The organism is Rhodoferax sp. TS-BS-61-7, from assembly GCF_002943465.1.
GTDB lineage: Bacteria > Pseudomonadota > Gammaproteobacteria > Burkholderiales > Burkholderiaceae_C > Allorhodoferax.
The window spans coordinates 1-112,719 of sequence record NZ_PTQY01000010.1; the positions used below are offsets into that span (position 1 = coordinate 1).

Sequence of the window (112,719 nt, forward strand, 5' to 3'; positions counted from 1 at the left end):
GCTGAGGTGGTTGTGGGTCATTGGCAAACCTGTCGGTGTAGGAACCAAAAGGCTAACCAATTCACTCCATCCTCAGCCCTTCGTCATGCGCTCATGAGGTGTCGCAATTCGATTTGGAAATCAAGATTTCATCTAAAACTGGCCCCTCCACCGCCTAGCTCGCCAGTTCCAGCGGCGTGCTTTTCCAGATCTTGTCGGCGTATTCGCCGATCGTGCGGTCGGCGGAGAACGGGCCCATGGCGGCCACGTTGCGCAGGGCCATGATGGCCCAGGCCTCGCGGTTTTTATAGGCCACATCCACCTGCTCTTGCGCGGCAATGTAGGCCGCGTAGTCGGCCAGCAACAGGTAGTGGTCGCCCCAGTTCACCAACAAGTCGTAAATAGCCTGGAAGCGGCTGGGCTCGTCAGGGCTGAAGACACCGTCGCGGATGGCTTCGAGCACCGCGGTCAGCTCGGCATTGCCCTCGGCAATGGCACGCGGCTGGTAGCCGGCGGCGCGGGTGGCGGCCACCTGCGGCGTGGTCATGCCGAAGATGAAGATGTTGTCCGCACCCACGTTTTCCAGAATCTCCACATTGGCACCGTCCAGTGTGCCGATGGTGAGCGCGCCGTTGAGCGCGAACTTCATGTTGCCAGTGCCCGAGGCCTCGGTGCCGGCGGTGGAGATTTGCTCGGACAAATCGGCCGCGGGGATGATGCGCTCGGCCAGGCTCACGCTGTAGTTGGGGATGAACACGACTTTGAGCAGGTTGCCCACGCGCGGGTCGTTGTTCACCACGCTGGCTACGTTGTTGATGAGGTGGATGATCTGTTTGGCCATGTGGTAGGCCGATGCGGCCTTGCCGGCAAACACCACCACGCGCGGCACGGTGACGCTGCCGGGGTTATTGATGATGCGCAAATAGCGCGTGACCACATGCAGCACATTGAGCAGCTGGCGCTTGTACTCGTGGATGCGCTTGACCTGCACGTCGTACAGCGCGTCGGTAGGAATGGTCAGGCCCATATTGGCCTGTACCCAGGCGGCCAGGCGCTGCTTGTTGGCCAGCTTGGCACCCTGGAAGGCCTCGATCACCTTGGGCTGGGTGAGCACCCCGTTTAGCCCGCTGAGCTGCGTGAGGTCGCGGCGCCAGCCAGTGCCCACCTGCTTGTCCAGCACGGCCGACAAGGCCGGGTTGGCCTGCGCCAGCCATCGGCGTGGCGTGATGCCATTGGTCTTGTTGTTGAAGCGCTCGGGCCAGAGATTGGCAAAGTCAAAGAAGATGCTTTCCTTCATGAGCTCGGAGTGCAGGGCTGACACGCCGTTGACCGAGTGGCTGGTCACCACGGCCAGGTAGGCCATGCGCACGCGGCGCTCGCCACCCTCGTCCACCAGGCTGACCTTGCGCAGCAGCTCGGCACTGCCGCCGCACTGGGAAATCTGGGCCAGGAACTGGGCGTTGATGTCGTAAATGATCTGCAGGTGGCGCGGCAGGATGCGGCCCATCATCTCCACGGGCCAGGTCTCCAGCGCCTCGTGCATGAGCGTGTGGTTGGTGTAGCTGAACACGCCCTGGCACAGGCGCCAAGCATCGGCCCAGGGCAGGTGGTGTTCGTCCAGCAACAGGCGCATGAGCTCGGGGATGGCCAGCACGGGGTGCGTGTCGTTCAGGTGGATGCTGACTTTGTTGGGCAGGTTCTCAAAGCCGGTGTGGGTGCGCAGGTAGCGGCGCAGCAAGTCTTGCACGCTGGCGCTGCAGAAGAAATACTCCTGGTGCAGGCGCAGCTCGCGGCCCGACGGCGTGGAGTCGTCCGGGTACAGCACGCGGGACACGTTCTCGGAGTGGTTTTTGGTCTCCACCGCCGCAAAGTAGTTGCCGCGGTTGAAGGCGCCCAGGTCAATCTCTTGTGTGGCCTTGGCAGACCACAGGCGCAGCGTGTTGGTGGCCTTGGTGGCGTAGCCGGGAATGATGGTGTCGTAGGCCATGGCCTGCACATCGTGGCTGTCCACCCATTTGTAGGCGTCGCCCTCCTTCACCACATGGCCGCCAAACTGCACGCGGTAGTTCACCTCGGGCCGCGGAAACTCCCAGGGGTTGCCGTGGGTGAGCCAGTAGTCGGGCACCTCCACCTGGCGGCCGTCCACAATGGTTTGCTTGAACATGCCGTAGTCGTAACGGATGCCGTAGCCAAAGCCCGGGATGTTGAGCGTGGCCATGGAATCAAGAAAACACGCGGCCAGGCGGCCCAGGCCGCCGTTGCCCAGCGCCGCGTCGGGCTCCAGTTCGGTCACGGCATCCATGTCCACACCAAAGTCGGCCAGGGCCTGCTTCACGCGTTCACGCAGGCCCACGGCCAGCATGGCGTTGCTGAAGGTGCGGCCAATCAAGAATTCCATGCTGAGGTAGTACACGCGCTTGGCGTCCTGCGCGTACTGGGCGCGCGTGGTGGTCATCCAGCGCTCTACCAATTGGTCGCGCACGGCGTAGGCCGCAGCGTGCAGCCAGTCTTCGGGGCGCGCGGCCTGCGGGTCTTTGCCGACCACGAACATCAGCTTGTTGGCGATGGAGCGCTTGAGCGACTCCAGATCGCGCCCAGGGGCGTCAAACTCAAAATTGGGAGCGGTGGCGGTGGCTGTCGTTTGGGTCATGGTGTGGGCGTGTGGCGATAAGGGCCATCAGGCCTGGGCAATCAGGTTTTGGTACAGCGCGACATAGTGCTGGGCAGCACTGGCCCAGTCGAAGGCAAGCTTCATGCCGGTCTGGCGCACGCGGCTCCATTCAGCCTTGCGGTGGTACAGCGCAAAGGCCCGGCGCACCGCGCGGCGGTACTGGGTTTCGTCCATGTCATCGAAGGCAAAGCCGGTAGCGGTGCGGTCGTCCAGGGTTTCCAGATCAGAGTCGACCACGGTGTCCGCCAGGCCGCCCACGCGACGCACCAGCGGCAGGCTGCCGTACTTCAGGCCATACATCTGCGTCAGGCCACAGGGCTCAAAGCGCGAGGGCACCAGCGTCACATCGCTGCCCGCAAAGATGCGGTGGGCAAAGGTTTCGTCGTACCCCAGCTTCACGGCCACGCGGCCCTCGTTCGCCTTGGCCTGGGCCACAAAGGCCTGCTCCAGCCCGGTCTCGCCACTGCCCAGCACCAGCAGCTGGCCACCGCGCGCGACGATTTCGTCCACCGCGGCCAGCACCAGCGGCAGGCCTTTTTGCTCGGTCAGGCGGCTCACCACGGCAAACAGCAGCGCATCGGGCTCCAGCGCTAGGCCCATTTCGGCCTGCAGCAAGGCCTTGTTCTGCGCCTTGCCGGTCATGTGGCGGGCGTCATAGGCATGCGCAATCAGCGCATCGGTGGACGGGTTCCACACACTGTCGTCCACCGCATTCAGGATGCCACTGAGGTGCTGGTGGCGCGCGCGCAGCAGGCCATCCAGCCCACAGCCCTGCTCCGGCCCCTGAATCTCCCGCGCATAGGTGGGGCTGACGGTGGTGATGTGGTTGGCGTAGAACAGGCCCGCCTTCATGAACGAGAGCTGGCCGTGGAACTCCATGCCATGCACTTGGAAGGCGCCCCCGGGCAGGCCCAGGTCGCCAAAGTGCTCGGGGCCAAACACGCCCTGGTAGGCCAGGTTGTGCACGGTGTAAACCGATGGCACGCGCGGGCCCTGCCCCTCATTCCACAGCGCCAGGCTGGCCGGGGCCAGCGCGGCATGCCAGTCATGGCTATGCACCAACTGGGGGCGCCACTGTGCATCCAGCCCGTGCGCCACATGGGCGGCGGCCAGCCCCAGCGCCGCAAAGCGCCGGTGGTTGTCGCCATAAGCCTGCTTGTTGGCATCTTCATACGGATTGCCCGGCCGGTCATACAGGCCAGGGGCGATGAGCACATAGGCACCCAGCGTGCGCCCCTCCCGCGCCAGTGCGGGCAGCGTGCCATAGACCACCTCCACCCGCTCGCACCAGGGCATGGCAAAGCTGCCCACGGGCGTAGCCCCTTCCAGCCCTGCGCAGATGGCCGGGAAGCCCGGCAGCATCACGCGCACATCACAGCCCGCCTCCTGCAGGGCGGCGGGCAGCGCACCGGCAATGTCAGCCAGCCCTCCGGTTTTGAGCAGCGGAAAAATCTCGGCACTGACTTGCAGGATGCGCATGGGCTCTTTCTTCAAAATGACATTTACTCTTTCAGTGGCTGCGAGGAAGCGCCAAGCCAGGGCATCCCGTGGAACCGGCTTTGCCGGGCCACCGGGTGCGCCCCCCTCCCGCCAAAGGCGAGAGAGGGGGGAGACGCGCAGCGGCTCAGGGGGTGCTTAATTTCATCAGCATGTCCTTGGTGACCAGCACCACGCCATTTTCGGTGCGCTCAAAGCGTGCGGCGTCGGCCACCGGGTCTTCGCCGATCACCAAGCCTTCGGGCACGGTGCACCCGCGGTCGACCACCACGCGGCTCAGGCGGCAGCCACGGCCAATGGTCACTTCCGGCAGCAGCACGGCCTGGTCAATCACGCAAAAGGAATGCACCCGAACACTGCTGAACAGCACCGAGTTGCTAACGATGGAGCCCGACACAATGCAGCCGCCCGACACCATGGTGTTGATGGCCTGGCCGTGCTTGCCATCGGCGTCCTGCACAAACTTGGCCGGTGGCAGCTGGCGCTGGCTGGTCCAGATGGGCCAGTTGGTGTCGTAAATGTCGAGCTCGGGGGTGACGGACGCCAGGTCCAGATTGGCCTCCCAGAACGCATCGATCGTGCCCACATCGCGCCAGTAAGGGACGGCATCGGGTGTGGACGACACGCAGGACATGGAGAACGGATGGGCAATCGCCCTGCCCTCGCGCACCACGCGCGGGATCACGTCCTTGCCAAAGTCGTGGCTGGAGTTGGGGTTGGCGATGTCGTCTTCCAGCAGATCGTACAGGTACTTGGAGTCGAAGATGTAAATCCCCATGCTGGCCAATGACACGGCATCGTTGCCGGGCATGGGGGGCGGGTCGGCCGGTTTTTCCACAAACTCGGTGATCTTGCGGGTACCGTTCACCGCCATCACGCCGAAGGCACTGGCTTCGGCACGTGGCACCTCGATGCAGCCCACCGTGCAGCCCGCGCCGCTGTCCACATGGTCCTTGAGCATCAGCGAGTAGTCCATCTTGTAGACGTGGTCGCCCGCCAGCACGACCACGTACTCGGGCTTGCTGCTCTGGATGATGTCCAGGTTTTGGTAGATGGCATCGGCCGTTCCGCGGTACCAGTGTTCTTCGTCCACGCGCTGCTGGGCGGGCAGCAGGTCCACCATCTCGTTCAGTTCCGCACGCAAAAAGCTCCAGCCGCGCTGCAGGTGGCGCAGCAGCGAATGCGATTTGTACTGCGTGATCACGCCAATGCGGCGAATGCCCGAGTTCACGCAGTTGGACAGCGCAAAGTCGACGATGCGGAACTTGCCGCCAAAGTACACCGCGGGTTTGGCGCGGCGGTCGGTCAGTTGCTTGAGGCGTGAACCGCGGCCTCCGGCCAGCACCAAGGCAATGGTGCGGCGCACCAGCATGTGGGGCTGCATATGGCGTTCTTGCTGCACAAGGCTGCGTGGGGTCTCTGTCGTGCTCATGCTTGTCTCCTGTTCATTTTTAGTGGGGTCGTTCTGCAAAAAATCTCGAAATGGCTGCGGTCAGGTCATCACCGTGGGCTGGTCCATGCCGGTGAAGGCGCGCACCTTCGCCACCGCCTCGGCCAGCGCCACCAGCGGCTGCAAAGCCTCTTGCGCAGGCAAGTCCTGGCGGGCGGCATCGGGTTCGTGGCGCTCCAGGTAGACGCGCAGCGTGGCGCCCTCGGTGCCGGTACCGGAGAGGCGGAACACCACACGCGAGCCATCGGTCAGCACCACGCGCACGCCCTGCTTCTGGCTCACGCTGCCGTCAACCGGGTCGGTGTAGGCAAAGTCATCGGCAAAAGCAATGGGCAGGCCCGCAACCGTGGTGCCGCCTAGCGTGGGCAGCGCCGCGCGCAGCTCGCGCATCAGCGCATCGGCCTTGTCGGTGGGAATGGCCTCGTAATCGTGGCGCGAGTAGACGCAGCGGCCATGTTCTTTCCACAGCGCGCGCACCAGTTGCTCCACGGTCTGGCCCGTGGTGGCCACCAGGTTGAGCCAGAACAGCACGGCCCACAGGCCATCTTTTTCACGCACATGGCTGGAGCCGGTGCCGTAGCTTTCTTCGCCACACAACGTGACCTTGCCGGCGTCCATGAGGTTGCCAAAAAACTTCCAGCCTGTGGGCGTCTCGAAACACGGAATGCCCAGTGCCTTGGCCACACGGTCTACTGCAGTGCTGGTGGGCATGGAGCGCGCCACACCGGCCAGGCCGGCTTTGTAGCCAGGTACCTGGGTGGCATGTGCGGCCAGCACAGCCAGGCTGTCCGAGGGCGACACCACAAACTTGCGGCCCACCACCATGTTGCGGTCGGCATCGCCATCACTGGCGGCGCCCATGTCGGGCGCATCGTCGGCAAAGAGGTGGGCGATCAGGTCTTCGGCGTTCACCGGGTTGGGGTCGGGGTGCAGGCCACCAAAGTCTTCCAGCGGTTCGGCATTCACCACCGTGCCTGCGGGCGCACCCAGTTCGCCTTCGAGCAGCGCCTTGGCGTAAGGGCCTCCGACGGCACACATGGCGTCATAGCGCAACCGGAAACCGCCCGCAAACAGTGTGCGAATGGCCGCAAAGTCAAACAGGCCGCGCATCACTTCGGCGTAATCCGCCACGGGGTCGATGACCACGATCGCGGTGCCTTCGAGGCGGCTGCTGCCCAGCGCATCCAGCGCCACATCGGGCGTATCCGCCGTGTGCAGCTGGCTCAGCTGCATGGTGCGCGCGTAGACCGCATCGGTCACTTTCTCGGGTGCGGGGCCGCCATTGGCCACGTTGTACTTGATGCCAAAGTCGCCATCGGGCCCGCCGGGGTTGTGGCTAGCCGACAGCACGATGCCGCCGCTAGCACCGTGCTTGCGGATCACCGCACTCACGGCTGGCGTGGACAAAATGCCACCCTGCCCCACCAGCACGCGCGCATAGCCTTTGGCTGCCGCCATGCGCAAAATGGTCTGGATGGCGACGCGGTTGTGGTAACGGCCATCGCCGCCGACCACCAGGGTCTGGCCTGCGGCGTCGGGCAACACGTCAAACAGCGCCTGGACAAAATTCTCCAGGTAGCGCGGCTGCTGGAACACAGTCACTTTTTTACGCAGCCCCGAGGTACCGGGGCGCTGGCCGTCAAACGGCGTGGTGGGCAGAGTGATAAGAGGCATAGGTGTGTGACGTAGTTAAAGAGCGGTGGAGAGGCTGGCTGCGCTGGCCAGCATGAGGCTTTGGGCCGGCAACCACACCCGCGCGGGCAGAGGTAGATCGGGGCTGTTGCCGGTATCGGTATCCAGACGCAGCTGCCATGCAGTACCGGCAGGCGCTTGCGGTGGAACAAACTCTTGCGTCTGCGCCGTGGGGTTGCACAGCAGCAGACAGGCGGTGGCGCCCGGGGAGCCGGCGCTGAGCTGCAGCGCCAAGGCGTTGTCTTGCGGGTGGTGCCAGTCGGCATGCACCAGGGTCTGGCCCAGCGGGCCCCACCACTGGGCGACCGGGCCTGGACTAGGACCCGTGTCGTTGGCACCGCGCCACCAGGCCCGACTTTGCAGCACGGGCAGTTCGTGGCGCAGGGCAATGGCCCGGGCCACAAAGGCCGTCAGCGCGGCATCGGCCTGGTCCCAGTGCAGCCAAGTGGTCGGGTTGTCCTGGCAGTAAGCATTGTTGTTGCCGCCCTGGCTGTGGCCGAGCTCGTCGCCCGCCAGCAACAAGGGCGTGCCCAATGACCACAGCAGGCTGGCCAACAGCACACGCTTTTGGCGCAGGCGCTGGGCCTGCACCAGCGGGTCGTCACTGCGGCCTTCCACGCCGTTGTTCACGCTCAGGTTATGGCCATGGCCATCGCGGTTGTGTTCGCCATTGGCTTCGTTGTGGCGCTGGGCATAGCTCACCAGATCGTTCAGCGTGAAGCCATCGTGCGCGGTGACCAGGTTCACGCTGCTGTGGGCCGCGCGCAGCGTGGGGCTGAAGGCGTCGGCCGAACCCGCCAAGCGGTTCGCCAGGTCGGCCCGGGTGGCGTGGTGCTGCAACCAGGCGCTGCGCTGGACATCACGAAACCGGTCATTCCATTCCAGCCACCCCACTGGAAACGCGCCCAACTGGTAACCACCGGGGCCGATGTCCCACGGCTCTGCCACCATCAACCGATCGCGCAGCACCGGGTCTTGCGCCACCGCCATCAGGAAAGGGGCATTGGCCTCGAAGCGGTGCTGGCGGTCCGCACCTGCGCGTGCCAGCACGGGTGCGAGGTCGAAGCGAAAGCCGTCCACGCCAAACTCCTGCACCCAGCCACGCAAGCTGTCCATCACGGTGCGCAGCACCAGCGGGTGACTCAGGTTCACACAGTTGCCGCAGCCGGTCCAGTTGGCATAGAGCGCGGGGTTGGTGCTGTCCAGGTGGTAGTAGGTGGCATTGTCGATGCCACGCAGGCTCAGCGTGGGGCCCAGCTCGTCGGTCTCGCCCGTGTGGTTGTAGACCACGTCCAGAATCACCTCCAGCCCGGCCGCATGCAGCGCATCCACGAGCGCGCGGAATTCGCTGCGCGGGCTGGTGCCGGGTGTACCGCTCCAGTAGCGGTTCTCGGGCGCATTCCAGGCAATCGGGCTGTAGCCCCAGTAGTTGGACAAGCCCATGCGCAGCAGCCGTACCTCGTCGGCGCGGTGGGCCACGGGCATCAGGCTCACGGTGGTCACGCCCAGGCGCTGCAGGTGCGCGATGGCGGCCGGGTGAGACAAGCCGGCGTAAGTGCCGCGCAGCGCCTCGGGCACATCGGGGTGCAGGGCCGTAAAGCCTTTGAGGTGCAGCTCATAGAGCACGCGCTGCGCCGGGTCTATCTGTACCCGCCCCAGTGGCGCTGGCAAATCATGCACCACGCGGGCCTTGAGCGCGGTGGCAGCGTTGTCGCGGGTGTCGCGCTGGTGGGGATTGCCGGGCACATGGCCCACATGGATGTCATCGCCGTCGTAGCGCCCCACGACCTCACGTGCCGCCGGGTCCAGCAGCAACTTGGCGGGGTTGAAACGTTGGCCCTGTGCGGGGCTCCAGGGGCCATGCACACGCCAGCCATAGACCAGGCCCACCTCGGCACCGGGCAAGAAACCATGCCACAAGCCATCGACCGGACCGAACATCACCAAGCGTTGCACCTCCCGCGTGGCGCTGGCATCAAACAAGCACAACTCGACAGCCTGGGCGTTAGGCGCGGCCAGGCAAAAGTTCACCCCCTGGTCGCGCAACTGCGCTCCGAGGGTGTGCGTTTGGCCGGGTTGCAAGGTCATGCCGACTGATTTCGCTGGATCGTTTAAGGGGTCACGCGGGTGAGCACAAGGCATGCCAATGGCGGCAGGGCCAGCACCACCGACTGCACATGGTGGTGGGCCGCCACCGCATCGGTGCTCACCTCGCCATTGCCCACACCGCTGCCACCGTACACCACGTTGTCGGTGTTGATCAGCTCCCGCCAGGTGCCCATGACGGGCATGCCAATGCGGTAGCCATAGCGCGGCAAGGGCGTGAAGTTGCACACCACCACGACACATTCGCCCGCCAGGCCATAACGCACAAAGGCCACCACCGACTGGGCCGCATCCTCATGGGCAATCCATGCAAACCCGCCACTTTGCACGTCCTGCTGGTGGAGCGCGGGAAAGGCCTGGTACACGCGGTTCAGGTCGCGCACCAGGCGCTGCACGCCCTGGTGGGCCGGCTGCTGCTCCAGCGACCAGGAGAGTTCGGACCCATCGGCCCATTCGGTCGGCTGGGCCAGTTCGCCGCCCATGAACAGCAGCTTCTTGCCGGGGTAGGCCCACATGAACCCGTAGAGCGCGCGCAAGTTGGCAAAGCGCTGCCAGTCGTCCCCCGGCATCTTGCCCAGCAGCGAGCCCTTGCCGTGCACCACTTCGTCATGCGAAAGCGGCAACACAAAGTTTTCGGTGAAGGCGTACATCAGCCCGAAGGTGAGCTGGTTGTGGTGGTGCCGGCGGTGCACCGGGTCCAGCGACGCGTACTTCAGCGTGTCGTGCATCCAGCCCATGTTCCACTTGTAGTGAAAGCCCAGGCCACCGCTTTGCAGGTCTGCACTGGGGGGGCGGCTCACGCCGGGGAAGGCAGTGGACTCTTCGGCCAGCGTGATGGCCCCGGGCCGCTCGGTGCCCACGGTGTGGTTCATGCGGCGCAGGAATTCGATGGCCTCCAGGTTGTCGCGGCCACCATGTTTGTTGGGAATCCACTGCCCTTCGTCCCGGCTGTAGTCGCGGTACAGCATGGAGGCCACAGCGTCCACACGCAGGCCGTCAATGCCGTAGCGCTCCAGCCAGTACAGCGCATTGCCGACCAAGAAGTTGCGCACCTCGGTACGGCCAAAGTTGTAGATCAGCGTGTTCCAGTCCTGGTGGAAGCCTTCCTTGGGGTCGGCGTACTCGTACAGGTGGGTACCGTCGAATTCGGCCAGGCCATGTGCATCACTCGGAAAGTGCGCGGGCACCCAGTCCAGGATCACACCCAGGCCGGCGGCATGCGCAGCATCTACAAAGAACTTGAAGTCTTCGGGCGAGCCAAAGCGCGAGGTGGGGGCAAACAGGCCCAGCGGCTGGTAGCCCCAGGAACCGTCAAACGGGTGCTCGCTGACCGGCAGCAGCTCCAGGTGGGTAAAGCCCATCTCCTTGGCATAGGGCACCAGGGTGTCGGCCAGCTCACGGTAGCTGAGCCAGCGCCAGCCCTCGGCCTTGCGCCAGGAGCCCAGGTGCACTTCATAGATGCTGATGGGCTTGTCGAACGCATTGGCGGCGGTACGGTCGGCCCGCATGGGCAGGCGTGGTGGCAGCGGGTAGACCACGCTGGCGGTATCGGGCCGCAGCTGGGCGTGGAAGGCAAAAGGGTCGGCCTTGACGGCGATCTGGCCCTGCGCGCCCAGGATTTCAAACTTGTAGAGGTCGCCCTGGGCAACGTCGGGGATGAAGATTTCCCAGACGCCGCACTCGCGCCGAAAGCGCATGGGGTGGCGCCGGCCGTCCCACTGGTTGAACGATCCCACCACCGAGACGCGGCGCGCATTCGGTGCCCACACGGCAAAGCTGGCACCCGACACGCCGTTGATGCAGACGAGGTGCGCGCCCAGGCATTCAAACGGGCGCTGGTGCGTGCCTTCGGCCAGCAGCCAAAGGTCCAGGTCTTGCAGCACCAGGGGAAAACGGTAGGGATCTTCGAGCAACTGCGTGGGACCATCGGCCCACTGCACGCGCAGTTGGTAGGCAAACGCGGTGGACTCGGCCAGCACGGCACCAAACACATCCGTGCCCACAAGGCGCGCCAGCGGGGCGCGGACCAAACCCGTAGCCCTGTCGATCAGCTCCACCTGCCCAGCACCGGGCAATAGCGCATGCACCGCCAGGCCGTCCGAGCGGATATGCATGCCCAGCACGCTAAAAGGATCGGTGTGCTCTGCCCGCATCAGTGCGGACAGATCGTGGTCTTGAAGCGTCATGGTATGGGGTGCGCCAACATCCCGGATGCCAGCGTTTGTCTCTTGTTGACGAACAGCTTAGTACATTATCAAGGGAGTTTATTTAGTCAAAACCCTTGGGCAAACTCCAGAAGTCAATTTGTAACCCGTTTTGTCGGAAGTTACCGACACTCGCGCAAGAGGGTATCGCGCGACAGTGACAGGCGTATCAACGCTCATGCACCTTGCGCGCCAGTTTGCGCATGCGTTCATGCAACGTTATTTGTGCGTCATTGCAAGCAGCTGTGTCCAGCGGCTTGCCATCCACCCAGACGCGACCGGCCAAGCTGCGCTGCGCGGGTTTGTTGCCCTGGCAAATCGATGGCTGCGGTGCAGCTGGTGCAGAGGCCGCCAAGTCCAGCGACTCCTTGCGCAGGCGCTGCATTCTTTGTGCATCTGACACGTAGTTGCGCTCCAGGTGCACGACTTCGAGACGCTCCACGCCCTGTGCATCGCGCACCAAACGGCAACGGCCGTAGTCGCGCGGCAAGGCCAAGCGCAACAACAGCCGGCTGCTGCGGTTCAAAACCTGCCCATCAATTAACGTAAAGCTGCGCTTGTCCTGGTCAAACACATAAATGGAATACAGGCCGGTTTGCGGGTTCTGCTCGGCAATGTCCACATAGCCGTTGCGCAGGGATCGCACCTCTTCTGGCGCCTGGTAGTGCTCAGTCTTGGTGGCCGTGCAGCGCTCCATCAGACTCTCCAGCGTGCTGGCTTCGTACTGCTGGAGTGCCTGTTGGCTGTTGTTGAACTGCACAGGCGGCTGTGCAAACACAGCACCATGGACTAGCAAAAAGACTGCGAATCGCGTGATTACCCTGATCATTTTTGTAATAAAGCCGTGCAATTTGTTGAGAGAATGGCGTCGGCATTTTGTTGCCACTCCATAACAATAGCTTAGCGCCTTCCCGGCAGCGGCAGCCCTCGCTTTCTTGTTCATTGCACTTTACTGTCACACCACCATGAAAACATCGATCCAGTTTCCACAATCCTCCTCAGGCGCCTATGTGGGTGCGACCTTTGTCTGCCTGGGCCTAGGCACCGCCGGTTTTTTGTTGGGCTTGTGGAATGCTGAAATGCAGCTGAACGAAAAAGGCTACTACTTCACGCTGTTGGCCTTTGGTCTGTTTGCCGCGGTCTCGCTGCAAAAATGCGTGCGCGACAAACTTGAAGGCATTCCGGTGTCGGGCGCCTACTACGGCATCTGCTACGGCGCCGTGGGTCTGTCGCTGCTCTTGCTGGCCACAGGGCTGTGGAACGCCACGCTGCTGTTGTCCGAAAAAGGCTACTACGCCATGTCCTTTGTGTTGGCACTCTACAGCGCCGTCACCGTGCAAAAGAATGTGCGCGACAAGAAGGATCAGGGCGCTGGCGAAAGCCGCGTAATGGAATAAACAGGGCAGCCTGAGCCGCCCTCAGCGCAGCTTGCGACCCAGCTTGGCGCTGGGTTTGGCGGCGCCGGTCACCCGCGGGGGCAACCCGGTGTGCTGGGTCAGCATGCGCCCCTTCACCGGTGCGGCAGCTTTGACTGGTGCCGCCGTCGAATTTTTCTTGCGTGCGCTCTGGTAACCCCCATCGCCCAGCGGCTGGAAGGTGGGAATCAGGTGGTGCTTGCCATTGCCCACCAAATCGGCACGGCCCATGGTCTTGAGCGCTTCGCGCAACAGCGGCCAGTTGTTGGGGTCGTGGTAACGCAAAAACGCCTTGTGCAGGCGGCGGCGCTTTTCACCACGCACGATGTCCACTGTTTCGTCGTCACTCTGCGCCGTGCGGTGCACACGTTTGAGCGTGTTGCGCCCGGAGTGGTACATCGCCGTGGCCGTGGCCATGGGGCTGGGGTAGAAAGTCTGCACCTGGTCGGCGCGAAAGCCATTCTTCTTGAGCCAGATGGCCAGATTCATCATGTCTTCATCGGTCGTGCCCGGGTGGGCGGCGATGAAGTAGGGAATCAGGAACTGCTTCTTGCCTGCTTCGGCACTGAACTTCTCGAACAGGGTCTTGAACTTGTCATAAGAACCGATGCCCGGCTTCATCATCTTGGTCAGCGGCCCCTGCTCGGTGTGCTCGGGCGCAATCTTCAGGTAGCCACCCACGTGGTGCTGCACCAGTTCTTTCACGTACTCGGGGCTCTTGACGGCCAGGTCGTAACGCAGGCCGGAGCCGATCAATATCTTCTTGATGCCCTTGAGCGCGCGCGCGCGGCGGTAGATCTTGATCAGCGGGTCGTGGTTGGTGCCCAGGTTGGAACAGATGCCGGGGTAAACACAGCTGGGCTTGCGGCAGGCGGCTTCGATCTCGGGGGTTTTGCAGCCCAGGCGGTACATATTGGCCGTGGGGCCGCCCAGGTCGGAGATGGTGCCGGTGAAGCCCTTGACCTTGTCGCGAATGTCTTCCACTTCTTTGATGATGGATTCTTCGGAGCGGCTCTGGATGATGCGGCCTTCGTGCTCGGTGATGGAGCAGAAGGTGCAGCCGCCAAAGCAGCCGCGCATGATGTTGACCGAGAAGCGGATCATTTCCCAGGCCGGGATCTTGGTCGCGCCGTCATGGCTGCCGTTTTCGTCGGCGTAGCTGGGGTGCGGACTGCGCGCGTACGGCAAGTCAAACACCAGGTCCATCTCGGCGGTGGTCAGCGGGATGGGGGGCGGGTTGATCCAGACGTCACGCGCCGTGGTGCCTTCGCCGTGCGCTTGCACCAGTGCGCGGGCGTTACCAGGGTTGGTCTCCAGGTGCAACACGCGGTTGGCGTGGGCGTAGAGGATGGGATCGCTCTTGACCTGTTCGTAACTGGGCAGGCGGATCACCGAACGGTCACGCGGTGGCACCTTGATCTTGCCCTTGGTACTGGCCAACGCGGGGTTGGCAAAGAATGTCAGCGGTGCGATGGCCGCGTTAACCTCAGGTTTTGAGTCTTTTTGGCCTCTAGCACCCGTGGAATCTGCGCGAACAGCTCCTGAATTAATAGCACCACCAGCCTCCGCAGCTTGGGCAACCGCCTTGGCTTCGTCTTCTTTGGCGCAAGTTGCGCCCTGCTCTGCCGCCTGCTCGCTGGTGGTCATGTAGGGGTTGACGTGGGCCTCCACGCGGCCCGGCTCGTCCACAGTAGTGGACGTAATCTCAAACCAACCCTTGCCGCTTTCATCGTCCGGGCGGCGCACAAAAGCGGTGCCGCGCACGTCGGTGATGTGCTCCACCGGTTCTTTGGCGGCCAGACGGTGGGCGATTTCGACAATCGCGCGCTCGGCGTTGCCGTACAGCAGCAGGTCGCACTTGGCGTCCACCACCACGCTGCGGCGTACTTTGTCGCTCCAGTAGTCGTAGTGGGCAATGCGGCGCAAAGAGCCTTCGATGCCACCCAAGATGATGGGCACATCTTTAAACGCTTCGCGGCAGCGCTGGCTATAGACGATGGCGGCGCGGTCGGGGCGCTTACCGCCTATGTCGCCGGGGGTGTAGGCGTCGTCACTGCGGATCTTGCGGTCTGCGGTGTAGCGGTTGATCATGGAATCCATGTTGCCGCTGGTCACACCCCAGAACAGGTTGGGCTTACCCAAGGCCTTGAAGGCCTCGGCGCTAGACCAGTCGGGCTGGGCAATGATGCCGACCCGGAAACCCTGGGCCTCCAGCATGCGGCCGATCACGGCCATACCGAAGCTGGGGTGGTCCACATAGGCGTCACCCGTCACAAGAATGATGTCGCAGCTGTCCCAGCCCAGCACATCCATCTCTTTGCGGCTCATCGGCAAAAACTTGGCCGTGCCAAAACGGGCCGCCCAGTACTTGCGGTAGCTGGACAGCGGCTTGGCGGCGCGCGCGAAAAAGGAGACGTCGACTGGGGCGTTCATGGGGATCCGGGGGGTAACCCTAGAGTGTAAGGTTTTGCGCGTGTCAGCGCAGCTTTTAGGGACAAGCGGGACGCCAGCACCGAAGCGCAATCGGAATTTTGTGCGCCGTTCGCCAGCGGAAAGCGCCAAATGCCCACATTTCCACGGTAAAAACCCCAATGCACTGGAGTGGGGCGGCATCAAATTTGCTCTGCTTAGCCCGTAGAATGATTTTTCTTACATTTTCAAACCGCCGGGGATGCGTCTCCGGTATTTCAAAGGATCTATCCATGAAGAAACTCCTGCTGGCACTGGCAGTGACCTCCGTTTTGGCGGCCTGCGGCAAAAAAGAAGAAGCCGCTCCCGCAGCCCCTGCTGCGCCTGCATCGGCCCCAGCTGCTGCTGCGCCCGCGCCTGAAGTGGGTCCCCTCAAAGTCGCGATTGACCCGACTTACGAACCCTTCACCTTCAAGTCTGCCGATGGCACCCCTACCGGCTTCGACGTGGATGTGGCCAACGCCCTGTGCGAGCAGATCAAGCGCAAGTGCGAGTTTGTGGAACAAGTCTGGGACAGCATGATCCCCGGCCTGAACGCCAAGAAGTACGACGTCATCATTTCCTCCATGTCCGCTACTGATGAGCGCAAGAAGGAAATTGACTTTACCGACAAGTACTACCAAACCCCCAGCCGCATCGTGCTGAAAAAGGGCACCAAGTTCACAGACCTGGCTTCCTTGAAGGGCAAAAAAATCGGCGTTCTCAAGGGCAGCACCCAAGAAAAATACGCCATGGACAACCTCAAGCCCGTTGGCGTGGTGGTGAACTCCTACGAAGCGCAAGACCAGGTTTACCTGGACATCAAGTCCGGCCGTCTGGACGGTACCGTGGCAGACTTCCTGGAAGTGACCGGCGGTTTTCTCAGCAAGCCTGAAGGCGCCAAGTACGAATTCGTCGGCCCCGTGCTGAGCGATGTCAAGTATTTCGCAGGTGCAGCTGTTGCACTGCGCAAAGGCGAAGACAAACTCAAAGGCGAGCTGAACGAAGCCATCAAGACCATCCGCTCCAACGGTACTTACAAGACCCTGAACGACAAGTACTTTGCCAAGTACAGCATCGACGTTTACGGCGAATAATCTTGTAACAGCTCAACACAACGGGGCGCATGATGGCGCCCCGTTGTGTTAATTGCCCAAGCCTCTCATGAATGCTTATTACGTCGCCATCCTGCAAGGCTCGGTCCTCACAGTCGGCGTCTCACTCTGCGCACTGCTGGTCGCCATTGTTTTGGGCCTGCTGGGTGCAAGTGCCAAACTTTCGGGCCGCCCGGTGCTGGGATCCGTGGCTGCGACCTACACCACCGTCATCCGTGGCGTCCCCGACCTGGTGGTCATGTTGCTGGTCTTTTATGGCGGCACCATCGGACTGAATCACCTGCTGGAACTCGCTGGCAGCAAAGCCACCGTTGACATCAACCCTTTTCTGGCCGGCGTCCTCACGCTCGGCTTTATTTATGGTGCCTACATGACGGAAACCTTCCGCGGCGCCATCCTCTCCATCCCCAAAGGCCAGATGGAAGCTGCCGTGGCCTACGGCATGCACCCGCTACAAGCCTTTGTGCGCATCACCCTGCCTCAGATGGTGCGTTACGCCCTGCCCGGCTTCACCAATAACTGGCTGGTGCTGATCAAGTCCACCGCACTGGTCAGCCTGATTGGCCTGAAGGAAATGACCTACCTCTCCAAACAGGCCAGCGCCGCCACCCGCTCGCCGTTTGCGTTTTTCCTGTTCACCGCAGCCTTATTTCTGATTTACACCACCATCTCCCTGTACGCGCTGCGCAAGCTCAATGCGCGCTACAGCCTGGGTGCAAAGCGGGGTGAATTATGAAATGGCATGTGATTTTTGAGCCCCAGAACCTGGAGCTCTACGCCACCGGCATCCTCACTACGCTGGGGCTGTTGTTTTCGTCGCTGGGCATTGGTGCCGTGCTGGCGCTGATTTTTGCCCTGCTGCTGACCGGCCCCTGGGCGCCGCTGCGCTGGATCGTCGGGGCCTATACCTACGTGATCCGCGGCACGCCGCTGCTGATTCAGGTCTACCTGATTTATTACGGCCTGGGCCAGCTGGAGTGGATCCAGGCGCGCTGGGACGACGTTTGGCCCTGGACTCATTTCAAGGAACCCTTCTTCTGCGCACTGCTGGCCTTCAGCCTCAACACCGCGGGTTACACCGCCGAGATGCTGGCCGGCGCCATCCGCGAAACCTCGGCCGGCGAGATCGAATCGGCCCAGGCCTTTGGCATGAGCCGTTTCCAGGTCATGCGCCACATCGTGCTGCCCAGTGCGCTACGCCGCACCCTGCCCGCCTACAGCAACGAGGTGGTCATGATGCTGCAAAGCACCAGCCTGGCCAGTGCCGTGCCCAGCATGCTGGACGTCACGGCGGCGGCCAGCCGCGTCTACTCCGACTACTACCTGCCCTTTGAAGCCTACATTGCCGCGGCTGCCATTTACCTGGTGGCATCGTTCTGCCTGATTGGCATGTTCCGGTTGGCGGAGAAACAATTCCTGGCCTACCTCGCGCCCCGCAAGCACTGAACCGCCATGCAACGCATTGACCACCCTCTGCTCTCCAACAGCCTAGGCAGCCACCGCAGCCTGAGCAGCTTCCATTACGGCACGCCGGGCCACGGCCCCAAGGTTTACATCCAAGCCAGCCTGCATGCCGAAGAACTGCCCGGCATGCTGGTAGCCCACCACCTGCGCGCGCTGTTGGATGCCGCCGACACGGCAGGACAGATCTTGGGCGAGATCACCCTGGTGCCTGTGGCCAACCCGATTGGTCTGGCCCAGCGGGTCGATCACAAACCCATGGGGCGGTTTGAGCTGGCCAGCAGCGAAAACTTCAACCGCCACTACCCCGATCTAGCCAAGGCCGTGTTGCCCAACGTACAACGCCAAATGGGCCCGGACCCCGCGGCCAACGTGGCCACGGTGCGCCGTGCCATGGGCGACTACCTACGTCAATGGCAACCGGAGACTGAGCTGCAGAGCCTGCGCCGCAGCCTGCTCACGCTGGCACACGACGCGGACTACGTGATCGATCTGCACTGCGACTGCGAAGGTGTTCTGCACTTCTACACCGAAGAACCGTGCTGGCCGCAACTCGCGCCGCTGGCGCATTTGCTCAAGGCACGCGCAGTGCTGCTGGCCAAAAACTCAGGCGGCGGACCGTTTGACGAATGCCTGTCCGGCGCTTGGTGGCAACTGGCGGAGGCCCTGCAAGCGGCGGGACTCTCCGCCCCCCTGCCCCAGGGCTGCAACAGCACCACCGTAGAACTGCGTGGTGAGGCCGATGTAACCCATGCCTGCGCGCAAGAAGACGCGCAGGCCGTGTGGGCCTTTTTGCAGCACATTCAGGCCCTGGGCTGCGCGCAGCCTCCCGTAATTCCGGCCGCCCTGTGCCCGGCCACGCCTCTGGCGGGCTCCGAGACCCTGCGCACGCCGGTGCCCGGCGTCGTGGTCTACATCGCCGATGTGGGCCAGCGCCTGCACATGGGCGATCTGGTGGCCGAAGTGATTGACCCGATTGCCAACACCACCCACCGCGTGGTGGCCGGTGTGGATGGGGTGTTGTACGCCCGCGTGCGTGACCGTTATGCCCTGTCCGGCGCCGAAATCGGCAAAATTGCCGGCACCACCCCTTTTCGAACCGGAGACTTGCTGGGCGCCTGAACGCCCAGCCGCCCCGACCCAACGCGCCCCACTGTTTGCACCATGACTACCAAGCCCCTCAAACTCCAGGTCGAAAACATCCACAAACGTTTTGGTGACAATGAAGTGCTCAAAGGCGTTTCACTGTCCGCCCATGCGGGGGATGTGATCAGCATCATCGGCAGCTCCGGCTCCGGCAAAAGCACTTTTCTGCGCTGCATCAACATGCTGGAAAAACCCCACCAAGGCCGTATCCACGTGGCGGGTGAAGAGCTGAAACTGGTGGCTGCCCCCAACGGCGAGCTGTCGGCACAGGACCCCAAACAACTGCAGCGCCTGCGCACCAAACTGGCCATGGTGTTCCAGCACTTCAACCTCTGGGCCCACATGACGGTGCTGCAAAACATCATCGAAGTGCCGGTGCATGTGCTCGGCATCCCCAAAGACCAGGCGGTGGACACGGCGCGCAAATACCTCACCAAGGTAGGCCTTTCCGGTGTGGAAGACCGCTACCCCGCCCACATGAGCGGTGGCCAGCAACAGCGCGTGGCGATTGCGCGCGCTTTGGCGGTGGAACCCGAAGTGATGCTGTTTGACGAACCCACCAGCGCACTCGACCCCGAACTGGTGTCCGAAGTACTCAAGGTCATGAAAAACCTGGCGCAAGAAGGCCGCACCATGGTGGTCGTGACCCACGAAATGGGCTTTGCCCGTGAGGTGGCCAACCACCTGGTGTTTCTGCACAAGGGCCTGGTGGAAGAAGAAGGCCACCCCGCCGAAGTGTTGGCCCACCCCAAGAGTGAACGCCTGGCCCAGTTCCTGTCGGGCAGCCTAAAGTAAACCACGGGCCACCGCCCATGCCCACCCGCGCAACCTCCAGCCTGTTTGAGCAGTTGCCCATTGGGGCCTACCGCTCGCGGGTGAATGGGCAGTTGCTGCAGGTGAATGCCGCATTTTTGCGGCTCAATGGCTACCGAAGCCAAGAGGAGATGCAGGCCGACCCCGCGGCCCACCGCAACCCCTATCTCCAGCCTCAGCGGCGTGAACGTTTTGCCGAGCTGATGCGTGAGCATGGGCAAGTGACCAACTTTGTGTCAGAGATGGTCCGCCTCAAGACTGGCCAACCCATGTGGGTGCGCGAACACGCCCACGTGATGCGCGATGAACACGGCGAAGTGCTCTTCTATGAAGGCACCGTAGAGGACATCACGCCTGAGCGCGCCTCGCGCGCCGCACTGCGCAAGAGTGAAGCCCTGCTACGCAACGTGCTGCAGACCATTCCTGATCAGGTTTGGCTCAAAGACATTGACGGGGTGTACCTGACATGTAATGAGTCATTCGCCACCAAGGTGGGCATACGCCCCGGAGACATCATCGGCACCCGTGACGCCCACTGGGTGGAAGAGTCGGTGGCAGCCAGTTTTCTGGCTTCCGACCGTTGGGCTATCCAGGCAGGCAAGTCCGTCACCTTTGAAGAAAGCAGCCCCACCAGCATCAACCCCCAGGGCGAGCTGTTTGAAGTCACCAAAACCCCCATGCGGGATTCCGATGGCAACATCATTGGTGTGTTGGGTATGTCACGCAACATCCAGGAGCGCAAAGTGGCAGAAGCCCTGTTGCGTGACACCACCGAACAGCTGGAGCTGGCCATCATGGGCGCAGACTTGGGCCGCTGGGACCACGACCTCACCAGCGAGCGCGGTTACTACCTGGACGAACGCGCCTGCCAGATGCTGGGGCGTAACCCGCAAGAGAGTGAACTGGCCCGCGCCTGGGGCCACCTGGTGCACCCCGATGACCTTCCCTCGGCCATGCAGGCCATGCGTGCCCACCTGACGGGTGCATCACCCGCCTACCAGGCCGAGTACCGTGCGCGACACACCGATGGTCGCTGGATGTGGCTCAGTAGCCGGGGCAAAGTGGTGCAGTTCAGCAAAGATGGGGCACCCCAACGCATGGTGGGCACGCTGATGGACATCTCCGGGCGCAAACAAGCCGAAGCCCAGCTGTACGCCACCCAAGCGGAGCTGGAGGCCACCCTCAAGGCCCTGCCCGACCTGCTGTTCGAATTCAGCGCCGACGGCCACTACCGTGCGGTGCACAGCCAAAACACCGGCCTTCTGGACCGCCCACCCCAGGTGCTGCTGGGCCGCTTGATCACCGAAATGTTGCCCAAGGAAGCCGCGGACACCTGCATGGCCGCGCTGCGCGAGGCTCAGGCCAGCGGCCGCTCCAACGGCCAGCAATACAGCCTGGAATTGCCAGCAGGCAAACTGTGGTTTGAGCTCTCGGTGGTACGCAAACCCACGGTGCCCGGCGAAGAAGAACGTTTTATTGCCATTGCCCGCGACATCAGCGAACGCAAAAGCGCTGAGGAGGCGATTCGCCACCTGGCTTTCCACGACACCCTGACGGGCCTGCCCAACCGCCGCCTGCTGACCGACCGCCTGCAGCGGGCCATGGGCACCAGCCAGCGCAAAGGTGAACACGGCGCGCTGATGTTTCTGGATCTGGACCAGTTCAAGCAGCTCAACGACACCTACGGCCACGACGTGGGCGACCTGTTGCTGCAAGAGGTGGCACGGCGCCTACAGCAAAGCATCCGCGCTGTGGATACCGTGGCCCGCCTGGGTGGCGACGAGTTTGTGGTGCTGATCCAGGACCTGAGTGCCGACATTGACGAAGCCAGCATGCACGCCACGACCGTAGGCCACAAAATTCTGGCGAGCCTGAACGACCCCTATGTGCTCAACCAGCGGCCGCACGCCACCACACCCAGCATCGGCATTACACTGTTCAAAGGCGAAGACACTGCGCCCAATGAGCTCCTGAAACAAGCCGACACCGCCATGTACCAGGCCAAGGCCAATGGCAGAAACACCCTGTGTTTCTTTAAACCGTAAAAAGCCCATGTTGAATTTTCTGCCCGCGCCCCTGCTGGGGGCACTTGCATTTGCCCTGCTGCTGCTCAACATCCTGTTCTGGGTGCCGCTGCTGCTGTGTTTTGCTGCCATCAAGCTGGTGCTGCCCTTCAAGGCCGTACGCATGGCCATCGACCCGGTCTTGCTGTTCATCGCAGAGGGTTGGATCAGCTGCAACAGTGGCTGGATGGCACTGACCCAACGCACCACCTGGGACGTGCAGGGCCTGGACGGGCTGGACCGCGACAGCTGGTACATGGTGAGCAGCAACCACCAGTCCTGGGTGGACATCTTTGCGCTGCAGCACCTGTTGAACCGCCGCATCCCGCTGCTCAAGTTTTTTCTCAAACAGCAGCTCATCTGGGTGCCCATCATGGGCCTGGCCTGGTGGGCGCTGGAGTTTCCGTTCATGCGTCGGCACAGCGAGGCGTACCTCAAGAAACACCCCGAGATGCGTGGCAAGGACCAGGAAACCACCCGCAAGGCCTGCGAGAAGTTTTCGCTCATCCCCACCAGCGTGATGAACTTTCTGGAAGGCACCCGTTTCACGGCAGCCAAACATGCCAAGCAAGAGTCGCCCTACCAGTACCTGCTCAAACCCAAAGCCGGTGGTTTGGCGCTGGCACTGCAGGCCATGGGTGACAAGTTCCAATCCATTCTGGACGTGACGATTTATTACCCCGCAGGCGTGCCCACGTTCTGGGGCTTTTTGTGTGGCAAGGTACCCCGCATGGTGGTGCGTGTGCGCGCCATTCCCGTGCCGCCCGAATTGCTGGGTGGCGACTACGGGCAAGACCCCGTATTCCGCGCCGCCTTCTCGGCCTGGGTGGCCGAACTCTGGCGTGCCAAAGACGCCCAACTGGCGGCCTTGCGTCAGGCCAATACATCCGACATCTCCTCGTCATCTGTGCGCGGCTAAGCCGCGTACCCACGCCCCATCTGCCGTGCCTTTTTTTACCCGTCCGCGCACCGTTTTTTTACTTGCCAGCCTGTGTTGCCTGCTTTGGGGCAGTGCCTACCCGGCCATCAAACAGGGCTACGCGCTGCTGGCGATTGGCCGCAGCGACCTGGCCGCACAAATGCTGTTTGCCGGCTACCGTTTTGTCGGTGCCGGGCTGTTGCTACTGGTGTTTGCAAAGCTCTCGGGCAAATCGCTGGCACTGCAACGCACCCAGACCGGGCAGATGGTGCTGCTGGGTGTGCTGCAAACCACGCTGCAGTACATCTTTTTCTACATCGGCCTGGCGCACACCACCGGGGTCAAGGCGTCCATCCTCAATGCCTCGGGCGTGTTTTTCAGCGTGCTGCTGGCGCATTTTGTGTACCACAACGACACCCTGACCTGGCGCAAACTGATGGGCTGCGCGCTGGGTTTTGCCGGGGTGCTGGCGGTCAACATCGGCGGGTTACTGGGCGGTGCGGCCACTGACGGTGAGTTCACGCTGCTGGGCGAAGGGTTTATTGTGCTGGCGGCGTTGGTGCTGTCGGCGGCATCGCTGTATGGCAAACGTCTGTCCCAGGGCATGGACTCGGTGGTCATGACCGGCTACCAGCTCGGCATCGGCGGTGTGGTCTTGGTGCTCATTGGCTGGGTGGCGGGCGGGCAGATTGCCGCGTTCACGCTGGCGCCCAGCCTGCTGCTGGTCTACATGGCCCTGCTGTCGGCCGTGGCGTTTGCGCTGTGGGGCGTGTTGCTCAAGTACAACCGGGTCAGCACCGTGGCGGTGTACAGCTTTTTGATCCCCGTGTTTGGCGCCTGCCTGTCGGCGTTGTTTTTGGGCGAATCGCTGCTGGAGTGGAAATACCTCGTGGCCTTGCTGCTGGTCAGCGTGGGCATTTGGTGGGTTACACAAGAAAAGTAGCCACTGCGCCCATGGATATTGCGCGAGCAGCTACTAAATTCATAGCAATTTGACTTAACGCTGCTGGGTCTTGCCGGTGTCGTCGGACAGCACAATCTCCACACGGCGGTTCAGCTGGCGGTTGGCGGCGGTGTCATTGGCCGCCACCGGGTACGACTCCCCGTAGCCGCGCACGCTGATGCGTTCGCTGCCAATCCCCATCTGCAGCAGCGCCTCACGCACCGTCATGCCACGGCGCTCCGACAGCTGCTGGTTATAGGCATCGGCCCCGGTGCTGTCGGTAAACCCTTCCACCAGCACATTGCGGCTGGGGTTTTGCTGCAACACATCGGCCAGCTTTTGCGCGCTGCGCGTGCCGCCCGCGGTCAGGCTGGCCTTGTCGCTGCCAAACAGCACATCCCCCAGGGTGATGACCATGCCACGCTCGGTTTTCTTGGCAGACAGATCGGCCAACTGGCTCTCCAGCAGTGCGGCACGGGTGTTGGCATCGATGGTGGCCTGGCGCGCCACATTGGCCGTGTGCTGGGCATCGGCGGCCTGGCGCTGCGCCGCTTCTGCGTTGGCCTGCGCCTGCTGTGCGTTGGCGTTGGCCTGGTTGGCTTCATTGGTGCGTTGGGTCAATTGCATCTGGTCGCGCTCCCGGGCGGTGCGGGCCATATCGGCCTCGGCTGTTTTTTGTTTCACCACCTCTTGCGTGAGGGCAATTTTTTGCTGCGCCACATAGGCCAGTTGGTCCACCTTCTCGGGGCTGGCGCTCTGCACGGCCGCAATATTGGCCTGCTGCATGGCGTCGCTGGCCAGTTTCATTTCCAGCGCGGCGTAGTTGCCCACGTCGGGGTTGCGCTGGGCCTGGGCGTAGTCGTTGCGGGCGCTTTCCAGCAGCGTGGTGCTGGTGGGGGCCGACGCACAAGCGCCCAACAACACGGCAATGGCCAGGGCGGCGGGGGTCAGGTAGAGGTGTTTCATGGGATGTTCCTTAAAAGGGGGGAAAAGTCGTTGGGTGGTTTGAGGCGGCGCGTTACTTGACCGCATTGGCGCGGTCCAGCTCCTCGCGCAGCACGCGGATGTCGTCCTGCAGTGCATCGGCCACGGCCTGCGCCTTGGCCGACTTGGCTTTGCTCTGGGCCAGCTTGGCGTCGGCTTGGGCCTGGGTGGCCAGTTCGGTGGCACCCTTGTAGTCGCGGTCCGCCATGGCTTTGTTGGCCAGGGTCAGCTTCTCGCGGGCGGCCGCCATTTCGACCGGGGCGAACTGCAGGCCGTCGGCACCGGCGGCGTTGTCCACCGCCTCTTTGGACACCGCCACATTGGCGGTGGCGTCGGTTTGCGTGCGGGTGGCACAGCCAGCGCTGGCCAGAACGACCAGGGTGCAGGCCAGCAACAGGCGGGGCATGGGGATTTTCTTCATCTTCTTCTCTCCGGTGAACCAGGGACCGGTGGTCCCTTTATTGGTAGTTGGCAACCCCATCGGTCGACAGGGCGTGGGTGACGTGCTGGGGGACCACCAGCACGCCCTGGCCGTTGGGGATGGCCTGGATCTGCATGACCGGGGCCGCGCCCTGCACGCCCCCAAACATGGTGGCAAACGCGGCATCGGCCGCATCGCGCCCGGTGGCAAAACGCACAAACCCCATGGGAATGGCCGTGCCCGAGGGGTCGAACAGGTACCAGCGGTTGCCCACAAAGGCCTCCACGTAGGCATGGAAGTCCGTCGGACCCAGCGCCGGGTCGGCGCCATAGTCAATGCCGGTGGCAAAACGCGCCGGGATGTTGACCCCGCGGCACAGCGCAATCATCAGGTGGGCAAAGTCACGGCACACGCCCACCTCATCCACCAGGGTGTCCAGCGCCGTGGTGTTGCCGTTGGAGGTGTTGGAGCGAAACGCCACGCGCTGGGTGACCCAGTTGCTGATGGCCTGCACCCGGGTGTAGCCCTGTGGCAGGTGGCCAAACTCTTTCACTGCCAGGCGGTGCAAGCGGTCGGACTCGCAGTAGCGGCTGGGGTAGATATACGGCAGCACCGAGCCAGGCAGCTGGGCCACCGTCATCTCGGGAATGTCCAGCGGCTGCGCCACATCGTGGGCCAGGTCCACCACGGCCTCGTAACGCACCGTCAGTGGCCCGGCCAGCGCCTTGATGCGCAGGTAGCGGTTGTGGGTGGCCGTGTCGGTGTACATCTTGGGCACCACCTGCTGGCTGGTGGTGAGCAACTCGTTCACCACCGTCTGGTGGGCCGTTTGCGCGGCGTGGATGGTGAAGATGAAGTCACACCCGGGCGCGGCGATGTTGTAGTTCAACACGATGGAAAAGCTCAGTCGCAGCATGGGGGTTCCGGTAAGTCATACGAAGCCGTTGGCATACCGGTTGGCATGTGCAGCAAGGTTGTGGTGCAAGCATGGGGCTGCTACCCCGGCCTGCCAAGCGGCGAAGGCCGCCACTTGCCGTAGTCGCAGTCCTACGCCTGCCCCCACTGTCAGCGCCCTCCTACACCGCGCCGGCCTGTGGGCCGACCGGCCCGCGGCACACAGGCCGATTCCGACAGCGCGTGGCCCTGCGCACAATGAACCAGAGGCCCCCACAACGGCTGCTTCACCATCCCCCCACTTCAAGGAATCCCATGAAAACAGACACCATCACCACCCAAATCAACGACGCTGCCAACCAAGTGGCGCCCCTGCTGGACCGTGCGACCGAACAGGCCAACACCCTGGCCCAGCGTGGCCTGCATGCCGTGCAAGACAGCGCGCTGCAACTGCGCGAAAAAGCCGCCCACTCGGGTGAAGTGACCGTACGTTATATTCAGAACGACCCGGTCAAGGCCGTGCTGATTGCGGCAGCCACCGGTGCAGCGCTGATGGCCCTGGTGGGCCTGATAAGCCGTTCACGCACCCACTGAATCCACCCAGCGCACAGGACCCAGGCACCATGCTGCACCCGCTCTTTCATCTGATCGCAAGCCAACCGCAATTGCTGGGTGACCATGCACAGGCCTATGGGGAGCTGATCAGTACCGAGCTGGCCGCACAAGCGACTGCCCTGAAGCGCCGCGCACTGTTTGGCGCCATGGCCTTGTGTTTTTTGGGCGTCGCCATCGTGCTGGCAGGTGTCGCACTGATGCTGTGGGCCACGCTGGTGCCAGCGCCTGCGCAGGCCACTGTATGGGTACTGGTTCTGGTGCCTGCGGCCCCTACCGTACTGGCGTTGGCGTGTTACCTGAGGGCGCGCACCGGCGGTGCCACCGACGATCCTGCTTTTGCTGAATTGCGCCGCCAGGTGCAAGCCGACATGGCATTGCTGCGCGGGTTGGGCACATGAGCGCCCCGCAGCTCACGCCGGTGGAGCGTCTGGCCTTGTCGCGCGAACGTTTGCGCGTGGCCATGGCCCACAACGCGGCCACCCGCGCCTCCGGCCGCGCCGCGCCGGGTGCAGGCCTGCTCGACATTCTGAAAACCGCCCTACCCGGCGCCAACGTGTGGATCGACACGTTGGGCCCCACTCTGAAACAGTGGTGGACACGCCACCCCCTGCATTCCAGCGGTGTGCTGGCTGGCGACGTGGTGCGCACCGTGCTGCGCCCCATGGCACAGCGCCACCCCGTGGCGCTGGTGACCGGCGCCGTAGTGCTGGGGGCGGTGCTGATCTGGAGCCGTCCGTGGCGCTGGGCATTCCAACCCCGCAACCTGCTACCGACCTTGGGCCCGGCGCTGCTGTCCAGTGTGCTGGCCTCTGGGGCGGTGCAATCATGGATTGCATCCATCCTTGCCAAGGACCAGGAGCCCCCGGCATCGGAATAAATATCCGGCATGAACTGCTATTCAATTGATAGCTGCTTGCGCTTATTCCGCCTTGGCTAGAGGGGCTTTTGACACATTTTCTCGAACGAGTGCTCCCTACCCATCCCGAACTCTTCGCTACGTTCCGGGGGGCGATGGAAACCACTGCAAAGGTAGCCAAGCGCCGGGATTCGTTGGCCAAGAAGCTGCCTGGCTTGGGGGTGGACCTCTCTGACTGAGCGGGGCTCACGACTGATCCGCTTTGTCACCACTCACCACCCTAACAATTTAGCCGGTGCATCCCACATCATCTGCCGCACCTCGTCCGGGCTGAACCATTGCTCGGTCAGGCGCAGCAGGGTGCCGTAGTCCAGCCGGTAGGGCGCGCGCAGGTAGGGCCAGTCGGAGGCCCAGATGCAGCGCTGCGGGCCAAACGCATCGAGCACGCGGCGCACGTGGGCGCGGGCATCGTCAAACGGGTAGGCCTGGTGCGAGAATTTGGCAAAACCCGAGAGTTTGATGACGGCACGACCGCTCTCGCCCAGGTGCAGCAGTGCCCGTAGGCCCGGCGCATCGGGGCCATCGGCCAGATCGGGCCGGCCGCAGTGGTCAATCATCACCTGCACGCCTGATGCTTCGATCATCGGCAGGAAATCCAGCAGCAGGTCTTTGCTGACCTGGAACTGCGCCCACATGCCCAGCACGGCCAGGCGTGCGAGCAGCGGACCGATGTCCTGGTAATAGGCAAAACCATGCAGCGCGGCGTTGAACGCGATGCCCACAATGCCTTGGACCTGCAAATCCTGGAGTTCGGCGGTGGAAGTATTGGCCGGCACCACGGCAATGCCCTTGAAGCGACCCTGGCCGCGCGCAATGGCGTCCAGCAAACAGCGGTTGTCATTGCCATACCCCGAGTTGGGGCCGACCAGCAGCGCATACCGCACGCCATAGGCGTCGAGCACGTGCTGAAAGTAATCGGCCGTGCCAATCTCCTGCCCGGTGGGGTGGTACGGGATGTCGGCCCCATAGGCAAAGTGCGCCGGGTCCAGCACATGGCAGTGCCCGTCGATCTTGGGAATATCAAAAATGCTCACGCCCTGCCCCACCTTGTTTATTTAGAACGTAGCCTGCACGGCGGCGCGCAGCTCCGGCGTGATCTCGGGCAACACGCCAAACCAGGCCTGGAAGGCCGGGCGCGCCTGGTTCAGCAGCATGCCCAGGCCGTTCACCGTCTGGTGGCCGCGCTGGCGGGCTGCGGCCAGCAAGGGGGTTTCCAGCGGGATGTAGATCGCATCCGACACCATGGCCGAAGCGGGCAAGTCGTCCAGCTGCACATCCAGCGCGGGCTGGCCGTGCATGCCTTGCGTGGTGGTGTTTACCAGCAGGCTCACGCCAGCCATGGCCTGGTTGCGTTCGGCCCAGGGCACCACAGTCACGCGGTCGCCAAAGGCGTCTTTCAGGGCCTGCGCTTTCTCCAGTGTGCGGTTGGTAATACGCAACTCGGGCACACCTTCGTCCAGCAGCGCCACCACAATGGCGCGGGCCGCGCCGCCCGCACCCAGCACTAGCGCGGGGCCAGCGTCACCGCGCCAGCCGGGGTTGGCGTCGCGCAGGCTCTGGATGTACCCAATGCCATCGTTGTTGACGCCCAGCAGGCGGCCGTCGGGCTGCACCACCACGGTGTTGATGGCGGCAATGCGGCGGGCCTGCGGGTGCAACTCGTCCATCAGCTGCATGGCATTCACCTTGTGCGGCACGGTGATGTTGCAGCCCGCAAAACCCAGCGCCGGCAGCCCGCGGATGGCCGCCTCCAGCCGGTCCGGCTGAACCGGGAGCTGCACATAGGCGCCCTTGAGCCCGTGCTTGGCAATCCAGTGGTTGTGGATCACGGGCGAGCGGGTGTGCGCCACGGGCCAGCCCATGACACCGGCCAGTACAAAGCGTTGTTCAGACATGCAGTTTTTTCCAGAGTGCGGGTTAACAGGTTTACTTTTTGTTCAGCGGCGGCAGGGTTTCGGCCACCACGGTTTTGCCATTGCGGATTTCGGTGATAAAGCTCTCGCGGTCGATGTCGCCTTTGTCATCAAAACACACGTCCATCAAGATGCCCGTCTGTTGTTTGGCCGAGAAACAGCTGTTGCGAATGGCGGCGGCCACGGCCTTGCGGTCCAGCTTGCCAGCCTTCTCAATCGCGGCCTTGAGCACGTACATACCGGTGTAGCCCTTCACGCCATTGTGGTCGGACACCGAGTTGTAGATCGCCTGGTAACGTTTGCCAAAGTCTTGCAGCTGGGGCGCCTCCACCGTCAGGCCCACGTGGGCCACGGCGCCGTTGGCAGCCTCACCGGCCAGCTCCACCACCTTGGCGCTGGTCAGCGTGGTTTCGCCAATGATGGGTTTGTTCCAGCCCTGTTTGCGCAGTTCGCGCAGCAGGCGGGCCGACTCTTCTTCGTTGGTATAGGCAAACACCGCATCTGCGCCCGACTGCTTGGCCTGGATGACGGCGGCCGAGAAGTCGATGTGACCGGACTCGGTGGAGATTTCGGCCACCACCTGGGTGGGCGAGTTGGCCAGCAGCTGTTTGATGGTGGTTTGCCCGCCCTTGCCAAAGTCGTTGTTCACGTAGATGACGGCCAGTTTTTTGGACTTGGCATTGATGTAACGCGCCAGCTTGGGGAAGGCAATGCTCTGGCCAAACGAGGTGCGGAACACATAAGGGTTGCCCTGGGCGGTGATGCTGCCGGCCTCGCCACCGGTGAAGTTGGGCGTTTCGCCACGGCGGCTCTCGGCCATGGACACCATGATAGAACCCGAGAACACCGGGCCAAAGATGGCGAACACCTCGTTGTCGATGGCCTTTTGCGTCAGGCCTTTGGCCACGCCGGGCTGGCTTTGGGTGTCTTCGGTAGTGAAACTGATCTTGCGACCCAGAATGCCACCCGCGGTGTTGATCTCCTTGATGGCCATCTCCACACCATTCTTGAACATGGTGCCCGAGGTGGTGCCCGCACCCGAGAGCTCCACGATGTTGGCGATCTTGATGTCCTGGCTGTGGGCCTGGAAAGAACAGGACGCCAGAACCCCGCTCAGGGCGAATCGGGCCAGTGTGTGCATGCGTGTCATGAAGGTCTCCTCGTTGGTCTTGGGTGGTGCCGCGGCGCGGTGTGCTGCCCGGCTACTTTACGAAGCAAATGCCACACGCCCGTGGGGAGGAAGCCATTTCTGTGCGATTATCAAACGCAAGCGAGCGATGAATAAACGTTTCTAGGGGAAGTACGTAGAGCCCATGAACACCCACACAGACGACACCACGCAGGACAGCGCCCTGCCCGCTGGCAAGACCAGCAAACTGCTGGCGCGCGACTGGATTGCCGGCCTGGAGCGCGGCATTTCCGTCATCGAAGTGTTTGACGAAGAACACCCCCGGCTCAGCGCCAGCCAGGTGGGCGAACGCTGTGGCCTGGCCCGCACCGCCGCGCGCCGCTACCTGCTCACGCTGGAGCACATGGGCTTTGTGGCCACCGACGGCAAGCACTACTGGCTCACCCCGCGCGTGATGCGCCTGGGCCAGCACTACCTGGCCTCGGCCCGGCTGCCGCGCATTGCGCAGCCGTTTTTACAGCGCATATCGGCCGCCACGCAAGAGATTGCCTACCTAGCCGTGCTGGACGAGGGCGAGATCGTCTACGTGGCGCGCAACGGCCCCAACCGTGTGATGAACTCCGGCTTTGTGCTGGGCGCGCGTGTCATCAGCCATGTGACCGCGGCCGGCCTGCTGCTCATGGCGCATCAGCCGGTGGACTACATCCGGCAATGGCTGTCGCAGCGCGAGCTGTCGGCCTTCACGCCCCACACCATCACCGACAAGGCCCAGTTCCAGCAGAACCTGGCCACCTTCAAACGCCAGGGCTGGGCCATTTCCGAGCGCCAGTTCGACCTGGACTGCCGCGGTGTGGCCGTACCGCTGCGCGACATGAAGGGCGACATCCAGGGCGCCTTGAGCATCGTCATGCCCATCCACTACGAGACCACCGACACCGCCGTGCAGCGCGTGCTGCCAGCGCTGCAGGGGGCCGCGCAGTCGCTGCGCAACATGATCTGATACTGGGTAAAAAGCCGCCCGCATGTGTGCACGCGCAGCAACTGCCAATGGGTGCTGGTGCTAGACTGGTTACACAAGAGGTACACGTTGCCCACCACAAGGGCAACCCGCCTTGCAGTCAGGAAGGATGCGGCCTAGATGAAGTTCTGGAAGAGCCAACCATCGCGTTTTAGCCTCTACCTGTACTTGATGCTCAGCATCGTTTGTTTGCTGGTCGTCAGCTTTGTGGTTCTGGCCTATGGGCAAGCGAAGTACGAGCGTGCGCTGGAAAACAGAATGTTGTCCATCCGCCTGGCCGAGGAGCTGCGCCAATCCTCCAACGACCTGACCCGCCTGGTTCGGGCCTATGTCACCACCGGCAACCCGGCGTTCAAAGAGCAATTCCAGGCGGTGATCGACATTCGGGATGGCAACCGCCCCAGGCCGCTTAACTACAGTCTGGCGTACTGGGATTTCAAAGCCATCAAGGCGGCTCAGCAGCCAGATGCAACCGAAGCACAAGGCGATGCCGTCCCCCTGCTTGAACTGATGCGCAAGGCAGGCGTCACCGATAGCGAGCTGGAAAACCTCAAGAAGTCAAAGGCCAGTTCCGATGCGCTGGTTCACATAGAGCACCAGGCCATGGCCTTGATCGAAGAAGACTCGCCCACCAATCCCCTCAAGCGGGAGAAGGCCTTGAAGATGCTGGTGGATGACCATTTTCTGTCGATCAAGGCCGAGGTCATGCAACCGATTGTGCTGACCGAAGGCCTGATCACCCAGCGAACACAAGCCGCCGTGAACGAAGCCCAGCTGCGGCTAAAGATGGCCATCACTTCGCTGTTTGTGTTTGGCGCTTTGTTGGTTGTCCTGATTGTCAAGCTGCGGCAACAACTTCAGATGATCATCGGTTGCTCGATCCCGGAGCTACAAAAAACCATTGCCAACTTGGGCAGTGGAGATTTTGTATCCCCGATCGAGGTGGACCAGGGGCGTGCCGACAGCGTGCTGGGCTGGATTGCACAAACACAGCGTAAGCTGGCAGAGCTGGATCTGATGCACATCAAAGCCATCGTTGACTCTTCCGACGACGCCATCATCAGCAAAACGATGCAGGGCATCATTGCAAGTTGGAACCATGGTGCCGAAAAGATATTCGGCTACACGGCCAACGACATGCTTGGCAAACCCATGCAAACCATCATTCCAGACGACCGCCAACACGAAGAGCCCGAGATTCTGGCCCGTATTGCCCGGGGCGAGAAGGTGGACCACTTTGAAACCCAACGACGCCACCGCGACGGCCATTTGGTGGATGTCTCCGTCACTATCTCGCCGGTGTACGACCCGAAAGGCCGGGTCATTGGCGCCTCCAAGATTGCCAGGGACATCTCCAAAGCCAAGGCCGCAGAAGCAGAAATCCACCGGCTGGCGTTTTACGACACACTCACCGGCCTGGCCAACCGCCGCCTTCTCATGGACAGGTTGCACCTAACCCTGGCCAAGGCCACACGTGACAAGACCGGCTTTGCCGTCCTGTTTCTGGACCTGGACAACTTCAAGTCACTGAACGACACCCAGGGACACGAGGCCGGTGATGTCTTGCTCAAAGAAGTCGCCAAACGGCTGAATACCTGCGTGCGCGAATCTGACACCGTGGCCCGCTTTGGCGGCGACGAGTTCGTGATGATTTTGAACAGCAAGCACGAGAACACCGAGCATGCAGGCGACTGGGTGGAAGCGGTGACACAAAAAATCATCACCAGTTTGGCGCTCCCCTACCAGATTCTGGACATCTCCCATGCGTGCACCACCAGCGTGGGCGCTGCGGTGTACACCGGCCAGCCCTGCACCGCCAGCGACCTGCTAAAACAGGCAGACCAAGCGATGTACGAAGCCAAATACGCTGGCAAAAATGGCTATCGGATTTTTAAGCCAAGTTTGGAAAAGTCAGGCGCTGCACCCTAGGCAAACTCTGGCAGCACCGCTTGCGTGGCTACAACTGAGCCAGAGGAATGCTGCCCGCGTCCTCATCCGTTGCCAACAACTGCACCAGTTTTTCCAGATCGCGGTTCAGGTTGGCCAGAGTCGCATCATCCAGCTGCCGCAACGCGTCGGGCAACACGCCTTCAAACGGGCCGGGCATTTTTTTCAGCGCCTTTTTGCCTGCCGGTGTCACGCGCAACTCCACCACCCGTTTGTCACCATCGGATTTGGACAGTGTGATCAGCTCTTTTTTGAGCAAAACCTTGGCCAGGTTGCTGGCGGTGGACTGGTGGATGTCCATATGGGTGGCAATGTCGCCGACACCCAGCCCGGGGCTTTTCTGGATCAGGCTCAGTGCCCAGACCTGGGCGCCGCCCAAACCGGTCTCTTGCTCCACCTGCCGAAAGTGCGTTCTGACCGCGTTAAACACCACCCGAAACTGCCGCAGTGCCTGCGCGGCGCTGTCACTGGGGTTGGCAGTTGGCTTGGAATTTTTCATGGGCACACAGAGACGGTGAATGTGCCCGAATCATACGGTGGGGCACCGTAGCGGCGCGGCTAGTGGGCCCCGCCCGCCAGGATTTGCGCGCGCACCCGCTTCATCAACACATCGTCAAACGTGTAAAAACCATTGGGGCAATTGCGCAGTTCGTTCAGGGCAAATGCGGCCCCCGTGCCAAAGGCTTCGCGCTTGATAGAGTCGTGGATCAGCCGCACGGTTTGGTACGGAAAGCCAAAGATCACCTCGTGGTGCCCCACGATGCCCCCCAAGCGCATGGACGTGATTTTGTCGCCGCCCACGTCCAGGCTCTCGGCAATTTTTTTGGCCGTGCCGGACACCTCCGGCTTGTCCCGAAAATGCTGCTCCAGAATTTCGACATCCGCAAACGGCGCAATCTCCCGCAACAGCCGTGCGGCCATGATCAGAAAGTTGATGCCCACGGTGATGTTGGGTGAACACAGCACCTTGGCATGCGCCCCCAGTGCGCGAATGCGGGCCAACTGGTCATCGTCATACGACGAAATCGCCGTTACCAGCGTCAGCCCTCTGCGTTTGACCTCTTCCCCGTAGATTGCCGCCGACGCTGCATTCGAAAAATCTACCAAGGCATCCACCGGGTGCTGGTCCAACCAAGCGGGCAAGCTGTCCTGCGACAACGCGGTAACAGGGATGCTGGCCCCACCCAACTCCACGGATACCGGCTTGCCACTGCGCGTGGCGATCCACTGCAGCGCGTAGCGCGGGTCTTCGCTCAACACCTGGGCCACCGCGCTACCCGCCTTGCCATATCCGATCAGTCCTACTTTCATGTCGGTCTCCTTGTGGTTGTGACTCATGCCATTTACATTGGTACAAATATAACAAATACATTTGTACCAATGTATGATTGACCCCAGCGATCACATGGACGGCAACACGATGCGGCAGCCCCCCCACATTTATTCGGCGTTTAGAAACGAGCTGTACGACGCCCACCTCTGGCGCGGGCGTGCCCTGTTCATCACCTTTGCCGCGCTGGCTGGCCTCACCGTGGTCGGCTTCACGTGGTTGACCGAACACGCGCTCGCCCTGTTCTTCAAGGTGCAGTCCGGCCACTGGTGGGCGCCGCTGCTTTGGACACCGCTCACCGCGGCCGCCATCGTCTGGCTTACCAAGCGCTACGTCCCGGGCGCGGCCGGGTCCGGCATTCCGCAGGTCATGGCGGCACAAGACCCCGCGGTTACCGAGGGCACGCGTGGCCTGTTTGTGTCCCTGCGCTTGGCACTGGCCAAGGCGGTGCTCACCGCCTGGGGCCTGCTGGGCGGCCTGTCGCTGGGGCGCGAAGGCCCGTCGGTGCAGATTGCGGCGGGCGTCATGCACAGCGTGCGCCGCTGGTTACCCAAGCGCTCCCAGATCAGCGAACACAGCCTGCTGGTGGCCGGTGGTGCCGCAGGCATTGCGGCTGCGTTCAACACGCCGCTGGGCGGCGTTATGTTTGCCATTGAAGAGCTGACCCGCAAACCCGAGCACCGCAACCACGGCCTCACCATCGCCGCCATCGTGCTGGCGGGGCTGATGGGCATCTCGGCCTATGGCAATGGCAGCTACTTTGGCATCATTCGGGTGGAAGGTTTTGGCTGGGCCACGCTGCTGCCGGGCATTCTGGTGTCACTGGCCTGCGGCCTGCTGGGGGGCTTGTTTGCGCGCTTGCTGGTGGTGTCTTTGGCCGGCCATTCGCTGGACTGGTTCAGCACACAACGCAAAGCCCGGCCGGTGGCATTTGCCGCAGCGTGCGGCCTGGGCGTTGCCGTTATTGGTGTGGTAACGGCAGGCGACACCTTTGGCAGCGGCTATGCGCACACCAAGGCGTCGCTGGAGAACACTGGCGACACCAGCTCCCTGTATGTGTTGCTCAAGTTCGTCACCACCTGGCTCACCGCCTGGGCCGGTGTGCCCGGTGGCATCTTTGCGCCGTCGCTAGCCATTGGCGGTGCCGTGGGCGGCGATGTGGCGCAATGGACCTCGTACGCCAACCCGCCCACCCTCATCGCCCTGGGCATGGCCGCGTTTTTGGCCGCTGTGACCCAAGCCCCACTCACCGCCTTCATCATCGTTATGGAAATGGTGGACGGCCACGCGCTGGTGCTGAGCCTCATGGCCAGCGCCTTGTTTGCCAGCGCCGTGTCGCGCCTCATCAGCGCGCCCTTGTATGCGTCGCTGGCGGAGCTGCAACTGACTCGCCTGCCCAAAGCCTAAGGTTTCGTTATGGTCCGAGAATTGGGTACCCCAGCCCCCCTATCCCCTTGGCGCTGCTACACGCTGCGCAGCCTGCACACGGCCTTGTTGGTGTCCACCGCGTTGTTGACCCCGGGCTGGGCTGCCGCACAAACCCCAGGCTGCGGCAACGTGTGTGAACTGTATGGTGGCTTGCTGATGGCGCCTGAACGCGATGTGATTGGTAGCATCCGCACCCTGGAAAAAGTGGCCAAACCCCTACCCGGCCCGCGCAACACCCGCGGCCGCTGGATCCAACGCAGTGTCTACCTGGGAACCGAAGCATTTGACAGTACGTTTTATATAAAAAGCGGGCTGGTGCAACGCATCGAGCTGGTCAGCACCGCGTCCGAAGCCCAGTGCCGCACCCGCACGCCATGGGCGGCAATGCTTGCCACCCTGCAAGCCTGGCAGGGACAAGAAGCCACTATCAGTGGTGAGTTCAGGGTCGGCGACGGCATCCAGCAGTCTGCCCATGTGGTTGCAGGCGACGTTGGTGTGTCCGTCTACCTGTCGCTCACGCCCACCTCCTGCGCGACCACCGTCGCGTTCAAAAAACACGACGCCAAAGACGCATCAGAGCTGTAGACAGCGCGTCATACAACGTTGCGAAGCACTATCAAATCAGTAGCTGCTTGCGCATATTCCACGAGGGCTAGCTGCCAATTTTCCCCTCAAACCGCCTCTGTAATCGCCTTGCCCACGTCGGTGGTGCTGGCCGTGCCGCCCATGTCGGGCGTGCGCGGGCCGGTGGCCAGGGTGGCTTCAATGGCACGCAGGATGGCGTCGTGGGCCTGGGTGTGGCGGGTGTCGCCGTTGCCCAAAAAGTCCAGCATCATCGCGCCCGACCAGACCATGCCAATCGGGTTGGCAATGTTCTGGCCGTAAATATCAGGCGCCGAGCCATGCACTGGCTCAAACAAGGACGGGAAGGTGCGCTCCGGGTTCAGGTTGGCCGACGGCGCAATGGCAATGGTGCCGGTGCAGGCCGGGCCCAGGTCCGACAGGATGTCGCCAAACAGGTTGGAAGCCACCACCACGTCAAAACGCTCCGGGCTCAGCACAAAACGCGCCGCCAGAATGTCGATGTGGTACTTGTCCCAGCGCACATCGGGGTAGCGCTGGGCCATGGCCTCCACGCGCTCGTCCCAATACGGCATGCTGATCGCCATGCCGTTCGATTTGGTTGCCGAGGTCAGGTGTTTTTTGGGCCGCTTCTGCGCCAGTTCAAACGCGTACTGCACGATGCGGTCCACCCCCTTGCGCGTGAAGACCGACTCTTGCAACACCGTCTCGCGCTCGGTGCCCTCAAACAGGCGCCCGCCGATGGCGGAGTATTCGCCCTCGGTGTTTTCGCGCACCACGTAAAAATCAATATCGCCCACGCTACGGTTGGCCAGGGGGCACGGCACGCCGGGCATCAGGCGCACGGGGCGCAGGTTCACGTACTGGTCAAACTCACGGCGAAACTTGAGCAGCGAACCCCACAGCGAAATGTGGTCCGGCACCAGCGCGGGCCAGCCCGCCGCGCCAAAGTAAATGGCGTCAAAGCCCTTGAGCTGCTCAAACCAGTCGCTGGGCATCATCTGCCCGTGCTGGCGGTAGTAGCCGCAGTGGGCCCAGTCAAAGGTGGTGAACTCCAGGGCGATGCCGAACTTGCGCGCGGCGGCCTCGACGACGCGCAGGCCCTCGGGCATGACTTCGTTGCCAATGCCGTCTCCGGCGAGGACGGCGATGCGGTGTGTGCTGTGCATGGGTGCTGCTTTCTGGGTAAAGGTGCAGCCCCTAGGCCGCATGCAGGCATGGTATTTCTGGCCTTCTATCCCTACAATCCGCCAAAACATGGCTTCATAAGACACGAATCGTGAACAATCAGCCCCTGCTCGAAGACATGCGCCTGTTCTGCGCCGTGGTGCGCACCCAGTCGTTTGCGGCGGTGGCGCGCGACTTGGGCCTGTCCAATGCCGTCATCAGCAAACGCATCAACCTGCTGGAGCGTGCGCTACAGGCCAAACTCCTGCACCGCACCACCCGGCGCCTGACGGTGACCGAGCAAGGCGACACCGTCTACCAGCGCGCCACGCGCATTCTGGAAGACGTGGACGCCATGGCCCAGGCCATCACCACCCACCGCGAGGCCCCCCGCGGCCTGCTGCGCCTGTGCAGCAGCTCAGGCTTTGGCAGCCGCCAGCTGGCCCCGGCCCTGGCAGCCCTGGCCAAGCGCTACCCCACACTGGAGCTACAACTAGAACTGCTGGACCGCCCGGTGGACCTGGTGGGCGAAGGCTTCCAGCTCGACATCCGGGTGGGGCAAGTGCAAGAGCCGCACCTCATCACCCGGCGCATTGCCCACAACCAGCGCGTGCTGTGCGCCGCCCCCAGCTATGTAGCCCAACACGGTGCGCCCCAAAGCCTGCAAGCGCTGGCGCAGCACCAGTGCCTGGTCATCCGCGAGCGCGACCAGGACGTAGGCCGCTGGACCCTGGACGGCCCGCAAGGGCCAGAGACCGTCAAGGTGACGGGCGCGCTATCGGCCAACAACGGCGAGGTGGTGCACCGCTGGGCCATCGAAGGGCTGGGCATTTTGCTGCGCTCCACCTGGGACGTGGGCCCCAGCATCGCGCAGGGCACGCTGGAGCGCCAGCTGCCCGACTACGCCCAAGAGGCCCCCGTGTGGGCCGTGTACCCCACACGCCTGGCCCACTCGGCCAAGGTGCGGGTGTGTGTGGAGTTTTTGGAAGCTTGGTTTCGAGACACTGACTTGGGCGCGACTGTGCGCTTGCCCAAACCAACACGGTAAGGGGGTGGCGCAAAGCCTCAGGCCATGGAGTGCAGGCCGACCTTGTTGCCCTCGGAATCTAGAAAGTGCGCAAAGAAGCCGAAGTCGTTGCCAATTTCGGTCTTGGGCACCACGATGCGGCCGCCTGCGGCCTCCACACGCCCCAAGATCGGGGCCAGGTCCGCGCCTGCGTTGAGGTACACCACCGTGCCATTGGCTGATGGCTGGCTGCTGCCATCGAAAACAATGGCCCCGCCAACCGAAGCCTGGTCGGCAGGGAACATTCCCATCACCGTGGGCCCCATGTCCATTCGTTCAATCTTGGTCCCTAAGATGGCCTCGTAAAACGCTTGCGCGCGGCGGAAATCGGACACGGGAATCTCAAACCAATTCAGGGCGTTGGCCATGGGAATCTCCTTGGGGGTGAGGTGGAAAGGCTTGCGTGTAGTGCCTAGCGTTTGCATTATGCGCAAGGGACAGACCGGCAGTATGACGCCGCCGAACATGACTGCAATTTGCTATTTAATTTATAGCTGCTTGCGCAATATTCATAAGCGTTACAGGCCATTTTTGCATTCAAACGCGCCATGCCAACGCCCACTTTCTTTGCCACCCCACCCTCTTCCGCTCGTGCCTCACCGCAAAAAAGGCTCGGCGATTGACTGAAGGCGACAGATGTCACGAAGCATCGATAGCGACCGCGTTCCGCGTTGGAGTGCTGTCATCGAGAGTCGAAACCAAACGCTCCCCGCGGGCCAGCCGTTGTTGGATGTCGTCCAGCACCGGTAGCAGGTCCGCGACCGAGTCGACAACATAGTGCGCTCCAGCGCCATATAGCTTGTCGGCCGCCGCCGTGCGTCTTGCGATCTGCTGCTCCTCTGAAAGAGCCTGCCAGTCCGCGAGCGATAGGCCCATGGCGTTTCCGCTGACGCACACGCCCACGGTCCAAGTCCCTGCATTGAGCCCTTCTTCGATGCCAACTTCCGTGTCATCCACTTTGACGACGGTCGAGGGCCAGCAAATACCCAGCTCTGCGAAAGTGCGCCACATCATCAGGGGGGTGGGACGGCCGGTGACGAGATCTCCTGCGCACACCAGGCTGTCGGGCACAAAACCGCCACGGGCGGCGATTGCTGACACCACCTCCATGATTGGCCGGTTATAGCCTGTGGTGGAGCCGACTTTGAGGCCCCGTTCACGCAGGGCAGCCACAACTTCTAGCGCTCCCGGAATGAAGTCCGAGAAGTCAGGCACCACGGCCGCGTTCATCGGCGTGAAAACCTCGTAGAGGCGGTCTACATCAGCATCGCTCATGGGCTGGCCGTATCGGGCCAGCCACTGCGTGGCCACGTCGGGCAGAAGCCCTAAGGCGCGGATGTGGTCCCACTTGGCCATGCCCATGGGGCCTCGCGCCTGTTCGATGCTAAGTGTGATGCCGAACTGCTCAAACAGGCGCACAAAGGCGCCCATGGGCGCGCGGGAGCCGAAGTCCAGCAAAGTGCCTGCCCAGTCGAAGACGACTGCGCTCAATTGGTCCTGGGCGGTGGAAACGGGGGAGGATTGGAGGGTGGTCTTCATGGAATGGTTTGAGAATTGGAGACAGTTACCAGGCAGCGAACACGTCTTCGGCGATGCCGAAGGCAGTACTCGCGCCGGTTCCGCTGGTGACGAGGACGAGGCGCGTGGCATCGTCCAGGGAGTCGATCAGGCAATCGCGGGTTGCTGAAGACGGGTAGGTGCCGACCCACCGTGCGGTCACCGTGGCCTGTTGAAGCTTCAGCGTCTCGCGCAGGTGGCGCAGGATCAGTGCATCCACATGCTCCTGCGCGAAAGGTTCGGGCGCCGCGCCGTAGTGATGGGAGTCGCCCACGACCAGCGAACCATCGGCGCTTTGCACCACGATGAGGTGGATACCGTGGGCCAGCGATTCGGCCTCTTCGCGCTGCAGTTGAGCCAGCAGCGCTGCGGACTCGGGCAACTGGCTGTAGCCGTGGTAGCGCACCAGGCTCAGATCACCCATCACGGATCCCGGCAGCCGGAACCCCGGCTCCGGCGTGACACGCAGCATCTGCAATTGGCAAAGGCGCAACTCTTGCTCAACCAGCCGATCGGCGAACAGTCCATGCAGCTCAGTGTTGGTGCAGATGGCCACGCGCTCCGCGTGCAGCACGCTACGTGAGGTGCAAACGCGTGGAGTGTCCACTTCCAGCACGGCTTCGCCGAAGCGAAAAACAACGCCGTGTTGCTCAGCCAGCCAGCGCGCGAGCAGGCCAATGGCTGTGCGTGATTCCACGCGCAGGTCGTGCGGGCTGTAGAGCACGGCCCGCGCTTCGTCCAGTTGCAGAACCGGCGCACGCTGACCCGCTTCGGCCGGAGTAAGCAGTTCACAGCCGTCACCCATCTCGGTGCGCATGAACGCGTCCAGGACCGCGTGGGCCAGCGGCCGCCGCGCGCTGAGATACAGGCCGCGGTGCAAAACCTCGATGCCGGCTTGCGGGGCTACCGCGTCCCAGACTTCGCGGGAGCGGCGCGCCCGGCGCCACGTGCTACCGGCCCCCTGGCCGGTGACGGTGATGAAGCCAAAGTTGCGGATCGACGCGCCGACGCAGGCCGCGTCGCGCTCGACCACGCAGACCTTGAGGCCTCGGCATGCCGCCGTATAGGCATGGGCCAGACCGACGATGCCGGCGCCCACGACGATCAGGTCGAAGTGCAAGCGTTCGCTGGTGGATGTGTGAAGGATGTTTGTCATTTCAAGCCTCGGTGAGATGAGCGCCAATGAAGTTGCGCCCACGTGTGCCCGTGAGTGCGTGTGCGACCATCCGTTCGGCCTCGGTGTCCGACACGCCGTAGTCGGCGAAGCGCGTACCTACACCGAGCCCTTCGATAAAGGCCGAAAGACGCCCCGGTGCTTCGGTTAGCGGGCCGAGCGCTTGGGCCAGCACAGCATCACGTTGGGCATCACGCCCGATGGCCCGTGCCAGCACCAGGGGCAAGGGAAAGGCGCAGGCGATTCCGTGCGGCAAACCATGGCGCAACGTCATTTCATAGGAAATCGAATGCGCCAGGGCTGTGCGCGTATTGGAGAAAGCCATGCCTGCCTTGAGCGCGGCCAAGGCCATTCGACCTCGCAGTTGCACGTTGTGCAGCGCACCCATCAACGCAGGAAGCGTGGTGAAAATATCCTGAACTGCGGCTACAGCGAAGGTGTCGGATAACGGATTGGCGTTGACGTTCCAGATCGCTTCCAGCGCATGCGACAAAGCATCGAGCCCGCTCTGCAGCGTGACGGAAGCAGGCAGCGACAGCATAAGCTCCGGGTCGAGCAGCGCAACCGATGGCCAGGTCTGCGGCAGATGCAGCGAATATTTTTTCTGTGCCGCTTGGTCCCAGATCGTTGCCCAAGGTGTCACCTCGCTGCCTGTGCCTGCGGTGGTGGGCACGGCAATGAGCGGCTTGAGCCGCGTCGGCGTGAAGTGCTTGCCGGCAGCGAGTGCTTCGACGAGTTCGTCAAATCCGCCATCCTCCGTGCCCACCATCAACGCTTTGGCGGTGTCGATGGCGCTGCCCCCACCCAGGGCGATGAGCAGGTCGGCCTGCTCCGGGGCGCCCCAGAAGGATTCGTAGAGCGCGCGCAGTTCGCGCACATCGGGATTGGGCCGCACGTCGTCGATGACCTGGACCAGCGAGGGACCCAGAAGCCGCTCGATCCGCTGCACCAGCCCCAGTGCGCGGGCTTCCGGGAAAGTGACAAGTGCCGCTTTGCGGCCTTCGACCAGTTCAGGCAGTGATGCCAGCGAACCGGCTCCGTAGATGCTGCGAACGGGGTTAAAAAAATCGTTAGCCATGGATTGTTTCAGGATGAAGAGAAAGCATGGTTCAACACCAGGTCGAACACGTCGAAATTGCGCAGGCGGCGACTCGCGTCCACGCCCTGCAGGGGTCGGTTGAACAGCAGCGGCACCTTCTGCTCGATCAGGCCGCCGTGGGAGCGCAGCGGCACGTCCAGCGCACTCAGATCGTGGTCGTCCGGTCGGGTACCAAACACGGTCAGGTGATCGCCCAATACCACCCAGTCGCCAATGCGGTCCACCGGCAGTTCGAAGCGCTGCGCAGCTTCGTCGCGGGGCAGCACCTGCGCTACGCCTGGCAGCCTGCTCAACAGGTCGCGCACGCTCGACCCGGAGGTTGCGGTCGTGTAGATGGTTGCAAACGAGCCCAGCGCACCGTGGTGCACGACGTATGGGTCGGTGATTGGCAGGATCACGCGCGTGCTGCCAGTGCCCAGGCTTTCATCCAGAATCTGCTGCAGGTAGAGCACCTGGGGCTGGCCGGCCGCGTCGGTCTTCGCACTCATGCCATGGTCGGCCGTCAGGCCGATGACCGCGCCCAGCGCATCCATGCGCGCCAGATAGCCGTCCATCATGGCGTAAAAGGCGTTGGCCTCCGCCGTACCGGGTGCGGCCTTGTGCTGCACGTAGTCGGTGGTCGACAGGTACATCAGGTCGGGGCGGCGCGTCTGCAGCAGGGCCACGCCGGCGGCAAAGACGAACTCGCTGAGATCGGCGCTGTAGACCGATGGCAGCGGACGGCCGACGAGGCTTAAAACCTCGTCAATGCCGCTGTCGGCCACCGTTGCCTGGTCGGCCTTTTCGGCCGAGAAGCAGATGCCGCGAAGGCCGTGCCCGAGCAGACGGCGCAACTTGTCCTTGGCCGTCACGGCTGCGACCACGGCACCCGCTTCCGCGAACGCAGCCAGCAAGGTGGGCGCGCGCAGGTAGGCTGGGTCGTTCATCATCACCTCACGTCCGTTCGCCACGTCGTAGAAATAGTTGCCGCAGATGCCGTGCACCGAAGGCGGAACGCCCGTGACGATCGAGACGTTGTTGGGATTGGTGAAGCTGGGCACCACACTGTCGCCGGTGCGCGCACCGCATTGCGACAGCACGCTGTCCAGCCAGGGCGTGACGCCGGCGCGTCGGGCCTGCACAAGGTAGTCGGGCTCGCAGCCATCGACACACACCACGACCACGGGCGCTAGCGGCCAGGCGTAGCGGCGCCCATTGACCTCGATATCTTGTTGGGAATGGGTCATCACAAAAATTCTTCAAAAAGGCAAATGAACGGGCACTCGCGCATGGGCACAGTGCGTGCCTGGCCAAAGCCAGGTGCGCGGCAATACGCGGTCAGATGAAGCGCTTGCGCACCTTGGCCGACACCACGTCGATCAGCGACACCGTGACCACCAGGATCAGCAGCACTGCTGCAGTCTGGCCGTACTGGAAGCTGCGGATCACCTCGTACAGCACCACACCGATGCCGCCCGCCCCTACCATGCCAACCACCGAGGCCGAGCGCACGTTCGACTCGAAGCGGTACAGCGTGAAGCTGAGCCACAGCGGCAGCACCTGCGGAATGACACCATGGATCACCTCCACCAAGCGGTGACCGCCGGTAGCGCGGATGCCTTCGACCGGGCGCGGGTCGATGGCTTCCACGGACTCGGAGAACAGCTTGGCCAGCGTGCCGGTGGTGTGGATCGCCAGGGCCAGCACCCCCGCGAAGGGGCCGAGCCCGACGGCGACGATAAACAGCATCGCGAACACCATCTCGTTGATGGCGCGGCAGGCGTCCATCAGGCGGCGCATGGGTTGGTACACCCAAGCTGGCGCCACGTTCGAAGCACATAGCAGGCCTGCGGGTACGGCGGCCACCAGGGCCAGTACCGTACCCCAGATTGCGATGTGCACCGTGACCAGCATTTCCTTGGCGTAGATTCGCCAGTCGCGGAAGTCCGGTGGAAAAAAGTCGCTGGCGTAAGTGCCGATGTTGCCGGCGTCGCGAACCAGGTCCAGCGGCCGGATTTCGGCGCCGCGCCAGGCCCAGGCAAGCACGCCAAACACGGCCGCCCACACCACGTAGGTCAATACGCCTGGGCGTTCGCTTTCGGCGCGTGCCCGCAGGCGCTCCAGTGCAGCCGTGCTGGGCACGGCGCGGTCGAAGGTCGTGGCGTTCACAGCTTCAAGGCCGCCAGCTTGGCGTCAATCTCAGCCAATTGCTTGGCACGCGCCGCAACGTCCAGCGAGGCGTCGTTCTCGACCTTGCTACGGTCCTTGAACAGCTCCAGTTGTCGAATCGGTACCAGTTGTTCGTTACTGGACTCACGGAAGCCGCCGTAGTTGTAGATGTTCTTGAGGATCGTCTTTTCTTGCTCGTCGGTCTTGGCGTAGTTCAGAACAAAGCTCTTGATCTTGGCCTTGACCGCCGGGTCCAGGTCCTTGCGCCAGACAAAGGGGTCGCTCGGGATCAGCGGGCTTTCCCATAGCACACGCAACTGGCTGGCCAACTCAGGCTTGTTGGCCTTGAGTTTGTCCAACTCTTCGGTGTTGTTGGTCGCCACGTCAACTTGGCGGGCCAGGACGGCCTGAATGTTGGCGCCATGGCTGGCATTACGTGCCGTCTTGAAGGCCGTGCGGTAGTCGATCTTGTTCTGGGAGAACAGGTAAAAAGTCGGAACGAGAAAGCCGGAGGTGGAGTTTGGGTCGCCAATACCGAAGTTCAGCGACTTGCCGTTCTTCACCACGTCGTCCCACGACTTCAGCGGGCTGTCTTGGCGCGTGATCAGCAAGCTTTTGTAGCCGAAGCTGCCGTCGGCAAACATAACCTGAGCAAAAACCTCACCGTTGGCGCGGTCCACGGCTTCCATGGCCGCTTTGTTGCCGTACCAGGCGACCTGAATCTTGTTGAAGCGCATGGCTTCGATGACGCCCGCATAGTCGGGAGCATAGAAGGACTTGACGCTCAGGCCTGTCTTTTTCTCCATGTCCTTGAAAAAGGGCTCCCAGCGTTCACGCTGGGTCGAGGCCGAGTCAGTGGCGATGATGCCGAAATTGATCTCCTGCGCGTTGGCGAGGGCAGCGGCGGCCGACAGGGCGGCGATGGCAAGGGTGCGGAGTTTGAACATGAAATTTCCTTTTGGGGTTGGGATGAAAGGGAGGCGAGTTCTGGCGTTAGGCCGCCAGCGCCAGCGGGGGTCTGTCGCTAACGGGGGTTTCAGTGCCGGGTTCGTGCAGCAGTTCTGCTGCAGCTGTGCCATAGAGGTTCTGCAGGAATGCCGGCGTCAGCGCATTGCTGGGGCCGTCATAGACCAGAGCGCCATCGCGCAGAGCAACCACGCGGTCGCAGTAACGCTGCGCCAGTGCCACGTGGTGCAAGCTCACGACCAGCGTCATACCTGACTCACGGTTCAAGGCCGACAGGTGCTCCATCACGCGGTGGGTGGACTGCGGGTCCAGGGACGCGACCGGCTCATCAGCCAGTACCAGTTCGGCGCCTTGCAGGAGAACGCGGGCGATGGCGGCACGTTGCTGCTGCCCACCCGAAAGCGTGGATGCGCGCTGGAAGGCTTGTGGCATCAGGCCAATGGCATCAAGTGCGTCCAAGGCCCGCGCTTGGTCGGTTTGGTCGTATCGGCCGGTCAGTGCACGCCACAGCGGCGCCTCCGCGGCCAAGCCCGTCATCACGTTGTTCATCACGCTCAGACGGCCGACCAGGTTGAATTGCTGAAAAATCACGCCGATGCGCCGCCGTAGGGCGCGGATGTCTGGGCTGAGCCGACCCTTTGCCTGCAGCAACTGGCCGAAGGCTTCGATACGGCCACCATCCGGGTCGGTGGTTTCGAGCCCGCACAGGCAGCGGATCAGCGTCGACTTGCCTGAACCGGAGGCTCCCAGCAACGCCACGCGCTCACCGCGCCGGACCTCTAAAGACACATTGCGCAGTGCCTGATGACTGCCGTAACTTCGATTGACAGAGCTTGCGCTCAAGACGATGGGATTCATGAAATTGGGGCCTCACAACAGGAATGACGGCAGTGTTTCGGCGCCCCATGACGGTTTAGTGACAACCAAAGTCTCTTGAGCTATTTAGTTCATTCAAAAATTTGTCATCAACTATTGATTCAATCTATGTGTTCATCTAGCCCAACCTGAGTCCGCCTCCAAACATTCATGCGACTGACACAACTGCGCTCCTTCCACGCGGTGGCCACCACCGGCAGCTTCACTGCGGCGGCTCGAAGCCTGCATGTCAGCCAGCCCACGGTGACGACTCAAGTGGGCCAACTGGAAGTTCTCTACGGTGTCGAGCTCTTCCACCGCGCGGGGCGCGGGGTTCGCCCCACTGAGATGGGCGAACACCTGATGACCTTGTCTCGGCAGATCTTTGGCTTGGAAGCGGAGGCCGTGCAGTTGCTGCGAGAGTCGGGGGTGCTTCGCACTGGCCACCTGCGTGTGGCGGCGGTCGGACCGTCGCACGTCACGCGCATGCTGGTGGCGTTCAACCAGCGCTATCCGGGCATCAAGGTATCGGTGAGCACCGGCAATTCGCAAGAGGTGCTGGACCGCCTGGCGGATTACAGTGCCGATGTAGGTGTACTCGCGCAGGTTGCTCGCGACGAGCGCTTCGTATCCGTGCCATACAGCGAGCATGCAGTGACGATCATTTGTTCGGCGCAGCATCCCTTTGCAAAGCGGCGCAGCATCCGCATTGGCGAGTTGCAGGGCGAGAGGCTAATCCTTCGCGAATCGGGTTCTACGACCCGCAAGGCCATCGAGACGGCACTGGAGGTGGCGGGTGTAAAGCCCGATGTCGTTATGGAGATCGCCAGCCGCGAGATCATCCGCGAAGCGGTGCTTCAAAACGTCGGTGTGGCGGCCGTCTCAGAGGTGGAGTACGTGCCAGGTCCCGGATTGCGCGCAGTGCGGCTTAACAACGCCAAGGTACGCACCTATGCGCACGTGGTTTGTTTGTCAGAGCGTCAGAACAGCGCCATGGTTCGTGCCTTTGTGCAATGCGCGCAGGAAACCCGGCCTTTGGGGGAAGTCGGCGCTTAGCAGCATGCGTTCGAACCGTCGCTCCCCACTAACAGATATGAAAACCCTGCTTTTGATTTCGATGACTCGATCGACATGTTGTGGTCACACACAGCATCGACCGTCCACTCCCCTCAGAATTCTTTCAGCCAAGGAGGATCAAGTGGAAAAACTGTATTAACGTGTCGAAAGTTCAGGAATGGTCGGCAGTGGTTACTGTTGACGAACATGGGGTGCGAATAGTGCTGAGCAAAGTCCTTTGGACACGTTCGCGTGGACGCGCATTAGTGGCAATAGCTTATGTTGAGTAGCGCGTCGGGGGGCTAAATCCTACAAGCGGACATAGACAATCCGCCACCCAAAACGGGCCTTCATATCTTGTATCTCACCGCGCAATAGGGAACATTCAAGCCCGATGTCCCAGGTCGCGCCTATAGCGCCCCAGCCATTGCATCATGAAATGGGTAAGGAATATGCACAGACCCATGACGGCCAGGCAATGGCCAAAGAAGCCCGCGACGGACTCTTCAAAGTTCCACCAATCCAGCGTCATTTGAAATAAAAGCCGGTAGCGCAGGTTCAAAGCCAGCGCGCTGTAGATTCCCTGGGCGGCAATAGTTGTAGCAACCAGGCGCAGGATCACCGTACGCATTGCACTCGGCTTCGCAATGCGAAACAACCTGCTGGCGACAGCCATCAACAGTGGCCAGCGCAGCCCCAGATGGATGGCCACGATGACCAGCAGCCAATAGGCAACTCCAACGTGGATTTGCCGCGCAGTGAAATCGTCATCGAGGCGAAGTCCGGCAAACAGCGTCTCGGAAATCACCAGACTGGTCGCCAACAGCGCCAACATTCCGGTCAGCAGAACCAAGGTCAAGGCAATGTTGAACTTGCCGCGCTGCACACCTGGTCCCTTATTCGCCAGCGTGGCGAACCAGCGTCTATGGAAGATATTGTGAACAACGATCAACAGGAACATGCCGGTCCCGGCCATTTCATGCGCCGCATTGCCCTGCCAATAGTAGGCAAAAGCAAACAGCAGCAAGCCGGCAGCCACACCGTCCAGCGCCAGCCGAAGGAAAAAGACACGGTTCAAAGCAGGGTTCCTTCCGATCTGCCGGCCTATTCCACCGGCTTGCCGCGGAACTCGGACAAGCGTTTGGCCGTGTACAGGTACTGGCTGTCTTTCTGCGACGCATGGCAGGCCATGCAGCGCGCGGTGTTTTCCTGCAGGTTGATGGTCCGGTCTGGTTTGAACCACTGGTACTGCCAATCGCCGGTGCGGCGGCGTTCCTCAAAGTCATTGCCCCAACCTGCGCCTTTCTCCATCACGAAGTAGCGAAAAATCTTCTCGTCCCGGTAGTCCGCCAGCACGAAATGTGTGCCGTTGGGCACTGGCAGGCCTTTCTGGATGGCCTCGATGGCCGCGCGTGTGGTGGAGATGTGTTCCGTCACCTCGCCGCGGCGCACGGTGGTGTAGTGCACCAATTCGTCCAGCTTGGGAAAGGTAACGCGGTTGGGCTCTGCCTGCGCCTGCAGGCCTGCAAAGCACACGGCCAGGGCGACGCCTATGGTCGCCAGTGCGCCCAAGCGTACAAATGTCTTGGTGAATCGCTTCATGGAGTTTTCCTGAGTTGTTGTTGCCAGAATTGCGTAGCGTGTTCAACCCAGCCCTGCGCCGGGGTGCCTTGGCCGGTGCCGAACCCGTGCGCCACGCCAGGGTAGGTGTGGAACTCCACCGGGGTTCCTATTCGCCGCAGCGCGTTCAATCGGGTTGCCATGGCCGCAGGCGGCGCAATGCCATCGCGCTCGCCCACCACCACAAACGTGGGCGGCTCGGACGCGGCCACCTCTGTGTGGCTGGTGTACGCCATCACCACCACCGATGGCTTGGGCAAGTGCTGCCCGCCAATGGCCGCCGCCATACGTGCGCCCGCAGAACTGCCCCACAGCGAGTAGCCCGCGGTGCTGACCTGCAGCGCGCTGGCGTTCTGGAAGATGTAGGAAACCGCGGTGGCGACGTCTTCTGTCGCCACCTGTCCGCCTTCGCCCGCGCGGTACTTCAGCACGAAGGCATTGAGCCCCTGCTGGCTGATCGCTTGGGCGTACGGAAAGCCTTCATGCACCGAGCCCACATAGGCGAAGCCGCCGCCGGGTGCAATGACTGCGAAGGGGGCACCGGGCTTGCCCCGAAAGAAGAAGAGCCCGGTATGGCGCAAGGCAGGGTGGGCCAGTTTCTCGCCTTCGGTGTGGAAGTCATAGAACACGGTGCGGCCCGCGTTGGTGTCGTCCACCATGCGGTTCAGTGCGCCCACCACCACGCCAGGGTTCACCTCGCTGTGGTACGGCAAGAGTTGCCCGATGTCGGCCAGCGGCATGGCCGCGTCGTAGGCCCGCCCATCCCACGGCAACAGGCGCGGGCCAAAGCCGCGAAAGGCAGGATGACTCAGCAAGGTGCCTAGGCTGTCCGTTGGGCGCAAGTGAGGGAACTGAGGCTGGACACCCCCCTCACGGGCCGCGTGCACCACCGCCCCTGCCATGGAGGCGAGCTCCACCTCCCGGGCCTCGCCCAAGGGCAAGGCCAGCAGCATGGGAATCACTCTGCTGGCCAGCTTCCGGGCGCGCACGGGCCAGCCCCATACGGCGATGGCTTTCCCGTTGGCTTGGGGTGTGCGCGCCATAGTCTGCTTAGCGCAGGGGTGCTTCCACACCGCTGTAGGCCTGTACCACCGCAGGCAGGCGGTCGCCCTGCACCGTGATGCCAGCCAGGCCTGTGTTCAGCACCTGCAACTCGTTGGCCGAGAAGACGACATCCGCCGCACCGATGTTGTCGAGCATGTGGGCTATCTGGGTGGTACCGGGAATCGGCACGATCCAGGGCTTTTGCGCCAGCAGCCACGCCAAGGCAATGCGGGCAGGGGTGGTGTTTTTGCGTTCCGCCCAGGTCTTGAGCAGGCGCACCAGTGCCATGTTGTGCGCAAGGTTCTCAGGCGCGAAACGTGTTTCAGTTTTGCGGAAGTCGCCGTCGGCAAACCGGGTGTTCTGGTCCATGGCGCCTGTCAGGAAACCCACGCCCAGCGGGCTCCAGGGCACAAAACCAATACCCAGCTCCTGGCACAGGGGCAGCACTTCCTTTTCCGGGCCACGCCAAAGCATGGAATATTCGCTTTGCACCGCAGCCAGTGGCAGCTCGGCATGGGCCCGGCGCAAGGTGCCCAAACCCATCTCGGACAGGCCCCAGTGCAACACCTTGCCCTGGGCTTTCAAATCCTTGATGGCGCCGGCCACATCTTCAATCGGCACCTGTGGATCAACCCGGTGCTGGTACAGCAGGTCAATGCGGTCGGTGCGCAGGCGCTTGAGCATGCCTTCCACCGCCAGCTTGATATGAGCCGGGCGACTAATAAGGCCCGGCCCCCGGGCGCCCGTCTGCAGGTCGATGTTCCAGCCGAACTTGCTGGTGATCACCACTTTGTTGCGGAACGGTGTGATGGCCTCGCCCAGAATGCGTTCGCACTCGTGCGGACCATAGGCCTCCGCCGTGTCAAAGAAGGTGACGCCGTGTTCATAGGCCGTGCGGATGATGTTGATCATCTCCGGCCGTGCAGGAATGGTGGTCTGGTAGGTGCGGGCCATGTTCTGCACGCCCAGGCCGATGCTGGACACTTCCAGTGGCCCCAGTTTTCTGCGGCCGGTCAATGGCCCGGTACGCGCTTGGGCTTGCGCGTTGGCGTTCCCCAGCAGACCGGCACTCCCCACGGCCACGCCAGACGCTGCTACTGCGGACGCTTTGAAGAAGTTGCGTTTTTGCACATCCAGATTTGCATCATTCATAAGTAAGTCCTTCGGTTTGAATCTTTGGGATTTCTCTCTTGGGGAAGATGGCTGTGGCAGCCACTACCTCCTCGGTGTATGGGGCGAACTGTAAGCAGCCAACCCGCATCTGAATAGCTGCAAATCATTTGTTGGATTAGCATCCATAAAGGGATAATTAGTTGAAACAGAGGGGCACTAATGGCCATCAACGAACTGCGTTCTGTGACGACATTCATCAAGGCTGCCGAGCTGGGCAGCCTGCGCAAAGCCGCGCAGGAGCTGGACATCAGTCCCCAGGCCGCCAGCAAGGCCTTGGCGCAACTGGAGAGGCATCTGGAGGCCCGGCTGTTCCACCGCACCACACGCGTCATGTCACTCACCGACGCGGGCCAGCGGCTGCTGGAAGATGTACAGCCCGCGCTCTTGGGGGTACAGCGCGCCCTGAAAAAAGCCAAGTCCACCACAGACGAGATTGCGGGCCCCCTGCGTATTACCGGCCCCCGCACCACGTTCCAGCCCATCCTCTGGCCCCTGATCGAAGAGTTTTGCGACCGCTACCCCGGCATCCAGCCCGATGTGCTGCTGGAAGACCGCGTGGGCAATTGGGTGGAGGACCGCGTGGACGTGGGCTTTCACATGGGGCGCTCGCCGCACGAGGGCGTCATTGCCCGCAAGCTGTTCCCACTGCAGCTGCTGGTGTGTGGCTCGCCCGACTACTTTGCGCGCTACGGCGTGCCCGATTCACTGGCGGCATTGGCCAACCACCGCTGCAGCGTGTTCCGGCACCCCGGTACCGGAAAACTCGCCCCCTGGCACCTGCGGCTGGACCAGCAACCCATTGAGCAGCCCGTGGCTCCCGCCATCATCAGCAACGACGAAACGCTGGAGCTACACGCCGTACTGGCTGGCAAAGTGCTGGGGCAGCTAGCCGGTGCCACCGCAGCGCCCTACATACGCGCCGGCAAGCTGGTGCCCATTCTTTTGAACCACATGTCGGACGTTGGCAGCTACTTTGTGTACTTCGGCAGCCGCCAATCACAACCCGCCCGCGCCCGGGCATTTGTAGACCTGGTGGTGGAGCGCCTCACCGACAGCGCCACCTATGTGCTGTCCAACAAGGAGCTGGCTCGCACTAAAGCACAGCTTCCAAACTTGGTGCGTGCATTCAAGAGCCTGGCCACCGGGTGAAGTTGAAGTCAGTTGCGCTGTTGCCGGTAAGCCGACTTCATTGAGCACCCACAACCCCATCCAGATTCGCTGGCAATTGCGCAGCAGATCAACATAGCGCAACCGAGCAGCTTGCTTCACGCAGCCTCATCCGCTATCTATTTCATAGCTGCTTGCGCAATATCCACGGGCTTAAACTGCCAATTTATCTCCCAAACATCGCCCGATAATCCCGCGGCGACAGCCCCAGCTGTTGCTGAAAATGGTGCCGCAGCGCCTGCAGGCTACCCAGCCCCACCTCGGTGGCGATGCGCTCCACCGGCAGCGCGCTGCCTTCCAACAAGCGCTTGGCGTGCTCCACACGTTCGGCCACCACCCATTGGCCGGGGGACTGGCCGGTGAGCTCCACAAAGCGGCGCAAAAAAGTGCGCGGGCTCATGGCCACGCGGCTGGCCATCTGGTCTACCGTCCACGGCGCTTGCAAATCAGTGCGTATCTGCTCCAGCAGTTGCACCAGGCGCTGGTCGCCGTCTTGCGGCACGGGGCGCTCAATGAACTGGGCCTGGCCACCGCTGCGATGTGGCGGCATGACCAGGCGACGCGCAACGCTGTTGGCGGCGTCCACGCCAAAGTCGCTACGCACGATGTGCAGCATCAGGTCCATGCCCGCGGCACTACCGGCAGAGGTGTAGATGCGCTCGCCCTCGGCATACAACACGCTGGCGTCTACCTCCATGCTCGGGTGCCGGGCCTGTAGCGCCTTGGCGTAGCGCCAGTGGGTGGCGGCGCGCTGGCCGTCCAGCAGGCCGGTGGCGGCCAGCACAAAAGCGCCGGAGCAGATGGACGCCAGCCGCGCGCCGCGCTGCCAGGCCGCTCGCAAGCGCTGGCTGAGTTCGTCTGGCACGGGTACCTGCGCGCCCTTCCACCCGGCCATGACGATAAGGTCGGCCTGCTCCAGCAGGCTGGCGTCACCATCGCTAGTGAACTGCAAGCCGCCGTGCGCGCGCAGCGGGCCGGGTTCGATGGCGGCGCTAGCAAAGCGGTACCAGCCGGGCCCCATCTCAGGCCGGGCCAAGCCAAATATCTCGGCCACGATGGAGAACTCGAAGGTGCACAGGCCGTCGTACACCGGGGCGACGACCAGCGGGCCGGTAGTGGTGTGCGCAATTTGCGTGCTGGGCGCAGTGGCAGATTTTGGCGTGATTTTTGTCATAAATGTCTTTTACGCCAATTGTAGGAAGCAGCCTGCGCCAACACCATAGGGGCATCGAATCACCCACCGGAGAACCTCACATGCCGACCGCAGTCACCGCCATTCCCGCCGCCCCTTCCGCCTTGGCCGAGGCACACTTTGCCGCTGAATTCACCTTTGAGGCCGACTGCTGGGACACCCACGACGCGCTGGCCCAAGGGGCCGACTTTGTGCTGCTGGACGTGCGCTCCCCTGCCCTGTTTGCACGCGGCCATGTACCCGGCGCCATCAATCTGCCGCACGGCAAGATGGTTGAAAGCAAGATGGCCCATTGGCCGGCCGACACCCTGTTTGTGACCTACTGCGCCGGGCCCCACTGCAACGGTGCGGCCCGCGGCGCGCTGCGACTGGCACGCCTGGGGCGGCCAGTGAAGATCATGGCGGGTGGCATTACCGGCTGGCTGGACGAAGGGTTTGCACTGGCCACGGGCGAAGCATGAGCGTTGCTTACCCCGTCAATACGCTATGGTATTGATAGCTGCTCGCGCAATAGCCATAAGCGCTAGAGGCCAATTTGGCACTTAAACACCCTGTGCCAGCCGGTGCTGCGCGGCTTGCTGGCGGATGGCGTCACGCGCGCTATCGTCCAGCCGAGCCACGTTTTTGAGCTGCATGGCCATGCGGGCGTTGGGCTTGAGCAATGCTTCGTGCTGGATCAAAAAGTCCCGATACAGCGTGGTGAACGGGCAGGCTTGCGGGCCGGTGGATTGGGCGGGGTCGTAGCGGCAGCCCTGGCAGTGGTTGCTCATGCGTTGGATGTATTTGCCGCTGGCCACATAGGGTTTGCTGGCCATCAGCCCACCGTCGCCAAACTGGCCCATGCCCAGTGTGTTCGGTAGCTCTACCCACTCCACCGCGTCGACGTATACCGCCAAGTACCAGGTGTGCACGGCTTGCGGCCGCACCCCCAGCAGCAGCGCATACAGCCCGGTCACCATCAGGCGTTGGATGTGGTGGGCGTAGCCGTGCTCCAAGGTTTGGCCAATGGCGTCTTTGAGGCAGGCCATGTCGGTGTCACCGGTCCAATACCAGGCGGGCAAGTCGGCCTGCGCGCCCAGCGCGTTGCGCTCCAGGTAATTGGGCATTTGGGTCCAGTAGATGCCGCGCACGTATTCGCGCCAGCCCAAGATTTGCCGCACAAACCCCTCCACCGCCGCCAACGGCGCGTGGCCCGTACGGTAGGCGTCTTCGGCGGCTTGCACCACTTCACGCGGGTTGATCAGCTTGAGGTTGAGCGCGCAGCTCAGGTGCGAGTGGTAAAGCCAGGCCTCGCCCGCCCACATGGCGTCTTCATACTTGCCAAACAGCGGCAAGCGCTCGGTGATGAAGGCGTGCAGGGCCTGCAGCGCCTGCGGGCGCGTCACCGGCCAACCAAAACTGTGCAGCGTGCCGGGGTGGCTGGCAAAACGTGTGTTGACCAGGGTGATGACGTCTTGCGTGACGGCGTCCGGCGCAAAGCGGATGGGTGGCGGCACCTGCTGCGGCCCGGCCTTGCCAAAGGACTCACGGTTGTCGGCGTCAAAGTTCCACTGCCCGCCCACAGGGGCTTTGCCGTCCATCAAGATGCCATGTTTTTGGCGCAGCGCGCGGTACCAGTACTCCAGGCGCAGCTGTTTGCGGCCCTGGGCATGGGCCGCAAACTCACGCACGGTGCTGAAGAAGTGTGTGTCGTCGCGCAGGTCCAGCGGCAGTTGGTGCTGGGTGGCCACGGTGCGCAGGCTGTGCAGCACGCGCCAGTCGCCCGGCGCGGTGAGCACCAGGCCTGCAGGCTGCAGCGCGGTAATGTCCCGCTGCAGCACGGTGGCCAGCGTGCCAGGGTTGTTGTTGTCGTCCAGCGCGGTGTAGCGCAGCGGCAGGCCACGTGCGCGCAAGTCCTCCGCAAAGTGGCGCATGGCGCTCAAAAACACCGCCGTGCGCTGCTTGGCAGACCACACATGGGTGGACTCATCTGCCACCTCGGCCATCCACTCCACGTCTTGCGCCGGGTCAAAACCGTCGAGTGCGGACGACTCCGCATCCAACTGGTCGCCCAGCACGATGACCAAGTGGCGCACCTGGGCGGGCATAGGCGTGGCAGGCATTGCGTTCAGTGAGTTCATTTTTTGGCCCTGCAGGCGTCGGAGCAGTAGCGCACCGCGTCCCAGTTTTTGGCCCAGGCCTTGCGCCAGGTCATGGTGCGGCCGCACACGGTGCACGGTTTGCTGGGCAGCGACTGTTTGTTGCCCTTGAAGCCGTTTTTGGCATTGTTGTTCATGGGTGCCTTGCGGGTGTCAGCCAAACAGGTCGCCCTGGGGCGATGGCGTGTCGGCGGTTTTGGCACGGGGCTTTGCAGCCAACTTGCGCCGCTGGCCAGAGGGCGGCAGGCCGCTTTTGCGCGAGCCGTGCCGTGCCTGCACATCGCCCGCCTCTGCACGCGCCTCCTGGGTTTGGCGCAGGCCGTACATGCGGTCTTTGGCAGCCTTCATGGCACGTTTGTCATCCACCACCGGGGCTGGGTAGTCGGTACCTATGTGGCAGCCCGCCATGTTCTGCACGCTGGCGTCCATCTTCCAGGGCTCGGCCAGATACGGCAGTGGCACGCGGGCCAGCTCGGGCACCCAGCGGCGGATGAACACGCCCTCGGGGTCCTGGTCTTGCGCCTGTTTGGTGGGCGAGTACATGCGCAGCGTGTTGATGCCGGTGGTGCCGCTTTGCATCTGCATCTGGCTCCAGTGGATGCCGGGCTCAAAGTCCAAAAACTGCCGCGCCAAAAACAGGCCCGGCTCGCGCCAGTGCAGCCACAGGTGGTAGCTGGCAAAGCTCACCAGCATGGCGCGCATGCGAAAGTTCAGCCAGCCCGTAGCCCGCAGCGAGCGCATGCAGGCGTCCACCATGGGGTAGCCGGTGCGGCCCTCACACCAGGCGGCAAAGTGGTCGTCGTTGAAGTCGTCTTCCCGCAGGCCGTCGCACACGCGTGCAAAGTTGTAGAACTCAATGCCTGGCTCGTCTTCCAGCTTTTGCATAAAGTGGCAATGCCAGCGCAGCCGCCCGGCAAAGCCGCGCAGCGCGTGGGCCAAGGTGCGGTCGGGGGTGGTGGCAATCGTCACCTCGGTAGCTTGGTGCACCGTGCGCAGGGAAAGCGTGCCAAAAGCCAGGTGCGGGCTCAGGCGGCTGCAGCCGTCTTGGGCCGTGAGTGGGCTGGAGAGGGCCTTGCGGTAGTCGTACCCCCGCTCGGCAAAAAACGTCTGCAGGGTGCGGCGTGCGGCTTTTTCTCCGGCGCGCTGAAGCTGCCTGCCATGCGGCGCAAAGCCCAATTCGGCCAACGTGGGCAGCGCGGGCTGGTCCAGCGGCGCAGCGGTGGCAAACCCGCCCTCCAGCAGTTGCAAGGGCGCATCCATGCGCGCCTGCCAGCGCCCTGCCCAGCCGCTGCGGCTGCGCAGGCGGCGCACCACACCGGTCTGGGTGAATTCTTGCCACGCCACCTGGTGCGCCTGGCACCACTGACCCACCTGCACATCGCGGCGGTAGCTCCAGCCGGGGCCGGTTTCCTCGTGGCTCAGCAGTTGGCCAAAGCCCAGCTCGGCATGCAGCGCGGTGAGCACCGGGAGCGTTGAGCCCATGCGCACCAGCAGCGGCATGCCACGCGCGGCCAGCGCGGCGCGCAGCTCGTCCAGGCAGCGCAACACAAAGTCCACGTGCTGCGCATCACACTCGGGGCTTTGCAGCCATTCGGGTTCGATGATGAAGAGGCCCGCTGCATCGCCGCAGCGCTGCGCCGCAACCAGGGGCGCATGGTCGTGCACACGCAGGTCGCGCTTGAACCAGACCAGGGCGCGCAGGGCCTGCATGGCGATGGCCTGTGCGGACTAACGCCGCGGTTCCGGCGCTTGCGCCAACAAAGCGGCGCGCAGCTCGGGGCGTTTGGTTTTGGGGTCCAGCCAGATTTTGAAAAAGGCTTCGCTAAAGGCCGCGTCTGCGGTTTCGCCTAGCAACTTGCCGTTGAGGAAGAAACGCGCGCCCTCCCCCGGCAGGTGCACACCCACCAGTTGGTCGCCCGACTTGACGTCCACAAACAGCGTCTCCATCCATTTGGACCACGCCAGGATTTGCTCTGGCGACGAGGTGCTGATGCGCTGCAGCTCAATCAACGAGGTGTTGGTAATGTCGCGCCCCTTGATGGTCGTGGCGTACCGGATATCGAGCGCAAACGGGCGGGCGAAGCTGAAGGCTGCATCGGCGGCGGGCAGCCACAGCGTCGCGTCGTAGGCCTTAAAACCAAAGAACCGCAGCGTGCCAGTGCCTTTGGCTTGCCACTTGGGCCCATAAGGGGCCAGCTCGGCAGGGGCGGCCACTGTGGCCGGGGCAGCGGCGGGCGCGGCAGATTGGGCCCACACAGCCTGGGCAGACAGCAAAGCCAGGGCCGCGAACCAGGGCAACAGCAACCGGGCGGGCAATAGATGCAAGGGGTTCATGGGCGGATTGGGCTGGGCCCGGTTTAAAACCAAAAAGCCCAGGAATGCAGTGCAGTCCTGGGCAGCGAGCAAATCGGTCAGCGTTTACTTGGGCATGACCACGCTGTCGATCACGTGGATCACGCCGTTGTCAGCCACGATGTCGGTTTTGACAACCTTGGCGTTGTCCACCATCACCCCGCCGGTGGTGGAGATGGTCAGCTCGGAGCCCTGCACGGTTTTCACCTTGCCAGCACGCACGTCAGCCGCCATGACCTTGCCGGGCACCACGTGGTAGGTGAGGATGGCGGTCAGCTTGGCCTTGTCTTTCAGCAAGGCGTCCAGGTCAGCCTTGGGGATCTTGGCAAAGGCTTCGTCGGTGGGAGCAAACACCGTGAACGGGCCTTTGCCTTTGAGCGTGTCCACCAGACCTGCCGCGCCCAGCGCTGCGGCCAGAGTCTTGAAGCTGCCCGCACCTACGGCGGTATCCACAATGTCTTTGGCCTGGGCAGAGAAAGCCACACCCAAGGACAGAACAGATGCAATCAGAAACTTTTTCATCGATATCTCCGTGACGGTTAGATCAATCAAACGCACCAAAAATGTGGCGCAACCGGAATGTACATACCAATAAGTATCCATATGAACTTGATGGTATTTATTCATCCAAATTGGTTTTGTTTTTGCCGGAGCCGGCACATTGACCACCCGACGGACCGGAAAACCCTGCATCCACTACAGTGTCTAGTGCTACAGAAAAGAGGAGCCCGCAATGAAAATCGGTGAACTGGCCAAGGCCACTGGCACACAGGTGGAGACGGTGCGCTACTACGAACGCGAGGGCCTGTTGCCCACGCCCCTGCGCACCGAGGGCAACTACCGCATCTACGGTGCCAGCCACACCGAGCGGCTGTCCTTCATCCGCCACTGCCGCTCACTGGACATGACGCTGGGCGAAATCCGCACACTGCTGGGTTTTAAAGACGCGCCCGAGGACAACTGCGAACAGGTGAACGCGCTGCTGGACGAACACATAGGCCACGTGGCCCAGCGCATCAAGGAGTTGCGCGCGCTGGAGCGGCAGCTCAAAACCTTGCGCGAGCAGTGCCAGGTGACACAGGCCGCGGCGCACTGCGGCATCTTGAGCGAGCTGTCATCGGCAGCATCCCGCGCCCAACCGGCACAGGCAGCAGCGGGCCATGTGCATGGCAGTCACGCCCGAGGACAGCGGGCGCGCTGACGCCCCCTCATTACTCAATGCCGACCATGCCCGCATCCGGGTAGCGCGCCCCGGCCACCTTGTCGGGGGCAAACATCTGATCTAGCTCGGCAACGTCTGCAGCGCTCAGTGTGATGTCTGTGGCCGCTGCGTTTTGCTCCAGGTAGGTGATGCGCCGGGTGCCGGGAATCGGAATGACATGCGGGTGTTTGTGCAGCAGCCAAGCCAGCGCAATCTGTGCGTTGGTGGCGCCACGTACCTCGGCAAAACGCCCCAGGGCCTCCACCAGCAGACGGTTAGCCGCTTCGGCATCACCGTTGATGCGCGGGAGGATCTTGCGGAAGTCGTTGCTGGCCAGCGCTGTGGTGTCCAGCGTGCCGGTGAGGAAGGCGCGGCCCAGCGGGCTGTAGGCCACAAAACTGGTGCCCAGCTCGGCACAGGTCTGCAGCATCTCCTGCTCGGGCTCGCGCGCCCACAGCGAATATTCGCTCTGCACAGCGGCAATCGGGTGAACCGCACTGGCCTTGCGCAAGCTGCCGGCCGACACCTCGGACAGGCCAATCTGCCGCACTTTGCCGGCCTGCACCAGTTCGGCCATGGCACCCACCATCTCTTCCATCGGCACCTCGGGGTTGCGCCGGTGGCAGTAGTACAGGTCAATGGTGTCCACCTGCAGACGGCGCAGCGAAGCCTCGCAGGCGCTGCGGATGTAGGCCGGCGTGTTGTCGATGCGGCGCTCGTATTGACCCTCCTGGCGCACGATGCCAAATTTGGTGGCCACCACCAGTTGCTGGCGCAGCGCCGGCCCGCTTTGGGCGATGAAGCGGCCCAGCAGGCTTTCGTTGTGGCCAAAGCCGTAGGTGTCGGCCGTGTCCCAGAAGTTGATGCCCAGCTCCAGCGCGCGCTGCAACGTGTGCAGCGACTGCGTGTCGTCGCTGGCGCCGTAAAACTCGCTCATGCCCATGCAGCCCAGCCCGAGGGCGGCCACGGGGGTATGGGCCTGGCCCAGGGTGCGGTGTTTCATGCGGGTGTCCTGTCATTGGTGGAACTGGAGGTGGCGCCAATGGCTTGCAACACCTGTGCCGGAATGCGGCGCGGCTTGAGGGTCTCGGCCCGCACACAGCCAATACGAATGCGGCCCTGCGCCAGCAGCGTGTCGCCGCGCCAGGCCTCTTGCACCAGCGCCATGCTGGCGGCGCCCTGCTCGACCACCTGCACGCTCACGGTAATGAGGTCATCCAGCTTGGCCGGCGCAAGGTAACGCATCTGCACCTCAGCCACGATAAAGATGGCACCGGTCGTGTCACGCAGTGCCTGTTGCTCCACGCCCGCAGCGCGCAGCCACTCGGTGCGCGCACGCTCAAAAAACTTCAGGTAGTTGGCATAAAACACCACGCCGCCCGCGTCAGTGTCCTCCCAATAAATGCGAATGGAAAAAGGATTGGGGATGTCGGGCACCGCAGCGGAACCTGCAGGTTGGCTCACAGCGTCTGCGCCAGTGCCAGCAACTGGTCGGTGGCCACGCCCCAGCCTTCGTGAAAACCCATGGCCTCGTGCTGGGCCTTGTCTTCGGCATTCCAGTGCAGCGCACGCGCGGTGTAACGTGTGTGGCCCTCAGCCGTGTCTTCCAGCGTAATCTCACCCACCATAAACGGCTTGGCCGGCACCCAGCCCGCCTGAAACGCATCGGTAAACACCAGCTTGCGGCCCGGCACCAGCTCCAGAAACACGCCTTCGTTGGGTGCCTGCTCGCCGTTGGGACCCACCATGTGGGTGAAGAAGCGCCCGCCACTGCGCAGGTCCATCACCGCTTCGCTCACGCCCCAAGGCTTGGGGCAAAACCACTGCACCAAGAGCGCAGGTTCGGTCCAGCAGCGCCAGACTTTGGCAGGCGCGACAGGCAGGGTGCGCTCCAGCGTGAGGATATGTTCGGCAGTGGCAAGGGTCATGGTCGTGCTCCTGGGTTTTGGCCGCAGTGTAGCGGACACCGCAGCTTGACCTGGACGCAAAAAAAGCGGGCCGTTTGGCCCGCTTTCATCGTGAAGGCAACCCGCAGGTTTACTTCTTTTTCTCCATCATCTTTTTGCATTCCGCCTTCATCTTGTCGTCCGCTTTTTTGTCGTCCATCTTTTTGCATTCTTCCATTTTCTTATCGTCCATCGCGCCCCCGTGGGAGGCAGCGAGTGCGCTGAAAGACAGGGTGGCAAAGGTTGCGGCAATCACAACTGACAGTAGCTTGTTCATGGGTAAACTCCAATGACTCGATGGTTAGCTGCCACCACAATAGGTGACAACTCACTCTACAACACCCATGGGAATCGTTTGGTTGACAGGTTCAAACCGCACTAGGGTTTACACGGGTGCCACCGCCAGCCTGCTGCTTGCGCTGGCCGGCGCAGCCCTGGCAGAGCCCTATACCCCGCGCAGTGACACCCAGGTGCTGGAGAAACTGCCCACCCGCCCCACCGACACCACGGCCAGCGAACTGGCAACGCTGCGCGCCGCCCTGGCACAGGCACCCAACGATGCACAACGGGTGAGCGACTTGGCCAGGCGTTACTTTGCGCTGGCCACCGCCCGGGGGGACCCGCGGTATGTCGGTTATGCCGAGGCCGTGGTGGGCCGTTTTGCCGGCCCCCTGACGCCCGACCTGTTCACCCTGCGCGGCATGCTGCGCCAGTACCGCCACGACTTTGCAGGCGCACTGCAAGACTTTGCCAGCGCGCTGCAACTGGACCCGGATTACGCAGTGGCCCACGCCTGGCGCGGTGCCATTTTTCTGGTGCAGGCCGACTACCACGCGGCGCGCCAGGAGTGTGCGTCGCTGCAGCGCCTGGGGCGCGACGCCCTGGCCGGTGGCTGCCTGGGATTGGCACAGGCCTACGGTGGACAGCTGGAGGCCGGCTACGCCACCTTGCAAAACGCACTGCGCCTGAGCCGTGATGCGGGTAACCGCCTGTGGCTGCTGACCCGCCTGGGTGAGGTGGCCGCCTGGCAAGGCCAGACGGCCAAGGCCCGCGCGCACTACCAAGAAGCCCTGGCGCTGGGCCGGGACGATGTGTACCTGCTGGCAGCGTGGTCCGACTTTTTGCTGGACACCGGGCAGGCCGCCGACGTGGTGAAGCTGCTGGCCGCCTGGGAGGCTGCCGACAGCCTGCTGCTGCGCCTGGCCGAGGCCGAAGTGGCCCTGCAACGGCCCGCCGCTGTGCGCCACCAAGACATGCTGCGCGACCGGTTTGCTGCGGCCCGCGCGCGCGGCGACACCACCCACCGCGCCGAGGAAGCCCGCTTTGAGCTGGTGCTGCGCAAAGACCCGAGTACCGCCTTGCGCCTGGCGCAAGCAAACTACGCCATCCAGCGTGAACCCCGCGACGCCCGCGTGTTGCTGGAAGCGGCCAAAGCCGCCCAAGACCCGGCAGGCGCACAAGCCGCACGCGACTGGTTGGCTCGCAGTGGTTTTGAAGACAAACGCTTGCGCCGCCTGGCCGGAGACGCACCATGAACTGGCGAATCCTCTGGCGCGTGTGTCTGACCGCCTTGTGGCTATGCGCCCTGCCCGCCTGGGCCCACAAGGCCAGCGACAGCTACCTGGTGCTTCAGGTTAACGGTACACAGGTGTCTGGACAGTGGGACATCGCACTGCGTGACATCGACTTTGCCCTGGGGCTGGATGCCGACGGCAACGGTGACATCACCTGGGGCGAGCTGCGTGCCCGCCATGCCGACGTTGCGGCCTGGGCTACCAGCGCCCTGACGCTGGAGCGCGGCGGTACCTGCCCGCTACAAGTGACCCAACACCAGGTGGACACCCACACCGATGGCGCTTATGCCGTGCTCACCCTCTCGGGCCAGTGCCCGGCGGCCGGGGGCGACCTGGCCCTGCACTACCGCCTGCTGTTTGACCTGGACGCACTGCACCGTGGCCTGCTGCGGCTGGAGCTGGACGGGCTGACCCACTCCGCCGTGCTGGACCCTGACACAGCGCAACAGCGTTTTGCCCGGGGCGAGGCGTCACGCCTGGCACAGTTTGGCCAGTTTCTGGTGCAAGGCATCTGGCACATCTGGATCGGCTTTGACCACATCCTGTTTTTGCTCTCGCTGCTGCTGCCAGTGGTGCTGGTGCGCCGCGCGGGGGCGTGGCAAGGCGTGGACCGTTTTCGTGATGCACTGCGTGAGGTGCTTTGGGTCGTAACCGCGTTCACCGCAGCCCACTCCATCACGCTGTCCCTGGCGGCCCTGCGTGTGGTGGAGCTGCCTTCGCGCTGGGTGGAATCCGCCATTGCGCTGTCGGTGGTGCTGGCGGCGGCCAACAACTTGCGGCCCTTGGTCGGTGAGCGGCGCTGGATGGTGGCCTTTGGTTTTGGCCTGATCCATGGCTTTGGCTTTGCCAGCGTGCTGGCCGAACTGGGCCTGCCCCAGCAAACCCTCGTGCTGAGCCTGGTGGGCTTCAACCTGGGGGTGGAGCTGGGCCAACTGGCCATCGTGGCGGTGTTTTTGCCGTTGATCTTCTGGTTGCGCAACACCCCCGCCTACCGGCGTGGCATCTTTGTCGGTGGTTCCTTGCTTACCATGGCCATCGCCATGGTCTGGCTGGCAGAGCGGGTACTGGACCTGAAACTGATCAGCGCCTAGTGACCCGAGGGGCAAGGACGGCTTCCTTGTCTACTTGCCGCCCAGCCCCATGGACCGCGTGATCACCTCTTTCATGATCTCGTTGGTGCCACCGTAAATGCGCTGCACGCGCGCATCCGCATAAGCGCGGGTGATGGGGTATTCCCACATGTAGCCGTAGCCGCCAAACAGCTGCACACATTCGTCCATCACCTTGCATTGCAGGTCCGTGGTCCAGTACTTGGCCATGCTGGCGGTGGCAGTGTCCAGTTTGTCCTGGCCAATCAGCTCGCAGCATTTGTCCACAAACACGCGCGCCACCTGCACCTGGGTTTGCAGCTCGGCCAGCGTGAACCGCGTGTTCTGAAAGCTGGCCACGGGCGCGCCAAACACTTTGCGTTCTTTCACATAGTCCACCGTCCAGTCGATGGCGGCTTGCGACGCGGCCACGGCGCCAATGGCGATCTGCAGGCGCTCCCAGGGCAGTTGCTCCATCAGGCAGATAAAGCCCTTGTTCTCATACGCCTTGCCGCCCAGCAGGTTGTCGGCCGGCACGCGCACGTTGTCGAAGAACAGCTCAGAGGTGTCCTGCGCCTTCATACCCAGCTTCTTGAGGCGCTGGCCCACGCTGAAGCCCGGCATGCCGCGCTCCACCAGCAGCAGGCTGGTGCCCTTGCCGCCCGCAGCGGGGTTGGTCTTGGCAACCACAACCACCAGATCCGCATGCCAGCCGTTGGTGATGAAGGTCTTGCTGCCGTTGAGCAGGTAGCTGCCATCGGCTTGTTGGATGGCCGTGGCCTTGATGCCCTGCAGGTCCGAGCCCGCAGCGGGCTCGCTCATGGCAATGGCGCCCACCATCTCGCCGCTGGCCAGTTTGGGCAGGTACCTGGCCTTTTGCTCCGGCGTGCCGTAGTGCAGGATGTAGGGCGCCACGATTTCGCTGTGCAGCCCAAAGCCAATGCCGGTGAAGCCGCCGCGCGCCAGCTCCTCCATCTGGATCACCGAGTACAGCTTGTCGGCCTCGGAGCCGCCATATGCCTCAGGCATGGTCATGCACAGGTAGCCGTTCTCGCCGGCCTTGCTCCACACGGCGCGGTCTACATAGCCCTGCTCTTCCCATTCGGCATGGAAAGGCGCAATCTCTTTCTCCATGAAGCGGCGGAAGCTGTCGCGGAAGGACTCGTGGTCGGGGGAAAACAGGGTGCGTTCAATCATGGGGTTTCCTCGGGTCATGTGACATTATTTTTACAAAGCGTTTGCTTGGTAAAAAGAATATACTGCAATTCAGTCCAGAACGACAGGCCCCGCCCTGCGCCCGAACAACCCGAGGAGACACCCCATGAGCGAAGCATTTGTGTTTGACGCCATCCGCACCCCGCGCGGCAAGGGCAAGAAAGACGGCAGCCTGCACGAGGTCAAACCCGTCACGCTCTTGGCTGGCCTACTCACCGACCTGCAGCAGCGCCACGGTTTTGACACGGCGCGCGTGGACGACGTGGTGATGGGTGTGGTTTCCCCCGTGGGTGACCAAGGCTCCGTCATCCCCAAAGTGGCTGCGCTCAAGGCGGGCTGGGATTTCCAGGCCTCAGGCGTGCAGATCAATCGCTTCTGCGCCTCGGGCCTGGAGGCCGTGAACATGGCGGCGCAAAAGGTGCGCTCGGGCTGGGAAGACCTGGTGGTGGCCGGCGGCGTGGAGAGCATGAGCCGTGTACCCATTGGCTCCGACGGCGGCGCCTGGGCCATGGACCCCGAGACCAATTCGCAAACCCTGTTTGTGCCGCAAGGCATTGGCGCCGACCTGATCGCCACGCTGGAAGGATTCACCCGTGCTGATGTGGATGCGTATGCGCTCGAATCCCAACGCCGCGCCACCAAGGCGCAGGCCGCGGGCTACTTTGACCAGTCGGTACGGCCCGTGAAAGACGCGCTGGGCCAGACCATTCTGGCGCGCGACGAGTTCATCAAACCCGGCACCACGCTGGAAGGCCTGGCCGGGCTCAAGCCCGCGTTTGCCGACATGGGCGGCATGGGCTTTGACGCCGTGGCACTGACCCGCTACCCGCAGGTGGAGCGCATCCACCACGTGCACCACGCAGGCAATTCGTCGGGCATTGTGGACGGCGCGGCCGCCGTGCTGGTCGGCAACGAGGCCGCCGCCAAGGCGCACAACCTGACGCCACGCGCCCGCATTGTGGCCACGGCGCTGAGTGGGGCCGACCCCACCATCATGCTCACCGGCCCCATGCCCGCCACGCGCAAGGCGCTGGCCAAGGCGGGGCTGACGGTGGACGACATCGACCTGTTTGAAGTGAACGAGGCCTTTGCCGCCGTGGTGATGCGTTTCATGAAAGAGATGAAGGTGCCGCACGAGAAGGTGAACGTGAACGGCGGCGCCATCGCCATGGGCCACCCGCTGGGCGCCACGGGCGCCATGATTCTGGGCACGCTGATTGACGAGCTGCACAGACGTAAATTGCGCTACGGCCTGGCCACGCTGTGTGTGGGCGGCGGCATGGGCATTGCGACTATCGTCGAGCGGATTTGAAGCATTTTTGGCCTCTAGCCCCCGTACCCATTGCGCAAGCAGCTCCTTATTTCATAGCAGGTTACTTCCATGAAAACCATCCAATATTCCTTGGCCCACGGCATTGCCACCATCACCTTCGACGAGCCGGACTCCCCCGTCAACACCATGTGCCTGCAGTGGCAGGAAGACATGGACGCCGTGGCCGCCCGCGTGCTGCAGGACAAGGACAGCATCACCGGCATCCTGCTGGCGTCGGCCAAGACCACCTTCTTTGCAGGCGCCGACCTCAAGGCCGCCATGCGCCTGACCCCGGCCGACGCGCCGCGCATTTTTGAAGAGATTGAACGCGTCAAAAAGAACTTCCGCACCATCGAGACCTTGGGCAAACCCGTGGTCAGCCTGCTCAACGGCACGGCGCTGGGCGGTGGCTGGGAGGTGGCACTGGTGGGCCACTACCGCATTGCCGTGGACGACAAGAAAACCCAGTTTGGCCTGCCTGAGGTGACGCTGGGCCTGCTGCCCGGCGCCAGCGGCGTGACCAAGATGACGCGTCATTTGGGTCTGATGGGCGCGCAGCCCTACCTGGTGGAGGGCAAAACTTTCAGCCCCACCGAGGCCAAAGGCCTGGGCCTGGTGCACGACCTGGTGGCGCCCGGCCCCGATGCCGCGGCCGAGATGAAAACCAAGGCCCTGGCCTGGATCGCCGCCAACCCCACAGCCCAGCACCCATGGGAGGCCAAAGGCTACAAGGTGCCCGGCGGCCTGCCCTCCTCGCCCGCCGTGGCCGGCATGCTGCCGGTGGTGCCCGCTGTCATCAAGAAAAACACCCGCGGTCTCTACCCCGCGCCCGAAGCCATCATCGCCTGCATGGTGGAAGGCCTGCAGGTGGACCTGGAAACGGCGCTTCGCATTGAGAGCCGCTATCTGGCCAAGCTCATGTCCGGCACTCAAGCCAAGGCCATGATCAACACCTTTTTCTTCAACCTCAACGCCATCAAGAGCGGCCAGAGCCGCCCGGCCAGTGTGCCCCGCTTCAAGCCGGCCAAGGTGGGCCTGCTGGGCGCGGGCATGATGGGCGCCGGCATTGCCTACAGCCAGGCCAGCAAGGGCATCACCACGGTGCTGAAAGACGTGAGCCAGGAGAAGGCTGACCTGGGCAAGAGCTACAGCGCAAAAATCACCCAGGGCCGCGTAGACAAGGGCCGCATGAAGCCCGAGGCGCAACAGGCCATCCTCGACCTGATCCACCCCACCGGCAGCGCGGCGGACCTGCAGGGCTGCGACCTGATCATCGAAGCCGTGTTTGAAAACCGCGAGCTCAAGGCCCGCGTGACGCAGGAGGCCGAGCCCCTGCTGGCGCCCGGTGGTTTCTTTGCCTCCAACACCTCCACCCTGCCGATTACCGGGCTGGCCACGGCGAGTGCCAAACCCGAGAAGTTCATCGGCATCCACTTTTTCAGCCCCGTGGACAAGATGAAGCTGGTGGAAATCATCAAGGGCAAACAGACCGACGACGAAACCGTGGCCCGCGCCTACGACTACGTGCAGGCGCTGGGCAAGTTCCCTATCGTGGTGAACGATTCGCGCGGCTTCTTCACCAGCCGCGTGTTCGGCACCTTTGTGATGGAGGGCGCGGCCATGCTGGGTGAAGGCATTCCAGCCGCCGCCATCGAGAACGCAGGCATCCAGTGCGGCATGCCCGTAGGCCCGCTGGCCGTGCTGGACGAAACCGCGCTCACGCTGAGCCTGCATGTGATGGAGCAGACCCGCAAAGACTTTGAGGCCGAGGGCAAGACCTACACCGCCACACCGGGCGAGCTGGTGGTGGAGCAGATGGTGCGTAAGCATGAACGCCCCGGCCGTGCCGGTGGTGCGGGCTTCTACGAATACCCCACCGAGAAAGGCGCCAAGAAGTTCCTGTGGCCCCAGCTCAAACCGCTGTTCGAGAAGGCGGATGCCAAGTGGACCATCACCGACCTGAAAGACCGCCTGCTCTACCGCCAGGCCGTGGAGACCGCACGCTGCCTGGCCGAGAACGTGCTGACAAGCGTGCACGACGCCAACATTGGCTCCATCTTCGGCATCGGCTTTCCGGCCTGGACCGGGGGCGCCATGCAGTTCATTTATGGCATGGGCACCGAAGTATTTGAGCAGCGTGCGGCCGAATTGGCCGCCCAGTTTGGCCCGGGCTTTGCTTTGGGCGATGATGTGAAGGCGGCCATCCGCCGCTATCAACCCCAGTACTAAGACCCACGCCCCCATGCTGGCCCAACTGCTGCGTCGTATTCTGCTGGCCCAAACCCTGGCCGGCGCAGCGCTGGGCTACTGGCTATGGAGTTCGGTCTTCGGCGCCGTTGCCCTTGCGCTGCTGGTGCCCGTGGCCACCTTGTTGCTCAGCGACGTGGTGAGCGGCCTCATCACCCGCGGACCAGAGCCTTGGCGCGACTGGTGGCGCGCACTGGCGGGCGAGATGGTGGCGGGCGTGGTGGTGTTTTTGCTGCGCCAGCCCTGGGAACGCCGCGCTCCGCGTTACCAAGCCGCCACCGGAAGCACACCGCGTGTGCCCGTGGTGCTGGTGCATGGCTACCTGTGCAACCACCGCATCTGGGACACCACGACCAGCCAGCTGCGCGCCCAAGGCCATGCAGTCTTTGCGGTGGACCTGGAGCCGGTGTTTGCCTCCATCGACGACTACACCACCACCCTCGAATCCGCCGTGGCGAGCGTGTTGCTGAACACCGGGCAAACGCAAGTGGCTCTGGTTGGCCACAGCATGGGCGGTCTGGCCATTCGGGCCTGGCTGCGCAAGTACGGCACGGCCCGTGTGGCGCGGGTGCTCACGCTGGGCACCCCGCATGTGGGCACCAAGCTGGCCAAGGGCAGCCGTACGCCCAACGGGCTGCAAATGCTGTGGGGCAGCCCCTGGCTGGCCACGCTGGCCGGTGGCGAAGACGACGCTTTGCGCAGCCTGCTGCGCGTGGCCATCACCCCGCAAGACAACATTGTTTACCCCCAACGGGCGCAAACGCTGGCCGGTATCACACCCACCGTGTTCCCCGGCATCGGCCATTTGCAGATGTGCCTGGACCCGGAGGTGAATGCCTGGGTGCTGCGCGAACTGGCCGACCTGCCCCCCACCTTCCACGGAGCCACCCCATGACCGAGCTCGTCGTTCGCAAGCTGCTGATTGACCTGAATACCCCGTTTGCCACCCGCTGGAATGGGGACGACGCGTTCCGCTCCGCCTTCTTCAACGCCCTGTCCATGAGTTTTCCGCTGGGCGAGCAGTACTTCATGGATTCGGTACGCGCAGGGCTCAAGACCCTGCCCGACGACCAGTGCGCGCGCTTTGCGGCCGAGGTGCAGGGCTTTGTGGGCCAGGAGGCCACGCACCGGCGCATCCACAGCCTGTTCAACGCCCAGCTCACGCAGCAGGGGTTTGACAACGCGCTGGAGCGCCGCGCAGCCAAACGCCTGCAGGCCAACGCCCACCGCGATGTTCGTATCCACGTAGCCGCCACCGCGGCCACGGAGCACCTGACCGCCATCTTTGCCGACTGGATGCTGAACCACCCCGCGGCGCTGGAGGGCAGCGAGGACCGGCTCAAAACCCTGTGGCTATGGCACAGTGCCGAAGAGAGCGAGCACCGCAGCACCGCGTTTGACGTGTACCAGGCCATGGGCGGCAACCACGCGTGGCGCCTGCGCCTGTTTCGTTACATCACCATGACCTTTTTTGCGGACGTAACGCGCCAGACCGTGCGCAACCTGTGGACGGACGGTGCTCTGTTCCGCTGGAGCACCTGGCGCAGTGCGGGCCGCTTCTTGTTTGGCAAAGAGGGCATCATCTCCAGCAACCGGGCGCAGTGGCGCGCCTACCTGCGCGAAGATTTTCATCCGCGCGAGCAGGACGCGGCGCGGTCGGTGCAGTGGCTGCGCGACAATAGTGGCCAGTTCACCGTGGTGGGGCAACCCGCCTAAACCGCCTGCATGCTACCCAGCCCACCTCTTCCCCCGCGCCCTGCGCCCCGCTCCAAGACCGATCTCTTTTTCTCCTTCTCGCTGCTGGCCCTGCAGGGTTTTGGCGGCGTTCTGGCCGTGGCCCAGCGCGAACTGGTCGACAAAAAAGGCTGGCTCACCGCCGAAGAGTTTGTCGAAGACTGGGCGGTCGCCCAGATCCTGCCTGGCCCCAATGTGGTGAACCTTTCGCTGATGCTGGGCGACCGCTACTTTGGCTGGCGCGGCGCACTGGCCGGCGTGGCGGGCATGTTGTGTTTTCCGCTGCTGCTGGTGTTGCTGATGGCCGCCGCCTTTGCCGGCGTCGCCGACAACCCGCAGGCCCAAGGCGCGCTGCGCGGCATGGGTGCCGTGGCGGCCGGTCTCATCATTGCCGCCGGCCTGCGCTTGGTGCCTGCGCTCAAAAGCAATGTGATGGGACTGGGTGCCTGCGTGGCGCTAATGGCCGCCACCTTTGTGGCCATTGCGCTGCTGCGCGTGCCACTGGCTTGGGTGCTGCTGGGCGTGGGCGGCCTGGGTTGCGTGTGGGCCTATGTATGCCTGGGCAAGCTGGCCTTACAGGCAGCCAGGAAGGAACTCCCATGAGCACCACCCTGACCGTCGCCCAATGGCTGGAGCTGTTTATGCACTTTGCCGCGCTCTCGCTGCTGGCGGTGGGTGGCGCCATCACCACCGCACCCGACATGCAGCGCTTTTTGGTGGTGGAGCAAGGCTGGATGGATGGTGAGCAGTTCAGCAACAGCATTGCGCTGGCGCAAGCCGCGCCAGGCCCCAATATTTTGTTTGTGCCCCTGCTGGGCTGGAACATCGGGCTCAACGCTGCGGGCGGGCTGGGCGCGGGCTGGTATGGCCTGGCCCTGGCACTGCTGGGCGTGTTCCTGTCCATGCTGGGCATCATGCTGCCCAGCAGCATCCTCACCTTCACCGCATCGCGCTGGGGTCACCGCAACCGCGAAATGCGCGCCGTGCGCGCCTTCAAACAAGGCATGGCCCCCCTTGTCATCGCCCTGCTGGTGGCCACCGGCTGGATCCTGGCCGCCAACCACAAGGCCGACACCCACCACCTAGCCCTGTGGGCCGTCACCGCTGTCAGCACCCTCATCGTCTGGAAAACCCGCATCCACATCCTGTGGCTACTGGGCGCGGGGGCAATAGCGGGCTGGATGGGGTGGATTTAGTCCGGGGTGACATCGGCTCAGCTTCGTTTTCTGGCCATCTCCATCCAGCAGTTGCTGCAGCGCCATCGTCCGGGTGCCAGCTCCACCCCGCCCTCTGGGGGGCGCTCGCCTTGGCAGCGCCCTGAGCAAAAGCGAAAACGGGCTGAATCTCGCATGGTGTGGCTGCTGTTCTCAGGGACAGCATGCACGGCGGCAGATGGAGACATGGCTTGCATTCGGTATCACCTCTCGGTTCACATCAAAAAATGTCGTTCCCATGCTAACCAGGGTGTTTGACGCTGATGTTGCACACTTGCAAGCAGTATCCGGGCCACCAACACCGTAAAATTGCGGTATGAGTAAGCCAGCAGACAAAACCAAGATCCTGGAGGATGGCTTGCGCTACAAGTCCAAGGTCGGAGGATCACCCTTCATGACCGCATCCAATCCCGGCGCAGCCACCATGTCCTGCTTCTTGTGCGGCAAGCACAGGCCGCGCAGTGAACTGAAATCCCGCAAGTTCATCGGTAAATCCCAGGCCGTGTGTGACCCCAAGTGCGGCTGAGGGCACAAGCGCACCGGTGGCTAGGCCCCACCCGCGCATGCCCATGGGCCGCCTGAACACCGAATTTTCCCGCCTGTATTTGGTGCCCGACCCGGTGCCGCCGGAACAAGGGCATCTGCTCACCACGGATGACACTGTCAGGGCGATGGTGCTGGAGATTGCCAGACCCGCGGACTGGACGGAGCTGTCTGCGGTCTGGAGCGGCGTGCAGCACGACTTGGCGTTGCCTGCGGCTGCCATCGCCGTGTCGGGAACAGACGGGTTGCAGCTGTGGTTTTCTGTGGCGGAGCCGGTCAAGGCCCAGGATGCAGCGGATTTTTTGTCTGGGCTGCAGCACAAGTACCTCAGCACCACCGCCGCGAAAAGGATCCACCGGTATCCGTCCGGTGCGCAGGACGCTGCGGTGGGGCACCGACATGCGAGAGAAGTTCCCGCGGTGCACGAGGACACCGGAAATTGGTCCGCATTCGTCAGCCCGGACCTGGCGTCCGTGTTCGGTGAAGAGCCTTGGCTGGATCTCCCGCCCAATCCCGATCAGCAGGCGGACATTCTCTCCCGGCTGAAGTCGATGAAAACGCCCCAGTTTCGCGATGCTTTAGGGCTCTTGCGGGCAGCACCCGACGCTGCGACACAAGCCGCGGAATCCCGTGCAGAACAACCCGGCAACAGAGCAGCTGCGCCCCAGGGGTACAACACCGGAAAAATGAGCCCCAAAGAGTTTCTGATGCAGGTGATGAATGACCCTGCGGTCGGTTTGAAGGACAGGATGAAAGCAGCGAAGGCGCTGCTGCCCTACGCAGACTGAGCCAGCAAGCGCCGCACCTGCGCCAAGCCGGCGGCCATGATAAACACCAAAACCCCCGCCCATTTGGCACTGGCACACAGCCCCGCCAGCAGGTAACACGCCGCGGCCCAGGGAGAGACCACAGCACCGCTTCCCATCAGCCCCCAGTGCAGCAGATTCTCCCCCGCGTCACACACTGCCGCCAGCGGCAACAGCAGCGCCAGCCACCGCAGGGGCAGCCATGTCGCCAGAGGTTCAAAAAAACGGGTGCGTGCCACGGCCAAGTAGCCCGCCGCGCCATAACTCAGTAGCAGGAACCCATCCACCGGCAGGTGGGTGCGAAAGCGCTGCACACCTTCGGGGCCCCAGGCTTGCAGCACTTGGGCAAAGGCTTCGGGGGTAAAGGTGAACTGCAGCGCCACCACGCTGGGCTGCAGCGGCGCCAAGTAGATGCCGAGCCCACCGAACAAGAGCACGCAAGCCGCGGCGGCCAGCTTCAGGGGCGCGGTGGACGCGTGCATGAATCCGCTTAGCGTGGGTTTTCGAAGAACAGGTAGTTGGAGCCGAAGTCGCTGATTTCGAAGTAGACCTTCTTCTCACCGGAGTCGGCCTGCATGTTCAGGTTTTCGTCCAGCACGCCGTAGCCAAAGCGGTAGCTGCGCGGCTTGCCGTCTTCGGTGCCCATGGCGGTGCTGAGTTTGTCGATCTTGAGGAAGCGGCGCACCAGCTTGTCACCGGCGTAGAACTCCAGCACGCCGTCGGTGCCGGTCCAGTTCTGGATGTCACGGCTGATCTTGTTCTGCTGCTCCTGGGTGCAGCCCATCAGAAGAAAAGCGGCAATAGCCCCCGTCAATATTGCGCGAGCAGCTCCTGATTTTGTAGCAAACATCGTCACTCCCTGAACGGACAAAATTATTTGGAAACCGCGGTACGCTGGCGCAGCGCCTCGTACAGACAGACGCCGCTGGCCACGGACACGTTCAGGCTTTCCACCGCGCCCTGCATGGGAATGCTGACGAGCTGGTCACAGGTCTTGGCGGTGAGCTGGCGCATGCCGTCGCCCTCGGCGCCCAGCACCAGGGCCACAGGGCCTTTCAGATCCGCCTGGTACAGCGTGCCAGTTGCCTGGTCGCTGGTGCCGATGATCCAGATGTTGCGCTCCTTCAGCTCATTGAGCGTGCGCGCCAGGTTGGTCACCATGAAATACGGCACGGTCTCGGCCGCGCCGCTGGCGACCTTGGCGACCGTGGCGTTGATACCGGCGGCGTGGTCCTTGGGGGCGATGACACAGTGCGCACCCGCACCATCGGCCACACGCAGGCAGGCGCCCAGGTTGTGCGGGTCGGTCACACCGTCCAGCACCAGGATCAGCGGGTTAGTGCGTTCAGCCACCGGCAAGTCGGCATTGGCGGCTTCCAGGTTCTCCAGCAGCTCGTCCAGCGAATGGACCTGTTTGATTTCTTGCACGCGGGCGGCCACGCCCTGGTGGCCATGGCTGCCGGCAATCTTGGCCAGGCGCATGCCGTCGGCCTCGACCACGCGGATGCCGGCCTCGGCTACCTTTTCCAGAAACTGGCGCATGCGCGCGTCGCGGCGCGTGGGCTCGTAGAAGATTTCGATGATGGATTTGGGGGCGGTCTTCAGGCGCACGCCCACGGCATGGAAGCCGAATAGCACTTTGGGGGATGACATGCCCCGATTATCGGGCCTACGCCCTCAACACCCAGCCCAGCGACAGCACATAACGGCTGCCACCCACCACCCGGGTCACGCTGTGCTCGCAGGCGTCGGGGCGGAACAGCTTGATGCGGCGGCTGGCGTAGATGGGCGTGGCACAGACAAAGTCGCCACCCGACGGGGATGACTTGAGCACGATGTTGAGCCGGTAGTGGTGCCCGGCCTGCACCGGGTCGGTGTGCGGCGGAATCTCGGAGCCCTCGGGGTAACGAATCAAATAGCTGTCAAACGGCAAGGGCCAGCGCGCGGTGAGCAGCAGCATCTTGTCGTAGCCCGTGCCTTGACGGCCGTGCTGCCAACGCAAGGCGGTTTGCAGGTACTTGCGCATGCCCCCCCAGGTCACAAAGGCACCATATTTGCTACGTTTTCAGGAGCTGCTCGCGCAATATCGACGGGCTCTAGAGGCCAAAATGGCTTAAATCTCTGCCACCGGCTCGGGCGCCACCCTGCCCGCCTCGATGGTGATACGGCGGTCGCAGCGTGCGGCGATGCTGCGGTCGTGGGTGACCAGCACCAGGGTCGTTCCCTGTTCGCGGTTCAGGTCAAACATCAGCTCCATGATTTTTTCGCCAGTGGCAAAGTCCAGGCTGCCGGTGGGCTCGTCGGCCAGCAGCACGGCGGGCTTGACCACAAAAGCCCGGGCCAGCGCCACGCGCTGCTGCTCGCCACCGCTCAGCACCTTGGGATACGAATTGAGCCGCTGCGACAAGCCCACGCGGGCCAACATCTCGGTGGCGGCGCTACGGGCGTCTTTGCGGCCATCCAGTTCCAGCGGCAGCATCACGTTTTCTAGCGCCGTGAGGTTGCCCAGCAGCTGAAAACTCTGAAACACAAAACCCACCTGCTTGGCGCGCAGCGCGGCGCGGGCGTCTTCGTCGATGGCAAATATGTCGTGCCCTGCCAGGCGCACGGTGCCACTGGTGGGGGTGTCCAGCCCGGCGATGATGGAGAGCAATGTGCTCTTGCCCGACCCGGATGCTCCGACGATGGCCGCGGTCTCGCGAGCTTTGAGTGCAAAATCAATGTCGCGCAGGATCTCCAGCGTGCCGGTGGAATCAGTCACCGCCTTGAAAACATGGTCAACCGAAATGATGGAATCAGACATGGGGCTCTCTGTAGTTCGACGACACTGTATCGCGCTGCTTATTTTGGCGGGATTTGCAGGGGCTTCCCTGGCCCAGCCCAAGCCACACACCATTTTGGTGGTGGGCGACTCGCTGAGCGCCGAATACGGCCTCAAACGCGGCACCGGCTGGGTGGCGCTGATGGAGCAGCGCCTGGCCAAAGAGAATCCGCAGGCCAAGGTGGTCAACGCCAGCATCAGCGGTGACACCACCTCGGGCGGCCGCTCCCGGCTGCCCGCGCTGCTGGCCCAGCACAAACCTACGGTGGTGGTGGTGGAGCTAGGCGGCAACGACGCACTGCGCGGCCTGCCCCTGGCCATGACGCAGGACAACCTGCAGGCCATGACCCAGGCAGCCCAAACGGCCGGCGCCAAAGTGCTGCTGGCCGGCATGCAGGTGCCGCCCAACTACGGCCAGGACTACACCAAACGTTTCAGCGACACCTTTGCCACCGTGGCCAAGGCCAACAAGGCGGCTTTGGTGCCGTTTCTGCTCAAGGGTGTGGCCGACGGGCCCAACGCGGCCAAACTATTCCAGGCCGACCGCATCCACCCCAACGAATCGGCCCACCCCACCATCCTCAACACAATGTGGCCCGCTGTGCGCGCGCTGCTGCGCTAAGGCCTTATGAGTTTGAAATTGATGGCGGCCGCCCAGGCCCTGGCCCAGCTGGACCAGTTTGACGCGGTGATTGATGCCCGCAGCGAAGGTGAATTCGCGCTGGACCACCTGCCCGGAGCGCAGAACTGGCCCACGCTGCACGACGACGAACGCATCACCATTGGCACCCTGTACAAACAGGTCAGCCCGTTTGAGGCACGCAAGCTGGGGGGGGTGACGGCGGCGCGCAATATCGCCAGCAACATTGAGACCCACGCGCTGGACAAACCCAAACACTGGGCACCGCTGGCCTACTGCTGGCGTGGCGGCCAACGCAGCGGCTCTCTGAGCCTGGTGCTGGACCAGATCGGTTTCAAGGTCACGCTGGTGCAAGGCGGCTACAAGGCCTTCCGCGCCGCCATGCTGGAAGACATTCCGCTGCAAGCCCAACGCCTGCAGTTCGAGGTGGTGTGTGGCACCACCGGCTGTGGCAAAACCCGCCTGCTGCACGCATTGGCAGCCGAGGGCGCGCAGGTGCTGGACCTGGAAGGCCTGGCCAACCACCGCAGCTCCCTCTTGGGCGCCGTGCCGGGCCTGCCCCAACCGACGCAAAAGCGTTTTGACACGCTGGTATGGGACACGCTGCGCAAATTTGACGCCGCGCGCCCCGTCTATGTGGAGAGCGAGAGCAAGAAGATTGGCAACCTGACCCTGCCCACGGCCCTGGTGGAGCGCATGCACAGCAGCCCCTGCCTGCAGTTGAGCCTGCCCACCGAAGAGCGCATTGAACTGCTGCTGGAGGACTACAGCCACCTGGTGCATGACACCGCCTACTTTTGCCACCGGCTGGACGTGATGGCCGAGTTTCGCGGCAAAGTGGTGGTGCAGGGTTGGAAAGACCAGGTGGCGGCCGGCAACTTCCGCCCCGTGGTGCAAGACCTGCTGACGCAACACTACGACCCGAGTTACCTTAAGTCCATGCAGAACAACTTCCGCCAATTCGGCGCCGCGCGCAGCATCACTACCAGCGATCGCTCGACAGACGCGATGCGCAATCTGGCGCAGGCGCTCTTGGCGCCTTAACAGGTCTGGGGGTTGGAGAGAGCGGGTCTAGGGACCCTGGCCGCTCAGTGGCAGTCGTTCAGGCAGCGTCGCCAGCGGGCGTGCCTTCTGCGGGTGTGCCCGGCTCTGCATCGGTCTCGTCGTTCTCAGGCGCGTCACCGGTCAGTTTGCGCTCGGCCTTGCTCTTGAGCTTTTCTTCTTTTTTCTTTCGCTTGGCCAGTTCTTTCTGACGCTTTTCGTAACCGTAATTGGGTGTTGCCAAGATGTGCTTTCAGTTTGATGGGGCCACTGTAACATCTCCCGGCCACTGCACCACCCCCCGGTAGGCATGCCAGCTGGCGTGCCCCAACCACGGCCCCACCACCAGCAGACCCAAACTCCAGGGCAACAGCATGGCCAGCACCACCAGCGTGGTCAGCAGCAGCCCCCACAGCACCATCACACCTGTGTTGTGGAAAACGACTTCCAGGCTGGTGATGGCAGCTGAGATGGCATCGGTGTCGCGGTCCAGAATCATGGGGATGGAGACCACCGCGGTGGCAAACACCAGCATGGCAAAGGCGCCGCCCACCACGGCGTAGGCCGCCACAAACTCCCAGTTTTGCGGGTTAAACACCGCCTCCAGCACCCCGGTGGTGGACGGCATGCCGGTGTTGAAAAACACCGCAAACACCACCAGCGACGCCCTGCCCCACAGCAGCTCCAGCACCACCAGCACCAAAACCAGCAGCCCCATGCTGCCCAGATGGCGGTCCCAGCAGGTGACAGACGCCCCCAGTGCTGGGGCAACGCCGAGCTCGCGCCGGCGACTCACCTCGTACAGGCCCATGGCCAGAAAGGGGCCCAGCAGCAGGCAGCCCGAGGCAATCGACATGGTGTATTCGGGTTTGGCGCGGAACACCGCGGTCAGCACCACGGCCATGGTGCAAAAGGCCACGCCATAAAACGCCGCAATCCCGGGGTGCGCCAGCAGGTCGGCCGCGCCCTTGCGCAGCCAGACAAAAGGTTGCCCCAAGGTGAGCGGAACAATGGTTTTGCGCGGTGCATCCGAAGGCGGCGGCACATAAGGCTCGGCCATCACGGGCAAGTCCTGCCCGGATGTATCTGGCGGGGGTGAGGTGTGCATGGCCTGCAGCTTAAAGCGGCGGCTGGGCCTTGCCTACTCAGGAAAACACGCAGAGGCCATGCGGGTACACAGCCTCTGCGCGAACGCGACTCAGCGCAGCACGTTCAGCGCTTGTGCGATGTCGGCTTGCAGATCGGCCACGTCTTCCAGGCCGATGGAAAAGCGCACCAGCGTGCCCGGCAGCAAATGGGCCGGCCAGCCTGTGCGCATGGTCTCCAGCTCGTACGGCACCACCAGGCTGATGGGGCCACCCCAGCTGTAGCCCAGGCGGAACAGTTTGAGCGCATCACAAAACGCGTCGGTCTGCGCCTGGGTGAAACGTTTGTCCAAAATCACGCTGAACAGGCCCGCCGCTGTGCCCTCGGCACCGCCGCACAGGGCTTTCCAGTGCGCGTGGCCGGGCGACTCCTCCAGCGCGGGGTGCAACACCTGCACAAACTCGGGCTGGGTTTGCGCCCAGGCCGCCAAGCTTCGTGTCGCCACGTCGTGCGCGCGGTAGCGCAGCGCAATGCTGGGCAGGGAACGCAGCACCAGCTCCACATCGTTCATGCCCACACCAATGCCAAAGCGCATGTGGGTGAGTTTGAGCTTGAGGTGCAGGCCAGCGTCACGTGTAATGACGCTGCCCATGAGCACATCCCCACCGCCACTGGGGTACTTGGTCAGCGCGTGGGCCGAGATATCCACCCCCACTGCCGGGCTGGCGCCAGGCACCATGTCAAACGGCGCAAACGCCAGGCCTGCGCCCCAGGTGTTGTCCAAAGCGGTCAGCACCTTGCGGCGCTGGCAGATGCGGACCATTTCCACCAGATTGGGAAACTCCAGCGAGACCGAGCCCGCGGCTTCGAGCCAAACCAGCTTGGTGCGGCTGGAGATTTGCGCTTCCAGGTCCTCGGGGTCCATGGGGTTGTAGTACTGGTGGGTAATACCCCATCCCATCAACTCACCTTCGACCAGGGATTTGTTAGGGCCGTAGGCGTTGTCGGGCAGCAGCACCTCGTCGCCACTCCTGAGCAAGGACAAGGCCACCAGGCCCAGTGCCGCCAGGCCGCTAGGGACCAACAGACATTGCGCGCCACCTTCCAGCGTGGCCAGGCGTTCTTCCAGCGCGTAGCTGGTGGGCGTGCCGTGCAGGCCGTAGGTGTAGGCGGTTTTGTCCTTCCACTCGCGGCTGCGCATGGCGGCCACGGTGGGGAAGAAGACGGTGGACGCCTTAAAGACGCCGGGCTGCGGCGCTTCAAACCCGCCAGGAGGCTGGTAGGCGTGGTGGATCAGGTCGGTAATGCGTTCGGTCATGCGGCGCTGCAGGGGTCTGTCAGACGCTCCACTTTTGGATGAGCTGCTGCGGACGCAGCGAGTCGTAGCCCTCGAAGGGCTGGTGGATCCAGGGGTTGGTGGGCAGGAACTCGACCGAATAATCGGGCGTGAAGGTGCTCAACGCCTTGGTCCAGATCACGGCGCTGCGCAGCTCCGTGATGGGCTTGTAGTTGTTCTTGAGCTGGTGGATCACCGCATTCAAGGTGTGGCCCGAATCGGCCAGGTCGTCCACCAGCAGCACGCGGCCAGCAATTTCACCCTTGGGCGTGGTGATGAAACGCGCGATGTCCAGGTTGCCCTGCTGCGTGCCGGCTTCGGCACGGTAGGAGCTGGTGGACATGATGGCCAGGGGCTTGTCAAACACACGCGACAGGATGTCACCGGGGCGCATGCCACCGCGGGCCAGGCACAGGATGGTGTCGAACTCCCAACCCGACTGAAAAATCTTGATCGCCAGTTTTTCAATCAGGTTGTGGTACTCGTCGTAGCTCACATACAGGTGCTTGCCGTCTTCTGTCAACATCAGAATGCTCCTAAATTAGTAGCTGCTTGCGCAATATTTACGGGGGCTAGAGGGCTATTTGACTTAAAAATAACGATCACTCGGCCAAGTAGGGGTGGCGCATCATGATGGTGTGGTCCCGGTCCGGGCTGGTGGACACCATGTGGATGGGGACGCCCGTCACTTGTTCGATGCGCTGCAGGTACAGGCGCGCGGCCACAGGCAGCTTGTCGTACTGCGTGACGCCCACGGTGCTGTCGCTCCAGCCTTCCATGGTTTCGTAAATCGGCTTGCAGCGCGAAATGTCATCGGCGCCCATGGGCAGGATATCTACCACTTCACCGTCCAGCTCGTAGCCGGTGCACAGCAGCAATTCTTTCAGACCATCCAGCACGTCCAGCTTGGTGATGCACAGGCCGGACAAGCCGTTCACCTGCGCCGAGCGCTTGAGCAGCGCGGCATCAAACCAGCCGCAGCGGCGTGAACGGCCGGTGGTCACGCCCTTTTCGGCGCCCACGGTGCTCATGTGGTAACCGGGTGTGCCCTCCACTTCCCAGTCCAGTTCGGTGGGGAACGGGCCGCCACCTACGCGGGTGCAGTAGGCCTTGGTGATACCGAGGATGTAGTGCAGCATGCCCGGGCCCACGCCCGCACCGGCGGCGGCATTGCCAGCCACGCAGTTGCTCGATGTCACATACGGGTAGGTGCCGTGGTCCACGTCCAGCAGCGTGCCTTGTGCCCCTTCAAACAGCAGGTTGGCACCGTGGAGGTTGGCTTCGTTCAGTTCACGCGACACGTCCGCCATCATGGGCTTGAGCAGTTCGGCGTGGCGCATGGCTTCGGCATAGACCGGCTCAAACAACACCTTGCCGTCGGCCATGTAAGGCGTCAGTGTCGGGCCGAAGTCAAACGCAGCGGAGCCCAGGTAACTGGTCAACACATGGTTGTGCAGGTCCAGCAGCTCGCGCAGCTTGGCGGCAAAACGTTCGGGGTATTTCAGGTCTTGCACGCGCAGCGCGCGGCGGGCAATCTTGTCTTCGTAGGCCGGGCCAATGCCGCGGCCAGTAGTGCCGATTTTGGCAGTACCGCCCTTTTCGCGGAAGGCTTCACGGGCCACGTCCAGTGCGGCGTGGAACGGCAGGATCAGCGGGCAGGCCTCAGAGATGCGCAGGCGCGAACGCAGTTCCACACCCACTTTTTCCAGACCTTCAATTTCTTCAAACAGCTTGGCGGCTGACAGCACCACACCGTTGCCGATGTAACACTTGACGCCGGGGCGCATGATGCCGCTGGGGATCAGGTGCAAGGCGGTTTTCACGCCGTTGATGACCAAGGTGTGACCGGCATTGTGGCCGCCTTGAAAGCGCACCACGCCTTGGGCGCTTTCGGTGAGCCAATCGACCAGTTTGCCCTTGCCCTCGTCGCCCCACTGGGTGCCCACGACCACTACATTTCGACCTTTGGTTGTATTCATTTCGCTCTGCTTTAAATTGCTGTTACGACCCACTGACCGGCGGCTTGCACCAATTCGCGGTCGCACTGAAACTCATCGACTTCACTCTCGTGCCCTGGCAGGACACAGACCACCGTTTCGCCCTGCTGGCGCAACTGCGCAATGGCAGCGCGCAAGGCGGACGCCTCACCCCAGGGCGCACGCACCGCCGCCCGCAAGGGACGCACCGCAGCGGCACTGGCCAAGACCTTCACGTCCAAACTGAACCCCACAGCCGGCCGCTTGCGGCCAAACACGGAGCCCACCTCGTCATAACGACCACCGCGTGCCAGTGCGTCGCTGGCACCCGTGGCATACACCGAGAAACGCGCGCCGGTGTAATAGGCATAACCACGCAGATCAGCCAGGTCAAAGGAGACACGCACACCGTCCAGATGACTTGCCAGCCACTCCAGGTGGGTCAATGCTTCGCGGATACCGGGCAGATCTGGCAAGGCCTGCCGGGCTTGCGCCAGGACCGACACATCGCCGTACAAATCCACCAGCGCGAGCAGGCCCTGGGCCGTGGCCGCGGGGCAGTTCTGTACCAGCAGGGCCAATTCGCTGCGATCTTTGGCGGCCAGTGCAGCGTGCACCAGCACCTGCTGGGCGGCGCTCAGGCTCGAAGGCAGCAGCAAAGCGTCCACGATGCGGGCATCGGCTAGGTCCACCGTGAGCGCGCCGACCTGGGCGGACTTCAAGGCATCGAGCGCGAGGGTAAGGATTTCGAGATCGGCCTCCAACCCGGAGTGGCCATAAATCTCGGCGCCAAACTGCAGCGGCTCGCGGGTGGCATGGGGGGCCGCTGGGCGCGTGTGCAGCACGGGGCCGCAGTAGCACAGGCGGGTGACACCACGGCGGTTGAGCAAATGGGCATCGATGCGGGCCACCTGGGGTGTGCTGTCGGCCCGCAAACCCATCATGCGGCCCGATAGCTGGTCCACCAATTTGAAGGTTTGCAAATCGAGCGCCTCACCGGTGCCCGAGAGCAAAGACTCCAGGTGTTCCAGCAAGGGCGGCATCACCAGCTCGTAGCCATAGCAGCGCGCCATGTCCAGCAGGTCTCGACGTATTTCTTCGATGTGGCGCGCTTCAGACGGCAGCACATCGGCAATGTGATCCGGCAGGACCCAAGCAGACATGGAATTGGAGGGGGCTGTTAAAACAGCGATTTTACCGGGCTTGGAGCCCGCTTTTCAGGGCAGCAGCCACCAAATCAACAACAAGCCCACCAAGATGCTGGCCAAACCGAAAAAGCGGATCTGGCCATCGTTGAGTTGCAAGAGCTGGGTGAACATGCGCCGCCACCCGGTGGGCGACAGAAAGGGGAAAAGCCCTTCCACCACCAGCACCAGGGCGAGCGCCACCCACAGGGTGTCGGCGCTCAAGGCTTACTTCTTGGCAGCCGCGGTGCCACTGCCACCGTTGCGAAACACCTTGAAGAATTCGGAGGACGAAGGGTCCAGCACCATCACGTCGCTCTTGTTGGCAAAACTGGACTTGTAGGCTTCCAGGCTGCGGTAGAACTGGGCGAACTGCGGGTCTTTGCCAAAAGCCTCGGCGTAAATACGCGCGGCTTCGGCATCGCCCTCACCCTTGATCTTCTGGGCATCACGGTAGGCGTTGGCAATGGTAATTTCACGCTGGCGGTCCGCATCGGCACGGATTTTTTCGCCTTCAGCACCGCCGGTGGAGCGGAGTTCATTGGCCACACGTTTACGTTCGGCCTCCATGCGGCGGTACACCGACTCGGTGATGGCCTCCACATAGTCGACGCGGGTGATGCGCACATCCACCACATCCACGCCCCAGGGTTTGGCGCCACGCACCTTGTCCAGCACTTCGGCCTTCACGTCGGCCATCAGGTCTTCGCGCTTCAGCGACAGCAGCTCTTTCACGGTGCGTTTGTTGATTTCTTCCTGGAATGCGTTGCGCACCACACGGTTCAACTGGCTGGCACCAGCGCTTTCGTTCAAACCCACATTGCGGATGTACTCCGTGGGTTCAGAAATGCGCCAACGCACGTACCAGTCAATCACCACACGCTGCTTTTCGGCAGTCAGCATGGGCTCGGCATCGGTACTGTCCAGCGTCAGCAGGCGCTTGTCGATGTACGAAACGTTTTGGAACGGTGGGGGCAGCTTGAAGTTAAGCCCAGGTTCGGTGATGACTTCCTTGATCTGACCCAAGGCATACACGACGCCAAACTGGCGCTGGTCCACCACAAACAGCGTGGAGCTGGCCAAAGCCAAGAGCACCAGCAGCGAAGAAAAAATAAATCCAATGCGGTTCATGGTCGGGTCCTAGCGAGAGTCACGTTCACGCGAACGGGCGGCATCGCGGCTGCGGGCATCGTTGTTCAAGATGGAGGTGGCGGGCGCTGCAGGCTGGGGAGCCGCCGCGGGTGCCGAGGCGTCCGCCGCGGGTGCGGCATTCATCTGAAGAATTTTGTCCAGTGGCAGGTACAACATGCTGTTGCCCTGGCGGGACTCTACCAATACCTTGGTCACGTTACCATAAATCTGTTGCATGGTGTCCAGGTACATGCGGTCACGGGTCACCTGCGGTGCCTTTTGGTATTCGGTGTACACGGAGCGGAAGCGTTGGGCATCACCCTGGGCCTGGGCCACCACACGGGCTTTGTAGGCATCGGCTTCCTCCTTCAGGCGCGAAGCGGAACCGACGGCACGCGGCACCACATCGTTGGCATACGCCTCGGCCTCGTTCTTGGCACGTTCACGCTCTTGGCCAGCCTTGAGCACATCGTCAAATGAAGATTGCACTTGCTCAGGCGGACGCACACCACCCTGCTGCAGGTTGATGCCAACCACTTCCACACCGACCTTGTAGCGATCCAGAATGGTTTGCATGAGGGTGCGCACACGGGGCGCAATCTGGTCACGCTCTTCTGACAAGGCCGCATCCATCTTCATCTTTCCCAAAACTTCGCGTACCGCGGTTTCGGCGGCCTGCACCACCGCGTCATTGGGGTTCTTGCTTTCGAACAGGAAAGCACGCGCATCGCTCAGGCGGTATTGCACAGCAAACTTGATGTCGAGGATGTTTTCATCCTCGGTCAGCATGGCGGACTCTTTCAGGCCAGTCGCCTTGAGCACGGTATCTCGCCCCACGTCCACAGAGCGGATCTGGCTGACGAACACCAACTCGTGTTTTTCAATCGGGTACGGCAGACGCCAGTTGAAACCGGCGTTCACCGTGGACTTGTATTTGCCAAACTGGGTGATCACTGCTTGCTGGCCTTCTTGCACGATGAAGAAGCCAGTGCCTAGCCAAATCAGGGCCAAAACGCCAAGAATCAAGCCGACACCAATGCCCGCGCTTTTCATATCGGGCTGAAAACCGCCGCCCGAACCACCACCGCTGCCATTGCCACCGCGGGGCTTGGACGCACCACCAAACAGGCCACTCAACTTGCGGTTGAAATCGCGCCACAACTCGTCCAGATCCGGTGGGCCCGATTGCGCCGCACCACGACGGTCCGGCTGCGGCTGGGGCGCTGCAGAGGGTTTAGGGGGGTCACTGTCTGGAGCTGCGCCTTCGGGCTTATCGGAAGGTGCAGAGGAATCGTCTCCTCGGCCCCAACGGGAGTCGTTCAGATTGAACATATTGCGCATCCACTGGGGCCACGTGACCTTGGGGGGATTCGGCAGGGATAGTTTCATGGTTTTGTCTCGCGTACAACAGCTCGGGATTGTGCCCAATTACGAACCGGCCCCATAGGGCTCAGGGGAATACTCGTTGGCAGGGCCCGCACCCGGGGCCGCACTGGCCACAGCGGCCAAATGCTGGCGCAGCAGGGGCATGCCCACATTCTCGCGCGCACTAACAAACACGCGTGGGGTCTGCACGCCGTGCAGGTCGTACATGTCTTCCATGCGCAACGGCTGCAGTTCAGGTGGCAAAGCGTCTACCTTGTTGAACACCAGCAGTTGCGGAATTTGGTCCGCACCGATCTCCGCCAGCACCGATTGCACCTGCTCGATCTGCTCGGTGTAGTTGGGGTTGGAGGCATCCACCACATGCAGCAGCAAATCGGCGTCAACGGCCTCTTGCAACGTGGCCTGAAATGCATCGACCAGTCCGTGGGGCAAATCGCGGATGAAACCCACGGTATCCGACAGGGACACCGAGCGCTGCGCGTCTCCTAGGTACAATTGGCGGGTCGTCGTATCCAGCGTGGCAAACAGCTGGTCCGCCGCGTAGGCCCGCGCCTTCACCAGCCCATTAAACAGCGTGGACTTGCCAGCGTTGGTGTAGCCAATCAGGGAGATATTGAACGCATCCCGGCGCTCACGCTGGCGGCGCTGGGTCTGGCGCTGGCGCTTGACCTTGGAGAGGCGCTCCTTGGTGCGTTTGATGGTCTCGTCGATCATGCGACGGTCCAGCTCAATTTGCTTCTCACCCGGGCCGCCGCGCACGCCAGCGCCACCCGTCTGCCGTTCCAGGTGGGACCAACGGCGTACCAAGCGGGTGCTGAGGTACTGCAAACGCGCCAGCTCGACCTGCAACTTACCCTCATGGCTGCGCGCCCGCTGGGCAAAAATTTCCAGAATCAGGTAGGTACGATCGTTGACCGGCAGCTCCAGGTGCCGCTCCAGATTGCGCTGCTGGCCAGGACTCAGGCTTTGGTCAAACAGGATTTCGGTAGCGCCATGCTGTTGCGCCAGCAACTTGATTTCGTCGGCCTTGCCGGAACCCACAAACAACGCGGCATCGGGTGCACGGCGTTTGCAGGTAATAAGTGCTACGGGGCTCAGGCCAGCAGTCTGGGCCAACAAGCCTAACTCTTCGAGCTCGGCATCAAAGTTGGGCACCCCCAAGTCAACTCCGACCAAAATGGTGGGAGCGACGATCGGCGGAGTTTTGGCTGTCAAATGGGTGTGAGGCGTCTGGCCGAACGCGTGCTGACGGGGCGCAGGCCCCGCAGCATCACGCAGCGGCGTTGTCTTCGGGAACGGCAGCCAAGTTCACGGCACGTCCGGGGACGATGGTGGAAATGGCATGTTTGTAGACCATCTGGGTCACGGTGTTGCGCAGTAGCACTACGTACTGGTCAAACGATTCGATCTGGCCCTGAAGTTTGATGCCGTTGACCAAATAAATGGACACTGGCACATGTTCCCTGCGCAAGGCATTAAGGAACGGGTCTTGTAAAAGTTGGCCTTTGTTGCTCACGATATTCTCCGTGTTCAAGTAGTGAAAGAAGCTTGACGATACCACAGCTACAGCAGCCCGGGCAGCGGCTCAGGCGAATGGCCATCGGCTATCGGTCGTCTTTGTCTGCGAAGGGGTTGGTGGACGACTTCATTTCGATGCGCAGAGGTGTACCAATGAGGTTGAACTCCTTGCGAAAACGCCCCTCCAGAAAACGCTTGTACGTCTCCGTCACATGCTCCAGCGAGTTGCCGTGGACGACAATGATGGGCGGGTTCATGCCACCCTGGTGGGCGTAACGCAATTTTGGACGGTAAGCACCATTCTTCTTGGGCGTCTGGAACTGGACGGCTTCCAGCAGCAAACGGGTCAACACAGGCGTGGGCATCTTGCAGTTGGCTGCGCGGTGCGCCTGGGCAATCGAATCCCAGACCGGGCCCAGGCCCTGGCGCTTCTGCGCCGAAATCATGTGCAAGGCAGCAAACTTGAGAAACCCCAGACGGGTTTCCAGTGAGCGCCGCACCAGCTCACGCTGGTAGTCATCCACAGCATCCCATTTGTTGACCGCCACCACCACAGCACGCCCAGACTCCAAGATGTAGCCGGCAATATGGGCATCCTGGTCGGTCACGCCCTGGGTGGCATCAATGAGTAAGAGCACCACACTCGCAGATTCAATGGCCTGCAGGGTCTTGACGACGGAAAATTTTTCGATGGCCTCAAACACTTGGCCTTTGCGACGCAAACCCGCGGTGTCAATCAATTCGAACCGCTGCCCATTGCGCTCAAAGGGGACAGAAATCGCATCCCGTGTGGTTCCAGGCATGTCAAATGCAACTAGCCGCTCTTCCCCAAGCCAGGTATTGATCAACGTGGATTTGCCCACGTTCGGGCGCCCTGCCACGGCCAGTTTGATAACAGCGGGATCTTCTTCTGCCTCGACCTCATCGGGCAATACCCAACCCAAGCGATCTATAGCCATATCAATCAGAGACCGAATGCCCTGACCGTGTGCTGCCGAGACAGGAAATACCTCGCCCAAGCCCAGCTCAAAGAACTCGACCAATTGGGCGCCCTCTTTCATGCCCTCTGCCTTGTTGGCGACCACCAGACAAGGCTTGCCCAACTTGCGGAGGTATTTGCCAATGTCATGGTCTTGCGCCGACAAACCACCGCGCGCATCAACAACAAACACCACCACGTCGGCCTCAGCCACGGCCTGGCGGGTTTGTTTGGCCATTTCGCGGTAAATGCCGCTGCTGGCATCCGGCTCAAAACCACCGGTATCAATAACGATGAACTCGTGTTTGCCCTGCTTGCCGTTGCCGTAATGGCGGTCCCGCGTCAATCCTGCGTAGTCCGCAACAATCGCATCCCGGGTCTTGGTCATGCGATTGAAGAGGGTGGACTTGCCCACATTGGGGCGCCCTACCAAGGCGATCACTGGTTTCATGGTTCAGAACCCTTCAAACTTATTCGGGTCGGAACGCAAAAACGCCGCCCTTTTGCGTAACGGCAATCAATGTCTTACCAACAAGAACAGGGACACCCAAAATAGCGGAACCATCGGTAGTGGCCCGGTCCATGGGTGCGCCATCTGCGCGCGAGAGAAAATGGAGTACGCCAGCGTTATCGCCCACCACCAAGGACTGGCCGACGGCAAGTGGTGTGCCAAGAGCGCGCCAGCGCAAGGCCTCGGACACCCACAAGCGTTCACCCGAAACCCGGCTCCAGGCAATCAGCTTGCTGTCTACTTCGGTACCGAACACATATTCGGCGTCCCCCCCCAGGCCCGTAGTCCCCGCAGCGGGTTTATTCCAAACCATGGTGCCATTGGTGGCATTGACACATGCCACCGCAGCCTGGAAAGAACGCACACACACATTGGCCTGCAACCGGCTCACACCGGCCACCAGGTCGACCAAACGCTCCACCTCATTGGTGCCACGGCTGACCGCCACGGGCGCCTCCCAGCGGGAAGCACCATTCAAGGGATTCACCCCCAACAAGCGCCCAGCCACCCCGACCACTAAAGTGTCACCCACGGCCAACAACACACCAGCCTGCCCCAGGACCAGGGGGTCCGAAGACCGCTGCAATTGCCACAAGCGCTGACCACTTGCCGCATCAAACGCTGTGACGGTGCGGTCAGCAGTCAAGGTAAATATGCGCGCACCTGCCACGAGGGGCGGAGTAAGGCCCAAAGCACCCAGGCGCTGCTTCCACAGCACTTTGCCGGATGACATGGCAATCAATTCGCCAGCCTCGGACATGACCGCGGCAGTTTGCCCGTCACTGCCCACACCAGAGACCAACGGCGTTCCCACATCCAACTGCCAGGCCACACTGCCCGTCTCACCCTGCAGGGCGGTCACTATTCCCTTGGCGGACGCTAGCAAAACTTGCGATCCCACTACATGCGGTTGTGCCGAGCTTTCCATGGCACCCAACTGGGCAGACCAGGCAGTTTTGACACCAATCAAGCCAATATTGGCACCCAAGTCCTTGGGCACTGGTTTGCTGGGCCCAGAGCAAGCCGCAAGCACCGCAACCAACGCCGCAGCGCTGGCCCATGTGGGTATTTGACGGAACAAAGAAAATGCCATGGTCAGTTGGCCGCCGTTTCCGACGCACCCAAAGCGCCCAGCTTCACAGAAACCAGACGGCGGTATTCTGCACGTGTGTCCATACCAGCCCACGCCTTGCGATACTCGGCAACCGCCTCCGCGTTCTTTCCTTGGGCCAACAACAAATCGCCTTGTTTGTCAGCTGCCAAGGCAACAAATGGCGCTGGGTAACTTTCACTCAGTACCTTGGATGCCAGATCAAACTCTTTCGCTTCGATATGGATACCCGCCAGACGCAGCTTGGCGATGGACGCGTAGGCCACATCTGCTTGACTGCCCCCCACCCAGGTCAATGCCGCCTTGGCCAAATCGCCCTTGCCACCCTGATACGCCAGCTTGGCTAGTGCCAGGCCCGCTTGTTGGGTGTAGACCGTGGAGGCAAAACGCTCCTTCATGTCACCAAACACCCGCTCAGCCAGGACCAAATCGCCGCTGCGCAGGACTTTGTCGACTTCTTCGAACATCACCGAGGCCTGGGCTGCGGTGCGTTTCTGCCAATACTGGTAGCCGTTCCAGGCGGCAAAGGCGCCCAGCACCACGATCAGCAGACCGGTGATAAGGTTGCCATACTGGTTCCAGAAATGTTTGAGCTGGTCCAGCTGCTCTTGTTCTTCAAGGTCTAAATGGTTTGCCATAAGGGTCTCTGATTAGGTGGCGGATTGTAGGCCTTTGGCCCATTGGCTCAGCTCTTGCAGGGGCCTGCTTTGCTGGGCCTGCGACGCATCGCGCAAATCTTTGATGGTGACCTGTCCCTGCGCCAGTTCGTCCACGCCAAACACCAGCGCGTAGCGCCCGCCCGAGGCGTCGGCCTTCTTGAACTGCGACTTCAAACTGGCCATGCCCTCGGCCCCGGCGGGGTGCATTTGCACCGAGATGCCTGCCGCGCGGAGTTGCTCCAGGCTGACCATGACGCGCGGAGCATCCTTGGCATCACCCACGATGGCATAGGCGTCCAGCGGCGCCACAGCCTCGCTAGCACCCGTCTCTTTGAGCAGCTCCAGCACACGCTCCACGCCCAAAGCCCAGCCCACGGCCGGAGTGGGCTTGCCGCCGATCTGCACGATCAGGTCGTCATAGCGGCCACCCGCACACACGGTGCCCTGGGAGCCCAGGCGATCGGTGACGAACTCGAAGACCGTCAGGTTGTAGTAATCCAGTCCCCGCACTAGGCGTGGGTTGATGCTGTAGGCCACGCCATTCGCATCGAGAATGGCCTTGAGCCCTTCGAAGTGCGCCAGCGATTCGGCACCGAGAAAGTCCAGCAGGCGCGGCGCCCCCGCAACCATCTCTTGCATCGTCGGGTTTTTGGTGTCCAGAATACGCAGCGGGTTGCTGTGCAGCCGGCGCTTGGCGTCTTCATCGAGCAGCCCGGCATGTTGCTCAAAATAGGCGATGAGCTGGGCGCGGTGTAGCGCACGCTCCGCCGGCTGGCCCAGGCTGTTGAGTTCCAGCCGCACATCGGTGAGGCCAATGGCCTGCCATAGCGCAGCGGCCAGCAAAATCACCTCGGCATCAGTGTCCGGGCCACCAAAGCCCAGCGCTTCCACGCCGACTTGGTGAAACTGGCGGTAGCGCCCGCGCTGCGGCTTCTCGCGGCGAAACATCGGGCCCATGTAGAACAAGCGCTTGCCACCGTCATACAGCAGGTTGCTTTCGATCACGGCGCGCACCACCGCAGCGGTCCCCTCGGGGCGCATGCTCAGGTGTTCGGCCTGGCCGTGCTTGTCCGAACGGTCTTCGAAGGAGTACATCTCCTTCTCAACAATGTCCGTGACCTCACCAATGCCGCGCACGAAGAGCGCGGTGTGTTCCAGAATGGGCGTGCGGATGTTGCGGTACGCATAGCGCAGCATCAGTTCACGCACCGTGGCTTCCAGAGCCTCCCATCGCGCCGACTCCGGCGGCAGGATGTCATTCATCCCCTTCACGCCCACCAACTTTTCCGCCTTGCGCGAAACGACCTTCTCATCCATATGCATTCAAATCAAGTGTTTGGGGTAGATTGCGTAAAGCGTTGCCGAATGTAGTCTTCGACCACCGTCTGGAATTCAGCGGCAATCGCATTGCCACGCAGGGTCATGCGTTTCTCGCCATCAATAAAGACCGGTGCGGCCGGCGCTTCGCCGGTACCCGGCAGGCTTATACCGATGTCTGCGTGTTTGCTTTCACCGGGGCCATTCACGATGCAGCCCATGACCGCAACCTTGAGGCTTTCCACACCAGGATAGACCGAGCGCCAGACCGGCATTTTTTCACGCAAAAAATCATCAATCTGCTTGGTGAGTTCTTGGAAGGTGGTGCTCGTGGTGCGTCCGCAACCTGGACAGGCTGTGACACTGGGAACAAACTTGCGCAAGCCCAAAGATTGCAGAATCTCGGAGGCCACCACCACCTCCTGGGTCCGCGCCTCGCCAGGTGCGGGGGTCAGCGACACCCGAATGGTGTCACCAATGCCATCTTGCAAAAGCACCGCCAGTGCCGCGGTGGATGCCACCGTGCCTTTGGTGCCCATACCCGCCTCAGTCAGGCCCAGGTGCAGGGCATAACGCGAACGCTGGGCCAGTGCCCGGTAAACCGCGATCAGATCCTGCACGCCACTTACCTTGCAGGAAAGAATGATTTGCTCTGCAGGCAAGCCAATCTCCTGGGCACGTTGCGCAGACTCCAAGGCCGAAACAATCAAGGCTTCGTACATTACCTGCTTCGCGTCCCACGGAACGGCACGCTTGCTGTTGTCGTCCATCAGGGACGCCAACAGCTCTTGGTCCAGACTGCCCCAATTCACGCCAATGCGCACCGCCTTGTCCCACTTCACGGCGGCCTCAATCATCTGGCCAAACTGCTTGTCGCGCTTGTCGCCCTTCCCCACGTTGCCGGGGTTAATGCGGTATTTGGACAGTGCCTGTGCGCAGTCAGGGAATTCACTGAGCAAACGATGGCCGTTGTAATGAAAATCACCCACCAACGGCACATCAATGCCCATGCGATCCAGTTGATTGCGGATGTGCGGAACTGCCTCTGCGGCCTCAGGTGTATTGACGGTAATGCGCACCATCTCCGAGCCCGCCAATGCCAACTCCTTGACCTGTATGGCGGTACCAATAGCGTCCACGGTATCTGTATTGGTCATGGACTGGATGCGAACAGGCGCACCACCACCAACGGTCACAGTTCTTCCACCCCAAACCACGCGAGCCTGGAGAGACTCCCTCAACTGGGGGGTAACGATGGGTATAGGAAAACCACTTTGCACTACTTCACCTCAAATCGCGCAACATTGTCTTTGGCGAACGCGGTCAGGCTGAACGGTTTACCCTTGACTTCAACCTCGGTGACATCCGCACGCCCTACGACCACCGACAGAGGCAGTGCCCCTGAGATGCCCGCCGCATCACCTTGCACTAGATTTCTGCGCATCAAAACCACGCCTTTGGCATCGGTCACCTCCACCCAAGACGGCCCTTTGACACGGAACACCACTTGCTGCCCCGCAACGGGAGCAAGCGACGGCGCACTCGCGGGCTTCATCACCTCTGGCACGGCAACCGCCGCGGCAATGGCAACGGGAGCAGGCGCTACAGGCGCCGGAGATGCGGAAGCAACTGCTAGGGCCGCCTGCGCAGCAGGCTCCGCGGCAATAACAGATGGGACAGGAACATCGGGCACTGCATTCTGTGCGGATGGCACGATTAGAACGGATTCCGATGGTGCAGCGACTTCCTCAGGCGGGGCTTCCGTTTGCCACTCTGGGAGAAACACCACCACCAAGGCAGCCACCAACAAAAGCAAAACCACCAAAACTACAGGTTGCTTGAGGGCTGCAGGTATGGACAGGGAGCGATTTTCCCCCGCTGCATGGAATGGCGCGTTGATGCCCCCCTCGCTGGCTCCCAAGCGAGGCACGTGTTGGTGCGGCAGCCTAGAGAGTATCGGTGCAGGATCGATCTTCAAATTGCGGCAAACACTGGACGCAAGCGCCCGCACAAACACGGCATCGGGCAGCAAATCAAAACGGTCCGCTTCCAAAGCTTCCAACTTTTTGACAGGCACTTTCATGGATACCGCCAGCGCAGCCACATGCAGACCCGCCGTCTCGCGCGCAGCACGCAACAGGGCTCCCGCAGACGCCTGGGTTACCGGCTCATCCGCAGCAGAGGCCATATCCGCTGATTGCAAAGAGTTGCCCTCACTCATCAAATGCCCCACGTTCAAACAAAGTCGCTTCTTTGGATTGTGGAAAACGCTTGGCCAATTGCGCGCCCAATTGCGCCACGCCCTCCCGATTGCCCAGGCTGCGCTCCACCTTGGCGCCCAACCACAGGGACTCGGCATTGGCCAGCTCGCCGTTATTGATGCGACGGATGTAGAACTGGGCGCGCAAGTATTCACCACGTTGAAATAACACCAGCGCCAAGTTGTACCCAGTGACAGGGTTGCCCGCGTCCAGCTCATAGGCGCGCTGCAAACTAGCCTCAGCTTCGACACGCTGCCCAGCTTTCGCCTGACAAACACCCATGGTCATCCAGGACTTGGCTTTGTCTACATAACTGGGCTCGGCAATGGCATTCATGAATTGACGGTTAGCCTCCGCCATACGGCCTTGCTGGCATAACATCCAACCCAGGTTGTGGTGCACCGACGAAGCCTGGGGATTGATTTGCAAGGCTTTGCGAAAACTCTCCTCCGCCAAGGGGGCATCGTTTAAACGCATGTAAATGAGGCCGCGCAGGTTGTGAGCCTCTAGCAACGTGGGGTCGGCAGCAATCGATTGCTTCAACTCATCCAGCGCAATGGTGGTTTGGCCATTGTTGTAATAACCCACTGCCAGCTCCAGGCGAATGCGGGCCCGCTTGCGGGCTACGGTCTCGTCAGACTCCGTCAGCAAATCACTTCCAGGAGCCGCAGTCGGCGCACTAGAAGCACAGCCAGTGAGCGCCAACGCCAACAAGCCCAGCACAGCAAAGGCCGTCAAGCCACGCCGCATCCAGCGGGCAGGAAAAAGCAAATCAGGCATCGGTCCCCTTTGTCTGCTCGGTACGAGCAATGTCCATTACGGGTTGGAGCATAACGGTTCGCTGCTTGGACATGCGCTTCGCTACATCCGTACGGTCCTTGACATCTCCGGCCAGCTGACCGCACGCCGCATCAATATCATCACCGCGGGTCTTTCGGACCGTCGTCACAATCCCGGCATCACTCAGAATTTTGGAGAAAGCCTGCACCTGTGCGGCACTGGAACGCTTGAGACCAGATGCCGGAAAGGGATTGAAAGGAATCAGGTTGAACTTGCAAGAGACAGCAGGCCCATCCACAGGGCGCACCAACGCCAACAACTCGCGGGCATGGGCTGGCGTGTCATTGACACCATCGAGCATGCAGTACTCGAAGGTGATGAAGTCGCGTGGTGCAAACGCCAAGTAGCGGCGGCAGGCGTCCAGCAACTCGGATAGCGGGTATTTGCGATTCAGTGGAACCAGGTTGTCCCGCAAGGCGTCATTAGGAGCGTGCAGAGACACGGCTAATGCCACGGGGCAATCGGCGCCCAGACGGTCCATCATGGGAACCACGCCGGAGGTTGACACCGTAACCCGGCGGCGTGACAGCCCATAGGCGTTGTCACTGAGCATGACCTGCAGCGCGGGAACCAGGGCGGAATAGTTTTGCAGCGGCTCACCCATGCCCATCATCACCACATTGGAGATAACGCGCTGGCTCGCACCCAGATGCTTGCGCAGGAAGTGCTCGGCAAACCACAGCTGCGCAATGATTTCACCCGTCGTCAGGTTGCGACTGAAACCTTGGTGGCCGGTCGAGCAGAAACGGCAGCCCACAGCACAGCCAGCTTGCGAGGAAATACAGAGGGTGCCACGATCATCTTCGGGGATGAACACAGCTTCCACCGCATCACCACCCCCAACATCAAACAACCATTTGATCGTGCCATCACCCGAAATATGTTGGGTGATCACGGCAAGCGGTTTCATTTCCGCACAGGTTTTGAGCTTTTCGCGCAAAGACTTGGCGAGGTCACTCATATCATCAAAGGATGAGGCGCCTCTTTGGTGAATCCAGCGAAACAGCTGGGTGGCTCGGAATCGCTTTTCTCCGAGCCGCTCACAAAAAGCGGCCAATCCCTCAAGATCGAATTCAAGAAGATTGGCCGTCATTGCATGTCTTAGCGGGAGTAAACGTTCAGGCCAGCGAAGAAGAAGGCGATTTCGGCGGCAGCAGTTTCTGCAGCATCGGAACCGTGCACGGCGTTGGCGTCAATGCTGTCTGCAAAGTCAGCGCGGATGGTGCCGGCATCGGCCTTCTTAGGATCGGTGGCACCCATCAGGTCGCGATTTTTCAGGATGGCGTTTTCGCCTTCCAGAGCCTGGATCATCACGGGGCCGGAGATCATGAAATCCACCAGATCCTTGAAGAAAGGACGTGCTTTGTGCACGGCGTAAAAAGCTTCTGCTTCACCGCGGGACAGGTGAGCCATGCGAGCAGCCACTACCTTCAGGCCAGCCGCTTCAAAGCGGGCGTAAATTTGACCGATCACGTTCTTGGCAACTGCGTCGGGCTTGATGATGGAGAGAGTGCGTTCGATAGCCATAGGATTCCTGTTATGAATGAAGAGACATTTGCCCCAGCAGAAGCAAAGCGCTGGATTTTACACTGTGATTAGCGGTTTCGGCCGCCTCTGCGCTGCCCGCCTTGCCCACCACGGGGTCGGCCAGCAGCGTCTTGGCGCTGGCGAGAGAAACTGTCTGCACCGATGTAGCCAAATGCCGTTTTCATGGGGTCTGGCTGAGCACCGGCCTGGCGATCAGAGGGCTTGTCCTTGCGTCCACTGGCGCCACGACCAGGATTGGCACCAGGGGTGGGTCCGGCCTTGGGATACGACGGCCCACGGCCACCCGTAGAGCGCCCGCGGGCGGGATTGCGGTTACCCGTCGCCTTGGGGGGGCGACCTGCACCCTCGGCAGGACCGTCGGCACGCGGCCGCCCCGCGCCAGCCGCTTGTGCCAGGGCACGGATATCCGCGTCATCCAGCTCCATCCAGGCGCCACGCTTCAAGCCCCGTGGCAAGACCATAGCCCCATAGCGAATACGAATCAGGCGACTCACCGCATGGCCCACGGACTCCATCATGCGACGCACCTCGCGGTTGCGGCCTTCAGAAATTGTGACCCGGTACCAGCAGTTGGAACCCTCGCCACCGCCCTCTTCGATAGACCCAAACTGCGCCATACCGTCATCGAGTTGCACGCCGTCCAACAAAGCCTGCTTTTCTTCCTTGTTCAAGGCGCCCAAAACACGCACCGCATATTCGCGCTCCAAACCAAATCGGGGGTGCATCAGGTTGTTGGCCAGCTCGCCTGAGCTGGTGAACAACAACAGCCCTTCGGTATTTAAGTCCAAACGCCCCACAGACTGCCACTTGCCCTGTTGCAGTTTGGGCAGCTTGCGGAACACGGTGGGTCGGTTCTGGGGGTCGTCATGCGTGACCACCTCGCCTGCAGGCTTGTGGTATGCAATCACACGGGCTGGTGGCGGATCAATGCGATAACGGATCGGCTTGCCATTCACCTTGATGCTGTCACCAAACTGGATACGCTGGCCAATGTGGGCCGGTTCGTTGTTGACCGAAATGCGCCCCTCCAAAATGAGCTGCTCCATCTCCAGGCGCGAGCCCATGCCGGATTGCGCCAGCACCTTGTGCAGCTTGGGCGTTTCGGCCTGCGGCAGCAGCACCCGCTTGGGAGGCGCCAACTCTTCCAACGCATCGTCCGCATCAAATTGGCCAGACACCACATCTTCAAACCGGTACACGGGGCTAACGCCGGCAGCAGCAGACGATCCAACTGGGGCTGGATTCAGACTCTCTTCGTGAGACTCCATGGGCTGCTCGGCAGCATCAGAGGGCATGGATTCAGGGGCTTCATTCATGTGGGGGACCCATTTCAGGTTCGGGGGTAACTTGCGCGTCAAGAGACATGGTCATTTGGGGACCCGCATCGTCCACTGCGGGCATGGAGATCGTCGCGATGGTGGGCTCTTTCATGGCAGATGCCAAATGCCCAAATGCATCGCCCGCCTGCGCGGGATGGTCTAACAGGGGCAATTGGTCCAGAGAGCCCAAACCAAAATCGTCCAAAAACTGCTTGGTGGTCGCAAACAAGGCGGGCCGACCGGGCGCTTCGCGGTGACCTATCACCTCCACCCAACCACGATCTTCCAATTGTTTGATCAACAAGGAACTGATGGTGACACCGCGGATGTCTTCCATATCACCGCGCGTTACAGGCTGCCGATAGGCAATGATAGCCAGGGTTTCCAGCGTGGCGCGCGTATATTTCGGCGGTTTTTCAGGGTGCAGACGATCCAGGTATTCCCGCATTTCGGGACGACTCTGGAACCGCCAGCCGGTCGCCACACTGACCAACTCCATGCCGCGTCCTGCCCAGTCATTGCGCAGATCTTCCAACATGTGTTTGATGGAATCCACGCCAATCGCTTCCGCAAACAACTCCCGCATGTTTTTCAGCGGCAAAGGTTGTTGGGCACACATCAGGGCGGTCTCCAGGACCCGCTTGGCATCGACCATGTTCATAGTCAGGGCGTTTCGAAAAAGTCACCAGCAAATTGAGCGATCACAGTGATCGTCGTTGGCAAACAGCGCGTCGTCAGCGCTTGGGTGGCAGGCCACAAGCGATGGGCTTGGACCTATCAGAGTCCTCCCGGACCTGCGCCTGCATTGTAACTGAGCCCCCACAAAGCCAAAAGCGCAAGAAAATCAACGGCAGGCTCCGCATGGAATTCTTGCCACACACCGGTGACCGGATGGTGAAACGCCAGGCGAAACGCATGCAAAGCCTGCCGCTCCATGCCGGGCTCGGGGCTGCCACCGTACAGCGCATCACCCACCAAAGGGTGCCCCAGTGAGGCCATGTGGACACGGATCTGGTGCGTGCGCCCGGTGTGCAAAGCACAACGCACCCAACAGCCCGCCACCGAGTTGGCAAGCCAAAACACATCCGTCTTGGCCAGCTTGCCAGAAGAAACAGAAAGATCCACCACGGCCATGCGCAGGCGGTTGCGAGGATCGCGTCCGATGGGCTTGTCCACCGTAACTTGCGCAGCACCCTTCCAGGGGCGTTGCGCCAATGCCAGGTACTGCCGACTGACCTCCCGGGCCGCAATCGCTTTGACCAGCACGTCCATAGCAGCACGCGTACGGGCCACCACCATCAAACCACTGGTGTCTTTGTCCAGACGGTGCACGATACCGGCCCGTGGCACGCTCGCAAACTGTGGGTCCCTGGCCAACAGCCCATTGAGCAGGGTTCCGCTCCAGTTGCCTGGTGCGGGGTGCACCACCAGGCCTGCAGGTTTGTTGATCACCAGCACATGGGCGTCTTCGTAGACGATGTTCAAGTCCATGGGCTGGGCTTTGAAGGCCTGGCTCTGCTGCGTAGGCCGAAGCTCTACGGCGATGACATCACCCGCCTTAACACGCTGCGCGGGCTTGGAAACCGACTGCCCGTTGAGGGAAACCGCCCCGCCATCGATCAGCTGCTGCAGATAATTGCGCGAAAACTCACTCGCAGCCTGAGCCAAGGCACGGTCTATACGCTCACCGTGCTGGCCGGGGGTGACCTCCACACTGCGGAGCTCGACCTCAGAGACCCCATCCAGAACCTCGTCTTCCGAATCGGGTTCACTGGAGTGCGTCGATATAATTCCGCCGGTCTGATTCAAGAAGGTCCCCAAGATGCTACGTGTGAAATTATCGGTCGTTTATGCCTTACTCATGGCGGCCGTATCGCTGGTCGTAGCCGGATGTTCGTCCGCACCGATCGACAAGACCGCAGGCATGAGCCCCAACCGTCTGTATGCAGAAGCGAAAGATGAAATGGGCTCGTCCCAATGGGACAAGGCCGTTCCCCTGCTCGAAAAACTGGAGGCCCGTGCGGCTGGTACGCCCCTGGCGCAGCAAGCCCAGCTGGACAAGGCCTATGCCCACTACAAGGCAGCGGAGCCTGCACAAGCGTTGGCAACACTGGACCGCTTCATCAAGCTGCACCCCGCCAGCCCGGCGCTGGACTATGCCATTTACCTCAAGGGCATCATCAATTTCAACGATGACCTGGGACTGCTCTCCTCCATCACCCGGCAAGACCTATCCGAGCGCGACCAGAAAGCGGCCAAAGAGTCGTTTGAATCCTTCAAGGAGCTGGTAGCACGCTTCCCCGATTCACGGTATGCACCAGACGCACGCCAGCGTATGGCCTACATCGTCGGCTCCCTGGCGCAGTACGAAGTCCATGTAGCCCGCTACTACTACAAACGCGGTGCCTATCTGGCTGCGGCCAACCGGGCCCAACAAGCGGTAACCGACTACCGCGATGTGCCTGCCATCGAAGAAGCGCTGTTCATCCTGTACAAGTCGTACGACGCATTGGGCATGGAACAGCTGCGTGACGATGCCAAACGGATTCTCGAAAAGAACTATCCCCAGTCGGATTACGTGCTCAAGGGAGAAAAGTCGAATACGGATCCGTGGTGGAAGGTTTGGTAAGCGCCCACAGCGCCTGCTGAAACTCACTGGCTTCACTCAGCACAGGCATACCGGGCAGGCTGGCCAATAAGGTTCGGCCATAGCCCATTTGCAGCAACCGCACATCGCAAATCACCAGCACACCGCGATCCGTCTCGCGGCGAATCAAGCGCCCCACTCCCTGTTTCAACGCCATGGCCGCTTGCGGCACTTGGTAGTGCGTGAAGGCACTCTTGCCCTCCGTCTCCAACTGCAGGCAGCGGGCCTCCACTACTGGGTCATCAGGCGGCGCGAAGGGAATTTTGTCAATCACCACCATCTGCAGGGCGTCGCCCGGCACATCCACGCCCTCCCAAAACGATCCTGTGGCCACCAGGATGTAGCCAGAAGCCGCATCCTCCGTAAAACGTGCCAATAACTCACGTTTGGAAGCCTCGCCTTGCAAGAGCACCTGGATGCCACCCTTTTTGGGCAGACGTGCACGCAGCACCTGCGCAATACGCCGCATGGCACGCAGCGTGGTGGTGAGCACCAAGGTTCTACCGTGCAAAACCCCACTGGCCTGCGCAAGCAACTCAGCCACCTGGTCACTATGACGCGGGTCTGACGGTTTGGGAAAAACAGTCGGAATGTAGAGACGTGCTTGGCGCGCATAGTCAAACGGACTGGGAACTTGCAACACCCGCGCGCCGTCAAGACCGTGTGCAGTCACGAACGAAGCCAACCCCGCGTCATGGCCCAGGGTGGCCGACGTAAAGACCCAGGCAGGTCCGATCTGCGCTTCCGCCCGCTGCGCTGCACGCTCACGCAATGCATCGGCAATGGTCAGTGGTGACTCCAGCATCCGCAGGCGCACCCCACATTCAATCCAGCGCACACCGCCCGCAGGCGGCGGTTGGATGAAATGTGCCAGCCGCTCGGCCAATGCCATGGCGCGCGCATACAAGGCAGAAAGCTCCGCGGCCGCTTCTGCCACACCCGCCACAGCTGCAATCGCGGCCGACAAGGCCACCTCCACCTGGGCCAGTGTCTGGCGCCACCGCACAGGTGCAATACCCTGGGGTGCATCTCCCACCCAGCGCAGTCGGGTCTGCGGCTCTGCCGGCGCCTGGCAGACCAGTTGCCACTCCGCCAAGGCCCCTTCCAAGCGCATGGCCAAGTCTTGCCAATCGGCAAAACCCCGCGCGTGCAGCAAGCCCACAGTCACCAAGTCACGCCCCCAGGCGAGCAACTGGCCAGTGCCCAACTGGCTTCCCAGAAACTGAATACCAATCTCGTTGAGTTGGTGCGCCTCGTCAAACACCACGGCATTGACAGTCGGCAATAGCTCGGCCACACCCGACTCCCGGACATTCCAATCGGCAAAAAACAAGTGGTGGTTGATCACCACCACGTCTGCCGCCATGGCTTCGCGGCGTGCCCGGTACACATGGCAACTATGGAACTGCGGACACTGGGCACCCGTGCAGTTGTCGCGCGTCGAAGTAACCTGGGGGATGACTGGCGACTGCTCGTCCAGCGCCGCGAGTTCGGCCAAATCACCACTGCGGGTGCTGATTGCCCACACCTCTACCGACGCCAAGGCCCGCAAGTCCGCAGGACGTTGCAACAGGCCTGTATGCCGCGCCTGCCCCAGGCGACTGAGACAGAGGTAGCTGGCTCGGCCTTTGAGCAAGGCGACGCGGGATGGCAAACCCAGGGTCGACAGCAACTGGGGAATGTCCCGGCCAAACAGCTGGTCCTGCAAGGCTTTAGTCGCTGTTGACAACAGGACACGCCCGCCACTCAGGAGTGCAGGCAGCAAATAGGCAAACGTTTTTCCAATACCAGTGCCAGCCTCCACCACCAGCACACCACCCTGCTCCAGCGTCTGCGCTACGGCATGGGCCATGGCGCGCTGGCCCTCACGGGGAGCAAAACCCTCGACCGCCCGCGCCAGAGGGCCCTCGGCATCCAGTGCCTGTGCCACGGCGTCGGTCAGCATCACCGTTCAGGCCGGTTCATCGGGCTGCAAAGCGCCCTGCAAGCGGGAGATCTCATCGCGCAAGGCGAGCCGCCGCTTCTTGAGCCGACGCATCATCAACTCGTCAGCCGGCGCCGACTCGTGTGCGCGGTCGATCAGCGCATCGAGATCGCCGTGTTCCATGCGCAACTCAATCAGGCGCCGCTGCGGGGAGTGGTGATTCGTTTCCAAAGGTAAATGGGGAGAAGTACGTGGTTAAATGGCGCAGATTTGCGGGGCGTCCACTCGATAATACGACCGGACTGCCGCCTTCCGGACCTATTCCGATTAATTGCCCACACACCATGGCCACCACTGGATACCGACTTACCGCCTCCACCGGCATCCACAAGGGTGACCGCGAATACCAGCAGGACCAGGTTGCGCTGCTCAAGCATCCGCGTGTGAATGGCTGCCTGCTGGCCATCGTGGCCGATGGCATGGGTGGACGCAGCGGTGGGCGCAAGGCCTCCGACCAAGTGATGATGACCGCCAAACAGCTGTTTGAGCGTTACGACCCGGACACCGATGACGCTGCGGCAACCTTGATGCAAGTGGTGCAAGAAGCCCATATCGTCATCAAACTCACCGCAATATCCTCCGAAGAAGAGCCACACAGCACACTGGCCGCATTTCTGATCAACCCCGGGGGCGACTGCCATTGGGCCCACACCGGCGACTCACGGGTCTACCAGTACCACGGCAACCGTTTCATCAAACGCACCATGGACCACTCCTATGTGCAAGCCCTGGTGAACCGCGGTGAGCTGACCGAAGAACAAGCCGCAGTACACCCACAGTCCAACATTCTGATGGGCTGCCTAGGTACCGAAAGCGACCCACCCGTCGACTTCCATTTCATTTCCAAACTGCGCCCTGGCGATGTGCTCATGGCCTGCAGTGACGGCGTCTGGCATTACTTCAACACCGGTGAACTGGGCTCTGTGCTGTCCACCTTGTCCGCACGCGAAGCCACTGAGTTTTTGATCGAAAAAGCGCGCTCCCGCGGCCATGGCGGAGGCGACAACCTCTCTCTGGTGGTGGTCAAAGTCGAATCGCTACACAGCTAGCCCCAAGCACCCGGCGCACGCCCGCCTACTGGGGCGTTGGCAAAGCGGGGGTTTTCTGCGTCGACTCACGCAAACGTTTCTCGCGCACAGCCCGGCGCTCTTGGGCAGCCCGCTGCTTGGCGGCATAGGCTTCGCGCAGTGATGCCTGCTCCCCAGCTGTTGGCGCGGCGGGCAAGGGTTTGCCGGCTGTATTGTTCACAGGTAGCACCTTGTGATGGGCTTGCTGCTTTTCCTGCTGGGCTTGAAGGCGATCAGCCGTCGTGTTGTCAGTCTGTTCCGCCGTACGCGCCTGACGGTCACGCTCTTTTTCGGCACTGCGCTGCAACTGCTCTTGCGCGCGTTGCTGGCGCTCTGCGGCGTTGAGGGACGCTTCCTGCCGCCTGAGCTCGCGGTCCAGCGTCCGGCGCTGGACCGCAATCTGGTCCACACAGGCCTGTACCGCAAAGCGGCTTTGGCAAGCCTGCTCTTGGCGGGAAAACTCAGCCTCGGCACGTGTTCGCTCCGCACTGATACGTTGGCGCTGCGCCTGCGCTGCCTCTAGCACCGGGGCGTCTGTTTGTGCCCAAACAAGCTGCGGCCCCAGGAGAACCGCAAGCACCCACAGCAGCCACAACCCCCTCATGTCAGGCGCGTATCCACAATGCGGCGCTCCAGGTCCAGAAACTCCTTGGATTGCATCTCGGTGAGCCTTGAGACGGTGCGCGGAAACTCATGCGACATGGGGCCTTCGGTGTACAGCGCCTCGGGCGCCACCGCCGCCGACATGATGAGTTTGACGCGCCGGTCGTACAACACGTCCACCAGCCAAGTGAAGCGCCGTGCCTCGGAGGCCATACGCACCGGCATGTAAGGCACATCACTCAAGAACACCGTGTGGAAACGTGAGGCAATTTCCAGGTAGTCGTTTTGCGAACGAGGGCCACCACACAGGGTTTTGAAGTCAAACCAGACGGCACCACCGGCCATGCGACGCGCATGGATCTCGCGTGACTCGATGTGCAGTACCGGGTCTTCATCGTGCTGCTCCGCCAATGCGTTGAAGGTGGCGGTCATGGCAGCATCGGCCTCGGGGCCGTTGGGCGTGTGGTAGAGCCGGGCGTCTTCCAGTGTGCGGCGCCGGTAGTCGGTCCCGTTGTCCACACTCAGCACCTCCAGCTTGGCATTGAGCAAGGCAATGGCGGGCAAGATGCGGTCGCGGTGCAAGCCACCGGGGTACAGGTCGTTGGGCTTGAAGTTGGAGGTGGTGACAAAGCCCACGCCATTGTCAAACAAGGCCGTCAGCAGGCGGTGCAAGATCATCGCATCGGTGATGTCGGCCACATGGAACTCGTCAAAGCAGATCAGGCGGTAGCGCTTGGCCATGCGCTTGCCCAGCTCGTCCAGCGGGTTTACCGTGCCTTGCAAGTCGATCAGCTCACGGTGCACCTCGCGCATGAACTCGTGGAAATGCAGGCGCGTTTTCCGCTTGAGCGGCACGGCGTTGAAGAAGCAATCCATGAGAAAGCTTTTGCCCCGGCCCACCCCACCATGCATGTACACGCCACGCGGAATCTCGGGGCGGTTGATCAGCTTCTTGAACGCGTTGGAACGTTTTTCTTTGAATGCCGCCCACTCGGTGGCGCAGCGCTCCAACGCCTCCACCGCGCGCAGCTGGGCGGGGTCGGCGGTGTAGCCGCGTGCAGCCAGTTCGGCCTCGTAGGTAGCTTTAACGCTCAAATAAAACTCCGATTCGCTATGAAAACAGTAGCTGCTAGCGCACGACCTACGTGGGCTAGCAGCCTATTTCACTCTTAAATCAGAAGTTCAGGGTGCGTTTGTCGACCGCCAGCGCCGCTTCCTTGGTGGCTTCGCTCAAGGAGGGGTGGGCGTGACAAATGCGCGCGATGTCTTCGGCACTGGCCTTGAACTCCATGGCCACCACGGCCTCGGAAATCAATTCCGACGCCTGTGGGCCCACTATGTGCACGCCCAGGATTTCGTCGGTCGTGGCATCGGCCAGGAACTTCACAAACCCGGTGGTGTCGCCCAGCGCGCGTGCGCGGCCGTTTGCCAGGAAGGGGAAGCTACCCGCCTTGTACGCCACGCCGTCCGCCTTGAGCTGTTGCTCGGTGCGGCCCACCCACGCGATCTCGGGGCTGGTGTAAATGACCCAGGGCACGGTGTTGAAGTTGACGTGTCCGTGCTGGCCGGCAATGCGCTCGGCCACGGCAACGCCCTCTTCTTCCGCCTTGTGCGCCAGCATGGGGCCGCGCACCACGTCACCCACCGCCCACACGCCGGGCAGGTTGGTTTTGCAGTCGCCGTCCACCACAATCGCGCCACGCTCGTCCAATGCCAGGCCCACCGCTTCGGTGTTCAAACCGATGGTGTTGGGCACGCGGCCGATGGAGATGATGAGCTTGTCCACGTCCAGCGTTTGGGCTTCACCCTTGGCGTTGGTGTAGGCCACGGACACGCCTTTTTTGCCGTTCTTGATCTCGCCGACTTTGACGCCCAGCTCGATCTTCAGACCCTGCTTGGTGAAGGCCTTGTGCGCTTCCTTGGCCACCTGCTCGTCCACCGCGCCCAGGAAGACCGGCAGGCCTTCGAGGATGGTGACTTCTGCGCCCAGGCGCTTCCACACGGAGCCCATTTCCAAGCCAATCACGCCGGAGCCGATCAGGCCCAGCTTCTTGGGCACCGCGCCGATATTCAGCGCGCCGTCGTTGGACAACACATTCACTTCGTCAAACGGTGTGCCGGGCAAGGCACGTGCGTTGGAGCCGGTGGCGATGATGATTTGTTTACCGGTGATGACTTCTTCCGCTGCACCCGCCACCTTGATTTCATAGCCGCCTTCAGCAGCCTTCACAAACGAACCACGGCCGTGGAAGAAGGCGATCTTGTTCTTCTTGAACAGGTACAAGATACCGTCGTTGTTTTGCTTCACCACGGTGTTCTTGCGGGCAATCATCTTGGCCACATCCATGCTCACGCCGGTGGCCGTAATGCCGTGCTCGGCAAAGTGGTGGTTGGCGTGGTTGAAGTGCTCGGACGACTGCAGCAAAGCCTTGGAGGGAATGCAGCCTACATTGGTACAAGTACCGCCGGGCGCAGGACCGCCCTTCTCGTTCTTCCACTCATCGATACAGGCTACGTTAAAGCCCAGCTGGGCTGCGCGGATAGCGGCGATGTAGCCACCGGGGCCACCACCAATGACGATCACGTCAAATTGTTTGCTCATGCTGTGTGATCCTTAGATGTCGAACAACAGGCGTGCGGGATCTTCCAGCGCTTCCTTCATGGCCACCAGACCCAAGACGGCTTCACGGCCGTCGATGATGCGGTGGTCATAGGACATAGCGAAGTAATTCATCGGGCGAACGACGACAACACCGTTTTCAACCATCGCGCGATCCTTGGTGGCGTGCACGCCCAGGATGGCCGACTGGGGTGGGTTGATGATGGGGGTGGACATCATGGAGCCGAAGGTGCCGCCGTTGGAGATCGAGAAGGTGCCACCGGTCATTTCTTCAATGCCCAGCTTGCCGTCCTTGGCCTTCTGACCGAATTCAGCAATCTTCTTTTCGATGTCCGCAAAGCTCATCTGGTCTGCATTGCGCAGGATGGGCACCACCAGGCCACGGGGCGAGCCCACGGCAATACCGATGTCGAAGTAACCGTGGTAGACGATGTCGGTACCGTCCACCGACGCATTCAACACGGGGAACTTCTTCAAGGCGTGCACAGCCGCCTTGACGAAGAAACTCATGAAGCCCAACTTGCAACCGTGCTCCTTCTCGAAACGCTCTTGCATGCGTTTGCGCATCTCCATGACCGGAGCCATGTTGATTTCGTTGAAGGTGGTCAGGATCGCGTTGGTGGATTGCGATTGCAGCAAACGCTCGGCCACACGGGCGCGCAGGCGGCTCATGGGCACGCGTTGCTCGGGGCGGTCACCCAGGTTTACCGAAGGCGCTGCCACTTGGGGCAGAGATTTGGTCGGAACGCCCGTGGGTATTGCGGAAGCAGCTACAACTTTAGGAGCAGCTGCAGCAGCCAGCACATCACCCTTGGTAATGCGGCCATCTTTGCCGGTACCTGCCACGCTGGACGCAGCGATGCCGTTGTCGGCCAACAACTTGGCAGCGGCGGGCATGGCCACACCGGCCTTGGAGTTACTGGCGGAGGCAGCAGCGGCTGTGGGTGCAGCAGCTGGCGCTGCGGCGGCAGGTGCAGCCGCGGCAGGTGCTACGGCACCAGCCACTGCGGCGGTGTCGATGCGGGCGATCAACTGCTCCGCAGCCACGGTGCCACCATCGGCCACCAAAATTTCCACCAGCACGCCAGACGACGGCGCGGGAACTTCCAGCACCACTTTGTCGGTCTCGATGTCGATCAGGATTTCGTCCGCGGTGACGGCGTCACCCACTTTTTTCTTCCAAGCCAGCATGGTGGCTTCGGCCACAGATTCAGAGAGCTGGGGTACTTTGACTTCTACGATTGCCATATCAATTCTTTCCGTAAGTGTTCGAGTGAGGGTTCTACTGACGGCTTATTTGGTCAGCACAAAGCCCTTGAGCTTGGCGAATGCGCCTTCCACCAGCGCTTTTTGTTGCTCTTGGTGGAGGTGGGAATAACCCACCGCAGGCGACGCAGACGCGGCGCGCCCGGAGTAGCCCAGCTTCTGGCCTTCGAGCATGTTTTCGTGGATGTAGTGCTGCACGAAGAACCAGGCGCCCTGGTTCTGTGGCTCGTCCTGGCACCACACCACGTCGGTGGCGTTAGGGTACTTTTTCAGCTCCGACGCAAACACCTTGTGCGGGAACGGGTACAGCTGCTCCACACGGATGATGGCGACATCGTCCAGCCCCTTCTCTTCGCGCTTTTTTACGAGGTCGTAGTACACCTTGCCGGAGCAGGCGATCACGCGCTTGACCTTGTCGCCTTTGAGCTCTTTGCTCTCGGGGATCACGGTCTGGAACGCCCCCTTGGTGAACTCGGTCAGCGGCGAGGTCGCATCCTTGTTCCGCAGCAGGCTCTTGGGCGTCATGATGATCAAGGGCTTGCGCAGGTTGCGCACCATCTGGCGACGCAACACGTGGAAGATCTGGCTGGCCGTGGTCGGCTGCACGATCTGCATGTTGGTGTCCGCAGCCAGCTGCATGAAACGCTCCAGGCGCGCCGAGCTGTGCTCCGGGCCCTGGCCTTCGTAGCCGTGGGGCAGCATCAAGGTAATGCCGTTCACACGGCCCCACTTCACTTCACCAGAGGCAATGAACTGGTCGATCACGACCTGGGCGCCGTTGGCGAAGTCGCCAAACTGGGCTTCCCAGATCACCAGGGTGTTGGGATCGTTGGAGGAGTAGCCGTACTCAAAGCCCAACACCGCCTCTTCAGACAGGATGGAGTCGATCACCACAAACGGAGCCTGGTTGTCAGCCACGTTCTGCAAGGGCACGTAGGTGCCGACGTCCCACTTCTCACGGTTCTGGTCGTGAATCACGGCGTGGCGGTGCGTGAAGGTGCCCCGTCCACAGTCTTCGCCCGACAAACGCACGGGGTAACCACTGGCGACCAGCGAGGCAAACGCCATGTGTTCGCCCATGCCCCAGTCCACATTGGTTTCACCACGGCCCATGGCCGCACGGTCGTCATATACCTTCTTCACCAACTGGTGGGGGGTCACGCCAGCAGGAATGGTGGTGAGTTTTTCAGACAAACGCTTCCACTCGGTAAGAGGAATGGCGGTGTCGCCTGCATCGGTCCATTTTTTACCGAGGAAAGGCGACCAGTCCACCGAGTACTTGCTCTTGAAGTTGGTCAGCACCGGGTCCACGGTGTGTTTACCCGCGTCCATGGCAGAGCGGTAGGCCTTGACCATGTCATCGCCCAGCGTATCGCCCAGGCCTTGGGCTGCCAGCTTGTCGGCATACAGCTTGCGGGTACCGGGGTGGGTCGCAATCTTCTTGTACATCAGCGGCTGGGTCAGGCTGGGTGTATCTTGCTCGTTGTGGCCCAGCTTGCGGAAGCAGGTGATGTCCACCACCACGTCTTGGCGGAATTCCATGCGGAACTCCAACGCCAGTTGGGTGGCCAGCACCACGGCTTCGGGATCGTCGCCGTTCACGTGCAGCACGGGGGCTTCCACCATCTTTACGATGTCGGTGCAAAACGCGCTGGAGCGCATGTCGCGCGGGTCGGAGGTGGTGAAACCGATCTGGTTGTTGATGATGATGTGGACCGTACCACCTGTGGTGTAACCACGGGTTTGGGCGAGCGCCAGAGTTTCCTGGTTCACACCCTGGCCGCCAAAAGCCGCATCGCCGTGCACCAACACGGGCAGCACCTGGCTACCAGTGGGATCATCACGGCGGTCCATGCGCGCGCGCACCGAACCTTCGACCACGGGGTTCACGATTTCCAGGTGCGACGGGTTGAATGCCAGCGACAGGTGAACGGGGCCACCCACGGTAGACACATCAGAGCTGAAACCCTGGTGGTACTTCACGTCGCCGGCCGGCAGGTCTTCGGGTGCCGTGTGGTCGAATTCTGCAAACAAATCGGCAGGCATCTTGCCCAGGGTGTTCACCAGCACGTTCAGGCGGCCACGGTGGGCCATGCCGATGACAATTTCCTGGACGCCCTTGGCGCCGGCTTGCTGGATCAGCTCGTCCATGGCGGCGATAAAACTCTCACCGCCCTCCAGCGAAAAGCGCTTTTGGCCCACAAACTTGGTGTGCAGAAAACGCTCCAGGCCTTCAGCAGCCGTCAGCCGGTCCAGAATTTGGCGTTTTTTCTCGGCCGGGAAGCTTGGCTTGCTGCGGATCGCCTCCAGCTTTTGCTGCCACCAGCGTTTTTGGTTCTGGTCGGTGGTGTACATGTACTCCACGCCAATGGTGCCGCAGTAGGTCTCACGCAGAGCGTTCATGAGCTCACGCAGGCTCATGGACTCTTTACCAAAGAAGGTGTTGCTGATGTTGAAGACCGTTTCCTGGTCTGCGTCGCTGAAACCGTAGAACGTTGGCTCCAGCTCGGGGATTTTGTCGCGCTCGGTGCGCTTGAGGGGGTCGAGGTCAGCCCAACGGGCGCCCACGTTGCGGTAAGCGGCAATCAGCTGCTGCACGGCCGTGCGCTTGCGTCCCATCTCGGAATCGGCACCGGTGGCCAGCACCGTTTGTTTGACGCCTTTTTTAGCCAGATCAACAAATGCGTTGATCACGGGCATGTGGGCTACGTCTTTGGAAGTTGTTCCATCGGCTGCGGGAACGTTTTGCAGCGCATCGAAGTAATCGCGCCAGGTGTCAGGAACGCTGCCGGGGTTGGCCAAGTAGTTCTCGTACATCTCTTCGACGTACGGGGCATTGCCGCCGAACAGGTAGGTGTTGTTTTGGTAGGCTTGGTACACGGACGAAGCCGTGCTCGCACCATTGGAGCTGGAATCACTCATATTTCGCTGACCTCCGTTCCCCTTCAGGGAACATAAGCTGGTTAAAGCTGGTTAATTAACCTTCCGCGACACGGCTGAACCGGTTGGCGGATGCGACTGTGGCATGGGAAGGGCCTTCATTGCAGGGCGGATTGTGCCACTTTATGGGTGCAGTGCAAAGGTAATTTGCCCGCCCCCAAGGCTTTTGGGTCTGGGCCTTGACGCTAAGCCAGCACGGATCTTTTGCGCACGGCAAGCGGCGCACTGGCATAAAATTCGCTCAGTTGTCTGGCCATTGAGCCCCGAAAGCTGTTTGTTAACGGTATTTACTGCCTGAGAGCCCAGCCCCATGCGCTTATCAACCCGCTCCCTCCTTCTTTTTAGCCTGTCTAGCCTGTTGCTGGCGGCACCAGTGCATGCGGAATGGGATACCACTTTGCGCAACGCCCTGGCTTTGACGGAATCCGGGGCTGCCCAGCAAGCCTTCGAGATGCTAGAGCCTTTGGAAATGGAGCGTTCGGGCGATCCAGACTACGACTTGGTACTGGGTATCGCCGCCAACCAGTCAGGGCACCACACCCGTGCCATTTTTGCGCTCGAACGCACCTTGATGGTGAACCCCAATAACGCACGGGCCCGCGCCGAGCTGGGACACGCCCTGTATGCCGTGGGCGACAACGCCGGCGCCAAAGCCATGTTGGGCCAGGCCAAGGCGCAGGGCATCCCCACCGAGGCGGCCCGCTCTATTAACCAGTTGCTGCAGACCATAGACCGGATCGAGGCAGAAGCAGGCACCACCACCCGCGCCTATGCCGAAGCCGTTCTGGGCCATGACGAAAACGTTAACAGTGCCCCTGCAAACAAGGTATTTGGCCTGAAGCCGATTCCCAGTGCGTTTTCGGGTCTGGCGTTCCACATTTCCGGCCGCAAGGCGATTGCCCCACGCTGGTCGGCCATCGGAAGTTTTGGCGCATCCACCCGGAGCCACGACACGACCGCCCTGCCCTATGACTCCAGGCAGCTGGACGCTTCAGTGGGAGCCAGCTACCGTGTCGAGCGAAACGAGTACACCACGGCCCTCCAATTGGGGGAAAGCACCCTTGCCAATGCACCGGCACGCTCCAGCTGGAGCATCACTGGCGAATGGACCCACCGGCTGGACGCATTCCGTCAATTCAATGCTTATGCGCAAGCAGGGCAACTGAGCTACCCCC

Annotated in this window: 112 protein-coding genes (1 of these 112 only partly in view); 37 read left to right on the plus strand and 75 right to left on the minus strand. The window is 62.2% G+C overall.

Features of this window, described 5'->3' with window-relative positions; all coding sequences use genetic code 11:
- Positions 1-154 precede the first annotated feature (154 nt).
- The 7 genes from C5F53_RS19190 to C5F53_RS19220 form a co-directional block, all read right to left on the minus strand.
- Positions 155-2,629, minus strand: coding sequence for a glycogen/starch/alpha-glucan phosphorylase (locus C5F53_RS19190; RefSeq protein WP_105263021.1), 2,475 nt, complete (start codon positions 2,627-2,629; stop codon positions 155-157).
- Between the two features lie 27 nt (positions 2,630-2,656).
- Positions 2,657-4,129: a glycogen synthase GlgA gene (glgA, locus tag C5F53_RS19195; protein WP_105263022.1), complete on the minus strand. Its 1,473-nt coding sequence runs from the start codon at positions 4,127-4,129 to the stop codon at positions 2,657-2,659.
- Positions 4,130-4,274: 145 nt separating this feature from the next.
- The gene (gene glgC, locus C5F53_RS19200) at positions 4,275-5,579 is read right to left on the minus strand and encodes a glucose-1-phosphate adenylyltransferase (protein ID WP_105263023.1); all 1,305 of its coding nucleotides are present in this window, start codon (positions 5,577-5,579) and stop codon (positions 4,275-4,277) included.
- A 60-nt stretch (positions 5,580-5,639) separates the two neighbouring features.
- Positions 5,640-7,271, minus strand: coding sequence for an alpha-D-glucose phosphate-specific phosphoglucomutase (locus tag C5F53_RS19205; protein WP_105263024.1), 1,632 nt, complete (start codon positions 7,269-7,271; stop codon positions 5,640-5,642).
- 15 nt (positions 7,272-7,286) lie between these two features.
- Positions 7,287-9,377: a glycogen debranching protein GlgX gene (glgX, locus tag C5F53_RS19210; protein WP_105263025.1), complete on the minus strand. Its 2,091-nt coding sequence runs from the start codon at positions 9,375-9,377 to the stop codon at positions 7,287-7,289.
- A 23-nt stretch (positions 9,378-9,400) separates the two neighbouring features.
- Positions 9,401-11,581, minus strand: coding sequence for a 1,4-alpha-glucan branching protein GlgB (gene glgB / locus C5F53_RS19215; RefSeq protein ID WP_105263026.1), 2,181 nt, complete (start codon positions 11,579-11,581; stop codon positions 9,401-9,403).
- A 187-nt stretch (positions 11,582-11,768) separates the two neighbouring features.
- Positions 11,769-12,359, minus strand: a complete 591-nt coding sequence (locus tag C5F53_RS19220) for a hypothetical protein (protein WP_146097400.1) — start codon at positions 12,357-12,359, stop codon at positions 11,769-11,771.
- A 205-nt stretch (positions 12,360-12,564) separates the two neighbouring features.
- On the opposite strand from C5F53_RS19220, the gene yiaA reads away from it, so the two are divergent.
- The gene (yiaA, locus tag C5F53_RS19225) at positions 12,565-12,996 is read left to right on the plus strand and encodes an inner membrane protein YiaA (RefSeq protein ID WP_105263028.1); all 432 of its coding nucleotides are present in this window, start codon (positions 12,565-12,567) and stop codon (positions 12,994-12,996) included.
- A 21-nt stretch (positions 12,997-13,017) separates the two neighbouring features.
- Here yiaA and C5F53_RS19230 read toward each other — a convergent pair whose 3' ends face one another.
- Positions 13,018-15,447, minus strand: coding sequence for a YgiQ family radical SAM protein (locus C5F53_RS19230; RefSeq protein ID WP_105263029.1), 2,430 nt, complete (start codon positions 15,445-15,447; stop codon positions 13,018-13,020).
- Positions 15,448-15,716: 269 nt separating this feature from the next.
- On the opposite strand from C5F53_RS19230, the gene C5F53_RS19235 reads away from it, so the two are divergent.
- From C5F53_RS19235 to C5F53_RS19270, 8 genes are all read left to right on the plus strand, one after another.
- On the plus strand, positions 15,717-16,559 hold the full coding sequence (locus tag C5F53_RS19235) for an ABC transporter substrate-binding protein (protein WP_105263030.1): 843 nt from the start codon (positions 15,717-15,719) through the stop codon (positions 16,557-16,559).
- A 67-nt stretch (positions 16,560-16,626) separates the two neighbouring features.
- Entirely contained in the window at positions 16,627-17,313 is a 687-nt protein-coding gene (locus C5F53_RS19240) for an ABC transporter permease (protein ID WP_105263031.1), read from the plus strand.
- Positions 17,310-18,023, plus strand: coding sequence for an ABC transporter permease (locus tag C5F53_RS19245; protein WP_105263032.1), 714 nt, complete (start codon positions 17,310-17,312; stop codon positions 18,021-18,023). Before C5F53_RS19240 ends, C5F53_RS19245 begins: the two co-directional genes overlap by 4 nt.
- Positions 18,024-18,029: 6 nt before the next feature.
- Positions 18,030-19,160 (plus strand): succinylglutamate desuccinylase/aspartoacylase family protein, encoded by a 1,131-nt coding sequence (locus C5F53_RS19250; protein ID WP_105263033.1) that lies wholly within the window; start codon positions 18,030-18,032, stop codon positions 19,158-19,160.
- Positions 19,161-19,202: 42 nt separating this feature from the next.
- Complete coding sequence (locus tag C5F53_RS19255; protein ID WP_105263034.1) at positions 19,203-19,979, plus strand: ABC transporter ATP-binding protein; 777 nt, start codon at positions 19,203-19,205, stop codon at positions 19,977-19,979.
- 17 nt (positions 19,980-19,996) lie between these two features.
- Complete coding sequence (locus tag C5F53_RS19260) at positions 19,997-22,042, plus strand: sensor domain-containing diguanylate cyclase (RefSeq protein ID WP_105263035.1); 2,046 nt, start codon at positions 19,997-19,999, stop codon at positions 22,040-22,042.
- A gap of 7 nt (positions 22,043-22,049) precedes the next feature.
- On the plus strand, positions 22,050-22,979 hold the full coding sequence (locus tag C5F53_RS19265; protein ID WP_105263036.1) for an acyltransferase: 930 nt from the start codon (positions 22,050-22,052) through the stop codon (positions 22,977-22,979).
- 25 nt (positions 22,980-23,004) lie between these two features.
- Positions 23,005-23,922, plus strand: a complete 918-nt coding sequence (locus C5F53_RS19270; protein WP_201740899.1) for a DMT family transporter — start codon at positions 23,005-23,007, stop codon at positions 23,920-23,922.
- 54 nt (positions 23,923-23,976) lie between these two features.
- Here C5F53_RS19270 and C5F53_RS19275 read toward each other — a convergent pair whose 3' ends face one another.
- The 3 genes from C5F53_RS19275 to C5F53_RS19285 are packed head-to-tail and all read right to left on the minus strand — an operon-like array spanning position 23,977 to position 26,243.
- A complete protein-coding gene (locus tag C5F53_RS19275; protein WP_105263037.1) occupies positions 23,977-24,888 on the minus strand; it encodes an OmpA family protein in 912 nt (303 codons plus the stop codon).
- Between the two features lie 52 nt (positions 24,889-24,940).
- Positions 24,941-25,327: a DUF4398 domain-containing protein gene (locus C5F53_RS19280; RefSeq protein ID WP_105263038.1), complete on the minus strand. Its 387-nt coding sequence runs from the start codon at positions 25,325-25,327 to the stop codon at positions 24,941-24,943.
- A 37-nt stretch (positions 25,328-25,364) separates the two neighbouring features.
- Positions 25,365-26,243 carry a transglutaminase family protein gene (locus C5F53_RS19285; RefSeq protein WP_105263039.1) on the minus strand — a complete coding sequence of 293 codons (879 nt, stop codon included), beginning with the start codon at positions 26,241-26,243 and terminating at the stop codon, positions 25,365-25,367.
- A 293-nt stretch (positions 26,244-26,536) separates the two neighbouring features.
- Here C5F53_RS19285 and C5F53_RS19290 point away from each other — a divergent pair, with 293 nt between their 5' ends.
- Genes C5F53_RS19290 through C5F53_RS19300 form a run of 3 tightly spaced genes read left to right on the plus strand, consistent with a single transcriptional unit; the run spans position 26,537 to position 27,713 of the window.
- On the plus strand, positions 26,537-26,815 hold the full coding sequence (locus C5F53_RS19290; protein ID WP_105263040.1) for a hypothetical protein: 279 nt from the start codon (positions 26,537-26,539) through the stop codon (positions 26,813-26,815).
- Between the two features lie 29 nt (positions 26,816-26,844).
- Positions 26,845-27,234 carry a phage holin family protein gene (locus tag C5F53_RS19295; RefSeq protein ID WP_105263041.1) on the plus strand — a complete coding sequence of 130 codons (390 nt, stop codon included), beginning with the start codon at positions 26,845-26,847 and terminating at the stop codon, positions 27,232-27,234.
- Positions 27,231-27,713 (plus strand): hypothetical protein, encoded by a 483-nt coding sequence (locus tag C5F53_RS19300; protein ID WP_105263042.1) that lies wholly within the window; start codon positions 27,231-27,233, stop codon positions 27,711-27,713. Before C5F53_RS19295 ends, C5F53_RS19300 begins: the two co-directional genes overlap by 4 nt.
- A 251-nt stretch (positions 27,714-27,964) precedes the next feature.
- On the opposite strand, the gene C5F53_RS19305 is transcribed toward C5F53_RS19300, so the two are convergent.
- Genes C5F53_RS19305 through C5F53_RS19315 form a run of 3 tightly spaced genes read right to left on the minus strand, consistent with a single transcriptional unit; the run spans position 27,965 to position 30,806 of the window.
- The gene (locus C5F53_RS19305; RefSeq protein ID WP_105263131.1) at positions 27,965-28,786 is read right to left on the minus strand and encodes an amidohydrolase; all 822 of its coding nucleotides are present in this window, start codon (positions 28,784-28,786) and stop codon (positions 27,965-27,967) included.
- Positions 28,787-28,807: 21 nt separating this feature from the next.
- Entirely contained in the window at positions 28,808-29,647 is an 840-nt protein-coding gene (locus tag C5F53_RS19310) for a shikimate dehydrogenase (protein ID WP_105263043.1), read from the minus strand.
- Positions 29,648-29,678: 31 nt separating this feature from the next.
- Positions 29,679-30,806: an ABC transporter substrate-binding protein gene (locus C5F53_RS19315; RefSeq protein ID WP_105263044.1), complete on the minus strand. Its 1,128-nt coding sequence runs from the start codon at positions 30,804-30,806 to the stop codon at positions 29,679-29,681.
- A 172-nt stretch (positions 30,807-30,978) separates the two neighbouring features.
- Between C5F53_RS19315 and C5F53_RS19320 the strand changes: the two genes are divergently transcribed.
- Complete coding sequence (locus C5F53_RS19320; protein ID WP_105263045.1) at positions 30,979-31,794, plus strand: IclR family transcriptional regulator C-terminal domain-containing protein; 816 nt, start codon at positions 30,979-30,981, stop codon at positions 31,792-31,794.
- 138 nt (positions 31,795-31,932) lie between these two features.
- Positions 31,933-33,741: a diguanylate cyclase domain-containing protein gene (locus C5F53_RS19325; RefSeq protein ID WP_105263046.1), complete on the plus strand. Its 1,809-nt coding sequence runs from the start codon at positions 31,933-31,935 to the stop codon at positions 33,739-33,741.
- 28 nt (positions 33,742-33,769) lie between these two features.
- Here C5F53_RS19325 and C5F53_RS19330 read toward each other — a convergent pair whose 3' ends face one another.
- The gene (locus tag C5F53_RS19330) at positions 33,770-34,258 is read right to left on the minus strand and encodes a MarR family winged helix-turn-helix transcriptional regulator (RefSeq protein ID WP_105263047.1); all 489 of its coding nucleotides are present in this window, start codon (positions 34,256-34,258) and stop codon (positions 33,770-33,772) included.
- A gap of 59 nt (positions 34,259-34,317) precedes the next feature.
- The gene (locus tag C5F53_RS19335) at positions 34,318-35,070 is read right to left on the minus strand and encodes a 4-hydroxy-tetrahydrodipicolinate reductase (protein ID WP_105263132.1); all 753 of its coding nucleotides are present in this window, start codon (positions 35,068-35,070) and stop codon (positions 34,318-34,320) included.
- Positions 35,071-35,143: 73 nt separating this feature from the next.
- On the opposite strand from C5F53_RS19335, the gene C5F53_RS19340 reads away from it, so the two are divergent.
- Positions 35,144-36,496: a chloride channel protein gene (locus C5F53_RS19340; protein ID WP_370446756.1), complete on the plus strand. Its 1,353-nt coding sequence runs from the start codon at positions 35,144-35,146 to the stop codon at positions 36,494-36,496.
- Positions 36,497-36,505: 9 nt separating this feature from the next.
- Positions 36,506-37,102, plus strand: a complete 597-nt coding sequence (locus tag C5F53_RS19345) for a hypothetical protein (protein WP_146097401.1) — start codon at positions 36,506-36,508, stop codon at positions 37,100-37,102.
- Positions 37,103-37,188: 86 nt separating this feature from the next.
- Here the strand turns inward: C5F53_RS19345 and C5F53_RS19350 are convergent, their stop codons facing one another.
- Positions 37,189-38,268 (minus strand): tartrate dehydrogenase, encoded by a 1,080-nt coding sequence (locus C5F53_RS19350; protein WP_105263049.1) that lies wholly within the window; start codon positions 38,266-38,268, stop codon positions 37,189-37,191.
- A gap of 110 nt (positions 38,269-38,378) precedes the next feature.
- Here C5F53_RS19350 and C5F53_RS19355 point away from each other — a divergent pair, with 110 nt between their 5' ends.
- Positions 38,379-39,314, plus strand: coding sequence for a LysR family transcriptional regulator (locus C5F53_RS19355; protein WP_105263050.1), 936 nt, complete (start codon positions 38,379-38,381; stop codon positions 39,312-39,314).
- A gap of 17 nt (positions 39,315-39,331) precedes the next feature.
- Here C5F53_RS19355 and C5F53_RS19360 read toward each other — a convergent pair whose 3' ends face one another.
- The 8 genes from C5F53_RS19360 to phnC form a co-directional block, all read right to left on the minus strand.
- Positions 39,332-39,700 carry a VOC family protein gene (locus C5F53_RS19360; protein WP_105263134.1) on the minus strand — a complete coding sequence of 123 codons (369 nt, stop codon included), beginning with the start codon at positions 39,698-39,700 and terminating at the stop codon, positions 39,332-39,334.
- Between the two features lie 271 nt (positions 39,701-39,971).
- On the minus strand, positions 39,972-40,871 hold the full coding sequence (phnX, locus tag C5F53_RS19365) for a phosphonoacetaldehyde hydrolase (RefSeq protein ID WP_105263051.1): 900 nt from the start codon (positions 40,869-40,871) through the stop codon (positions 39,972-39,974).
- Between the two features lie 25 nt (positions 40,872-40,896).
- Positions 40,897-42,045: a TIGR03364 family FAD-dependent oxidoreductase gene (locus tag C5F53_RS19370; RefSeq protein ID WP_105263052.1), complete on the minus strand. Its 1,149-nt coding sequence runs from the start codon at positions 42,043-42,045 to the stop codon at positions 40,897-40,899.
- 1 nt (position 42,046) lies between these two features.
- A complete protein-coding gene (gene psrA, locus C5F53_RS19375; RefSeq protein WP_105263053.1) occupies positions 42,047-43,141 on the minus strand; it encodes an iron-containing alcohol dehydrogenase PsrA in 1,095 nt (364 codons plus the stop codon).
- Positions 43,142-43,149: 8 nt separating this feature from the next.
- Positions 43,150-44,388: a phosphonoacetate hydrolase gene (gene phnA / locus C5F53_RS19380; RefSeq protein WP_105263054.1), complete on the minus strand. Its 1,239-nt coding sequence runs from the start codon at positions 44,386-44,388 to the stop codon at positions 43,150-43,152.
- 91 nt (positions 44,389-44,479) lie between these two features.
- Complete coding sequence (gene phnE, locus C5F53_RS19385) at positions 44,480-45,220, minus strand: phosphonate ABC transporter, permease protein PhnE (RefSeq protein ID WP_370446760.1); 741 nt, start codon at positions 45,218-45,220, stop codon at positions 44,480-44,482.
- An 86-nt stretch (positions 45,221-45,306) separates the two neighbouring features.
- A complete protein-coding gene (gene phnD, locus C5F53_RS19390; protein WP_105263055.1) occupies positions 45,307-46,257 on the minus strand; it encodes a phosphonate ABC transporter substrate-binding protein in 951 nt (316 codons plus the stop codon).
- 46 nt (positions 46,258-46,303) lie between these two features.
- Positions 46,304-47,134, minus strand: coding sequence for a phosphonate ABC transporter ATP-binding protein (gene phnC / locus C5F53_RS19395; protein ID WP_105263056.1), 831 nt, complete (start codon positions 47,132-47,134; stop codon positions 46,304-46,306).
- Positions 47,135-47,302: 168 nt separating this feature from the next.
- Between phnC and C5F53_RS19400 the strand changes: the two genes are divergently transcribed.
- Entirely contained in the window at positions 47,303-48,187 is an 885-nt protein-coding gene (locus C5F53_RS19400) for a LysR substrate-binding domain-containing protein (protein WP_105263057.1), read from the plus strand.
- 385 nt (positions 48,188-48,572) lie between these two features.
- Here the strand turns inward: C5F53_RS19400 and C5F53_RS19405 are convergent, their stop codons facing one another.
- The 4 genes from C5F53_RS19405 to C5F53_RS19420 are packed head-to-tail and all read right to left on the minus strand — an operon-like array spanning position 48,573 to position 52,003.
- Positions 48,573-49,265 (minus strand): DUF4405 domain-containing protein, encoded by a 693-nt coding sequence (locus tag C5F53_RS19405; RefSeq protein ID WP_105263058.1) that lies wholly within the window; start codon positions 49,263-49,265, stop codon positions 48,573-48,575.
- A 26-nt stretch (positions 49,266-49,291) separates the two neighbouring features.
- Positions 49,292-49,789 (minus strand): cytochrome P460 family protein, encoded by a 498-nt coding sequence (locus tag C5F53_RS19410; RefSeq protein ID WP_105263059.1) that lies wholly within the window; start codon positions 49,787-49,789, stop codon positions 49,292-49,294.
- On the minus strand, positions 49,786-50,850 hold the full coding sequence (locus C5F53_RS19415) for an alpha/beta hydrolase (RefSeq protein ID WP_201740900.1): 1,065 nt from the start codon (positions 50,848-50,850) through the stop codon (positions 49,786-49,788). Before C5F53_RS19415 ends, C5F53_RS19410 begins: the two co-directional genes overlap by 4 nt.
- A 7-nt stretch (positions 50,851-50,857) precedes the next feature.
- Positions 50,858-52,003 (minus strand): aldo/keto reductase, encoded by a 1,146-nt coding sequence (locus C5F53_RS19420; RefSeq protein ID WP_105263060.1) that lies wholly within the window; start codon positions 52,001-52,003, stop codon positions 50,858-50,860.
- 180 nt (positions 52,004-52,183) lie between these two features.
- Between C5F53_RS19420 and C5F53_RS19425 the strand changes: the two genes are divergently transcribed.
- Positions 52,184-53,173: a LysR family transcriptional regulator gene (locus C5F53_RS19425; protein WP_105263061.1), complete on the plus strand. Its 990-nt coding sequence runs from the start codon at positions 52,184-52,186 to the stop codon at positions 53,171-53,173.
- Positions 53,174-53,357: 184 nt separating this feature from the next.
- Here C5F53_RS19425 and ftrA read toward each other — a convergent pair whose 3' ends face one another.
- Positions 53,358-54,365, minus strand: a complete 1,008-nt coding sequence (ftrA, locus tag C5F53_RS19430) for a transcriptional regulator FtrA (protein WP_105263062.1) — start codon at positions 54,363-54,365, stop codon at positions 53,358-53,360.
- A gap of 80 nt (positions 54,366-54,445) precedes the next feature.
- On the opposite strand from ftrA, the gene C5F53_RS19435 reads away from it, so the two are divergent.
- Positions 54,446-54,844 carry a rhodanese-like domain-containing protein gene (locus C5F53_RS19435; protein WP_105263063.1) on the plus strand — a complete coding sequence of 133 codons (399 nt, stop codon included), beginning with the start codon at positions 54,446-54,448 and terminating at the stop codon, positions 54,842-54,844.
- A gap of 81 nt (positions 54,845-54,925) precedes the next feature.
- On the opposite strand, the gene C5F53_RS19440 is transcribed toward C5F53_RS19435, so the two are convergent.
- From C5F53_RS19440 to C5F53_RS19460, 5 genes are all read right to left on the minus strand, one after another.
- Entirely contained in the window at positions 54,926-56,503 is a 1,578-nt protein-coding gene (locus C5F53_RS19440) for a cryptochrome/photolyase family protein (protein WP_236635451.1), read from the minus strand.
- Complete coding sequence (locus C5F53_RS19445) at positions 56,500-56,658, minus strand: DUF2256 domain-containing protein (RefSeq protein WP_105263065.1); 159 nt, start codon at positions 56,656-56,658, stop codon at positions 56,500-56,502. Before C5F53_RS19445 ends, C5F53_RS19440 begins: the two co-directional genes overlap by 4 nt.
- A 16-nt stretch (positions 56,659-56,674) precedes the next feature.
- Positions 56,675-58,231, minus strand: coding sequence for a deoxyribodipyrimidine photo-lyase (locus tag C5F53_RS19450; protein ID WP_105263066.1), 1,557 nt, complete (start codon positions 58,229-58,231; stop codon positions 56,675-56,677).
- A gap of 18 nt (positions 58,232-58,249) precedes the next feature.
- The gene (locus tag C5F53_RS19455) at positions 58,250-58,855 is read right to left on the minus strand and encodes a chalcone isomerase family protein (RefSeq protein ID WP_105263067.1); all 606 of its coding nucleotides are present in this window, start codon (positions 58,853-58,855) and stop codon (positions 58,250-58,252) included.
- Between the two features lie 84 nt (positions 58,856-58,939).
- A complete protein-coding gene (locus C5F53_RS19460; protein WP_105263068.1) occupies positions 58,940-59,395 on the minus strand; it encodes a fasciclin domain-containing protein in 456 nt (151 codons plus the stop codon).
- A 211-nt stretch (positions 59,396-59,606) separates the two neighbouring features.
- Here C5F53_RS19460 and cadR point away from each other — a divergent pair, with 211 nt between their 5' ends.
- Positions 59,607-60,074, plus strand: coding sequence for a Cd(II)/Pb(II)-responsive transcriptional regulator (gene cadR, locus C5F53_RS19465; RefSeq protein ID WP_105263069.1), 468 nt, complete (start codon positions 59,607-59,609; stop codon positions 60,072-60,074).
- Between the two features lie 10 nt (positions 60,075-60,084).
- Here cadR and C5F53_RS19470 read toward each other — a convergent pair whose 3' ends face one another.
- The 4 genes from C5F53_RS19470 to C5F53_RS19485 form a co-directional block, all read right to left on the minus strand.
- On the minus strand, positions 60,085-61,077 hold the full coding sequence (locus tag C5F53_RS19470; protein WP_105263070.1) for an aldo/keto reductase: 993 nt from the start codon (positions 61,075-61,077) through the stop codon (positions 60,085-60,087).
- On the minus strand, positions 61,074-61,538 hold the full coding sequence (gene ybgC, locus C5F53_RS19475) for a tol-pal system-associated acyl-CoA thioesterase (RefSeq protein ID WP_105263071.1): 465 nt from the start codon (positions 61,536-61,538) through the stop codon (positions 61,074-61,076). Before ybgC ends, C5F53_RS19470 begins: the two co-directional genes overlap by 4 nt.
- Positions 61,535-62,002, minus strand: a complete 468-nt coding sequence (locus C5F53_RS19480; RefSeq protein ID WP_105263072.1) for an SRPBCC family protein — start codon at positions 62,000-62,002, stop codon at positions 61,535-61,537. The genes ybgC and C5F53_RS19480 overlap by 4 nt, the downstream gene beginning before the upstream one ends.
- Positions 62,003-62,111: 109 nt before the next feature.
- Complete coding sequence (locus C5F53_RS19485; protein ID WP_105263073.1) at positions 62,112-62,297, minus strand: hypothetical protein; 186 nt, start codon at positions 62,295-62,297, stop codon at positions 62,112-62,114.
- A gap of 82 nt (positions 62,298-62,379) precedes the next feature.
- On the opposite strand from C5F53_RS19485, the gene C5F53_RS19490 reads away from it, so the two are divergent.
- Positions 62,380-63,555: a tetratricopeptide repeat protein gene (locus C5F53_RS19490; protein ID WP_105263074.1), complete on the plus strand. Its 1,176-nt coding sequence runs from the start codon at positions 62,380-62,382 to the stop codon at positions 63,553-63,555.
- Complete coding sequence (locus C5F53_RS19495; RefSeq protein WP_105263075.1) at positions 63,552-64,685, plus strand: HupE/UreJ family protein; 1,134 nt, start codon at positions 63,552-63,554, stop codon at positions 64,683-64,685. The genes C5F53_RS19490 and C5F53_RS19495 overlap by 4 nt, the downstream gene beginning before the upstream one ends.
- A 30-nt stretch (positions 64,686-64,715) precedes the next feature.
- On the opposite strand, the gene C5F53_RS19500 is transcribed toward C5F53_RS19495, so the two are convergent.
- On the minus strand, positions 64,716-65,879 hold the full coding sequence (locus tag C5F53_RS19500; RefSeq protein WP_105263076.1) for an acyl-CoA dehydrogenase family protein: 1,164 nt from the start codon (positions 65,877-65,879) through the stop codon (positions 64,716-64,718).
- A 124-nt stretch (positions 65,880-66,003) separates the two neighbouring features.
- Here C5F53_RS19500 and C5F53_RS19505 point away from each other — a divergent pair, with 124 nt between their 5' ends.
- The 8 genes from C5F53_RS19505 to C5F53_RS19540 all read left to right on the plus strand — a co-directional run bounded on the left by C5F53_RS19505 (position 66,004) and on the right by C5F53_RS19540 (position 73,735).
- Positions 66,004-67,209 carry an acetyl-CoA C-acetyltransferase gene (locus C5F53_RS19505; protein ID WP_105263077.1) on the plus strand — a complete coding sequence of 402 codons (1,206 nt, stop codon included), beginning with the start codon at positions 66,004-66,006 and terminating at the stop codon, positions 67,207-67,209.
- A gap of 69 nt (positions 67,210-67,278) precedes the next feature.
- Positions 67,279-69,438 carry a 3-hydroxyacyl-CoA dehydrogenase NAD-binding domain-containing protein gene (locus C5F53_RS19510; RefSeq protein WP_105263078.1) on the plus strand — a complete coding sequence of 720 codons (2,160 nt, stop codon included), beginning with the start codon at positions 67,279-67,281 and terminating at the stop codon, positions 69,436-69,438.
- Between the two features lie 13 nt (positions 69,439-69,451).
- On the plus strand, positions 69,452-70,351 hold the full coding sequence (locus tag C5F53_RS19515) for a triacylglycerol lipase (protein ID WP_105263079.1): 900 nt from the start codon (positions 69,452-69,454) through the stop codon (positions 70,349-70,351).
- A complete protein-coding gene (locus C5F53_RS19520; RefSeq protein WP_105263080.1) occupies positions 70,348-71,172 on the plus strand; it encodes a metal-dependent hydrolase in 825 nt (274 codons plus the stop codon). The genes C5F53_RS19515 and C5F53_RS19520 overlap by 4 nt, the downstream gene beginning before the upstream one ends.
- Positions 71,173-71,181: 9 nt before the next feature.
- The gene (locus C5F53_RS19525; protein WP_105263081.1) at positions 71,182-71,793 is read left to right on the plus strand and encodes a chromate transporter; all 612 of its coding nucleotides are present in this window, start codon (positions 71,182-71,184) and stop codon (positions 71,791-71,793) included.
- Positions 71,790-72,386 (plus strand): chromate transporter, encoded by a 597-nt coding sequence (locus C5F53_RS19530; RefSeq protein ID WP_105263082.1) that lies wholly within the window; start codon positions 71,790-71,792, stop codon positions 72,384-72,386. Before C5F53_RS19525 ends, C5F53_RS19530 begins: the two co-directional genes overlap by 4 nt.
- A 334-nt stretch (positions 72,387-72,720) precedes the next feature.
- Positions 72,721-72,930: a hypothetical protein gene (locus tag C5F53_RS19535; RefSeq protein ID WP_105263083.1), complete on the plus strand. Its 210-nt coding sequence runs from the start codon at positions 72,721-72,723 to the stop codon at positions 72,928-72,930.
- Between the two features lie 43 nt (positions 72,931-72,973).
- Positions 72,974-73,735: a hypothetical protein gene (locus C5F53_RS19540; RefSeq protein WP_105263084.1), complete on the plus strand. Its 762-nt coding sequence runs from the start codon at positions 72,974-72,976 to the stop codon at positions 73,733-73,735.
- Here C5F53_RS19540 and C5F53_RS19545 read toward each other — a convergent pair.
- From C5F53_RS19545 to C5F53_RS19565, 5 genes are all read right to left on the minus strand, one after another.
- Positions 73,723-74,235 carry a hypothetical protein gene (locus tag C5F53_RS19545; protein ID WP_105263085.1) on the minus strand — a complete coding sequence of 171 codons (513 nt, stop codon included), beginning with the start codon at positions 74,233-74,235 and terminating at the stop codon, positions 73,723-73,725. The two genes, C5F53_RS19540 and C5F53_RS19545, sit on opposite strands and share 13 nt — an antisense overlap.
- A gap of 8 nt (positions 74,236-74,243) precedes the next feature.
- Positions 74,244-74,603, minus strand: coding sequence for a hypothetical protein (locus tag C5F53_RS19550; RefSeq protein WP_105263086.1), 360 nt, complete (start codon positions 74,601-74,603; stop codon positions 74,244-74,246).
- Positions 74,604-74,626: 23 nt separating this feature from the next.
- The gene (gene rlmB, locus C5F53_RS19555; RefSeq protein ID WP_105263087.1) at positions 74,627-75,406 is read right to left on the minus strand and encodes a 23S rRNA (guanosine(2251)-2'-O)-methyltransferase RlmB; all 780 of its coding nucleotides are present in this window, start codon (positions 75,404-75,406) and stop codon (positions 74,627-74,629) included.
- Positions 75,407-75,422: 16 nt separating this feature from the next.
- Positions 75,423-75,779, minus strand: a complete 357-nt coding sequence (locus C5F53_RS19560) for a 2OG-Fe(II) oxygenase (RefSeq protein ID WP_105263088.1) — start codon at positions 75,777-75,779, stop codon at positions 75,423-75,425.
- 87 nt (positions 75,780-75,866) lie between these two features.
- Positions 75,867-76,556: an ABC transporter ATP-binding protein gene (locus tag C5F53_RS19565; RefSeq protein ID WP_105263089.1), complete on the minus strand. Its 690-nt coding sequence runs from the start codon at positions 76,554-76,556 to the stop codon at positions 75,867-75,869.
- On the opposite strand from C5F53_RS19565, the gene C5F53_RS19570 reads away from it, so the two are divergent.
- Together C5F53_RS19570 and mnmH are read left to right on the plus strand one after the other, a co-directional pair.
- The gene (locus C5F53_RS19570; protein ID WP_105263090.1) at positions 76,555-77,196 is read left to right on the plus strand and encodes an arylesterase; all 642 of its coding nucleotides are present in this window, start codon (positions 76,555-76,557) and stop codon (positions 77,194-77,196) included. The two genes, C5F53_RS19565 and C5F53_RS19570, sit on opposite strands and share 2 nt — an antisense overlap.
- Positions 77,197-77,202: 6 nt before the next feature.
- Positions 77,203-78,258, plus strand: a complete 1,056-nt coding sequence (gene mnmH / locus C5F53_RS19575; RefSeq protein ID WP_105263091.1) for a tRNA 2-selenouridine(34) synthase MnmH — start codon at positions 77,203-77,205, stop codon at positions 78,256-78,258.
- Positions 78,259-78,316: 58 nt separating this feature from the next.
- Here the strand turns inward: mnmH and C5F53_RS19580 are convergent, their stop codons facing one another.
- The 23 genes from C5F53_RS19580 to C5F53_RS19690 form a co-directional block, all read right to left on the minus strand.
- Positions 78,317-78,499, minus strand: coding sequence for a hypothetical protein (locus C5F53_RS19580; protein ID WP_105263092.1), 183 nt, complete (start codon positions 78,497-78,499; stop codon positions 78,317-78,319).
- Positions 78,500-78,508: 9 nt separating this feature from the next.
- Positions 78,509-79,315, minus strand: coding sequence for a DUF2189 domain-containing protein (locus C5F53_RS19585; RefSeq protein WP_105263093.1), 807 nt, complete (start codon positions 79,313-79,315; stop codon positions 78,509-78,511).
- A 138-nt stretch (positions 79,316-79,453) separates the two neighbouring features.
- Entirely contained in the window at positions 79,454-80,659 is a 1,206-nt protein-coding gene (locus C5F53_RS19590) for a PLP-dependent transferase (RefSeq protein WP_105263094.1), read from the minus strand.
- A gap of 19 nt (positions 80,660-80,678) precedes the next feature.
- Positions 80,679-81,203: a phosphoribosyltransferase gene (locus tag C5F53_RS19595; RefSeq protein ID WP_105263095.1), complete on the minus strand. Its 525-nt coding sequence runs from the start codon at positions 81,201-81,203 to the stop codon at positions 80,679-80,681.
- Positions 81,204-81,279: 76 nt separating this feature from the next.
- On the minus strand, positions 81,280-82,656 hold the full coding sequence (locus C5F53_RS19600; protein ID WP_105263096.1) for an adenylosuccinate synthase: 1,377 nt from the start codon (positions 82,654-82,656) through the stop codon (positions 81,280-81,282).
- Positions 82,657-82,667: 11 nt separating this feature from the next.
- Positions 82,668-83,816 carry an ATP phosphoribosyltransferase regulatory subunit gene (locus C5F53_RS19605; protein ID WP_105263097.1) on the minus strand — a complete coding sequence of 383 codons (1,149 nt, stop codon included), beginning with the start codon at positions 83,814-83,816 and terminating at the stop codon, positions 82,668-82,670.
- Positions 83,817-83,870: 54 nt separating this feature from the next.
- Entirely contained in the window at positions 83,871-84,062 is a 192-nt protein-coding gene (locus C5F53_RS19610; RefSeq protein WP_105263098.1) for a DUF2065 domain-containing protein, read from the minus strand.
- Positions 84,063-84,065: 3 nt separating this feature from the next.
- Entirely contained in the window at positions 84,066-84,968 is a 903-nt protein-coding gene (gene hflC, locus C5F53_RS19615; protein ID WP_105263099.1) for a protease modulator HflC, read from the minus strand.
- A gap of 9 nt (positions 84,969-84,977) precedes the next feature.
- Positions 84,978-86,357: an FtsH protease activity modulator HflK gene (hflK, locus tag C5F53_RS19620; protein ID WP_105263100.1), complete on the minus strand. Its 1,380-nt coding sequence runs from the start codon at positions 86,355-86,357 to the stop codon at positions 84,978-84,980.
- 39 nt (positions 86,358-86,396) lie between these two features.
- Positions 86,397-87,569, minus strand: a complete 1,173-nt coding sequence (gene hflX / locus C5F53_RS19625) for a GTPase HflX (RefSeq protein WP_105263101.1) — start codon at positions 87,567-87,569, stop codon at positions 86,397-86,399.
- Between the two features lie 55 nt (positions 87,570-87,624).
- Positions 87,625-87,888, minus strand: a complete 264-nt coding sequence (hfq, locus tag C5F53_RS19630) for an RNA chaperone Hfq (RefSeq protein WP_201740901.1) — start codon at positions 87,886-87,888, stop codon at positions 87,625-87,627.
- 70 nt (positions 87,889-87,958) lie between these two features.
- Positions 87,959-89,302, minus strand: coding sequence for a ribosome biogenesis GTPase Der (gene der / locus C5F53_RS19635; protein WP_105263102.1), 1,344 nt, complete (start codon positions 89,300-89,302; stop codon positions 87,959-87,961).
- Positions 89,303-89,321: 19 nt separating this feature from the next.
- Positions 89,322-90,455, minus strand: coding sequence for an outer membrane protein assembly factor BamB (gene bamB / locus C5F53_RS19640; protein WP_105263103.1), 1,134 nt, complete (start codon positions 90,453-90,455; stop codon positions 89,322-89,324).
- Positions 90,456-90,457: 2 nt separating this feature from the next.
- A complete protein-coding gene (locus tag C5F53_RS19645) occupies positions 90,458-91,111 on the minus strand; it encodes a tetratricopeptide repeat protein (RefSeq protein WP_105263104.1) in 654 nt (217 codons plus the stop codon).
- 12 nt (positions 91,112-91,123) lie between these two features.
- On the minus strand, positions 91,124-92,455 hold the full coding sequence (hisS, locus tag C5F53_RS19650; RefSeq protein WP_370446758.1) for a histidine--tRNA ligase: 1,332 nt from the start codon (positions 92,453-92,455) through the stop codon (positions 91,124-91,126).
- Between the two features lie 5 nt (positions 92,456-92,460).
- Positions 92,461-93,729, minus strand: coding sequence for a flavodoxin-dependent (E)-4-hydroxy-3-methylbut-2-enyl-diphosphate synthase (ispG, locus tag C5F53_RS19655; RefSeq protein ID WP_105263106.1), 1,269 nt, complete (start codon positions 93,727-93,729; stop codon positions 92,461-92,463).
- The gene (locus C5F53_RS19660; RefSeq protein WP_315848456.1) at positions 93,729-94,670 is read right to left on the minus strand and encodes a RodZ domain-containing protein; all 942 of its coding nucleotides are present in this window, start codon (positions 94,668-94,670) and stop codon (positions 93,729-93,731) included. The genes ispG and C5F53_RS19660 overlap by 1 nt, the downstream gene beginning before the upstream one ends.
- Positions 94,663-95,460, minus strand: a complete 798-nt coding sequence (pilW, locus tag C5F53_RS19665; protein ID WP_105263139.1) for a type IV pilus biogenesis/stability protein PilW — start codon at positions 95,458-95,460, stop codon at positions 94,663-94,665. The genes C5F53_RS19660 and pilW overlap by 8 nt, the downstream gene beginning before the upstream one ends.
- 22 nt (positions 95,461-95,482) lie before the next feature.
- Complete coding sequence (gene rlmN / locus C5F53_RS19670) at positions 95,483-96,643, minus strand: 23S rRNA (adenine(2503)-C(2))-methyltransferase RlmN (protein WP_105263107.1); 1,161 nt, start codon at positions 96,641-96,643, stop codon at positions 95,483-95,485.
- Positions 96,644-96,651: 8 nt separating this feature from the next.
- Positions 96,652-97,077, minus strand: coding sequence for a nucleoside-diphosphate kinase (gene ndk / locus C5F53_RS19675; RefSeq protein ID WP_105263108.1), 426 nt, complete (start codon positions 97,075-97,077; stop codon positions 96,652-96,654).
- Positions 97,078-97,145: 68 nt separating this feature from the next.
- Positions 97,146-98,414: a pseudouridine synthase gene (locus C5F53_RS19680; protein WP_105263109.1), complete on the minus strand. Its 1,269-nt coding sequence runs from the start codon at positions 98,412-98,414 to the stop codon at positions 97,146-97,148.
- Positions 98,407-99,078 (minus strand): SMC-Scp complex subunit ScpB, encoded by a 672-nt coding sequence (gene scpB / locus C5F53_RS19685; protein ID WP_105263110.1) that lies wholly within the window; start codon positions 99,076-99,078, stop codon positions 98,407-98,409. The genes C5F53_RS19680 and scpB overlap by 8 nt, the downstream gene beginning before the upstream one ends.
- A gap of 116 nt (positions 99,079-99,194) precedes the next feature.
- A complete protein-coding gene (locus tag C5F53_RS19690) occupies positions 99,195-100,238 on the minus strand; it encodes an RluA family pseudouridine synthase (RefSeq protein WP_370446759.1) in 1,044 nt (347 codons plus the stop codon).
- Between the two features lies 1 nt (position 100,239).
- On the opposite strand from C5F53_RS19690, the gene C5F53_RS19695 reads away from it, so the two are divergent.
- A complete protein-coding gene (locus C5F53_RS19695; RefSeq protein WP_105263111.1) occupies positions 100,240-101,046 on the plus strand; it encodes an outer membrane protein assembly factor BamD in 807 nt (268 codons plus the stop codon).
- Here C5F53_RS19695 and C5F53_RS19700 read toward each other — a convergent pair.
- Both C5F53_RS19700 and C5F53_RS19705 read right to left on the minus strand, forming a co-directional pair.
- Positions 101,000-103,009, minus strand: a complete 2,010-nt coding sequence (locus tag C5F53_RS19700) for an ATP-dependent DNA helicase (RefSeq protein ID WP_236635455.1) — start codon at positions 103,007-103,009, stop codon at positions 101,000-101,002. The genes C5F53_RS19695 and C5F53_RS19700 overlap by 47 nt on opposite strands.
- Before the next feature lie 6 nt (positions 103,010-103,015).
- Positions 103,016-103,219 (minus strand): YdcH family protein, encoded by a 204-nt coding sequence (locus C5F53_RS19705; protein WP_105263112.1) that lies wholly within the window; start codon positions 103,217-103,219, stop codon positions 103,016-103,018.
- 113 nt (positions 103,220-103,332) lie between these two features.
- On the opposite strand from C5F53_RS19705, the gene C5F53_RS19710 reads away from it, so the two are divergent.
- Positions 103,333-104,097 carry a PP2C family serine/threonine-protein phosphatase gene (locus C5F53_RS19710; protein WP_105263113.1) on the plus strand — a complete coding sequence of 255 codons (765 nt, stop codon included), beginning with the start codon at positions 103,333-103,335 and terminating at the stop codon, positions 104,095-104,097.
- A gap of 25 nt (positions 104,098-104,122) precedes the next feature.
- On the opposite strand, the gene C5F53_RS20295 is transcribed toward C5F53_RS19710, so the two are convergent.
- Positions 104,123-104,296: a hypothetical protein gene (locus C5F53_RS20295; protein ID WP_161499961.1), complete on the minus strand. Its 174-nt coding sequence runs from the start codon at positions 104,294-104,296 to the stop codon at positions 104,123-104,125.
- A 15-nt stretch (positions 104,297-104,311) separates the two neighbouring features.
- On the opposite strand from C5F53_RS20295, the gene C5F53_RS20190 reads away from it, so the two are divergent.
- A complete protein-coding gene (locus C5F53_RS20190) occupies positions 104,312-104,638 on the plus strand; it encodes a hypothetical protein (protein WP_146097402.1) in 327 nt (108 codons plus the stop codon).
- Positions 104,639-104,715: 77 nt separating this feature from the next.
- Here C5F53_RS20190 and zapE read toward each other — a convergent pair whose 3' ends face one another.
- The 4 genes from zapE to C5F53_RS19735 all read right to left on the minus strand — a co-directional run bounded on the left by zapE (position 104,716) and on the right by C5F53_RS19735 (position 111,526).
- Entirely contained in the window at positions 104,716-105,813 is a 1,098-nt protein-coding gene (gene zapE / locus C5F53_RS19720) for a cell division protein ZapE (RefSeq protein ID WP_105263115.1), read from the minus strand.
- Between the two features lie 79 nt (positions 105,814-105,892).
- Positions 105,893-107,320, minus strand: a complete 1,428-nt coding sequence (gene lpdA / locus C5F53_RS19725; protein WP_105263116.1) for a dihydrolipoyl dehydrogenase — start codon at positions 107,318-107,320, stop codon at positions 105,893-105,895.
- 12 nt (positions 107,321-107,332) lie between these two features.
- Positions 107,333-108,586 (minus strand): 2-oxoglutarate dehydrogenase complex dihydrolipoyllysine-residue succinyltransferase, encoded by a 1,254-nt coding sequence (odhB, locus tag C5F53_RS19730; protein ID WP_105263117.1) that lies wholly within the window; start codon positions 108,584-108,586, stop codon positions 107,333-107,335.
- A 45-nt stretch (positions 108,587-108,631) separates the two neighbouring features.
- Complete coding sequence (locus C5F53_RS19735) at positions 108,632-111,526, minus strand: 2-oxoglutarate dehydrogenase E1 component (RefSeq protein WP_105263118.1); 2,895 nt, start codon at positions 111,524-111,526, stop codon at positions 108,632-108,634.
- 328 nt (positions 111,527-111,854) lie between these two features.
- Between C5F53_RS19735 and C5F53_RS19740 the strand changes: the two genes are divergently transcribed.
- A protein-coding gene (locus C5F53_RS19740) for a tetratricopeptide repeat protein (RefSeq protein WP_105263119.1) crosses the window boundary here: on the plus strand, positions 111,855-112,719 show its 5' portion. 419 nt of this gene lie beyond the right edge of the window; the window shows 865 of its 1,284 coding nt (coding positions 1-865); its start codon is at positions 111,855-111,857; its stop codon lies off the right edge, out of view.

Bases quoted from the DNA above. Each gene is read 5' to 3' on its own strand.
- C5F53_RS19190 (WP_105263021.1), bottom strand. From the start codon at position 2,629: ATGACCCAAACGACAGCCACCGCCACCGCTCCCAATTTTGAGTTTGAC.
- glgA (WP_105263022.1), bottom strand. From the start codon at position 4,129: ATGCGCATCCTGCAAGTCAGTGCCGAGATTTTTCCGCTGCTCAAAACC.
- glgC (WP_105263023.1), bottom strand. From the start codon at position 5,579: ATGAGCACGACAGAGACCCCACGCAGCCTTGTGCAGCAAGAACGCCAT.
- C5F53_RS19205 (WP_105263024.1), bottom strand. From the start codon at position 7,271: ATGCCTCTTATCACTCTGCCCACCACGCCGTTTGACGGCCAGCGCCCC.
- glgX (WP_105263025.1), bottom strand. From the start codon at position 9,377: ATGACCTTGCAACCCGGCCAAACGCACACCCTCGGAGCGCAGTTGCGC.
- glgB (WP_105263026.1), bottom strand. From the start codon at position 11,581: ATGACGCTTCAAGACCACGATCTGTCCGCACTGATGCGGGCAGAGCAC.
- yiaA (WP_105263028.1), top strand. From the start codon at position 12,565: ATGAAAACATCGATCCAGTTTCCACAATCCTCCTCAGGCGCCTATGTG.
- C5F53_RS19230 (WP_105263029.1), bottom strand. From the start codon at position 15,447: ATGAACGCCCCAGTCGACGTCTCCTTTTTCGCGCGCGCCGCCAAGCCG.
- C5F53_RS19235 (WP_105263030.1), top strand. From the start codon at position 15,717: ATGAAGAAACTCCTGCTGGCACTGGCAGTGACCTCCGTTTTGGCGGCC.
- C5F53_RS19240 (WP_105263031.1), top strand. From the start codon at position 16,627: ATGAATGCTTATTACGTCGCCATCCTGCAAGGCTCGGTCCTCACAGTC.
- C5F53_RS19245 (WP_105263032.1), top strand. From the start codon at position 17,310: ATGAAATGGCATGTGATTTTTGAGCCCCAGAACCTGGAGCTCTACGCC.
- C5F53_RS19250 (WP_105263033.1), top strand. From the start codon at position 18,030: ATGCAACGCATTGACCACCCTCTGCTCTCCAACAGCCTAGGCAGCCAC.
- C5F53_RS19255 (WP_105263034.1), top strand. From the start codon at position 19,203: ATGACTACCAAGCCCCTCAAACTCCAGGTCGAAAACATCCACAAACGT.
- C5F53_RS19260 (WP_105263035.1), top strand. From the start codon at position 19,997: ATGCCCACCCGCGCAACCTCCAGCCTGTTTGAGCAGTTGCCCATTGGG.
- C5F53_RS19265 (WP_105263036.1), top strand. From the start codon at position 22,050: ATGTTGAATTTTCTGCCCGCGCCCCTGCTGGGGGCACTTGCATTTGCC.
- C5F53_RS19275 (WP_105263037.1), bottom strand. From the start codon at position 24,888: ATGAAACACCTCTACCTGACCCCCGCCGCCCTGGCCATTGCCGTGTTG.
- C5F53_RS19280 (WP_105263038.1), bottom strand. From the start codon at position 25,327: ATGAAGAAAATCCCCATGCCCCGCCTGTTGCTGGCCTGCACCCTGGTC.
- C5F53_RS19285 (WP_105263039.1), bottom strand. From the start codon at position 26,243: ATGCTGCGACTGAGCTTTTCCATCGTGTTGAACTACAACATCGCCGCG.
- C5F53_RS19290 (WP_105263040.1), top strand. From the start codon at position 26,537: ATGAAAACAGACACCATCACCACCCAAATCAACGACGCTGCCAACCAA.
- C5F53_RS19295 (WP_105263041.1), top strand. From the start codon at position 26,845: ATGCTGCACCCGCTCTTTCATCTGATCGCAAGCCAACCGCAATTGCTG.
- C5F53_RS19300 (WP_105263042.1), top strand. From the start codon at position 27,231: ATGAGCGCCCCGCAGCTCACGCCGGTGGAGCGTCTGGCCTTGTCGCGC.
- C5F53_RS19310 (WP_105263043.1), bottom strand. From the start codon at position 29,647: ATGTCTGAACAACGCTTTGTACTGGCCGGTGTCATGGGCTGGCCCGTG.
- C5F53_RS19315 (WP_105263044.1), bottom strand. From the start codon at position 30,806: ATGCACACACTGGCCCGATTCGCCCTGAGCGGGGTTCTGGCGTCCTGT.
- C5F53_RS19320 (WP_105263045.1), top strand. From the start codon at position 30,979: ATGAACACCCACACAGACGACACCACGCAGGACAGCGCCCTGCCCGCT.
- C5F53_RS19325 (WP_105263046.1), top strand. From the start codon at position 31,933: ATGAAGTTCTGGAAGAGCCAACCATCGCGTTTTAGCCTCTACCTGTAC.
- C5F53_RS19330 (WP_105263047.1), bottom strand. From the start codon at position 34,258: ATGAAAAATTCCAAGCCAACTGCCAACCCCAGTGACAGCGCCGCGCAG.
- C5F53_RS19335 (WP_105263132.1), bottom strand. From the start codon at position 35,070: ATGAAAGTAGGACTGATCGGATATGGCAAGGCGGGTAGCGCGGTGGCC.
- C5F53_RS19340 (WP_370446756.1), top strand. From the start codon at position 35,144: ATGATTGACCCCAGCGATCACATGGACGGCAACACGATGCGGCAGCCC.
- C5F53_RS19345 (WP_146097401.1), top strand. From the start codon at position 36,506: ATGGTCCGAGAATTGGGTACCCCAGCCCCCCTATCCCCTTGGCGCTGC.
- C5F53_RS19350 (WP_105263049.1), bottom strand. From the start codon at position 38,268: ATGCACAGCACACACCGCATCGCCGTCCTCGCCGGAGACGGCATTGGC.
- C5F53_RS19360 (WP_105263134.1), bottom strand. From the start codon at position 39,700: ATGGCCAACGCCCTGAATTGGTTTGAGATTCCCGTGTCCGATTTCCGC.
- phnX (WP_105263051.1), bottom strand. From the start codon at position 40,871: ATGAAGACCACCCTCCAATCCTCCCCCGTTTCCACCGCCCAGGACCAA.
- C5F53_RS19370 (WP_105263052.1), bottom strand. From the start codon at position 42,045: ATGACAAACATCCTTCACACATCCACCAGCGAACGCTTGCACTTCGAC.
- psrA (WP_105263053.1), bottom strand. From the start codon at position 43,141: ATGGCTAACGATTTTTTTAACCCCGTTCGCAGCATCTACGGAGCCGGT.
- phnA (WP_105263054.1), bottom strand. From the start codon at position 44,388: ATGACCCATTCCCAACAAGATATCGAGGTCAATGGGCGCCGCTACGCC.
- phnD (WP_105263055.1), bottom strand. From the start codon at position 46,257: ATGTTCAAACTCCGCACCCTTGCCATCGCCGCCCTGTCGGCCGCCGCT.
- phnC (WP_105263056.1), bottom strand. From the start codon at position 47,134: ATGAATCCCATCGTCTTGAGCGCAAGCTCTGTCAATCGAAGTTACGGC.
- C5F53_RS19400 (WP_105263057.1), top strand. From the start codon at position 47,303: ATGCGACTGACACAACTGCGCTCCTTCCACGCGGTGGCCACCACCGGC.
- C5F53_RS19410 (WP_105263059.1), bottom strand. From the start codon at position 49,789: ATGAAGCGATTCACCAAGACATTTGTACGCTTGGGCGCACTGGCGACC.
- C5F53_RS19415 (WP_201740900.1), bottom strand. From the start codon at position 50,850: ATGGCGCGCACACCCCAAGCCAACGGGAAAGCCATCGCCGTATGGGGC.
- C5F53_RS19420 (WP_105263060.1), bottom strand. From the start codon at position 52,003: ATGAATGATGCAAATCTGGATGTGCAAAAACGCAACTTCTTCAAAGCG.
- C5F53_RS19425 (WP_105263061.1), top strand. From the start codon at position 52,184: ATGGCCATCAACGAACTGCGTTCTGTGACGACATTCATCAAGGCTGCC.
- ftrA (WP_105263062.1), bottom strand. From the start codon at position 54,365: ATGACAAAAATCACGCCAAAATCTGCCACTGCGCCCAGCACGCAAATT.
- C5F53_RS19435 (WP_105263063.1), top strand. From the start codon at position 54,446: ATGCCGACCGCAGTCACCGCCATTCCCGCCGCCCCTTCCGCCTTGGCC.
- C5F53_RS19440 (WP_236635451.1), bottom strand. From the start codon at position 56,503: ATGAACTCACTGAACGCAATGCCTGCCACGCCTATGCCCGCCCAGGTG.
- C5F53_RS19445 (WP_105263065.1), bottom strand. From the start codon at position 56,658: ATGAACAACAATGCCAAAAACGGCTTCAAGGGCAACAAACAGTCGCTG.
- C5F53_RS19450 (WP_105263066.1), bottom strand. From the start codon at position 58,231: ATGCAGGCCCTGCGCGCCCTGGTCTGGTTCAAGCGCGACCTGCGTGTG.
- C5F53_RS19455 (WP_105263067.1), bottom strand. From the start codon at position 58,855: ATGAACCCCTTGCATCTATTGCCCGCCCGGTTGCTGTTGCCCTGGTTC.
- C5F53_RS19460 (WP_105263068.1), bottom strand. From the start codon at position 59,395: ATGAAAAAGTTTCTGATTGCATCTGTTCTGTCCTTGGGTGTGGCTTTC.
- cadR (WP_105263069.1), top strand. From the start codon at position 59,607: ATGAAAATCGGTGAACTGGCCAAGGCCACTGGCACACAGGTGGAGACG.
- C5F53_RS19470 (WP_105263070.1), bottom strand. From the start codon at position 61,077: ATGAAACACCGCACCCTGGGCCAGGCCCATACCCCCGTGGCCGCCCTC.
- C5F53_RS19480 (WP_105263072.1), bottom strand. From the start codon at position 62,002: ATGACCCTTGCCACTGCCGAACATATCCTCACGCTGGAGCGCACCCTG.
- C5F53_RS19485 (WP_105263073.1), bottom strand. From the start codon at position 62,297: ATGAACAAGCTACTGTCAGTTGTGATTGCCGCAACCTTTGCCACCCTG.
- C5F53_RS19495 (WP_105263075.1), top strand. From the start codon at position 63,552: ATGAACTGGCGAATCCTCTGGCGCGTGTGTCTGACCGCCTTGTGGCTA.
- C5F53_RS19500 (WP_105263076.1), bottom strand. From the start codon at position 65,879: ATGATTGAACGCACCCTGTTTTCCCCCGACCACGAGTCCTTCCGCGAC.
- C5F53_RS19505 (WP_105263077.1), top strand. From the start codon at position 66,004: ATGAGCGAAGCATTTGTGTTTGACGCCATCCGCACCCCGCGCGGCAAG.
- C5F53_RS19510 (WP_105263078.1), top strand. From the start codon at position 67,279: ATGAAAACCATCCAATATTCCTTGGCCCACGGCATTGCCACCATCACC.
- C5F53_RS19515 (WP_105263079.1), top strand. From the start codon at position 69,452: ATGCTGGCCCAACTGCTGCGTCGTATTCTGCTGGCCCAAACCCTGGCC.
- C5F53_RS19520 (WP_105263080.1), top strand. From the start codon at position 70,348: ATGACCGAGCTCGTCGTTCGCAAGCTGCTGATTGACCTGAATACCCCG.
- C5F53_RS19525 (WP_105263081.1), top strand. From the start codon at position 71,182: ATGCTACCCAGCCCACCTCTTCCCCCGCGCCCTGCGCCCCGCTCCAAG.
- C5F53_RS19530 (WP_105263082.1), top strand. From the start codon at position 71,790: ATGAGCACCACCCTGACCGTCGCCCAATGGCTGGAGCTGTTTATGCAC.
- C5F53_RS19535 (WP_105263083.1), top strand. From the start codon at position 72,721: ATGAGTAAGCCAGCAGACAAAACCAAGATCCTGGAGGATGGCTTGCGC.
- C5F53_RS19540 (WP_105263084.1), top strand. From the start codon at position 72,974: ATGGGCCGCCTGAACACCGAATTTTCCCGCCTGTATTTGGTGCCCGAC.
- C5F53_RS19545 (WP_105263085.1), bottom strand. From the start codon at position 74,235: ATGCACGCGTCCACCGCGCCCCTGAAGCTGGCCGCCGCGGCTTGCGTG.
- C5F53_RS19550 (WP_105263086.1), bottom strand. From the start codon at position 74,603: ATGTTTGCTACAAAATCAGGAGCTGCTCGCGCAATATTGACGGGGGCT.
- rlmB (WP_105263087.1), bottom strand. From the start codon at position 75,406: ATGTCATCCCCCAAAGTGCTATTCGGCTTCCATGCCGTGGGCGTGCGC.
- C5F53_RS19560 (WP_105263088.1), bottom strand. From the start codon at position 75,779: ATGCGCAAGTACCTGCAAACCGCCTTGCGTTGGCAGCACGGCCGTCAA.
- C5F53_RS19570 (WP_105263090.1), top strand. From the start codon at position 76,555: ATGGGGCTCTCTGTAGTTCGACGACACTGTATCGCGCTGCTTATTTTG.
- C5F53_RS19565 (WP_105263089.1), bottom strand. From the start codon at position 76,556: ATGTCTGATTCCATCATTTCGGTTGACCATGTTTTCAAGGCGGTGACT.
- mnmH (WP_105263091.1), top strand. From the start codon at position 77,203: ATGAGTTTGAAATTGATGGCGGCCGCCCAGGCCCTGGCCCAGCTGGAC.
- C5F53_RS19585 (WP_105263093.1), bottom strand. From the start codon at position 79,315: ATGGCCGAGCCTTATGTGCCGCCGCCTTCGGATGCACCGCGCAAAACC.
- C5F53_RS19590 (WP_105263094.1), bottom strand. From the start codon at position 80,659: ATGACCGAACGCATTACCGACCTGATCCACCACGCCTACCAGCCTCCT.
- C5F53_RS19595 (WP_105263095.1), bottom strand. From the start codon at position 81,203: ATGTTGACAGAAGACGGCAAGCACCTGTATGTGAGCTACGACGAGTAC.
- C5F53_RS19600 (WP_105263096.1), bottom strand. From the start codon at position 82,656: ATGAATACAACCAAAGGTCGAAATGTAGTGGTCGTGGGCACCCAGTGG.
- C5F53_RS19605 (WP_105263097.1), bottom strand. From the start codon at position 83,816: ATGTCTGCTTGGGTCCTGCCGGATCACATTGCCGATGTGCTGCCGTCT.
- hflC (WP_105263099.1), bottom strand. From the start codon at position 84,968: ATGAACCGCATTGGATTTATTTTTTCTTCGCTGCTGGTGCTCTTGGCT.
- hflK (WP_105263100.1), bottom strand. From the start codon at position 86,357: ATGAAACTATCCCTGCCGAATCCCCCCAAGGTCACGTGGCCCCAGTGG.
- der (WP_105263102.1), bottom strand. From the start codon at position 89,302: ATGAAACCAGTGATCGCCTTGGTAGGGCGCCCCAATGTGGGCAAGTCC.
- bamB (WP_105263103.1), bottom strand. From the start codon at position 90,455: ATGGCATTTTCTTTGTTCCGTCAAATACCCACATGGGCCAGCGCTGCG.
- C5F53_RS19645 (WP_105263104.1), bottom strand. From the start codon at position 91,111: ATGGCAAACCATTTAGACCTTGAAGAACAAGAGCAGCTGGACCAGCTC.
- hisS (WP_370446758.1), bottom strand. From the start codon at position 92,455: ATGCATATGGATGAGAAGGTCGTTTCGCGCAAGGCGGAAAAGTTGGTG.
- C5F53_RS19660 (WP_315848456.1), bottom strand. From the start codon at position 94,670: ATGAGTGAGGGCAACTCTTTGCAATCAGCGGATATGGCCTCTGCTGCG.
- pilW (WP_105263139.1), bottom strand. From the start codon at position 95,460: ATGCGGCGTGGCTTGACGGCCTTTGCTGTGCTGGGCTTGTTGGCGTTG.
- rlmN (WP_105263107.1), bottom strand. From the start codon at position 96,643: ATGACGGCCAATCTTCTTGAATTCGATCTTGAGGGATTGGCCGCTTTT.
- ndk (WP_105263108.1), bottom strand. From the start codon at position 97,077: ATGGCTATCGAACGCACTCTCTCCATCATCAAGCCCGACGCAGTTGCC.
- C5F53_RS19680 (WP_105263109.1), bottom strand. From the start codon at position 98,414: ATGAATGAAGCCCCTGAATCCATGCCCTCTGATGCTGCCGAGCAGCCC.
- scpB (WP_105263110.1), bottom strand. From the start codon at position 99,078: ATGAACATGGTCGATGCCAAGCGGGTCCTGGAGACCGCCCTGATGTGT.
- C5F53_RS19695 (WP_105263111.1), top strand. From the start codon at position 100,240: ATGCTACGTGTGAAATTATCGGTCGTTTATGCCTTACTCATGGCGGCC.
- C5F53_RS19700 (WP_236635455.1), bottom strand. From the start codon at position 103,009: ATGCTGACCGACGCCGTGGCACAGGCACTGGATGCCGAGGGCCCTCTG.
- C5F53_RS19710 (WP_105263113.1), top strand. From the start codon at position 103,333: ATGGCCACCACTGGATACCGACTTACCGCCTCCACCGGCATCCACAAG.
- C5F53_RS20190 (WP_146097402.1), top strand. From the start codon at position 104,312: ATGGGCTTGCTGCTTTTCCTGCTGGGCTTGAAGGCGATCAGCCGTCGT.
- lpdA (WP_105263116.1), bottom strand. From the start codon at position 107,320: ATGAGCAAACAATTTGACGTGATCGTCATTGGTGGTGGCCCCGGTGGC.
- odhB (WP_105263117.1), bottom strand. From the start codon at position 108,586: ATGGCAATCGTAGAAGTCAAAGTACCCCAGCTCTCTGAATCTGTGGCC.
- C5F53_RS19735 (WP_105263118.1), bottom strand. From the start codon at position 111,526: ATGAGTGATTCCAGCTCCAATGGTGCGAGCACGGCTTCGTCCGTGTAC.